The 113,254-nt window shown below is 62.6% G+C and carries 111 protein-coding genes and 2 pseudogenes (1 of these 113 cut by a window edge); 47 read left to right on the top strand and 66 right to left on the bottom strand.

Translation table 11 applies throughout. The annotated features are described in order from the left end of the window. The 5 genes from parE to G7026_RS09175 all read left to right on the top strand — a co-directional run. Positions 1-156: the final stretch of a DNA topoisomerase IV subunit B gene (parE, locus tag G7026_RS09195; protein WP_181070472.1), read on the top strand. Its footprint begins 1,731 nt before the window's first position; 156 of the gene's 1,887 nt are visible here — the last part of the coding sequence; the start codon falls outside the window, past its left edge; its stop codon occupies positions 154-156. Then, on the top strand, positions 153-1,136 hold the full coding sequence (locus tag G7026_RS09190; RefSeq protein ID WP_181070471.1) for an esterase-like activity of phytase family protein: 984 nt from the start codon (positions 153-155) through the stop codon (positions 1,134-1,136). The genes parE and G7026_RS09190 overlap by 4 nt, the downstream gene beginning before the upstream one ends. Next, a complete protein-coding gene (locus G7026_RS09185; RefSeq protein ID WP_181070470.1) occupies positions 1,133-1,660 on the top strand; it encodes a retropepsin-like aspartic protease family protein in 528 nt (175 codons plus the stop codon). Before G7026_RS09190 ends, G7026_RS09185 begins: the two co-directional genes overlap by 4 nt. Further along, positions 1,657-3,921, top strand: a complete 2,265-nt coding sequence (gene parC / locus G7026_RS09180; RefSeq protein WP_181070469.1) for a DNA topoisomerase IV subunit A — start codon at positions 1,657-1,659, stop codon at positions 3,919-3,921. The genes G7026_RS09185 and parC overlap by 4 nt, the downstream gene beginning before the upstream one ends. A 157-nt stretch (positions 3,922-4,078) precedes the next feature. Beyond that, positions 4,079-4,789: a PqiC family protein gene (locus tag G7026_RS09175; protein WP_181070773.1), complete on the top strand. Its 711-nt coding sequence runs from the start codon at positions 4,079-4,081 to the stop codon at positions 4,787-4,789. Between the two features lie 104 nt (positions 4,790-4,893). On the opposite strand, the gene G7026_RS09170 is transcribed toward G7026_RS09175, so the two are convergent. After that, complete coding sequence (locus tag G7026_RS09170; protein ID WP_181070468.1) at positions 4,894-6,462, bottom strand: AhpA/YtjB family protein; 1,569 nt, start codon at positions 6,460-6,462, stop codon at positions 4,894-4,896. A 194-nt stretch (positions 6,463-6,656) separates the two neighbouring features. Here G7026_RS09170 and serB point away from each other — a divergent pair, with 194 nt between their 5' ends. Then, positions 6,657-7,871, top strand: coding sequence for a phosphoserine phosphatase SerB (gene serB / locus G7026_RS09165; RefSeq protein WP_181070467.1), 1,215 nt, complete (start codon positions 6,657-6,659; stop codon positions 7,869-7,871). Between the two features lie 80 nt (positions 7,872-7,951). On the opposite strand, the gene G7026_RS09160 is transcribed toward serB, so the two are convergent. From G7026_RS09160 to G7026_RS09135, 6 genes are all read right to left on the bottom strand, one after another. After that, complete coding sequence (locus G7026_RS09160; RefSeq protein ID WP_181070466.1) at positions 7,952-9,025, bottom strand: NAD(P)-dependent alcohol dehydrogenase; 1,074 nt, start codon at positions 9,023-9,025, stop codon at positions 7,952-7,954. Positions 9,026-9,137: 112 nt separating this feature from the next. Further along, the gene (locus G7026_RS09155) at positions 9,138-11,207 is read right to left on the bottom strand and encodes an EAL domain-containing response regulator (RefSeq protein ID WP_181070465.1); all 2,070 of its coding nucleotides are present in this window, start codon (positions 11,205-11,207) and stop codon (positions 9,138-9,140) included. A 64-nt stretch (positions 11,208-11,271) separates the two neighbouring features. Continuing rightward, positions 11,272-13,074 carry a molecular chaperone gene (locus G7026_RS09150; protein WP_181070464.1) on the bottom strand — a complete coding sequence of 601 codons (1,803 nt, stop codon included), beginning with the start codon at positions 13,072-13,074 and terminating at the stop codon, positions 11,272-11,274. Between the two features lie 128 nt (positions 13,075-13,202). Continuing rightward, positions 13,203-14,120 carry an archaetidylserine decarboxylase gene (gene asd / locus G7026_RS09145; protein WP_181070463.1) on the bottom strand — a complete coding sequence of 306 codons (918 nt, stop codon included), beginning with the start codon at positions 14,118-14,120 and terminating at the stop codon, positions 13,203-13,205. 11 nt (positions 14,121-14,131) lie between these two features. After that, positions 14,132-14,947, bottom strand: coding sequence for a rhodanese-like domain-containing protein (locus tag G7026_RS09140; protein WP_181070462.1), 816 nt, complete (start codon positions 14,945-14,947; stop codon positions 14,132-14,134). A gap of 45 nt (positions 14,948-14,992) precedes the next feature. Further along, positions 14,993-16,516, bottom strand: a complete 1,524-nt coding sequence (locus G7026_RS09135; RefSeq protein ID WP_181070461.1) for an HDOD domain-containing protein — start codon at positions 16,514-16,516, stop codon at positions 14,993-14,995. Between the two features lie 169 nt (positions 16,517-16,685). Between G7026_RS09135 and motA the strand changes: the two genes are divergently transcribed. Together motA and motB are read left to right on the top strand one after the other, a co-directional pair. Then, on the top strand, positions 16,686-17,537 hold the full coding sequence (gene motA, locus G7026_RS09130; RefSeq protein WP_181070460.1) for a flagellar motor stator protein MotA: 852 nt from the start codon (positions 16,686-16,688) through the stop codon (positions 17,535-17,537). Positions 17,538-17,546: 9 nt separating this feature from the next. Then, entirely contained in the window at positions 17,547-18,557 is a 1,011-nt protein-coding gene (gene motB / locus G7026_RS09125; RefSeq protein ID WP_181070459.1) for a flagellar motor protein MotB, read from the top strand. An 18-nt stretch (positions 18,558-18,575) separates the two neighbouring features. Here the strand turns inward: motB and rsgA are convergent, their stop codons facing one another. After that, entirely contained in the window at positions 18,576-19,607 is a 1,032-nt protein-coding gene (gene rsgA / locus G7026_RS09120) for a small ribosomal subunit biogenesis GTPase RsgA (RefSeq protein ID WP_181070458.1), read from the bottom strand. 116 nt (positions 19,608-19,723) lie between these two features. Between rsgA and G7026_RS09115 the strand changes: the two genes are divergently transcribed. Both G7026_RS09115 and orn read left to right on the top strand, forming a co-directional pair. Beyond that, positions 19,724-20,497 (top strand): class I SAM-dependent methyltransferase, encoded by a 774-nt coding sequence (locus G7026_RS09115; protein WP_181070457.1) that lies wholly within the window; start codon positions 19,724-19,726, stop codon positions 20,495-20,497. A gap of 52 nt (positions 20,498-20,549) precedes the next feature. After that, positions 20,550-21,092: an oligoribonuclease gene (gene orn / locus G7026_RS09110; protein ID WP_181070456.1), complete on the top strand. Its 543-nt coding sequence runs from the start codon at positions 20,550-20,552 to the stop codon at positions 21,090-21,092. Positions 21,093-21,101: 9 nt separating this feature from the next. On the opposite strand, the gene G7026_RS09105 is transcribed toward orn, so the two are convergent. From G7026_RS09105 to G7026_RS09095, 3 genes are all read right to left on the bottom strand, one after another. Next, positions 21,102-21,743, bottom strand: coding sequence for an oxidoreductase (locus tag G7026_RS09105; protein ID WP_181070455.1), 642 nt, complete (start codon positions 21,741-21,743; stop codon positions 21,102-21,104). A gap of 18 nt (positions 21,744-21,761) precedes the next feature. Continuing rightward, on the bottom strand, positions 21,762-23,444 hold the full coding sequence (locus G7026_RS09100; RefSeq protein ID WP_181070454.1) for a C13 family peptidase: 1,683 nt from the start codon (positions 23,442-23,444) through the stop codon (positions 21,762-21,764). A gap of 73 nt (positions 23,445-23,517) precedes the next feature. Continuing rightward, positions 23,518-23,973 carry a MaoC family dehydratase gene (locus G7026_RS09095; RefSeq protein ID WP_181070453.1) on the bottom strand — a complete coding sequence of 152 codons (456 nt, stop codon included), beginning with the start codon at positions 23,971-23,973 and terminating at the stop codon, positions 23,518-23,520. A gap of 176 nt (positions 23,974-24,149) precedes the next feature. On the opposite strand from G7026_RS09095, the gene G7026_RS09090 reads away from it, so the two are divergent. From G7026_RS09090 to G7026_RS09080, 3 genes are read left to right on the top strand one after another with little or no spacing between them, the layout of a single operon-like run. After that, a complete protein-coding gene (locus G7026_RS09090) occupies positions 24,150-24,512 on the top strand; it encodes a CidA/LrgA family protein (protein WP_181070452.1) in 363 nt (120 codons plus the stop codon). A 2-nt stretch (positions 24,513-24,514) separates the two neighbouring features. Continuing rightward, positions 24,515-25,225, top strand: coding sequence for an LrgB family protein (locus G7026_RS09085; RefSeq protein ID WP_181070772.1), 711 nt, complete (start codon positions 24,515-24,517; stop codon positions 25,223-25,225). Between the two features lie 11 nt (positions 25,226-25,236). After that, positions 25,237-25,824, top strand: a complete 588-nt coding sequence (locus tag G7026_RS09080) for an LON peptidase substrate-binding domain-containing protein (RefSeq protein ID WP_181070451.1) — start codon at positions 25,237-25,239, stop codon at positions 25,822-25,824. Positions 25,825-25,828: 4 nt separating this feature from the next. On the opposite strand, the gene G7026_RS09075 is transcribed toward G7026_RS09080, so the two are convergent. Next, positions 25,829-27,148, bottom strand: a complete 1,320-nt coding sequence (locus tag G7026_RS09075) for a bifunctional DedA family/phosphatase PAP2 family protein (RefSeq protein ID WP_181070450.1) — start codon at positions 27,146-27,148, stop codon at positions 25,829-25,831. A gap of 203 nt (positions 27,149-27,351) precedes the next feature. On the opposite strand from G7026_RS09075, the gene G7026_RS09070 reads away from it, so the two are divergent. From G7026_RS09070 to lipA, 12 genes are all read left to right on the top strand, one after another. Next, entirely contained in the window at positions 27,352-28,617 is a 1,266-nt protein-coding gene (locus G7026_RS09070; RefSeq protein ID WP_181070449.1) for a glutamate-5-semialdehyde dehydrogenase, read from the top strand. Further along, entirely contained in the window at positions 28,617-29,261 is a 645-nt protein-coding gene (nadD, locus tag G7026_RS09065) for a nicotinate-nucleotide adenylyltransferase (RefSeq protein ID WP_181070448.1), read from the top strand. Before G7026_RS09070 ends, nadD begins: the two co-directional genes overlap by 1 nt. A 15-nt stretch (positions 29,262-29,276) precedes the next feature. Further along, positions 29,277-29,636 (top strand): ribosome silencing factor, encoded by a 360-nt coding sequence (gene rsfS, locus G7026_RS09060; protein ID WP_181070447.1) that lies wholly within the window; start codon positions 29,277-29,279, stop codon positions 29,634-29,636. Positions 29,637-29,645: 9 nt separating this feature from the next. Beyond that, complete coding sequence (gene rlmH, locus G7026_RS09055; RefSeq protein WP_181070446.1) at positions 29,646-30,113, top strand: 23S rRNA (pseudouridine(1915)-N(3))-methyltransferase RlmH; 468 nt, start codon at positions 29,646-29,648, stop codon at positions 30,111-30,113. 20 nt (positions 30,114-30,133) lie between these two features. Beyond that, the gene (gene mrdA / locus G7026_RS09050; protein ID WP_181070445.1) at positions 30,134-32,020 is read left to right on the top strand and encodes a penicillin-binding protein 2; all 1,887 of its coding nucleotides are present in this window, start codon (positions 30,134-30,136) and stop codon (positions 32,018-32,020) included. Beyond that, positions 32,020-33,165 carry a rod shape-determining protein RodA gene (rodA, locus tag G7026_RS09045; RefSeq protein WP_258190218.1) on the top strand — a complete coding sequence of 382 codons (1,146 nt, stop codon included), beginning with the start codon at positions 32,020-32,022 and terminating at the stop codon, positions 33,163-33,165. Before mrdA ends, rodA begins: the two co-directional genes overlap by 1 nt. A 38-nt stretch (positions 33,166-33,203) precedes the next feature. After that, positions 33,204-34,190, top strand: a complete 987-nt coding sequence (gene mltB / locus G7026_RS09040) for a lytic murein transglycosylase B (RefSeq protein ID WP_181070770.1) — start codon at positions 33,204-33,206, stop codon at positions 34,188-34,190. Continuing rightward, complete coding sequence (locus G7026_RS09035) at positions 34,190-35,194, top strand: septal ring lytic transglycosylase RlpA family protein (protein ID WP_258190217.1); 1,005 nt, start codon at positions 34,190-34,192, stop codon at positions 35,192-35,194. Before mltB ends, G7026_RS09035 begins: the two co-directional genes overlap by 1 nt. Positions 35,195-35,247: 53 nt before the next feature. Continuing rightward, positions 35,248-36,411, top strand: coding sequence for a D-alanyl-D-alanine carboxypeptidase family protein (locus G7026_RS09030; RefSeq protein ID WP_181070443.1), 1,164 nt, complete (start codon positions 35,248-35,250; stop codon positions 36,409-36,411). A gap of 70 nt (positions 36,412-36,481) precedes the next feature. Then, positions 36,482-36,760 carry a DUF493 domain-containing protein gene (locus G7026_RS09025; protein ID WP_181070442.1) on the top strand — a complete coding sequence of 93 codons (279 nt, stop codon included), beginning with the start codon at positions 36,482-36,484 and terminating at the stop codon, positions 36,758-36,760. Beyond that, positions 36,760-37,404: a lipoyl(octanoyl) transferase LipB gene (lipB, locus tag G7026_RS09020; protein WP_181070441.1), complete on the top strand. Its 645-nt coding sequence runs from the start codon at positions 36,760-36,762 to the stop codon at positions 37,402-37,404. Before G7026_RS09025 ends, lipB begins: the two co-directional genes overlap by 1 nt. After that, complete coding sequence (lipA, locus tag G7026_RS09015; protein ID WP_181070439.1) at positions 37,401-38,375, top strand: lipoyl synthase; 975 nt, start codon at positions 37,401-37,403, stop codon at positions 38,373-38,375. The genes lipB and lipA overlap by 4 nt, the downstream gene beginning before the upstream one ends. A 161-nt stretch (positions 38,376-38,536) precedes the next feature. On the opposite strand, the gene G7026_RS09010 is transcribed toward lipA, so the two are convergent. From G7026_RS09010 to leuS, 5 genes are all read right to left on the bottom strand, one after another. After that, the gene (locus G7026_RS09010) at positions 38,537-39,850 is read right to left on the bottom strand and encodes a lytic murein transglycosylase (RefSeq protein ID WP_181070437.1); all 1,314 of its coding nucleotides are present in this window, start codon (positions 39,848-39,850) and stop codon (positions 38,537-38,539) included. Between the two features lie 62 nt (positions 39,851-39,912). Continuing rightward, positions 39,913-40,071, bottom strand: coding sequence for an alternative ribosome rescue factor ArfA (arfA, locus tag G7026_RS09005; protein WP_181070436.1), 159 nt, complete (start codon positions 40,069-40,071; stop codon positions 39,913-39,915). 79 nt (positions 40,072-40,150) lie between these two features. Then, positions 40,151-41,179, bottom strand: coding sequence for a DNA polymerase III subunit delta (gene holA, locus G7026_RS09000; protein ID WP_181070434.1), 1,029 nt, complete (start codon positions 41,177-41,179; stop codon positions 40,151-40,153). 40 nt (positions 41,180-41,219) lie between these two features. After that, positions 41,220-41,825, bottom strand: a complete 606-nt coding sequence (locus G7026_RS08995; RefSeq protein ID WP_181070432.1) for an LPS-assembly lipoprotein LptE — start codon at positions 41,823-41,825, stop codon at positions 41,220-41,222. Between the two features lie 49 nt (positions 41,826-41,874). Further along, positions 41,875-44,481: a leucine--tRNA ligase gene (leuS, locus tag G7026_RS08990; RefSeq protein ID WP_181070430.1), complete on the bottom strand. Its 2,607-nt coding sequence runs from the start codon at positions 44,479-44,481 to the stop codon at positions 41,875-41,877. 284 nt (positions 44,482-44,765) lie between these two features. Here leuS and G7026_RS08985 point away from each other — a divergent pair, with 284 nt between their 5' ends. Beyond that, positions 44,766-45,167: a hypothetical protein gene (locus G7026_RS08985; protein ID WP_181070769.1), complete on the top strand. Its 402-nt coding sequence runs from the start codon at positions 44,766-44,768 to the stop codon at positions 45,165-45,167. Positions 45,168-45,239: 72 nt separating this feature from the next. Beyond that, positions 45,240-46,007, top strand: coding sequence for a YdcF family protein (locus G7026_RS08980; protein ID WP_181070429.1), 768 nt, complete (start codon positions 45,240-45,242; stop codon positions 46,005-46,007). Here G7026_RS08980 and lnt read toward each other — a convergent pair. The 10 genes from lnt to G7026_RS08930 all read right to left on the bottom strand — a co-directional run bounded on the left by lnt (position 45,998) and on the right by G7026_RS08930 (position 55,495). Beyond that, positions 45,998-47,530 carry an apolipoprotein N-acyltransferase gene (lnt, locus tag G7026_RS08975; protein WP_181070427.1) on the bottom strand — a complete coding sequence of 511 codons (1,533 nt, stop codon included), beginning with the start codon at positions 47,528-47,530 and terminating at the stop codon, positions 45,998-46,000. The two genes, G7026_RS08980 and lnt, sit on opposite strands and share 10 nt — an antisense overlap. A gap of 81 nt (positions 47,531-47,611) precedes the next feature. Beyond that, a complete protein-coding gene (locus G7026_RS08970) occupies positions 47,612-48,454 on the bottom strand; it encodes an HlyC/CorC family transporter (protein ID WP_181070426.1) in 843 nt (280 codons plus the stop codon). Between the two features lie 39 nt (positions 48,455-48,493). Beyond that, positions 48,494-48,964 (bottom strand): rRNA maturation RNase YbeY, encoded by a 471-nt coding sequence (gene ybeY / locus G7026_RS08965; protein WP_308811772.1) that lies wholly within the window; start codon positions 48,962-48,964, stop codon positions 48,494-48,496. Beyond that, positions 48,957-49,961 (bottom strand): PhoH family protein, encoded by a 1,005-nt coding sequence (locus G7026_RS08960; RefSeq protein ID WP_181070425.1) that lies wholly within the window; start codon positions 49,959-49,961, stop codon positions 48,957-48,959. The genes ybeY and G7026_RS08960 overlap by 8 nt, the downstream gene beginning before the upstream one ends. 88 nt (positions 49,962-50,049) lie before the next feature. Continuing rightward, positions 50,050-51,390, bottom strand: a complete 1,341-nt coding sequence (gene miaB, locus G7026_RS08955) for a tRNA (N6-isopentenyl adenosine(37)-C2)-methylthiotransferase MiaB (RefSeq protein WP_181070423.1) — start codon at positions 51,388-51,390, stop codon at positions 50,050-50,052. A gap of 87 nt (positions 51,391-51,477) precedes the next feature. Then, positions 51,478-52,020, bottom strand: a complete 543-nt coding sequence (locus tag G7026_RS08950; RefSeq protein WP_181070421.1) for a tetratricopeptide repeat protein — start codon at positions 52,018-52,020, stop codon at positions 51,478-51,480. A gap of 114 nt (positions 52,021-52,134) precedes the next feature. Beyond that, a complete protein-coding gene (locus G7026_RS08945) occupies positions 52,135-52,749 on the bottom strand; it encodes a hypothetical protein (protein WP_181070420.1) in 615 nt (204 codons plus the stop codon). Continuing rightward, positions 52,746-54,029: a glutamate-1-semialdehyde 2,1-aminomutase gene (hemL, locus tag G7026_RS08940; RefSeq protein ID WP_181070418.1), complete on the bottom strand. Its 1,284-nt coding sequence runs from the start codon at positions 54,027-54,029 to the stop codon at positions 52,746-52,748. Before hemL ends, G7026_RS08945 begins: the two co-directional genes overlap by 4 nt. 20 nt (positions 54,030-54,049) lie before the next feature. Further along, the gene (gene thiE, locus G7026_RS08935) at positions 54,050-54,685 is read right to left on the bottom strand and encodes a thiamine phosphate synthase (RefSeq protein ID WP_181070417.1); all 636 of its coding nucleotides are present in this window, start codon (positions 54,683-54,685) and stop codon (positions 54,050-54,052) included. A 15-nt stretch (positions 54,686-54,700) separates the two neighbouring features. Beyond that, complete coding sequence (locus tag G7026_RS08930; RefSeq protein WP_181070415.1) at positions 54,701-55,495, bottom strand: hydroxymethylpyrimidine/phosphomethylpyrimidine kinase; 795 nt, start codon at positions 55,493-55,495, stop codon at positions 54,701-54,703. A gap of 196 nt (positions 55,496-55,691) precedes the next feature. Between G7026_RS08930 and G7026_RS08925 the strand changes: the two genes are divergently transcribed. After that, on the top strand, positions 55,692-57,659 hold the full coding sequence (locus G7026_RS08925; RefSeq protein ID WP_181070413.1) for a sensor histidine kinase: 1,968 nt from the start codon (positions 55,692-55,694) through the stop codon (positions 57,657-57,659). A gap of 129 nt (positions 57,660-57,788) precedes the next feature. Continuing rightward, positions 57,789-59,441, top strand: a complete 1,653-nt coding sequence (locus G7026_RS08920; protein ID WP_181070411.1) for an acyl-CoA dehydrogenase family protein — start codon at positions 57,789-57,791, stop codon at positions 59,439-59,441. A gap of 48 nt (positions 59,442-59,489) precedes the next feature. Here G7026_RS08920 and G7026_RS08915 read toward each other — a convergent pair whose 3' ends face one another. After that, entirely contained in the window at positions 59,490-60,494 is a 1,005-nt protein-coding gene (locus G7026_RS08915) for a threonine dehydratase (RefSeq protein ID WP_181070410.1), read from the bottom strand. 80 nt (positions 60,495-60,574) lie between these two features. Between G7026_RS08915 and G7026_RS08910 the strand changes: the two genes are divergently transcribed. After that, entirely contained in the window at positions 60,575-61,945 is a 1,371-nt protein-coding gene (locus tag G7026_RS08910; protein WP_181070408.1) for an aminotransferase-like domain-containing protein, read from the top strand. A 70-nt stretch (positions 61,946-62,015) separates the two neighbouring features. Then, a complete protein-coding gene (gene amn, locus G7026_RS08905; protein WP_181070407.1) occupies positions 62,016-63,491 on the top strand; it encodes an AMP nucleosidase in 1,476 nt (491 codons plus the stop codon). Between the two features lie 103 nt (positions 63,492-63,594). Here amn and G7026_RS08900 read toward each other — a convergent pair whose 3' ends face one another. The 5 genes from G7026_RS08900 to G7026_RS08880 form a co-directional block, all read right to left on the bottom strand. Further along, positions 63,595-64,167, bottom strand: a complete 573-nt coding sequence (locus G7026_RS08900; protein ID WP_181070405.1) for a HupE/UreJ family protein — start codon at positions 64,165-64,167, stop codon at positions 63,595-63,597. 30 nt (positions 64,168-64,197) lie between these two features. Next, the gene (gene ureG, locus G7026_RS08895) at positions 64,198-64,812 is read right to left on the bottom strand and encodes an urease accessory protein UreG (RefSeq protein ID WP_181070403.1); all 615 of its coding nucleotides are present in this window, start codon (positions 64,810-64,812) and stop codon (positions 64,198-64,200) included. A 42-nt stretch (positions 64,813-64,854) separates the two neighbouring features. Further along, positions 64,855-65,523 carry an urease accessory protein UreF gene (locus G7026_RS08890; RefSeq protein ID WP_375138197.1) on the bottom strand — a complete coding sequence of 223 codons (669 nt, stop codon included), beginning with the start codon at positions 65,521-65,523 and terminating at the stop codon, positions 64,855-64,857. 35 nt (positions 65,524-65,558) lie between these two features. Further along, positions 65,559-66,059, bottom strand: coding sequence for an urease accessory protein UreE (gene ureE / locus G7026_RS08885; protein WP_181070402.1), 501 nt, complete (start codon positions 66,057-66,059; stop codon positions 65,559-65,561). A gap of 174 nt (positions 66,060-66,233) precedes the next feature. After that, the gene (locus tag G7026_RS08880) at positions 66,234-66,716 is read right to left on the bottom strand and encodes a GNAT family N-acetyltransferase (RefSeq protein WP_181070766.1); all 483 of its coding nucleotides are present in this window, start codon (positions 66,714-66,716) and stop codon (positions 66,234-66,236) included. Positions 66,717-66,969: 253 nt separating this feature from the next. Between G7026_RS08880 and G7026_RS08875 the strand changes: the two genes are divergently transcribed. The 3 genes from G7026_RS08875 to G7026_RS08865 all read left to right on the top strand — a co-directional run bounded on the left by G7026_RS08875 (position 66,970) and on the right by G7026_RS08865 (position 70,002). Continuing rightward, positions 66,970-67,824 (top strand): DMT family transporter, encoded by an 855-nt coding sequence (locus G7026_RS08875; protein ID WP_375138195.1) that lies wholly within the window; start codon positions 66,970-66,972, stop codon positions 67,822-67,824. Positions 67,825-67,934: 110 nt separating this feature from the next. Then, positions 67,935-68,798 carry an isocitrate lyase/PEP mutase family protein gene (locus G7026_RS08870; protein WP_181070398.1) on the top strand — a complete coding sequence of 288 codons (864 nt, stop codon included), beginning with the start codon at positions 67,935-67,937 and terminating at the stop codon, positions 68,796-68,798. Positions 68,799-68,829: 31 nt separating this feature from the next. Continuing rightward, positions 68,830-70,002 carry an MFS transporter gene (locus tag G7026_RS08865; RefSeq protein ID WP_181070765.1) on the top strand — a complete coding sequence of 391 codons (1,173 nt, stop codon included), beginning with the start codon at positions 68,830-68,832 and terminating at the stop codon, positions 70,000-70,002. A 24-nt stretch (positions 70,003-70,026) separates the two neighbouring features. On the opposite strand, the gene G7026_RS08860 is transcribed toward G7026_RS08865, so the two are convergent. Further along, the gene (locus G7026_RS08860; RefSeq protein WP_181070397.1) at positions 70,027-70,746 is read right to left on the bottom strand and encodes a TorF family putative porin; all 720 of its coding nucleotides are present in this window, start codon (positions 70,744-70,746) and stop codon (positions 70,027-70,029) included. Positions 70,747-71,099: 353 nt separating this feature from the next. Here G7026_RS08860 and G7026_RS08855 point away from each other — a divergent pair, with 353 nt between their 5' ends. Beyond that, positions 71,100-71,366, top strand: a complete 267-nt coding sequence (locus tag G7026_RS08855) for a DksA/TraR family C4-type zinc finger protein (protein WP_181070395.1) — start codon at positions 71,100-71,102, stop codon at positions 71,364-71,366. Positions 71,367-71,372: 6 nt separating this feature from the next. Here G7026_RS08855 and G7026_RS08850 read toward each other — a convergent pair whose 3' ends face one another. The 12 genes from G7026_RS08850 to urtA form a co-directional block, all read right to left on the bottom strand. Continuing rightward, a complete protein-coding gene (locus tag G7026_RS08850) occupies positions 71,373-72,563 on the bottom strand; it encodes a GAF domain-containing sensor histidine kinase (protein ID WP_181070393.1) in 1,191 nt (396 codons plus the stop codon). Between the two features lie 103 nt (positions 72,564-72,666). Next, positions 72,667-74,367 (bottom strand): urease subunit alpha, encoded by a 1,701-nt coding sequence (ureC, locus tag G7026_RS08845; RefSeq protein ID WP_181070392.1) that lies wholly within the window; start codon positions 74,365-74,367, stop codon positions 72,667-72,669. Positions 74,368-74,471: 104 nt separating this feature from the next. After that, the gene (locus G7026_RS08840; protein ID WP_181070390.1) at positions 74,472-74,777 is read right to left on the bottom strand and encodes an urease subunit beta; all 306 of its coding nucleotides are present in this window, start codon (positions 74,775-74,777) and stop codon (positions 74,472-74,474) included. Continuing rightward, a complete protein-coding gene (locus G7026_RS08835) occupies positions 74,774-75,316 on the bottom strand; it encodes a GNAT family N-acetyltransferase (RefSeq protein WP_181070388.1) in 543 nt (180 codons plus the stop codon). The genes G7026_RS08840 and G7026_RS08835 overlap by 4 nt, the downstream gene beginning before the upstream one ends. Beyond that, positions 75,316-75,816 (bottom strand): GNAT family N-acetyltransferase, encoded by a 501-nt coding sequence (locus G7026_RS08830; RefSeq protein ID WP_181070386.1) that lies wholly within the window; start codon positions 75,814-75,816, stop codon positions 75,316-75,318. Before G7026_RS08830 ends, G7026_RS08835 begins: the two co-directional genes overlap by 1 nt. A 35-nt stretch (positions 75,817-75,851) precedes the next feature. Continuing rightward, on the bottom strand, positions 75,852-76,154 hold the full coding sequence (locus G7026_RS08825) for an urease subunit gamma (RefSeq protein ID WP_181070385.1): 303 nt from the start codon (positions 76,152-76,154) through the stop codon (positions 75,852-75,854). A gap of 104 nt (positions 76,155-76,258) precedes the next feature. Beyond that, complete coding sequence (locus tag G7026_RS08820) at positions 76,259-77,110, bottom strand: urease accessory protein UreD (RefSeq protein ID WP_181070383.1); 852 nt, start codon at positions 77,108-77,110, stop codon at positions 76,259-76,261. A gap of 45 nt (positions 77,111-77,155) precedes the next feature. Continuing rightward, positions 77,156-77,854: an urea ABC transporter ATP-binding subunit UrtE gene (gene urtE / locus G7026_RS08815; RefSeq protein ID WP_181070382.1), complete on the bottom strand. Its 699-nt coding sequence runs from the start codon at positions 77,852-77,854 to the stop codon at positions 77,156-77,158. A 109-nt stretch (positions 77,855-77,963) separates the two neighbouring features. Continuing rightward, positions 77,964-78,818, bottom strand: a complete 855-nt coding sequence (gene urtD, locus G7026_RS08810) for an urea ABC transporter ATP-binding protein UrtD (RefSeq protein ID WP_181070380.1) — start codon at positions 78,816-78,818, stop codon at positions 77,964-77,966. Next, the gene (gene urtC / locus G7026_RS08805) at positions 78,815-79,894 is read right to left on the bottom strand and encodes an urea ABC transporter permease subunit UrtC (protein ID WP_181070378.1); all 1,080 of its coding nucleotides are present in this window, start codon (positions 79,892-79,894) and stop codon (positions 78,815-78,817) included. The genes urtD and urtC overlap by 4 nt, the downstream gene beginning before the upstream one ends. A gap of 142 nt (positions 79,895-80,036) precedes the next feature. Beyond that, positions 80,037-81,608: an urea ABC transporter permease subunit UrtB gene (gene urtB / locus G7026_RS08800; protein WP_181070376.1), complete on the bottom strand. Its 1,572-nt coding sequence runs from the start codon at positions 81,606-81,608 to the stop codon at positions 80,037-80,039. 163 nt (positions 81,609-81,771) lie between these two features. Next, a complete protein-coding gene (gene urtA / locus G7026_RS08795; protein ID WP_181070375.1) occupies positions 81,772-83,040 on the bottom strand; it encodes an urea ABC transporter substrate-binding protein in 1,269 nt (422 codons plus the stop codon). Positions 83,041-83,366: 326 nt separating this feature from the next. Here urtA and G7026_RS08790 point away from each other — a divergent pair, with 326 nt between their 5' ends. Next, positions 83,367-84,005, top strand: a complete 639-nt coding sequence (locus G7026_RS08790) for a pseudouridine synthase (RefSeq protein WP_219858373.1) — start codon at positions 83,367-83,369, stop codon at positions 84,003-84,005. An 18-nt stretch (positions 84,006-84,023) separates the two neighbouring features. Here the strand turns inward: G7026_RS08790 and G7026_RS08785 are convergent, their stop codons facing one another. From G7026_RS08785 to G7026_RS08770, 4 genes are all read right to left on the bottom strand, one after another. After that, the gene (locus G7026_RS08785; RefSeq protein ID WP_181070369.1) at positions 84,024-84,242 is read right to left on the bottom strand and encodes a DUF2788 domain-containing protein; all 219 of its coding nucleotides are present in this window, start codon (positions 84,240-84,242) and stop codon (positions 84,024-84,026) included. 105 nt (positions 84,243-84,347) lie between these two features. Further along, a complete protein-coding gene (locus G7026_RS08780; RefSeq protein WP_181070368.1) occupies positions 84,348-84,827 on the bottom strand; it encodes an Lrp/AsnC family transcriptional regulator in 480 nt (159 codons plus the stop codon). A 293-nt stretch (positions 84,828-85,120) separates the two neighbouring features. Further along, positions 85,121-86,026: a cation diffusion facilitator family transporter gene (locus tag G7026_RS08775; protein ID WP_181070367.1), complete on the bottom strand. Its 906-nt coding sequence runs from the start codon at positions 86,024-86,026 to the stop codon at positions 85,121-85,123. Between the two features lie 40 nt (positions 86,027-86,066). After that, on the bottom strand, positions 86,067-86,480 hold the full coding sequence (locus G7026_RS08770) for a polyribonucleotide nucleotidyltransferase (protein WP_181070366.1): 414 nt from the start codon (positions 86,478-86,480) through the stop codon (positions 86,067-86,069). 137 nt (positions 86,481-86,617) lie between these two features. Here G7026_RS08770 and G7026_RS08765 point away from each other — a divergent pair, with 137 nt between their 5' ends. Then, positions 86,618-87,082, top strand: a complete 465-nt coding sequence (locus G7026_RS08765) for a DEAD/DEAH box helicase (protein WP_181070365.1) — start codon at positions 86,618-86,620, stop codon at positions 87,080-87,082. 27 nt (positions 87,083-87,109) lie between these two features. Here the strand turns inward: G7026_RS08765 and G7026_RS08760 are convergent, their stop codons facing one another. Both G7026_RS08760 and G7026_RS08755 read right to left on the bottom strand, forming a co-directional pair. Continuing rightward, complete coding sequence (locus G7026_RS08760; protein ID WP_015275564.1) at positions 87,110-87,709, bottom strand: DUF6088 family protein; 600 nt, start codon at positions 87,707-87,709, stop codon at positions 87,110-87,112. Between the two features lie 166 nt (positions 87,710-87,875). Continuing rightward, a complete protein-coding gene (locus G7026_RS08755; protein WP_003292631.1) occupies positions 87,876-88,166 on the bottom strand; it encodes a helix-turn-helix domain-containing protein in 291 nt (96 codons plus the stop codon). 104 nt (positions 88,167-88,270) lie between these two features. On the opposite strand from G7026_RS08755, the gene G7026_RS08750 reads away from it, so the two are divergent. Then, complete coding sequence (locus G7026_RS08750) at positions 88,271-88,717, top strand: hypothetical protein (RefSeq protein WP_003292632.1); 447 nt, start codon at positions 88,271-88,273, stop codon at positions 88,715-88,717. A gap of 219 nt (positions 88,718-88,936) precedes the next feature. Continuing rightward, positions 88,937-89,275: pseudogene (locus G7026_RS08745) on the top strand (three-Cys-motif partner protein TcmP); the annotation flags it as partial. A 90-nt stretch (positions 89,276-89,365) separates the two neighbouring features. Here the strand turns inward: G7026_RS08745 and G7026_RS08740 are convergent. Further along, positions 89,366-90,046, bottom strand: coding sequence for a heavy metal response regulator transcription factor (locus G7026_RS08740; protein WP_003292635.1), 681 nt, complete (start codon positions 90,044-90,046; stop codon positions 89,366-89,368). A gap of 424 nt (positions 90,047-90,470) precedes the next feature. Here G7026_RS08740 and G7026_RS08735 point away from each other — a divergent pair, with 424 nt between their 5' ends. The 7 genes from G7026_RS08735 (at position 90,471) to G7026_RS08705 (ending at position 96,864) form a co-directional block, all read left to right on the top strand. Then, positions 90,471-90,680, top strand: coding sequence for a co-regulatory protein PtrA N-terminal domain-containing protein (locus tag G7026_RS08735; protein ID WP_015275566.1), 210 nt, complete (start codon positions 90,471-90,473; stop codon positions 90,678-90,680). A gap of 317 nt (positions 90,681-90,997) precedes the next feature. Further along, entirely contained in the window at positions 90,998-92,839 is a 1,842-nt protein-coding gene (locus G7026_RS08730; protein WP_158187310.1) for a copper resistance system multicopper oxidase, read from the top strand. 24 nt (positions 92,840-92,863) lie between these two features. Then, entirely contained in the window at positions 92,864-93,145 is a 282-nt protein-coding gene (locus tag G7026_RS08725) for a hypothetical protein (RefSeq protein WP_174236879.1), read from the top strand. Beyond that, positions 93,135-94,133, top strand: coding sequence for a copper resistance protein B (locus G7026_RS08720; protein WP_158187311.1), 999 nt, complete (start codon positions 93,135-93,137; stop codon positions 94,131-94,133). The genes G7026_RS08725 and G7026_RS08720 overlap by 11 nt, the downstream gene beginning before the upstream one ends. Before the next feature lie 9 nt (positions 94,134-94,142). Continuing rightward, entirely contained in the window at positions 94,143-94,952 is an 810-nt protein-coding gene (locus G7026_RS08715) for a c-type cytochrome (protein WP_003292639.1), read from the top strand. Positions 94,953-95,430: 478 nt separating this feature from the next. Beyond that, positions 95,431-95,760 carry a four-helix bundle copper-binding protein gene (locus G7026_RS08710; RefSeq protein ID WP_015275568.1) on the top strand — a complete coding sequence of 110 codons (330 nt, stop codon included), beginning with the start codon at positions 95,431-95,433 and terminating at the stop codon, positions 95,758-95,760. Positions 95,761-96,174: 414 nt separating this feature from the next. Then, on the top strand, positions 96,175-96,864 hold the full coding sequence (locus tag G7026_RS08705; RefSeq protein WP_231600321.1) for an SDR family NAD(P)-dependent oxidoreductase: 690 nt from the start codon (positions 96,175-96,177) through the stop codon (positions 96,862-96,864). Here G7026_RS08705 and G7026_RS08700 read toward each other — a convergent pair. The 13 genes and pseudogenes from G7026_RS08700 to G7026_RS08640 form a co-directional block, all read right to left on the bottom strand. Next, on the bottom strand, positions 96,839-97,294 hold the full coding sequence (locus G7026_RS08700; RefSeq protein ID WP_003292642.1) for a DUF305 domain-containing protein: 456 nt from the start codon (positions 97,292-97,294) through the stop codon (positions 96,839-96,841). The genes G7026_RS08705 and G7026_RS08700 overlap by 26 nt on opposite strands. Before the next feature lie 544 nt (positions 97,295-97,838). Continuing rightward, the gene (locus G7026_RS08695) at positions 97,839-99,407 is read right to left on the bottom strand and encodes a hypothetical protein (RefSeq protein WP_233270224.1); all 1,569 of its coding nucleotides are present in this window, start codon (positions 99,405-99,407) and stop codon (positions 97,839-97,841) included. A gap of 204 nt (positions 99,408-99,611) precedes the next feature. Next, positions 99,612-100,985 (bottom strand): heavy metal sensor histidine kinase, encoded by a 1,374-nt coding sequence (locus G7026_RS08690; RefSeq protein WP_003292645.1) that lies wholly within the window; start codon positions 100,983-100,985, stop codon positions 99,612-99,614. Positions 100,986-101,075: 90 nt separating this feature from the next. Then, positions 101,076-101,306 carry a hypothetical protein gene (locus G7026_RS08685; protein WP_003292646.1) on the bottom strand — a complete coding sequence of 77 codons (231 nt, stop codon included), beginning with the start codon at positions 101,304-101,306 and terminating at the stop codon, positions 101,076-101,078. Between the two features lie 23 nt (positions 101,307-101,329). Then, positions 101,330-101,587 carry a DUF2933 domain-containing protein gene (locus G7026_RS08680; protein WP_003292647.1) on the bottom strand — a complete coding sequence of 86 codons (258 nt, stop codon included), beginning with the start codon at positions 101,585-101,587 and terminating at the stop codon, positions 101,330-101,332. Between the two features lie 32 nt (positions 101,588-101,619). Beyond that, positions 101,620-101,937, bottom strand: a complete 318-nt coding sequence (locus G7026_RS08675; protein ID WP_003292648.1) for a co-regulatory protein PtrA N-terminal domain-containing protein — start codon at positions 101,935-101,937, stop codon at positions 101,620-101,622. A gap of 142 nt (positions 101,938-102,079) precedes the next feature. After that, entirely contained in the window at positions 102,080-102,436 is a 357-nt protein-coding gene (locus G7026_RS08670; RefSeq protein WP_003298789.1) for a copper-binding protein, read from the bottom strand. Beyond that, positions 102,433-105,597, bottom strand: a complete 3,165-nt coding sequence (locus G7026_RS08665; RefSeq protein WP_003292650.1) for an efflux RND transporter permease subunit — start codon at positions 105,595-105,597, stop codon at positions 102,433-102,435. The genes G7026_RS08670 and G7026_RS08665 overlap by 4 nt, the downstream gene beginning before the upstream one ends. Further along, the gene (locus G7026_RS08660) at positions 105,594-107,045 is read right to left on the bottom strand and encodes an efflux RND transporter periplasmic adaptor subunit (protein WP_015275570.1); all 1,452 of its coding nucleotides are present in this window, start codon (positions 107,043-107,045) and stop codon (positions 105,594-105,596) included. The genes G7026_RS08665 and G7026_RS08660 overlap by 4 nt, the downstream gene beginning before the upstream one ends. Further along, positions 107,042-108,295, bottom strand: a complete 1,254-nt coding sequence (locus G7026_RS08655) for a TolC family protein (protein ID WP_003292652.1) — start codon at positions 108,293-108,295, stop codon at positions 107,042-107,044. The genes G7026_RS08660 and G7026_RS08655 overlap by 4 nt, the downstream gene beginning before the upstream one ends. A gap of 92 nt (positions 108,296-108,387) precedes the next feature. Continuing rightward, positions 108,388-108,768 carry a hypothetical protein gene (locus G7026_RS08650; protein ID WP_003292653.1) on the bottom strand — a complete coding sequence of 127 codons (381 nt, stop codon included), beginning with the start codon at positions 108,766-108,768 and terminating at the stop codon, positions 108,388-108,390. Between the two features lie 92 nt (positions 108,769-108,860). Continuing rightward, positions 108,861-111,224: a heavy metal translocating P-type ATPase gene (locus G7026_RS08645; protein WP_015275571.1), complete on the bottom strand. Its 2,364-nt coding sequence runs from the start codon at positions 111,222-111,224 to the stop codon at positions 108,861-108,863. A 494-nt stretch (positions 111,225-111,718) separates the two neighbouring features. Next, a pseudogene (locus G7026_RS08640) lies at positions 111,719-111,823 on the bottom strand (integrase); the annotation flags it as partial. Positions 111,824-112,021: 198 nt separating this feature from the next. On the opposite strand from G7026_RS08640, the gene G7026_RS08635 reads away from it, so the two are divergent. Beyond that, positions 112,022-113,068, top strand: a complete 1,047-nt coding sequence (locus tag G7026_RS08635; protein WP_015275572.1) for a hypothetical protein — start codon at positions 112,022-112,024, stop codon at positions 113,066-113,068. Positions 113,069-113,254 lie beyond the last annotated feature (186 nt).

Here is a 113,254-nt window from a genome sequence, read left to right as displayed (position 1 = left end):
ACCATGGACCCGAACACCCGGCGGCTGGTGCAGCTGACCCTCGATGACTTCGAAGGCACCACCGAAATGATGGACATGCTGCTGGCCAAGAAGCGCGCCGGTGATCGCAAGAGCTGGCTCGAATCGAAGGGCGACCTGGCCGAGGTTCTGGTTTGATCCGCCGCTGGTTGTCTCTGGCCTGCCTCCTGACGATGCCGGCCATGGCCCAGGAGCCACTCCCGGAGCTCGAGTTGCTCAGCGAGCACCCGGTCGAGGGCATGGCGCAAGGCAACCTGTCAGGTATGGCCTGGTGCGGCGACGCGCTCTGGGGCGTTTCGGACCGCGACGACAATATCGTCTACCGCTTCGATGCCAGTGAGAGCGTCTGGCGAGCCGAAGCTGAGACTTTCGAGCTTCCGCCTCCACCGGACGCCGGGTTGCCGTGGGGCGTGCGGGTGCGCAGCTGGGTGATGGGGCTGGTGCGCGGCGGCCACATGGATTTTGAAGGCATGAGCTGCGACAGCCTGGGCAACCGTTACCTGGTCAGCGAGACCTATGCCGGCGTGCTCAAGCTCAATCCCGCTGGAACCGCCGAGTGGCTGACCCTGCCCGACAGCCTGGTGCGTCAGGCACGTGCCAGCGGCATGCTGCTCAAGTTCAACGCCTTGTTCGAAGGGATCGCGGTCGACCCGGCCGGAGATCGGATGTGGCTTGCCGCCGAGCGTGAGCGCCGTGGATTGCTAGTGGTCCATCGTCGGCAGTCGCGCTGGGTATGTACCGGTGGCTGCGTGCTGATGTCCGAGGGTGGGCGGGAGAATCCGCCGCATCCGCTGGACGGCCAGTCGCTGCAGCGCGATTTTTCCGGCCTGGCGTTTTTCGAAGACAAGCTTTTTACCCTCGAGCGCTTCGCGCTGCGTGTCTGTCGCCGCACCGCGTCGACGGGCGCGGTCGAGCGCTGCTGGTCCTTTGCCGAGACCGCTTCCGAGGAACACCGCCTGTACGCTTCGCCCTATAGCACGGTCGAGTCGCTCTGGATCGACGCCGATGGCGCCTGGATCGGTCTCGACAACAACGAACTGACTCGCAAGGACGGCGAGTCGCGGCCGATCGTCTGGCGTTTCGCGGCGCCCAAGGGCGGTTGGAGCGCGCGGCGGTGAGCCAGACCGCCGGGCGCCGGGCCGGCCGGGTGATGCTGGTGCTCGCCTGGGGCATTGGGCTATGGCTGGCCGCGCGATTCTTTGGCGATTGGGAGGAGGGACGCTACAACCCCAATCGCGACCCTGTCTCGCGTATCGAGGGTGACCAGATCGAGGTGCAGCTGGCCGGCAATGCCCAAGGCCATTTCATCGTGACGGGACAAATCAACGGCGAAGACGTGGTGTTCCTGCTGGACACCGGCGCGACCGACGTCGCCGTGCCGCAGGGTCTTGCCGAGCGGCTGAATCTCGAACACGGGCGACCGGTGCAGGTGCAGACCGCCAACGGCCCGGCCACCGGCTACCGCACCGTGCTCAGGACCCTCGGTCTCGGCGAGATCGTGCTGCACGACGTGCGCGCCCTCGTGGTACCGGGCTTTCCCGGCGAGCAGGTGCTGCTCGGCATGAGCGCCCTGCGACAACTTGAATTCACTCAGCGCGCCGGCACCCTGGTGCTGCGCCAACACGCCACGGAACGACCATGAGCGAAACCCTGGACCTGAGCCTCGAAGGCGTTGAGCGTCGCTCGCTCGCCGACTTCACCGAGCAGGCTTATCTCAACTATTCGATGTACGTGATCATGGATCGCGCGCTGCCGCACATCGGAGACGGCCTCAAGCCCGTCCAGCGGCGCATCATCTATGCCATGAGCGAGCTGGGTCTCAGCGCCGACTCCAAGCACAAGAAGTCCGCGCGCACCGTCGGCGACGTGCTCGGCAAGTTCCATCCCCATGGTGATTCGGCCTGTTACGAAGCCATGGTGCTGATGGCGCAGCCGTTCAGCTACCGCTACACGCTGGTCGACGGCCAGGGCAACTGGGGCGCACCGGACGATCCGAAGTCCTTCGCGGCCATGCGCTACACCGAGGCCCGGCTGTCGCGCTATTCCGAAGTGCTGCTCAGCGAGCTGGGGCAGGGCACGGTCAACTGGGTGCCGAACTTCGATGGCACGCTCGATGAGCCTGCCACCTTGCCGGCGCGCCTGCCCAACCTGCTGCTCAACGGCACCACCGGTATCGCAGTGGGCATGGCCACCGACGTGCCGCCGCACAACCTGCGTGAAGTGGCCACGGCCTGTGTGCGACTGCTCGACGAGCCGGGCGCTACAGTGGAGCAGCTCTGTGAGCACATCCAGGGCCCGGACTTTCCCACCGAAGCCGAAGTGATCACGCCGCGCGCGGACCTGCTGAAAGTCTACGAGACCGGCCGCGGTTCGGTACGCATGCGCGCCGTGTACCGTGTCGAGGATGGAGACGTGGTGGTGACGGCGCTGCCGCATCAGGTCTCCGGTGCCAAGGTGCTGGAGCAGATCGCCTCGCAGATGCAGGCCAAGAAGCTGCCGATGGTTGCCGACCTGCGTGACGAGTCGGACCACGAGAATCCTTGCCGCATCGTCATCATCCCGCGCTCCAATCGCGTCGACGCCGCCGAACTGATGCAGCACCTGTTCGCCACCACAGACCTCGAGTCCAGCTACCGGGTGAACATCAACATCATCGGGCTCGACGGCAAGCCGCAGGTCAAGAATCTGCGCACGCTACTCAGCGAGTGGCTGGTCTATCGGATCGGTACGGTGCGCCGGCGCCTGCAGTTCCGCCTGGATAAGGTGGAACGGCGTCTACACCTGTTGGAAGGCTTGCTGGTCGCCTTCCTCAACCTCGACGAGGTGATCCACATCATCCGCACCGAGGATCAGCCCAAGCCGGTGCTGATGGCCCGCTTCGAGCTGTCCGAGCTGCAGGCCGACTACATCCTCGATACCCGTTTGCGTCAGCTGGCGCGGCTGGAGGAGATGAAGATTCGCGGTGAGCAGGACGAGCTGGCCAAGGAGCGCGACCGGCTGATGAGCCTGCTCGGCAGCGAAGCTAGGCTCAAGAAACTGGTGCGCAAGGAGCTGCTCGAGGACGCCGAGACCTACGGCGACGAGCGCCGCTCTCCCATCGTCGAGCGTGCCGAAGCCCGTGCGCTGTCGGAAAACGAGCTGCTGCCATCCGAGCCGGTGACCGTAGTGATTTCCGAGAAAGGCTGGGCGCGCTGCGCCAAGGGCCACGACATCGACGCCACGGGACTTTCCTACAAGGCTGGCGATGGCTTTAAGGCAGCCGCCGCCGGCCGCTCGAACCAGTACGCGGTATTCATCGACTCGAGCGGGCGCAGCTATTCGCTTCCTGCACATTCCTTGCCTTCCGCGCGGGGCCAGGGCGAGCCGCTGACCGGGCGCCTCGCGCCTCCGCCAGGCGCCAGCTTCGAATGTGTACTGCTTCCCGATGACGAGGCGCTGTACGTGATCGCTTCGGACGCCGGCTATGGGTTCGTCGTCAAGGGCGAGGACCTACAGGCCAAGAACAAGGCCGGCAAGGCGCTGCTCAATCTGCCTGCCGGGGCGAAGGTGATGGCACCGCGGCCACTGGCCAATCGAGAGGAAGATTGGCTGGCCGCCGTCACGACGGAAGGACGGCTGCTGTTGTTCAAGGTGGCCGATCTGCCACAGCTGGGCAAAGGCAAGGGCAACAAGATCATTGGCATTCCGGGTGACCGGGTCGCCAGCCGCGAGGAGTACGTCACCGATATCGCCGTGCTGCCGCCGGGTGCGACCCTCGTGCTGCAGGCGGGTAAGCGCACGCTGTCGCTCAAGGCCGAAGACCTCGAGCATTACCAGGGCGAGCGCGGCCGTCGTGGCAACAAACTGCCGCGTGGCTTCCAGCGGGTCGATGGACTGCTTGTCGAAAACGGCCGGGTGAACTGACATCAGGTGCTGGTGTCGGCGGGCGTTATCCCGGAAGATAACGGCCTTCAACCCGCAGGGTCGATGTGCCTGGGCGAATCGGCGCCAGCACTTCGAAGAATGATTCGCACAGGGCCGGATGCGCCATGTGTCCGCCCTGGCTGCTGTTATGGATGTGATGATGAACCTGGTGCGTTACCCCATCGCTCTGCTGCTGGCCTCGGTGCTGGCTGGCTGTGTGAGTCCTCATTCGATCCCGCTGTACTCGCTGGATAACGGTGTCGCCGAGCTTCCGGAGCGGGCCGACGGCGCGGCGGTGCTGCTTGCTCCGGTCAAGCTGGCCGACTATCTGCAGCGCGAGGACATCCTTCAGCGTCGGGCCGATGGGAGTCTGGCGCCGGTTGGCGCGGATGCCCGTTGGGTGGGGCCGCTCGGGCAGGGCGTCGATCAGTTGATGTTGCGCCAGCTGGCCTGGCGACTCGATACCCAGCGCCTGGCCCTGGGGGATGCCTCGGGTTTCGTGCCCGACGTTCAGGTACAGCTGGCGATCACCCGCCTCGATTCTGGGCCGCAGCAGCCTGCGGTGCTCGAGGCGCAGTGGAAATTGTTGGACAAGGACGGCAAGCAGCAGGTGAGTCGCCTGGTACGCCTTCAGGAAGAGCATGAAGGGTCCACGGCTGATCAGGTGCGTGCGCAAAGCTTGCTGTTGCAGCGTCTCGGCGAGCAGCTCGCCACGGCGATCGAGCCGGTGGCTGCCGCCAGTGCCCGGGAAAAGCCTAAAACCGCCGCCAAGTCCAAGTCGGATAGCGGCCGCAACACCGAGGCTGCCGCGCCCCGCATTCCCGCGCTTGAAACGATCCGTACTGAAATGGAAGTGTTTCGCTTCTGATGGCCTAGGCGATCAGCCGTCCAGGCACCGTTGAAATGAAAAACGCCCCGATCCAGGTCGGGGCGTTTTCGTTTCGGTGCCAGGTGCGGCGCCTGTCGAAGCGCTTAGCGGTTGCGCAGCTCGTGCATACGTGCCAGCTGGCGCTCGAGCAGGGCCGGGTAGGGCTCCAGCAGACGCTCGACGCAGCAGGCGCCCTCAGGGCTCGCAATGGGGCGAATGCGCGCACGTTGGCGTACCAGCGCATCTTCACCGATGGCTCGCTCGACGAGCAGCAGGTTGCGGCTGTGCTGCGACATGGCCAGGGCAGCTTGAGCCGGCTCGCTGAGCAGCAGTTCGCCCTGACTCAGGTCGGACAGATCGCTGCCCAGCGTCAGCCCCAGTTGCAGCTGCAGGGTGATGCCGGTATCGGCAACCTCAATCTGCAGCGCATGGCCCAGGGCGCGCAACAGCTCCCCGCAGCACAGGGCGTGGGTCAGGTAGTTTTCTTCGTCGTCCTGGCTGTGGAATAGCATCAGGCTGCTGCCGTCGTTGAGGGTTTGCAGCTCGGCCTGGTAGAGCGTGGCGGCCTGCTCGAGGCAATCGCGATAGCGCTGCAGCAGGTCCATCAGCTGGCTGCGTGGCAGCCGGCGCAGTTGCTCCTGGGCGCCGAGCTGTACCGCCAGTACCGCGCTCCTGCTCGGGGCTGGCGGGGCCACGGCTCTGGATGCCGCCGGCTTGTCGGCAACGGCCGGCGCGTCGAGCTCCTCATCGAAGGGATCGTATTCGTCGTCCTCGTCGAGCGGGGCGTGGCGAACGCCGCGGCGTGGCTCGGGCTCGTCGAGATAATCCACTTCCTCGTCCAGCTCGTCCTCATCGAAGGGCTCGGATGCCTGGCGCAAGGGGCCGCCATCGTCCTGATCGGGCTCGTCGGCATAGTCGCCGTCGAACAGCTCGTCGTCTTCGTAATCTGGCTCGTCGTCGTATTCGGGTTCGGGCTTTTCCGGTACCAGGCGTGCCTGCAGTTGGTGCGCCAGATCGCCGATTTCGTCCAGGCGCCCGGAGCCCGGGGCCGGGTCGTCCGGATCGCGCACCCAGATGCGCAGCTGCATCAGGGGAATGGAGATCTGCCGGCCCAGGCGCATGCTCAGGTACAGCGTCAGCGCCAGCAGGATCAGGCTGAGCAGCCCCATGCTCTGCAGGCTGATGGTCATCGGTTGCTGGAACTGCTGCATGTCGAGGGTGATGCGCAGATCGCCGGCAATGACTTCCTGGAACGTGATCGGCGTGGAATAGATGCCGGTATCGTCGTTGAGCAGGTTGCGCGACGGGCGCGTGCCGGACTCGGCCAGAACCCGGTTGTCCCCCACGCTATAGATGGCGGCATGGGCGACCATGGGATTTCTCACCAGGTTGCTGAGCAGTACGTTGAGGCTGAGGATGTCATTGGCGACCAACAGCTCCGTGGCCGAGGCGGCGGTCTGGGTGATCAGGCTCTGGCCGAGCGCGTCGGCCTGCTGCTCCATGGCCTGCTTGAACTGCATGCCCATGACCCAGGAGTAGATGATCAGTGCCAGGGTTACCAGCAACAGGGTGTGGCTGGCGATGCGCAGCACCAGAGGAACACGCCGTTGACGCAGGGCGCGGTAGATCAGCAGGAAGAAATTATCGGGTTTTACGGATGGGGGCCGGTTCACAGAGCGCGGCTCTTTCTCGAAGGGAATTGTCGAGCAGTATACGGAAAGCGGTGTATGGGCTGAAGGTCGGCGGTCCAAAGATGACAAAAAGGCGTCGGGGCTCCGATGGCGCGGCTTCAGGGCGTGGATGCGCGCCCAATCGGGCTGCGCAGCTGTTGTAGAATGCCGCCCACTTTTGTCATGGGAGCTGCGCCTTGCGCGAAATCGTCCTGATCAACATCACCGGGGAAGATCGGCCTGGGCTGACGGCCGCGATCACCGGTGTCCTCGCCCAGGGAGGCGTGAATATCCTCGACATCGGCCAGGCGGTCATCCATGACACGCTGTCGTTCGGCATTCTGGTGGAGATTCCCGATACCGAACGTGCCTCGTCGGTGCTCAAGGATGTGCTGTTCACCGGTTACAAGCTGGACCAGCAGGTGCGCTTCACGCCGGTTGCCGAAGAGGATTACCAGCAATGGGTAGCCGGGCAGGGCAAGCCGCGCCATATCGTCACGCTGCTGACGCGCAAGGTGACCGCCGAGCAGCTGCAGCGGGTCAGTGCGATCACGGCCAAATACGACCTGAATATCGATCACATTGACCGGCTTTCCGGACGCATGCCGCTCGACACACCTGACGAGCAGGGGAAGGGTTGCATCGAATTCTCGGTGCGCGGCGAGCCTGCCGATACCGCGGCGTTGCGCGCCGAGTTCCTCAGCGTGGCCCAGGAGCTGAACGTCGACATCGCCTTCCAGCGCGACTCGGTGTTTCGCCGCAATCGGCGCCTGGCGGTTTTCGATATGGACTCCACGCTGATCGAGGCGGAAGTCATCGACGAGCTGGCCAAGGCCGCCGGGGTCGGTGTGCAGGTCGTGGAAATCACCGAGCGAGCGATGCGCGGCGAGCTGGATTTCCGCTCGAGCTTCAAGGAGCGCCTGGCGCTGCTCAAGGGCTTGCCCGAGTCGGCGCTCGAGGAGGTTGGCGCCACGCTGCGCCTGACCGAGGGGGCCGAGGTGCTGTTTGCCGAGCTCAAGCGCCTTGGCTACAAGACGGCAATCCTCTCTGGCGGCTTCACCTATTTCGCCAAGCAACTGCAGGCGCGGCTCGGCATCGATTACGTGTTCGCCAACGAGCTGCAGATCGAGGATGGCTGCCTGACTGGCGTGGCGGTGGAGCCGATCGTCGATGCGCAGCGCAAGGCCGATCTGTTGCGCGAATTGGCCGAGCGCGAGGGCCTGCGGCTGGAGCAGACGATTGCGGTCGGCGACGGCGCCAACGACCTGCCGATGCTCGGTATCGCCGGGCTGGGCGTGGCCTTCCGGGCCAAGCCGCTGGTCAAGCAGTCCGCCAAGCAGGCGATCTCGACGCTGGGACTGGACGGAATCCTGTATCTGCTGGGCTTCAGGGATCGGGACGGCACGGAATAAAGGCAGCCGGAAGCTAGAAGCTCTGGGCTGTGTCGGTCCAAGGCTCCCCTTCCAGCTTCCGGCTACAAGCTTTCAGCTCTTTACGGCTTGATCGCTACCTTCAACACCCCGTCGCGCTGGTTGGCGAACAGGTCGTAGCCCTCCACGATGTCGTCCAGCGCGTACTGGTGGGTCACCAGTGGGCCGAGGTCGACGCGGCCGGAGGCCACCACGTTGAGCAGGCGGCGCATGCGTTCCTTGCCGCCGGGGCACAGCGACGTGACGATCTTGTTGTCGCCGAGGCCGGAGTGGAAGGCGCTCAGCGGAATGGTCAGATCGCTGGAATAGACGCCCAGGCTCGACAGCGTGCCGCCCGGCTTGAGCACCCGCAGCGCGTTCTCGAAGGTCGATTGCAGGCCCAGTGCCTCGATCGACGCATCGGCGCCGCGTCCGCCGGTGAGCTTGAGCACCTCGTCGACCACGTCGACGTTCCTGAAATTCAAGGTGACATCGGCGCCCATCCGCCGGGCGATGTCCAGCCGCGCATCGACGCCGTCCACCGCGATGATGGTGCCGGCGCCGCGCAGCCTGGCGCCGGCCGTGGCGCAGAGCCCGATCGGCCCCTGGGCGAAGATCACCACGATGTCGCCGATCCTGATGTTGGCCGCCTCGGCGCCGGCGAAGCCGGTGGACATGATGTCCGGGCACATCAGTACCTGTTCGTCGGTCAGGCCATCGGGTACTGGCGCCAGGTTGGCCTGGGCGTCGGGCACCAGCACGTACTCGGCCTGGGTGCCGTCGATGCTGTTGCCGAAGCGCCAGCCGCCCATGGGCTTGTAGCCATGGCAGGCACAGCCGCCGTCCTGCGAGGCGAGCCCGTCCTGGCAGGCGTAGGAGGTGAAGCTCGGGCAGATAGCGCCGGCGATCACGCGCTGTCCTTCCTCGTAGCCACTGACGTTGCTGCCGAGCTTCTCGATGACGCCCACCGGCTCGTGGCCGATGGTCAGGCCGGGCGCCACTGCGTATTCACCCTTGAGAATGTGCACGTCGGTGCCGCAGATGGTGGTCGTGGTGATGCGCAGCAAGGCGTCGTTGGGGCCGATCTCGGGGATGGGCTTGTCGTGCAGTTCGATGCGGCCCGGTTCGACGAACACGGCCGCTTTCATCATGGTCATGGTGCGGACTCCTCTTCGAAAGAAAGGCGTCCGGATACTCTAGTCCAGCGGGGGCCGACAGATGAGCCCGGTCAGCAGCCGGGCGGATCGGTGCAAGGCGGGACCCGGCGGGTCACTCCTCGCCGGACGAGAAGTCGTAGTCCATCGACTGACTGGGGCCCTGTAGGTAGTGGCCCTGGATATAGTTGACGCCCGCCTGCCAGAGCGTCGCCAGCATGCTGGCGCTTTCGACATAGGGCACGATGCTCAGCTTGGACTGCTCGTGCAGCGTGGCGAGCATGGCTTTCAGCGCTTCCTGACTCTCGGGTCGCGACAGATCCTGGGTGAAGGAGCCATCGATCTTCACGTAGTCGACGCTCAGGTGCTTCAAGGTGTTGAACGGGTTCAGCGCGCAGCCGAACTGACTCAGCGCCGCCTTGCAGTGCAGTTGCGCAAGGCCCTGGGTCAGCGCCTTGGCCTGCTTCAGATAGGCGATGGCGTCCGGCTCACTGAGCTGTACGACCAGCGAATCGGATGCAAGGCGGGCTGCTTTCAGCGCCACGCTCAGCCAGGGCAGCAGTGTGTGGTCCTGGACGCTGGCGCTGGTCAGGTGAACGAAAAGCCGCGTGCTGTGCCCCTTGGAGCGGTGCTCGGCCAGCAACTTGATCGAATTGAGCAGCACCCAACGGTCGATTTTCGTTGCCAGGCCGGCGTCCTTCGCGGCTGCGAGAAACTCCGTGGGCGGCACTTCCTCGCCCTGCGGGCTGAGTAGCCGCAGCAGCACTTCGTAATGCTCGTGCGTGTCGCCCCGCAGGCTGATCACCGGCTGGAACAGCAGGCGGAACTGGTTGTTCTCGAGTGCCTGCTGAACCATGGCCACGAGATTCCCGCGGTTGGCGGCCGCGGCCAGTTCGTCGGCGGGGTTGTAGATCTTCAGCGCGTTCCCGTCATTGAGTTCGTCTGCGCAGCGATGTGCGCGATCGACGACTTCCTGCGCCTTGGCGGTCTTCTCGTCGAGGCCGGCTACGCCGATGGTGAGGGTGGTCTGCACCGTACGCCTGCCGATTTCGAACAGGTGCCCTTCGACCTTGCGCAGCAGTGCGGTCAACTCGGGTTCGGCCTGTTGCGGCGTCACGCCGTGTTGCAGCGCTGCGAAAACGTCATCGCCGAAGCGTGCCAGTTGCACGCTCTCACCGAAATGCGCACGCAGCATGTTGGCGATATCGGTCAGCAGCAGGTCCGAGTCTGCCAGGCCTATCTCGGCCAGCAGACTGGCGAAGCGATCGACCCGGATGTAGGCCAGGCAGGAGGACTGCCCGGCATTGACGGCGCGTTCGACGGCGCTGTCCATCAACTCCAGGAAATAGCTGCGGTTGTACAGGCCGGTGACCAGATCCTGGCTGCTGATTTCGCGCAGCTTCTCTTCAAGCTCGGCGTTGTCGACTTCGGCGCGGATCACCACCTGGATGCAAGGCTCGCCGTCATAGGCGGCTGGGGAGAAGTGCATGCGCGACTTGAAGTTGCCGCCGTCGGCGCGTACGCCGCCACAGCTCAGCTCGGCGCTGCCCTCGATGCTCTGGTAGTTCTTGAGGAAATCCTTGAAGTTGACCTGGTCGCACGAGGCGATCAGATCGATCATCGGCATTCCTTCCAGCTCCTCGACGTCTTCGTAAGCAAACAGTTCGAGGTAGGCGCGGTTGGCGTAGATATGCATGCCGTCATGAACATAGGCGATCGCATCGACCGAACTGTCCAGCAACAGCTGGCAACGCTTCTCTGCCTCGCGCAGCGCGACCTCGGCAGCCCTGCGCGCGCGTCGCTCTTCCAGGTTGCTCAACTCGCGATTGGCCACCAGCACCAGGCGCTCGTCTTCACCCTGGGGCAATGCATCCTGGGCGCCGAGCATCAGCGCTTCGGTGATCAGGTCGGTGTCGTTGCTCTCGAGCAGCTGGATGAACGGGATGTCCTTTGCCTGACGCCGGATCGCGTTGAGCGCATCGCTCGGGGGCAGGTTGTCGCTATGGGGTGCGCTGATCAGGAGGTCCCAGCTTTGCAGCAGGGCATCGGCCAGGTCATCGTTGGACGTCAGCCGATGCACGCGGGTGGCGCGTCCGGCGTTGCGGAACAGGCTGACCAGGCGCTCGGCTTCGTTCTGCGAATCCTCGAGAATCAACAGGCGGATGGTTTTTTTTTCCAGGGACATGGCAACAGCAGCTTAGATAGCGCCGAACGAACGCGAACAGGCGGGAACAAGGGAGGCCTCGAATCTACAGTGACTTCCAGAGCGAGTCAAAATCTTCCTCCCCGCCAGGCTTCTGGTTCTGCTGGGCTGTGATCGGATTCTCCTGCCTGGCCTCAGCCTGTCCGACGATGCGGTATTCGAACTGGCTGTAGCTGCCCGTGCTGGTCTGTCGCCGGCTGAGCAGAGCACGATGCTCTTCGCCCTGTTGGTTGATCTGCACCTTGTGGCCTTCCTGGAATGGAAGGCGCGGTGTGATCAGGGTCGCCGGCCGCGAGATGGCGCTGATCTCGGGCAATAGCAGGGCGCGCAGGTAGTGGCTGCCCTGATCGGCCTTGCGTACCAGTTGCAGGCCGCATGGCTGAGCGTGCGGTGCGACCAGTTCGATACCCATCTGCGTGCCGCCGCCGCGCACTTGGCGGATCCAGCGCACCACGGCGACGCTCCAGCCCTGGCTACCGGGATCCTGAAGGCCGAGCAGTTCGCCCGCCTGAAGTTGGCTCGGCACTTCCTTCGGCCACGACAGGCAATAGCCGCCGGGGCTGTGGTTGATGATCTGCAGCGGGTAGGTGGCAAAGCTGCTTTCGCCGGTCGATGCCTGAGCTTTTTCAGCCGTCGCGGAGGAGGGAGTGAACTCGATTTCCTCGTAGGGGACTACGCCTTCCCAAGTAGAGCTCTGGGCATCAAATGCGTTGGCCCAAATGTCCGGCGCTCCGTTCTGCAGCTTGAACGTGGCCGTCTTGGGCGCTTGCGGACTCTTGAGCAGGTCGTTGAACGAGCGTTCCCCCGCCAGATAGTAATGCAGCGGACTCATGCCTATGCAGAGGGTCAGCTTGCCCTGGCCGGGCGTGCGCTGGAAGGTGCGCTCGGAAATGTCTCCCCAGGCGGCGCCCAGGTGCTGCAGCAGGTCGATGCTGATCCCTTCCGGGACCAGTAGCTTCGGTGTGGATTTTTCCGGATCGTCCAGGCGTTGCTTGATGGCGTCCACCAACGGCTGAGGGTCGATACCCAGCAGGCTCGGCAATTCATTGGTCTGAAAAAGAGAGCGGTAGCGTGGCGGACCATCGACCAGAGGCGACAAGGCGAACAGGCTGCGCGGGTCGCTCGCCAACTGCAGGTTGACCAGCGAGCTCCAGGGTTCGAGCACCTCGGACAAGCGGGCAATGCTTTGCTGGCGCATCTGATTGCAGCGTGCACACCCTAAAAGCAGGGCCACGATGTAGCTCTGTTCGACGCTCATGCCCTGTGTATGGTGTGCAAGGTCGTCACGCACGACGCTGCGGTGAACGTCTCGTTCGCAAGCTATCTCGTAAAGTTGATGCATCTCCAGCCATAGCCCTTCGGGTACCGGGCAGTACAACTGGTTGGCTCGGATCAGCGGGCCGCGGAGGCTATGCATTGCTCGCTGCAAGGCAATCGTCAGCAGGGGCTGTCGCTCTTTCCTTTGTGTCGTCGAAGCGACTCGCGCGACGATCAGCTTGTAGCCGCCGGCCAGGTGATTCTGCAGCGCCTGGCACAGACTGGCGACTTTGCGGGGCCGCTCGTCGAGCACGATGGGTTGATTAAGGAAATGTTTTTCCAGCTGCTTGCAGACGAAGTGCACTTCCGGACGAAGCAGCTCCAGCAATTGCAGCCGGTTGTCCGAGGGGGTGAGCAGCTGGTTGAACTCGAGCAATGCCTGGTACAGCTGTCGCGCGGTCTCGCCAATGTTGGCCTTCGGCAGGTGGGCGATCCAGCGCTTCATGTCGCGCACAGTCGGATCGCAAAAAGACAGTGCCTGCCGGGTGGGCGTCGATACGCGCAACAGGAGGTGATGGCTCTGTCTATCCAAACTTGAAAACTCCACGGCGTACAGCCTGCCTGCTCATTGGTTTAAGACTCTAGCAGCTACTCGCCGCGCTGACAGCTCCTAGATGATGTCAATAAGCTACTACAAGCTCGCGGTCGTTTCCTATCACGTCACTGCCCTGGTTCGATACTCGATGATGGCTCATCGGTCACTGGCGGCGCGTAATCGGGGTTCTTGACCTGACCCAGACCTTCGCCCATGGCTACCGGGCTCAGGGCGGCGAGCCCTTCGGCCCAGCGTACTTGCTCGGGGCCGAACAGGAGAATGACCGTCGATCCGAGCTTGAAACGACCCATTTCTGCGCCCTTTTCGAGGTGGATCGGCGCACGCGCCGTCTCGTCGTAGCGGAAGGTCTTGAGGCTGCGCTTGGGCGGCGTCACCAGGCCTGCCCAGACCGTCTCGATGCTGGCGACGATCATGGCGCCGACCAGCACCATCGCCATCGGCCCGCGCTCGGTCTCGAACAGGCAAACCACCCGTTCGTTGCGGGCAAACAGTTCCGGGACGCCCTCGGTGGTCACCGTGTTGACCGAAAAGATCCGGCCGGGAACGTAGATCATTTCGCGCAGAGTGCCGGACAGCGGCATGTGCACACGGTGGTAATCCTTGGGCGACAGGTAGATGGTGGCGAAGTCACCGCCCATGAATGGCGCTGCCCGTTCGGCGTCTCCTCCCAGCAGTTCCATCACGCTGTAGCTGTGGCCCTTGGCCTGGAAAATACGGCCCTGCTCGATGAGGCCGAGCTGGCTGACGGCACCGTCGCACGGGTTGAGGATGGCGCCCGGCGTCGGGTCGAGTGGGCGCGCGCCATCCTTGAGGGCGCGGGTGAAGAAGGCATTGAAGTGCTCGAAACGCGTCGGGTCTTCGATCAGCGCTTCACGCATATCCACCTTGAAGTGGCGGATGAACAGTTTGATGAAGGTGTTCTTCACCCAGGGCAGTCGGCATTCGGCCAGGCAACCGGCGGCACGCGAGATGAGGTGATGGGGGAGCAGGTACTGGCTGATAACGAACAAGCGGTCTTTCATGGAAGGCCTTTTCATTGCTGAATTGGTGTGTCTGGCAGGTTGCCCCATTCGCCCCAGGAACCGGCGTATCCCTTGATCCTCGGGTAGCCCAGCGCCTTGGCGAGCAGATAGGTCAAACCCGAGCGGTGATGCGTCTGGCAATGGGTGATGATTTCCTTGTCCGGGGTGATGCCCAGTGCGATGAGCTGCTCGGCAATGTCTTCGCGGATGCGTAGCGCGCGCGCGCTGTCCATTGCGGCGGTCCACTCGAAGTTGATCGCCCCGGGAATGTGGCCAGCACGCGCGGCAAGTACCCGCTCGCCACGGTATTCGCCAGGTGAGCGGGCATCCCAGATCACCACGTCATCGGCGCCCAGGCGGCTCTCGATATATTCACGGGTGGCAATGGGGGTATTGTCGAGCTCCAGTTCGACGCGTTTGTTGACCGGCACCGGAGTCTCATGCGTCAGCGGGCGCTGCTCGGTGATCCAGGCAGTGAGGCCGCCGTTGAGGTAGTGATAGGCGTGGTGGCCGATGACATCGAGCAACCAGGCGAAGCGCCCGGCCCAGCCGCCGCCTTCATCGTCATAGACGACATAGACGGCATCGGCGCGGTGGCCGAGCTCGCCGAACAGTGCTTCGAGCTGTGCCTTGGGCGGCAGCAGGCCCGGCGCTGGCGGTTGGCCCAGTTGAGTCTGCTTGGGATCGACGAAGCGGGCGCCTGGTAGATGCCCTTCGGCATAGCGGGCGGCGCTGGTCAGATCGACCAGTATGAGTTCTGGCGCAGTGAGGCGCTCGGCGAGGTCCGCAGGTTCGATGACCAGCGGCAAGTTGGAGAAGGCGGACACGGCAGACCCCTGAAAATCGCCAAAAGCGCAGTGTAGCGAAAAAGATCAGCGCACGCGTTTGCTGAAACTGCCTAATGCCCGCTCCAGGCATTGCGCGGTTTTCTCGAATGCCTGCAGGGCGGTGTCGGTGAATGGCTCGCCGTTTTGGTCGGCCACCACCAGCACGCTGACGCGACCGTTCGTGCCGATCGAACGCAGCAATAGGTTCTCCGTCGAAAAGCGCTCCTTCAGGGCACCGGGCAATAGCGCCGAGTATTGCGCCGCGTTATCGGACTTCAGGCGCAGCAGGGCGGGCTTTTCCAACAGTTTGCGTAGCAGCGGGCTTTGCGTCGGGTCGAGCGTGAGCCCGGCGGCAGTCTTGTCCAGAGTCTCCTGCTGCGTCACCAGGCGACTCTGTGTGCGGTCGGCCAGGAACAGCAGCACGCGTTGCATCCCGGCAGCGGTGAAGGCCTGGCGGGCAGTGGTGGTCAGTTGCAGGGCGTTGCTGAAGGCGCTCGGCTCGCGTAGAAGCTGCGCGCAGTGCGTGCGCCAACGGTCCATCGCACTCGCGTCCGGCACTTTGGGCTTGGGCTTTGCAGGCGCCTGCTGGAAACGGCTGTCCCATGGCATCAACAGGCCCTGCGCGGGATGCCAGGTGCCCGGTATCGGGTAACTGCGCGCGCTCTGCGCGGCCTGCTGGTGGATGAGTTGCTGCACCGTCGCCAAGGGCAGCTGCAAATAAAGGCCGGTCAGTCGTTGCCAGCGCAGGCTGTGGATGCCGCTCCAGCTGTGGTGGGCCGACAAGGCCAGGCCGTTGGCCAGCACGATCGTGTTGCTGGGCAGGGTGAGCCAGCGTCGCAGGTCGGGATCGGCATCCAGCATCTGCTGCTGGTGCAGCGGATGCTCATTGTCGCGTGCGATGTGCAGGGCCTTGATCAGGCGGCGGCGGTCACCGCTCAGCAGGTGGTAGCCCTGAACGATCCACTCGGGTAGGCGCCAGTGCTCGGCAACCGCCAGACACAATTCGAGCAGGCTGACGCCGAGCAACTCCTGCTCGACGCGTGTAGCCGGCTCGCCGCCTGCCAGCACGCGGTGCTCCCAGCTTTCGAAGAGCGCCGGATAGGCGGCCGCCAGCGTCCAGATTGGAGACAGGAAAAGCAGGCTGCCCCAGTGGATGTCCTGCCAGAGCCGGGCCAGTCGGGCGGCGAACAGGCCGTTGGCCTGCTGGCTGGCGTGTTGGCTGATCACCACTATCTGGCGCAAGCTCGCGGGAATCTGTGCCGGCTCCAGTGCCGGGATGCGCGCAAGCACCGCCTCGGTGCGTTTGAGGCCGATGCGGCTGAGGGCTACCTCCAGGCTCTCGGCGGCTTCGCTCAGGCTGTTGACGCTGCGATTGGCTTCGCGCAGTACGCTCAGGGCCAATACCGGGCTTGCCTGGATCAGATCGGCAATCTCGCGCAGCGAACGGCTGCTGTCACCGAGCGCATGACGTACGCGAGCGTGAGAGCCCGCCAGCGCCGGCAGTTGGACACGGTCGAGTACTTTGATCCAGCCGGGAATCGAGCGAGGCGGGGGTGCGGAATCGGTCATGAGCGGAGCCAAACTGGTTTTTCGCCGGGATGGCCTTTAGTCTGGCGCAAAAGTTCCGATAACCAGAATAATTCTTTCAATCCCGCCCTCTTGCTCGGTCGTTAATAGGCGGCGCGCTGTCATGCGCCGGGTTTTGTGGTCCGCTAATCAGGTTTTAGAAGTACCTCTTATGGCAAAAATCATTGGCATCATTGTCGTCTTCGCCAGCGTGCTAGGCGGGTTCGTGCTCTCCGGCGGGAAGATCGGCGCGCTGATCCACCCCTTCGAGATCATGATCATCGGCGGCGCCGCGCTGGGCGGTTTCCTGCAGGCTAACCCGGGCAGCACCACCATGCTGGTGCTGAAGAAGTCGCTGAGCATGTTCAGCTCCCGCTTCACCCACAAGTTCTACCTCGAAGTGCTCGGGATGCTCTACGAGGTCCTCAACAAGAGCCGGCGCGAAGGCATGATGGCGATCGAGGCCGATATCGAGGACCCGGCGGCCAGCCCGATTTTCAGCAAGTACCCCAGCGTGCTCAAGGATCAGCGGATGACGGCATTCACCGCCGACTACCTGCGCATCATGGCCTCGGGCAACATGGCGCCCCACGAGCTGGAAGGCTTGTTCGACATGGAGTTGAACAGCATCAAGGAAGATCTCGAGCACCCCGCCCATGCGGTGGCGAAGGTTGCCGACGGACTGCCGGCAATGGGTATCGTCGCGGCGGTGCTGGGTATCGTGATCACCATGTCGATCCTGGCCGATGCCAGCAACGCCGAGATCGGCGAAAAGGTGGCGACCGCGCTGGTCGGTACCTTCCTCGGTATCCTGGCTTCCTACGGCTTCTTCGGCCCGTTGGCCGGCGCGCTGGAGCATGACGCCAAGGAGGAATTGAACGTTTACGAGTCGATCAAGGCGACGCTGGTCGCTTCGGCCTCCGGCATGCCGCCGACCCTGGCCGTGGAGTTCGGTCGAAAGGTCCTGTTCCCGGCCCATCGCCCGAGCTTCGTCGAGCTCGAGCAGACCATGCGTGGCAGCTAAGAGCCGATCATGGACAACAACCAACCGATAATCATCAAGCGGGTCAAGAAGACCGCTGGGGGCCATCACGGCGGTGCCTGGAAGATTGCCTTTGCCGACTTCGCCACGGCGATGATGGCGTTCTTCCTGGTGATGTGGCTGATGAGTTCGGCGACGCCCGAGCAGAAGAAACTCATCTCCGGTTACTTCCAGGACCCGATCGGTTTCAGCGAAAGCGCGAGCCCCTATGTAATCGACCTTGGCGGCACGCCGACGCCGTCGCCGGAAAAGACCCTCAACCCCGAGGTGCAGGAGCACCCCGTCGAGACCGATGTCGCTCCGATCGACGCGGCGCAGGTGGAAACCTTGTCCGAGCAACTCGAGCGCGAACGCCTCGATCTGCTGCTGCAGGAGCTGCAGAACAAGGTCGACGAGAACCCGGAGCTCAAGCGTTTCAAGGACCAGATCCTGTTCGAGATTACCAAGGACGGTCTGCGCATCCAGATCATGGACGCCGACAATCGGCCCATGTTCGCCCTTGGCAGCGCGCAACTGCAGCCGTACTTCGAAGATATCCTGCTGGCCATGGCCGAGACGATCAGCGCCGTGCCAAACAAGATCAGCGTCAGCGGGCACACCGACGCCAAGCCCTTCGCCGGGCGTGGGGATTTCGGCAACTGGGAACTGTCGGCCAACCGCGCCAATGCCGCGCGACGCGCACTGGTCTATGGCGGTTACCCCGACGCACAGATTGCGCGTGTGGTGGGCTACGCCTCGTCGGCGTTGTTCGACCGGCAGAATCCGCTCAATCCGGTCAATCGGCGAATCGATATTCTGGTGTTGACGAAGAGGGCGCAGCGGTCGATCGAGGGCGAGCAGCCAGCCGGTGGCGAGCAGCCACCTCAGACGCCTCCGCCATCCTCGGCCACCCCCGGGTCGGTTTCGCCCGTCGAAGGTGAGCCGATGCAGCCGCGCGAATTGCGCGAGAAGCTGAACATCTTCGAAAGTGGCGTGCTCGGCTTTGATGAGCCGGAGGGCTAGGGCAAGGCTGCCTAGCCGTTAGTATTCCGGCTCCGGCAGGCTGCTGAGGATATGCCGGTAACTGGCCATCCGCTGTGGCTGGATGCGGCCTTCTTCGAGCGCCTTCAAGAGTGCGCAACCCGGCTCGCGGTCGTGTTTGCAGTCACGAAAGCGGCAATGTCCGAGCAGGTCGCGGAACTCGATGAAACCCGCTTCGACGTCGTCGCGGCTGACGTGGCCGAGGCCGAATTCTCGAATGCCGGGCGAATCGATCAGCTCCCCGCCGCCGGGAAAGTGGAACAGCCGGGCGGTGGTGGTGGTGTGGGTGCCTTTGCCGGTCAGCTCCGAGAGCCGCCCGACCCGGGTATCGACCCCAGGCAGCAACGTGTTGACCAGCGATGACTTGCCCACCCCTGACTGGCCGACGAAGACGCTCACCTGGCCGTTGAGTCGCTCTTTGAGCTGGTCCATGCCGAGGCCCTGACGCGCCGACACTTCCAGCAATGGATAGCCGAGCGTGCGGTACACAGCCAGCAGCGCCTCGAGCGGCGCCTGGTTCTGCTCATCGACCAGATCGGCTTTGTTCAGCAGAAGCAGCGGTTGGATGCCGGCATGTTCGGCGGCGATCAGGTAGCGGTCGATCAGGTTCGCATGGGGTTCGGGCAGCGGTGCGAAGACGATCACGATCAGGTCGACGTTGGCGGCCACTGGCTTGAGCTGGCCGCGGCTGTCCGGTCGGCACAGCTCGGTCTGGCGTGGCAGTTGCGCGACGATGACGCCGATGCCCTGGTTGCCCGCACGCCAGACCACCCGGTCGCCGGTCACCAGGGCCGGCAGGTTGGCCCGCAGGTGGCAGCGGAACACGTTGCCGGCCAGCTCGCCGTCCTGGGCTTCGACTTCGACCTGGACGCCAAAATGCGCGATCACCAGGCCGGTCTGTTCCGGACCCAGGTCGCCGCCTTCGAGTTCTTCGAGCGCTTTCGACTCACGTCGCGCCGCTCGGGACGCACGTTCTTCCTGGATTTTCTCGATACGCCAGCTTTGCCGGCGGCTCAGGTGCCGTTTGGCCATGGGGTGCGCTTATGGAATGATGGATGCCGAGTTTAGCACGCGGCCCTACCACAGCCGGTGCCGCCGACTGCGCGGGGTGAGGTTAAACTGACGACTCGCTCCGATCGATGACGCCCATGCCGATCCGCTCTTCCTATCCCGCCCTGCGTGCCTTGCTCGCCCATCTGCTCGCTCTCGGCCTGACCTGGCTGGCGCTGTTGGCGGCGCGGCAGCTTCAGTGGCCGCTCGGCATGCTCGGCGCCGCCTGGCTGCAAGGGGTTCTGGCTGCAGTCATCGGCCAGTGCCTGGGGCTGTCGCGCTGGTGGCTGGCGATCAATCTGCTGTTCGTGCCGAGCCTGGTCGGGCTGTTCTGGTACGCGATACCGCCATGGTTGCCCCTGAGTGGTTTCCTGTTGCTGCTGTTGCTGAACTGGAACGCGTTCGGCGAACGTGTGCCGCTTTATCTCACGGGCACGGGTACCGAGCAGCGTCTGCGTTCCCGGCTTGCCGAGCTGTCTGCCGATTTTCGTCTGATCGACCTGGGCAGTGGGCTGGCCGGAACGCTGGTGCGCCTGTCGCGCGCCTATCCGGCGGCAACCTTTGTCGGCGTCGAAACGGCGCCGCTGACCTTCGTGCTGTCCTGGTTGCGCTGCCTGCCGCGGCGCAATTGCCGGGTGCGTTTCGTCAGCCTGTGGCGTGTCGATCTTGGCGCGTACGACGTGGTGTACTGCTTCCTGTCTCCTGCGCCGATGCCTGCCCTGTGGGACAAGGCGCGTGCCGAAATGAAGCCCTCGGCGCTGCTGATTTCCAACACCTTCGCCATCCCCGGCGTCGAGCCGCTCGAGGCGCTGTCGCTCAATGACTGGCGTCATTCGCGGCTGCTGATCTGGCGTCCGGCCGCCGGGGCCTGACGGCCCGAGGGGTAACTGGCTAAACTGCACATCCGAGCCAAGGAGCCCCGCCATGCAAAACCCACAGAACCTGATCTGGATCGACCTGGAAATGACCGGTCTGGATCCGGACAACGATGTCATCATCGAGATGGCGACCATCGTGACCGACAGTGACCTCAACGTCCTGGCCGAAGGGCCGGTAATCGCGGTTCATCAGAGTGACGAGGTGCTGGGCGCGATGGATGAGTGGAATACCCGTCAGCACGGCGGTTCGGGATTGACGCAGCGGGTCAGGGAAAGCCGCATCGACGCCGCCCAGGCCGAGGCGATGACCCTGGCGTTTCTGGAGCAATGGGTGCCGGCGCGTGTTTCGCCGATCTGCGGCAACAGCATCTGCCAGGACCGGCGCTTTCTTTATCGCCACATGCCCAGGCTCGAAGCCTATTTCCATTACCGCAACCTGGACGTGTCGACGCTCAAGGAGCTTGCCGCGCGCTGGGCGCCGCACGTACGCGATGGCGTGAAGAAGAGCAGCTCGCATCTGGCGATGGACGACATCCGCGACTCGATCGCCGAGCTGCGCCACTATCGCGAGCATTTCATCAAGATCTGACGTCTGCGGTTACTGACCGAGTTTTCTCAGCTCGTCGGACTCTACGATCCTGACGCCGTTGCCCTGCTCGAGGGCAAGCCGCCAAAGTGCCCAGGCCAGGGCGCAGGCGTCGATGCCGCGATACTTGCCCGGCAGCAATTGCGTGAGCGGCCCAGCAAGCTGCTCGCTCAGGCGCGGCTCGATGCGCGTGCCAAGCAGGTGCGAAGGCCGCGCGATAGTCAGTTGGGGCCAGTCTTGGGCAATCAGGTCGCGTTCGACCTCGCCCTTGACTCTGGTGTAGAAAAAACGCGAATCCACGTCCGCACCCAGCGAACTGATCACCAGCAGATGTCGGGCGCCCAGCTCCCGTGCGCGCTGCGCGAAGGCGACAATCAGGTCATGGTCGATGGCGTGAAAGGCCTCTTCGCTGCCGGCCTGCTTGATCGTGGTGCCCAGGCAGCAGAAGGCGGTATCGATGTCCCCGGACAGCTGTGGCAACAGCGCCTCCAGTTCGCCGACCGGGTTTTCCAGGCGTGGATGCTCGGCCAGAGGGCGGCGGGTGGGCGCCAACACGCACTCCACCGTGGGCTCGTTGAGCAGTCGGTCCAACAGATGCTCGCCGGTGAGGCCTGTGGCGCCGGCAAGCAGAATGCGCTGGGGCGTCAGATACATAGCGTGCTCCCTCTCTGTTCAGTCATCCGAGTGGGCGGGCTGGGTGTCCTGTAGCCTGCGCCAGTGGGCAAGTACCCCTTCGGGGGCCCAGAGCTGGGGTTCCGATGGCTGATACTGCTCAGCCTGTTCCTGTTCGGCAACATGGGCTTTCGCCAGTTCGAAGGCCTCGGCCAGATCGTCCGTGCGGGTCAGTGCCTCGGCGAACAGCGCGCGGCCGAAATAGGTGAAATCGCTCTCTTCCGAACAGCCGAAGGAAACCCGGTCGGCTCGAGCGGCGGTCATCACCAGGGTATGCGCATTCTTGAGCGGCTCGATGAAACCGCCCGAATAGCAGGCCGAGATAATCACGACCTTGTTGCGATCTGCCAGCGGTTGCAATAGCTGGGCAAGATCGGCCGCCGGCAGGTTATCCAGCGTCAGACGCGGCTGGTCGATGGCCAGTTGGTGATCCGCCGAGCCGTGGCTGGTGAAATAGAAGAACAGCAGGTCCTCCGGCCCGCTGGCCTTGGCAAGGGCCTCGATTGCCCGGCGAAGGTTCTCCCGGGTCGCCAGGGGGCGGTCGGCGAGGTGGTCGCGGTGGTTGACCAGCGTGATCTGTCCGCGGGCGCGGTAGCGTTCGCTCAGTAGTCGGCTGACGAAATCGGCCTCGCGCAGGAACACGCTCTGCTGGCCGTCGCCGGCGAAGGTCAGGCTGTAGAGTTCGGCAGCAGGTGTCGAGGCGGGCAGGGCTTGGAGCGCTTCGTCGAGCAGGCGGCCCTGATTCAGCAGGCCGATTTCCAGAGGATCGGCCAGCGGCTGGCCCTGCTCATCACTGACGCGACGGCCGCCGCGCCAGTTTCCCGATTCGCTGCGCCCGTCGGCCAGCACGCGTTCGCCCTTGCCGTGGAACTGACCGTAGCGAAAGCCGCCCTGGTAATGGCTGCCATCGGGAAAGTCGAGGCGGCCTTGGCCGTGGTAGCGCCAGCCGCGAAAGCCGCCTTCGTAGCGGCTGCCGTCGCTGCCGATGTGCTGGCCTTGTCCGGTCAGTTCACCCTCGCTGAAGGTGCCGCTCCAGATATCGCCGCTGGCGCTTTCGTAGCGTCCCTGGCCATCCATGCGGTCATTGGCGAAGCCGCCTTCGTAGCGTTCGCCGTCGCCGGAGCTGAAGCTGCCTTGGCCGTCGAGCACGCCATTGACGAAGTGTCCCTGGTAGGTGTCCGTACCCTCGCGGCGCATGCCTTCGCCGTGTGGCTGGCCGTTGGCGAACTGGCCTTCGTATACCTGTCCGTCGGGATAGGTCAGGCGGCCCTGCCCATGGTAGCGGTCACGCAAAAAGTCGCCTTCGTAGCGCATGCCGCCCTGGCTGAAGACACCTTTGCCTTCCATCCGGCCGAGGCGGAACTGCCCTTCGTAGACGGCGCCCTCGGCGTAGCGGAAGACCCCGACACCCTCGAACAGTCCGGCGGAGAACTCTCCTTCGTAGCGGTCGCCGCTGGGTCCCTCCCAGATCCCTGGCCCGCTCAACTGGCCGGCCTTGAAGCTCCCGCTGTAGAAGCTGCCGTTGGCGTAATCGATACGCCCTTCGCCTTGCAGTAGGCCGCCGACAAGCTCGCCTCGGTAGCGCCCGCCGTCGGGCAGCCGGGCATCGGGCGGGATCAGGGGTTCGCCCTCGCCGCAGGCGGCGAGGAGCAGGGCAAGTGTGAAGGACAGCAGGCGGCGCATACGGGCTCTCGGCGTTCGGGTGCCAGCAGTATGCCGCAAAGCGGCTTTGTCGATATCAGCCGGAGCGTTGCACTCAGACGAAGCAGAGTGCCAGGGTCTCGGCGATGTAGGCCGGCTTGTCGCCGCCCTCGATCTCCATCTCGACGCGCGCTTTCAGGAGCCACTGGCCGGGGTTCTTCTCGTAGGCGTCGAGCAGCGTCACGTTCAGGCGCACCCGCGATCCGACCTTGACCGGCTGAATGAAGCGCACGCTGTCGAGCCCGTAGTTGATGCCCATCTTCGTGCCTTCTGGGCGCACCAGCAGGTCCCCCATCAGCATGGGGATCAGCGAGAGAGAGAGAAAGCCGTGGGCGATGGTGGTGCCGAAGGGAGTGAGCTTGGCCTTTTCCGGGTCAACATGGATGAACTGGTGGTCGCCTGTGCAATCGGCGAAGCGGTCGATGCGATCCTGGTCGATGGTCAACCACTCGGACCGGCCGAGGTCCTTGCCTATATAGTCCTTTAGTTCTGTAACGGGAACTTGCGGCATGCGTCCTCCTGAAGAGGTCTTGTTATGGGGGTTCGGTAGATCAGCATGCGCTTTGCAGAGGGTCAACCAAGCATGGCCGTGGCGAATGACCTGCCATAGCGTGCTGTCGAGGGTGGCAACTGGGCGATACCGGTATGCCCTTTATAATGCCCGCCCACTTTTTGAGGAGGCTTCCGATGTTGCTACGTGGCCTGACCTGGCTGGTCCTGTTTCAGTTGCTGGGTACGGCGATCAACGTGCTGTTTCTGTCCATCCTGCCGGGGCCGATCGTCGGGCTGCTGCTGTTGTTCGTGACCTTGCTGGTGCGTGGTAGCGCCGGCCAATCGTTGCAGCTCGCGGCGAGCAGCCTGCTGCGTTATCTGCCGCTATTGCTGGTACCGCCAGCGGTCGGTGTGATGGCCTATACCGGAGCGATCGTGCGGGACTTTTGGGCGATCGTCGGCGTGCTGGTGTTGTCGCTGGTGATCTCGCTGGTGTTCACCGGCTGGTTGATGCAGGCCCTGATCCGGCGCCAGCAGCGCCGTCGGGAGGTCGCATGACATTGCAATGGCAGGCTGCGTGGCAAGCGGTGGTTCATCATCCGCTGTTCGCGGTGGCAATCACCCTGGCGGTGTATCAGTTGGCCTGCGCCGCCTATGAGAAAACCCGGTGGGTATTCCTGCAGCCGGTGCTGGTGTCGATGGTGCTGGTGATCGGTGTGCTGCTGGCGTGCGGTATCGAATACACCGAATATGCCGCGAGTGCCCAGTGGCTGACCGTGCTGCTCGGGCCGGCGACCGTGGCCCTGGCGGTGCCGCTCTATCTGAATTTGCGGCGGATTCGCGAGCTGTTCTCTCCGATCATGCTGACCTTGCTCATCGGTGGAGCGAGCGCGACGGCCTTGGGCATGGCCCTGGCCTGGGCGTTCGGCACTGAGCGTCTGATGCTGATGACCTTGGCGCCCAAGTCGGTGACCTCGCCCATCGCCATGCTGGTGGCTGGGCAGATCGGCGGCATCGCTGCGCTGGCGGCGGTCTTCGTGATGATCACCGGCGTGCTGGGCGCCATCCTCGGGCCGGAACTGTTACGCCGCTTTGGTGTTCAGCATCCTGCGGCCCGCGGCATGGCGCTGGGGTTGAGTGCGCATGCGGTCGGCACGGCCCAGGCGTTGCAGGAGAGTGAGGAGTGCGGTGCCTTTGCGGCCCTTGCGATGAGCCTGATGGGCGTGATGACTGCGGTGCTGTTGCCGTTGGCTGTCAGCCTGTTGTTGTAATGGAGCCTGTCATGACGCTACCCCTGTTTCCCCTTGATACGGTGCTTTTCCCCGGCTGCAAGCTCGACCTGCAGCTGTTCGAGGCGCGCTACCTGGATATGGTCAGTCGCTGCATGAAGGAAGGCCACGGCTTTGGCGTGGTCAGCATCGTCGAGGGCAAGGAGGTGGGCGAGGCGGCCTCATCGTTCTCCACCTTCGGCTGCGAGGCATTGATTCGTGACTGGCAGCAGCGCCCCAATGGGCTGCTGGGCATTCGGGTCGAGGGCGGGCGACGTTTCAAGGTGCTCAGCGCAGAGGTACAGCGCGACCAGCTCACCGTCGCCGAGGTCGAGTGGCTCGAGCCGGAGCAGGAGCTGCCGCTACAGGCCGAGCACGCCGATCTGGTCGCGTTGCTCGAGGCGCTGGGTCAGCACCCGCTGGTCGAGGCGCTCGGCATGGGCGGAACGGTGGCCGGCCAGCGGGCTCTGGCGAGCCAGCTGGCTTACCTGTTACCGTTTCAGCCCGATCAAAAGCTGCACCTGCTGCAACTGGGCGAGCCGCAGGTGCAGCTCGATCTGATCCAGTCGTTTCTCGAACAGCTGCAGGATGGTGGCGACTGAGCCGTCATTCGTAGCGATACAGCTCGAAGGCGCCGGACAAGGCCCACAGGGCATAGGCGCCGAGCATGGCCAGGCAGGCCGGCATCAGGATCCACCAGACCTTCGGCCGCAGCGCGCTAAGCGGAGCACGCCACTGGCTGAGCGCCAGCGCGGCTGCGCAGAACGTCGCTGCCAGCAAGGCGCCGCCGATCACGTCGGTCGGCCAGTGCACCCCCAGATAAACGCGCGAAAGGGCGATTGCCGTGGCCGGCAGGCTGGCAAGCAGCAGCCAGGTCAGGCGCATTCGTGGGGGCTGCTCACGCCCCGCGAGCAGCCCGAGCACGAGGAAGAACGCAAAGCTGGCCGAGGCGTGACCCGAGGGGAAGCTGTAGGAACTCAGCGGCTCGAGAATCACCTCCGGGCGCATTCGGGCAAAGGACGCTTTCAGTGTGCCATTGGCCAGTGCCGTACCGAGCAGCGCGATGATCGCGAACAGCGCCGCGCGCCATTGACGCAGCACCAGCAGCAGCGAGCAGAGCAGTACCCCGGCCAGCAACTGAGCGCGAAAATCGCCAAAGCGGGTCACCACCACCATAAAACGATCCAAGCCGAGGCTGCGTTCGCCCTGGATCACCGCCAGCAGGCCCTCGTCGAACTCCTTGAAGTGCGGCCACGCGAGAAACAGCGCGAGCAACGCGCAGCCGCTGAGCAGCGCGGCCAGTCGGCTGGTCGAGCGCAGCCGATACAGGCTGCCGTGTACGGTCACGCCGATCACCAGCAGCAGGCCGCCGACGATGATCGCCGCCTCGCTCCAGAAACCCTCCGGCAGTGGCAGGCGAAACGCAGCGCCTGCCGTCCAGCCGGGCAGCAGATAGGCCATCGCCCAGCCGGCCGACGCCAGCAGGCTGACCAGCAGGAAGCGACCGAAAGGCATGTCCAGCATGCCCGCGGTCATCGGCAGCATCGGCCGTAGCGGGCCGATGAAGCGCCCCACGAGCAGGCTCGCCACCCCGTAGCGCTGGAAGTAGCCTTCGGCCCGCAGCAGCCATTCGGGGTGGTTGCGCAGGGGGCGGATCTTACGGATGTTCTGGTGATAGCGTCGGCCCAGGGCATAGGAGATCAGATCGCCCAGCAGGCCTCCGATATAGCCCAGCAGCAGCGTTTCGCCCAGGCCCAGCGCGCCACTTCCCGCCAGCATGGCGATGGCGAACAGCAGGACGGTTCCGGGGACGAGCAGGCCGACAATGGCCAGGCATTCGACGCAGGCGGCGATCAGCAGGGCAAGACCGAGCCAGTGCGGTTGGGCGCCCAGCCAGCCGGTGAGTGTTTCGAGCCACTGGCCCATGCACGTTTCCTTGTTCGGCGGTGCAGCTTCGACCCGGTCGGGCTGTCGTGGTTTCAGTCAGGCGACAGCCCGTCGCCTGCGAGCTATGCCCTTGCAGTATCCCCGCATCCAGGATATTTCGCCCATCCGGCGAGCGCCGCTGTGCGTGGCTTGGCGCGACGGTTATAATCAGCGGCTTTCCCTCCAGCCAGGCCAGCTCCACCATGACCGAGTCCGTACTCGACTACATGACCCGCTTGGGTCGCGCGGCGCGCGAGGCGTCGCGGGTACTCGCACGAGCCAGCACCGCCCAGAAGAATCGCGCCCTGCAGGCCGCCGCGGCGGCCCTGGATGCGGCGCGCCCGGAATTGGCCGCGGCCAACGCGCGCGACCTGGAGGCGGGCCGGGCCAGCGGGCTGGGCGCGGCCATGCTCGATCGCCTGGCGCTGACGCCGGCGCGGGTGGACGACATGATCGAAGGCCTGCGCCAGGTCGCCACGTTGCCCGACCCGATCGGCGAGATCCGCGACATGCGCTTTCTGCCCTCCGGAATTCAGGTCGGCAAGATGCGCGTGCCGCTGGGCGTGGTGGGCATCATCTACGAGTCGCGACCCAACGTGACCATCGACGCCGCCAGCCTTTGCCTGAAGTCTGGCAACGCCACCATCCTGCGTGGCGGTTCGGAGGCGATTCATTCCAACCAGGCGATCGCCCGCTGCATCGGCCTCGGTCTGGCCGAAGCCGGGCTGCCGGAAGCGGCGGTGCAAGTGGTCGAGACCACCGATCGAGCGGCGGTCGGTGCGCTGATCAGCATGCCGGACTATGTCGATGTGATCGTCCCGCGCGGCGGCAAGGGGTTGATCGAACGCATCAGTCGCGAAGCGCGGGTTCCGGTGATCAAGCACCTTGACGGCATCTGCCACGTCTATGTCGATCAGGCGGCGGATGTGGGCAAGGCCATCCGTATCGCCGACAACGCCAAGACCCAGCGCTTCGCCCCGTGCAACACCATGGAAACGCTGCTGGTGCACCAGGCGATGGCCGCGAAGGTGCTGCCGCCGCTGGCCGACATCTATCGCCAGAAGGGTGTCGAGCTGCGCGGTTGCCCGCGGACCTGCGAGCTGCTCGGCAGCGATGCGCTGGCCGCCAGCGAGGAAGACTGGTCCACCGAATACAACGCGCCGATCCTGTCGATTCGCCTCGTCGATTCACTGGACGAGGCCATCGAGCACATCAACCGCTACGGTTCGCAGCACACCGATGCGATCGTGACCGAGCACTTCAGCGATGCGCGCCGCTTTCTCACCGAAGTCGATTCGAGTTCGGTGATGGTCAACGCCTCGACCCGTTTTGCCGACGGCTTCGAGTACGGGCTGGGCGCCGAGATCGGCATCTCCACCGACAAGCTGCACGCCCGTGGCCCGGTCGGCCTCGAAGGACTGACCAGCGAAAAATATGTGGTCTTCGGCGACGGTCACATCCGTACCTGATGGGACGGCGAATTGGTGTCCTGGGAGGGACCTTCGACCCGGTACACATCGGCCATCTGCGCGGCGCGCTGGAGGTTGCCGAGCAGTTCGCTCTGGACGAGCTGCGCCTGATTCCCAATTCGCAGCCGCCGCACCGGGGTGTGCCCAGCAGCAGTGCCGCCGATCGTCTGGCGATGGTGCAGTGCGCGGTAGCCGACCTGCCGCCGCTGACGGTGGATGCGCGCGAGTTGGGGCGGGACCGGCCGTCCTACACCATCGACACGCTGGAATCGCTGCGTGCCGAGCTGTCGGCGGACGACAGGCTGTACCTGCTGCTCGGCTGGGATGCCTTCTGCGGTCTGCCGGGTTGGCGGCGCTGGGAAGAGTTGCTCGAGCACTGCCATATCCTGGTATTGCAGCGTCCGGATGCGGACATGGAGGCCCCCGAAGCGCTGCGCGACCTGCTCGCCGGCCGCAGCGTCAGCGATCCCCAGGCGTTGTTGGGCAGCAGTGGACAGATCGCCTTCGTCTGGCAAACGCCGCTGGAAGTGTCCGCCACGCAGATTCGCCAGCTTCTCGCCAGTGGCAGGTCGGTCCGATTCCTGGTCCCCGACGCCGTACTGGCCTATATCAATGCGCACGGACTGTACCGTGCGCCGAACTGAGGTTGTTTTCACGTTATGCAAAATGAATCCCTGGTCCAGCTGGCAATCGCCGCGCTGGAAGATCTGAAGGCTCAGGACATCGTAAACATCGATGTTCGCGGCAAGACCAGCGTGACCGATTTCATGGTCATCGCCAGCGGCACCTCGAGCCGTCACGTCAAATCCCTGGCCGAGAACGTGCTCGAAAAGGTCAAGGAGCAGGGCGTACGGCCCTTGGGTAGCGAAGGCCTGGACGGTGGCGAGTGGGCATTGCTAGACCTCGGCGACGTGGTGGTTCACGTGATGCAGGTCCCGACCCGCCAGTTCTACGACCTCGAGCGCCTGTGGCAGGGCGCCGAGCAGAGCCGTGCGCAGCATCTGGGCGATCCGGAGTAAACCGCGACCGTGCGCATCAAGCTGATCGCAGTCGGATCGAAGATGCCGCGCTGGGTAGAGGACGGGTGGCAGGAGTACGCCAAGCGGATGCCGCCTGAGCTCGGTCTCGAGTTGGTAGAGATTCCGTTGAGCACCCGTGGCAAGAATGCCGACGTAGCGCGCTTGATTCGTCAGGAAGGCGAAGCGATGCTGGCGCGCGTGCAACCCGGTGAGCGGGTCGTGACCCTGGAAGTCACGGGCAAGCCCTGGAGCACGGAGCAACTGGCGACCGAGCTCGAGCGCTGGAGGCTCGATGCGCGTACCGTCAATCTCATGGTTGGCGGCCCCGAGGGGCTGGCGCCGGAGGTCTGCGCACGCAGCGAGCAACGCTGGTCGCTGTCGCCGCTGACGCTGCCGCATCCGCTGGTGCGCATCCTCATCGGCGAGCAGATTTACCGTGCCTGGACGGTCTTGTCCGGTCATCCCTATCACAAATAGCAGTTCGCAAAGCAGTCCCGATGCCGCAGCCGATTCCCCTCAAGGACCACGAAAAGGACGCCCGCCTGGTGCGTCGGCGGGTGCTTGTGGGCATCGTCGTGGTGCTGCTGCTGATGCTGGTGCTGATTGCCCGCATGTATTACCTGCAGGTCGTGCAGTACCAGCACCACTCGACGCTTTCGGAAAACAACCGGGTGCATGTGCAACCGATCCCGCCGACCCGCGGACTGATCTATGACCGTGATGGGCGGATCATCGCCGACAACCGCCCGAGCTTCAGCCTGACGGTGACCCGCGAGCGCGCTGGAGACTGGCGGCAGGTGCTGGATACGGTGGTCGAGGTGCTGCACCTCTCCCCCGAGGAGCGCGGTCTGTTCGAGAAACGGGTGCTGCAGGGGCGCCGCCCGTTCGAGCCGGTGCCGATCCTCTTCGAGCTGTCCGAAGAGCAGATCGCCCTGGTGGCGGTCAACCAGTTCCGCCTGCCGGGTGTCGAGGTCTCTGCGCAGCTGGTGCGCCACTATCCGCAGGGCGAGCACTTCGCCCATTCGGTCGGTTACGTCGGGCGCATCAACGAAGCCGAGCTCAAGGCCCTCGACCCGATCAATTACAGCGGCACGCACCACATCGGCAAGACCGGCATCGAGAAGTTCTACGAGGATGCACTGCATGGCGAGGTGGGCTACGAGGAAGTCGAAACCAATGCCCGCGGTCGCGTCCTGCGCGTGCTCAAACGCACCGATCCGGTGCCCGGGCAGGACCTGACCCTAACCCTGGATCTGGATCTGCAGGAAGCAGCCGAGGAGGCGCTGGCCGGTCGCCGAGGCGCGGTGGTCGCGTTGCAGCCCAGTACGGGCGAGGTGCTGGCGATGGTCAGCCAGCCGAGTTTCAACCCCAACCTGTTCGTCACCGGGATCAGCTTCAAGGCTTACGCCGAGCTGCGCGATTCCATCGACCGCCCGCTCTACAACCGCGTATTGCGTGGGCTCTATCCGCCCGGTTCGACGATCAAGCCGATGATGGCGATCGCCGGACTGGATTCCGGCGTCGTCACGCCGACAACCCGTGTATACGATCCGGGCTTCTTCCAGCTGCCGAACGTCAGCCACAAGTACCGGAACTGGAACCGCAGCGGGGATGGCTGGGTGGATCTGGAATATGCGATTGCCCGCTCCAACGACACCTACTTCTACGACATGGCCCACAAGATGGGCATCGACCGCATGCACGATTACATGACCCGCTTCGGTCTCGGTCAGCGGGTCGCGCTGGACATGTTCGAGGAAACCGCCGGCCTGATGCCGTCGCGTGAATGGAAGCGCGCCCGCTATCGCCAGCCTTGGTATCCCGGCGAGACGGTGATCCTCGGCATCGGCCAGGGGTACATGCAGGTCACGCCGCTGCAGCTTGCGCAGGCCACTGCCCTGATCGCCAGCAAGGGCAAGTGGATTCGCCCGCACCTGGCACGCACCATCGACGGATCGCCGCCGCACGATCCGGAACCGATGCCTGATATAGAACTGCGCGATACGCGCTTCTGGGACTATTCACGGCGTGGCATGGAGCAGGTCATGCATGGGCCGCGCGGTACCGCCAAGAAGGTCGGCGACACCGCGGTCTACCGCATCGCCGGCAAGAGCGGTACGGCGCAAGTGGTGGCCATCAAGCAGGGCGAGAAGTACGACAGCAAGAAGCTCAACGAGCGCCATCGCGACCACGCGCTGTTCGTCGGCTTTGCGCCTGCGGACAATCCGCAGATCGTCGTCGCGGTGATGGTGGAGAACGGTGAGTCCGGCTCGGGTGTCGCCGCGCCGGTCGTGAAAAAGGTCATGGATGCGTGGTTGCTCGATGAGAACGGCCAGCTCAAGCCAGAGTTCCAGCCTCCGATCAGTGCGGAGGTGCACCCCTGATGAATGGCAATTTCGACCGTAACCTGTCCAACGAAGACGTGCTGCGTCGGCGTGCCAGCTTCCTGCACCGACTGCATATCGACGGGCAGCTGCTGATCCTTCTGCTGATTCTCGGTGCCGTCGGGCTGACGGTGCTCTATTCGGCGAGCGGGAAGAGCTGGGACTTGGTCACCAAACAAGCGATTTCCTTCGGCATCGGGCTGGTAGGGATGATCATCATCGCGCAGCTCGAGCCGCGTTTCATGGCGCGCTGGGTGCCGTTGGCCTACGTCGTTGGCGTTGCGCTGCTGGTGGTGGTGGATGTCATGGGTCACAACGCGATGGGGGCGACGCGCTGGATCAACATTCCAGGAGTGATCCGCTTCCAGCCGTCGGAGTTCATGAAGATCATCATGCCCGCGACCATCGCCTGGTACCTGTCCAAGCGCAGCCTGCCGCCCAACATCAAGCACACCGCGGTCGGGCTGGCGCTGGTGGCGGTTCCCTGGGTGCTGATCCTTGCACAGCCGGATCTGGGCACCTCTCTGTTGATTCTGGCCTCCGGCGCCTTCGTGCTGTTCATCGGCGGTCTGCGCTGGCGCTGGATCATCAGTGCGGTCGCGGCGGTGGTGCCGATCGCGGTGGCAATGTGGTTCTTCGTGTTGCGCGAGTATCAGAAGCAGCGGGTGCTGACCTTTCTCGATCCGGAAAGCGATCCGCTGGGTACCGGCTGGAACATCATTCAGTCGAAGGCGGCCATCGGTTCGGGGGGCGTATTCGGCAAGGGGTGGCTTCTTGGTACACAATCGCACCTGGATTTTTTGCCCGAAAGCCATACGGACTTTATCATTGCGGTCCTTGCCGAGGAGTTCGGCATGGTCGGGGTCTGTCTGCTGTTGCTGGTCTACCTGCTGCTGATCGCGCGCGGCCTGGTCATTACCTTGCAAGCGCAGACCTTGTTCGGCAAATTGCTTGCCGGTGCGCTGACCATGACGTTCTTTGTTTACGTCTTCGTCAACATCGGTATGGTCAGCGGATTGTTGCCCGTGGTGGGCGTGCCGCTGCCGTTCATCAGTTACGGTGGCACATCGTTGGTGACCCTGCTGGCAGGGTTCGGGGTTTTGATGTCGATCCACACCCATCGCAAGTGGATCGCACAGGTTTGATAAGAGTGAATCAGTTGACCACATTACCGCGTAGCTGGATGTCTCGTGTCGCACGCGCCCTGGGGGTTGCCGCTGTCGCGGCCGTCGCCCAGCCAACCCTGGCGGCCGATTACGAAGGCGCGAAGGTTTCCGAGTTCATCGAGGAGATGACCCGCGATTACGGCTTCGCCGGCGAACAGCTGGGCGACCTGTTCAAGCAGGCCGAGCGCAAGCAGGCGATCCTCGATGCGATCTCCCGGCCGGCCGAACGCACCAAGCCCTGGAAGGAATACCGCCCGATCTTCATCACCGATTCGCGCATCGCCCAGGGCGTCGATTTCTGGCGCCAGCACGAGGAGGCGCTCAGCCGCGCCGAGACCGAATATGGCGTTCCCGCCGAAGTGATCGTCGCGATCATCGGCGTCGAGACCTTCTACGGGCGCAACACCGGCAGCTACCGCGTCATCGATGCGCTCTCCACCCTCGGCTTCGACTACCCGCCGCGTCAGCCTTTCTTCCGTCAGCAGCTCAAGGAGTTCCTGCTGCTGGTGCGCGAGGAGCAGGTCGACCCGCTGGCCCTCAAAGGCTCCTATGCCGGTGCCATGGGCCTGCCGCAGTTCATGCCTTCGAGCTTTCGCGCCTATGCCGTGGATTTCGACGGCGATGGTCGTATCGACATCTGGAACAATCCGGTCGATGCGATCGGCAGCGTGGCCAGCTATTTCAAGCAGCACGGCTGGAAAGCAGGCGAGTCCGTGGTGGCGCGGGCCAAGGTCAGCGGAGAGCGCTTCGAAGAAGGTCTGACCGAAGGGCTCGAGTCGGCCAAGAATGCCGGCGAGCTCGCCGAGCTGGGCTGGCATACCGAGAGTGCCGTACCGACCGAAACACGTGTCACCGCCTTCAGGCTGGAAGGTGCCGAGGGCGATGAGTACTGGGTCGGCTTGCCGAATTTCTACGTCATCACCCGTTACAACCGCAGCGTGATGTACGCGATGGCGGTTCACCAGCTGTCCCAGCGTCTCGCCGATGCGCGTGGAGAACAATGATGGTTGCACGCACCGTGTTGCACCTCGTCGCGCTCGGTACCAGCGTCGTGCTGCTGGCCAGCTGTTCATCCGGCCGCGCACCGCAAAGCCCGGCGCCTTCTGCCTCCAGCGGAATCAGCGGCCCGATCGATTACTCCCGGCCGAGCAAGGACGGCGCGCCCTGGTGGGACGTCGACGTATCGCGCATTCCCGATGCCACCCCCATGCCGCACTATGGTCCGGTGAAGGCCAACCCCTACACGGTGCTTGGCCAGACCTACTATCCGATTCCGGACGGCCGTCGCTATTCGGCCACCGGCACGGCCTCCTGGTACGGCACTAAGTTCCATGGTCAGGCCACGGCCAACGGCGAGAAATACGATCTCTACGGCATGAGCGCGGCGCACAAAACGTTGCCCTTGCCCAGCTACGTGAAGGTCACCAGCCTGGAAAACGGAAAAAGCGTGATATTGCGTGTGAACGATCGCGGACCTTTCTACTCCGATCGCATCATCGACCTGTCCTTCGCCGCGGCCAAGAAGCTCGGCTACGCCGAGAGCGGCACCGCTAAAGTGAAGGTCGAAGGGATCGATCCGGCCGAGTGGTGGGCCCAGCAAGGCCGCCCGGTACCGATGGTGCTGGCGCAGCCGCAAAAGGTGGCGACCCAGCCGCCGCTGACCGCCTCGATGACCCAGCCGGTCGAGAAGTACACGCCGCCGCCAGCGCAGCACGCCGCCGCGGTAGTACCTGCTCAAATCGACTCAAAAAAAAACGCTTCAGTCGCAGTCTCTGGCCTGTTTCTCCAAGTTGGCGCCTTCGCCAATCCGGACGCTGCAGAGCTGCTCAAGTCCAAGCTGAGCAGCATGGTGAGTGCCCCGGTATTCATCAGCTCAGTGACGCACAACCAGCAGGTTCTGCACCGGGTGCGACTCGGACCGATCGAAACGCCGGATGAGGCAACGCAACTGGAAGAGAGCGTACGCTTGGCCAATCTGGGCCAGCCACGCCGGGTCCAGCCGGATTAAAATCAACCTGCGGCCCCACGAGGGCCCGTTTGCCCAACTACCTTGAGAGACGGATGAATATCACCACCTTAGCGCGCCGCTTTCTTTTGCCTGCCACCCTGTTGCTGAACTCCGCTCTGGCCTCGGCAGCCGAGCCCGTCATGCCTGCCGCGCCGCAACTGGCGGCTAAGTCCTATGTCCTGATGGATGCCGCCAGCGGTCAGGTGCTGGTCGAGACCAATGGTGACGAACGCCTGCCGCCGGCGAGCCTGACCAAGCTGATGACCGCCTATATCGCCACGCTGGAGATCAACCGCGGGCAGATCAAGGAAAGCGACATGGTGCGCATCAGCGAGAAGGCCTGGCGCATGGGCGGCTCGAAGATGTTCATCGAGGTTGGCAAGGAGGTGTCGGTCGACGACCTGCTGCATGGCATCATCATCCAGTCAGGCAACGACGCCAGCGTCGCGATCGCGGAGCACATCGCCGGTAGCGAGGAAGGCTTCGCCGACATGATGAACTCCCACGCGCAACGCCTGGGCCTGTCCAACACCCACTTCGTCAACGCAACTGGCTGGCCGCACGCCGAGCATTATTCGTCGGCCAGCGACATGGCCAAGCTGGCGCGGGCGATCATCTATGAAGATCAGGCCCACTACGCCATCTACGCCCAGAAGGAATTCTTCTGGAATGGCATCAAGCAGCCGAACCGCAACCTGCTGCTGTGGCGCGACAAGACGGTCGATGGCCTGAAGACCGGCCATACCGAAGAAGCCGGCTACTGCCTGGTGGCTTCGGCCGTGCGCGACGGCATGCGCTTGATCGCGGTAGTCTTCGGAACCGTCAGCGAGCAGGCGCGGGCAGCCGAGGTGCAGAAGCTGCTGACCTACGGCTTCCGCTTCTTCGAAACCCGCACGTTCTACAAGCAGGGCACCGAGCTTGCCCAGGCACAGGTCTGGAAGGGTGAGCAGGACAAGGTCAAGGCCGGCCTGGCCCAGGACCTGACCATGACCTTGCCGAAAGGACAGCTGGAAAAGCTGGCTGCGAGCATGAACATCAATCCGCAGCTGACTGCGCCGATCGCCGCAGGCGATGTGATCGGCAAGGTCGAAGTGAAGCTGGGCGACGAGGTGGTGCAGAGCACCGACCTGATCGCGCTGGAAGCAGTCGAAGAGGGCGGGTTGTTCCGTCGCCTCTGGGACAGTCTGCGGCTGTTCTTCTTCGGCCTGTTCAACTGATCATTTCCTTGCGCGCGCCCTGGCCGACCGGGCCGGGCGCGCATGCGGATCACGAGTCCGCCTGAGAGCCATGACCGATACCGACGTACAAGCCCCGAAAATCGAATTTCCCTGCGAGCGCTACCCGATCAAGGTGATCGGCGATGCCGGCGAGGGCTTTCGCGAACTGGTCCTCGAGGTGATCGGCCGGCACGCGCCGGATCTGGACGCCTCCACCCTGGTCATGCGCGACAGCCGCAACGGTCGTTTCTTGTCCGTGCAGGTGCTGATCACCGCGACTGGCGTCGAGCAGCTGCAGGCCATCCATGTCGACCTGCGCGCCACTGGCCGCGTCCACATGGTGCTCTGATGATCGCGGTGCGCGAGCTCGGCCTGGTGGACTACGAGCCGACCTGGCAGGCGATGCAGCATTTCACCAACACCCGCGGGCCCGATACTCGCGACGAACTCTGGTTGCTCCAGCATCCGCCGGTATTCACTCAAGGCCAGGCCGGCAAGGCCGAGCATCTGCTGTTTCCCGGAGATATCCCGGTCGTGCAGGTCGATCGTGGCGGCCAGGTGACCTATCATGGGCCCGGCCAACTGGTTGGCTACCTGATGCTCGACGTGCGCCGCCTGGGTATCGGCGTGCGTGAGTTGGTCAGCCGTATCGAGCAAAGCCTGATCGCCCTTCTCGCTGAATATGATATCGAGGCTGTGGCCCGTCCCGATGCACCGGGCGTCTATGTAGGCGGTGCGAAGATCGCCTCGCTGGGTCTGCGCATTCGCAACGGACGCTCCTTTCATGGCCTGGCGCTGAACGTCGACATGGACATGGAGCCTTTCCGGCGCATCAATCCCTGTGGATACGCAGGACTGGCGATGACCCAATTGCGCGACCTGGCCGGGCCGGTCGATTTCGCCGAAGTGTGTCAGCGGCTGCGCGAGCAGCTAGTGCGGCAGCTCGGCTACGCTGAACAGAAGACCCTGACGGGCGGACTGGAAAATCTATGACAGTGGAAACCGTGGACAAGCGCCCCGCGAAAGTGGAAGCCGGCGTCAAACTGCGCGGGGCCGAGAAGGTCGCCCGCATTCCGGTGAAGATCATTCCCACCGAGGAATTGCCGAAGAAGCCCGATTGGATCCGCGTCCGCATTCCGGTATCCCCCGAGGTCGACCGCATCAAGCAACTGCTGCGCAAGCACAAGCTGCACAGCGTCTGCGAGGAAGCGTCCTGCCCGAACCTGGGCGAGTGCTTCTCTGGCGGCACCGCTACCTTCATGATCATGGGTGACATCTGCACCCGTCGCTGCCCGTTCTGCGACGTTGGCCATGGCCGGCCGAACGCACTAGACCCGGACGAGCCGAAGAACCTCGCGGTGGCCATCGCCGACCTGCGCTTGAAGTACGTGGTGATCACCTCGGTGGACCGCGACGACCTGCGTGATGGTGGCGCCCAGCATTTTGCTGACTGCCTGCGTGAGATCCGTCTTCTGAGTCCGGGCATCCAGCTCGAGACGCTGGTGCCCGATTACCGTGGGCGGATGGACGTTGCGCTTGAAATCACCGCGGCCGAGCCGCCGGACGTCTTCAACCATAACCTCGAGACGGTACCGCGGCTGTACAAGTCGTCGCGCCCCGGTTCGGATTTCGAGTGGTCGCTGGATCTGCTGCAGAAATTCAAGCAAATGGTCCCGCACGTACCGACCAAGTCGGGCCTGATGCTCGGCCTCGGCGAGACCGACGAGGAAGTCATCGAAGTCATGCAACGCATGCGCGAGCATGACATCGACATGCTGACCCTCGGCCAATACCTGCAACCGTCGCGTAACCACCTGCCGGTTCAGCGCTTCGTCCACCCGGACACCTTTGCCTGGTTCGCCGAGCAGGGCGAGCAGATGGGCTTCAAGAATGTGGCCTCGGGACCGCTGGTACGCTCGTCCTACCATGCCGACCAGCAGGCGCATGGCAACAAGATCATCTGATCGACGCGCAATGAAAAGGCGACCCTGGGGTCGCCTTTTTTGTGGGCTACAAGCCGCAAGCGGCAAGTAAAAGCGGTGATTAACCAACACCGAGTGGCACCCAAGACTCGCCTACCAGCTACCAGCTACCAGCTACCAGCTACCAGCTACCAGCTACCAGCTTACGACTGCGGTTTCTTCTCCGCACGTAAGCGGCCCAGCAATTCCTGGGTGGGATAGCCGTCGGCCGGCCAGCCCAGTTGCTGCTGGAAGCCGCGGATGGCACGGCGGGTGTTGGCACCGATGATGCCATCGGGCGTGCCGGTGTCGAAGCCTTGGCGGGTCAGGCGCTCCTGCAGCTCCAGACGCTCGGAGCGGCTCAACGGCAGCTCGCCGCGCGGCCAGCTGGCCCGGATCGCCCCCTGACCGTCGAAGTTCTGCGACAGCAGGCCTATCGCCAGGGCGTAGGACGACGAGTTGTTATAGCGCAGGATGGCGCGGAAGTTATCCATGACCACGAACGCGGGTCCGCGGTGGCCGGCTGGCAGCAGCAGGCTGGCCGAGGCCTCGTCATAGCCTTGCGGCAGGCCGGTCAGGCCAAGCGCTCGCCACTGCGCCAGCGGTTTGCGTATTTCGGCATCGGCCAACGAATAATCGAACCCCTTGGGCAGGCCCGCTTCGAAGCCCCAAGGCTGACCGTGCTTCCAGCCAGACGCCTGCAGATAATGGGCAGCGGAGGCGAGGGCATCGGGCGTGCTGGTCCAGATGTCCCTCCGGCCGTCACCGTCGAAGTCCACGGCATGGGTGTGGTAGGTGGTGGGGATGAATTGCGTCTGTCCCATCGCTCCAGCCCACGAGCCGCGCATCCGCTCGGGCGTGACGTCCCCCTCCTGGAGGATCTGCAGCGCGGCGAGCAGTTGGGCGCGGGCGAAACCTGGGCGCCGCCCTTCATGGGCCAGGGTGGCCAGCGAGCGAATCACCGACTTGTCGCCCATGATCTGACCGAAGCTGCTCTCCAGCCCCCAGATCGCGACGAGCACGTTGCGATCCACGGCGTAGCGTGCCTCGATGCCGTCAAGGGTCGCGGCGTGTTGATCGAGCAGGCGGCGGCCGCTCTGTACGCGCTGTTTCGATATGGCGCCTTCCAGGTACTCCCAGACCGGGCGAGTGAACTCCGGCTGGCTGCGGTCGGCGGCGACTACGCTGGGGTCCGGCGTCATGCCGGCGAAGGTGCGATCGAAGAGATCGGCCGATACGCCAGCGGACAGCGCCTCGTCGCGAAACTGGTCGCGCCACTGATCGAAGCTCTGCTCGATCTCGGGCACGGCCTCTTCCGGCGAAGCTGACGTCAAAGTCGAAATCGTGAGATTAGGGCGGGTAGGCTGAGATGAGTCCGTCTGCTGTAGAGGTTCTGCGGCGCAGGCCACCACCAGGCTGAAGGCAGAGGCGGCGATCAGACTGCGCAACAGCAGCACCGGGACGTAGGTGAAAAGCATGCACCACTCTCGATCGTGAGGTCGGTAGAAGACCTTATCACGCTTTGTTCTACTTGGCTTTTTCAAGCCGCCAGAAAGACCGAAGCCTCCCAGTCGTTGGACGGGGAGGCTTCGCGTCGGTAGCTGCCTTTGCCTTTTCGGGGTTGTTCCTGGCGGCTGCGGAACAGCGGTTGTGCCGCCAGTGACTTGGCCTTGTTGGGCCTTTTTCTTGGCTTGCTCATCAGGGTGTCCTGCGTTTTGGGTGGGCGCGCATCATCGACAATCGACCGGTCAATGTACAGAGGTGCCGGGTGCCGGCTGTCAGGCACCGAGCCGCTGGCCACAGAGCTGCAGGCAGAGGTTGGACAACCCGGTCCAGGGATCCCCTTCGGCCTGGCCCTTGATCTGCGCGTCGATTCGCTGGGCGTCGATCAACAGCCGGCTCCAGCGTGCGGCGCTGTGGCGCTGCAGGGCCTTGCTCACGAGGGGGCGGCGCTTGTCCCAGATCGGCGGCCGTGCCTGGCTGAACGCCCGATCCAGGGGCGTGCCCTGACTGTGTAGCAGGGCGATGTTGCCCAGAGTGCGCACTTCGCGGGCCAGCGCCCAGAGGATCACGGGTGCTTCGACACCTTCCCCGCGCAGGCCTTCGAGCATGCGCAAGGCGTGTATTGCATGTCCATTAAGCACCGCATCGATGAGGCCGAAGACGTCATAGCGAGCGCTGTCGGCGACGGCTGCCTGCACCGTGTCGACGGTCACTTGGCCATCTTCGGCGAGGAGCTTGAGTTTCTCGATCTCCTGGGCGGCAGCCAGGAGGTTGCCCTCGACCCGTGCAGCGATCAGTTCGACCGCTTCCTGGTTGGCAGCGAGTCCCGCCTGGGACAGGCGTTGGCGAATCCACTGGGGCAACTGGGCGACATCCACTGGCCAGATCTGCAGGAACTGTACTTGGGGACCTTCGATCAGTGCCTTGGCCCATTTGGTCTTCTGGGCACTGCCGTCGAGCTTGGGCAGGCTGATCAGCAGGACGGTATCTTCGGCGGGACGTGCAAGGTATTCGAGCAGGGCGGCAGTGCCCTTGTCGCCGGGCTTGCCGTTGGGAATGCGCAGTTCCAACAGGCGCTTTTCGGCGAACAGCGACAGGCTGGCGCCGGCCTCGATCAGCTGACTCCAGTCGAAGCTCGCTTCGGCATTGAATACCTGCCGTTCGCTGAAGCCCTGGGCGCGGGTGGCGGCGCGGATGGCGTCGCAGGCCTCCTGACAGAGCAGGTGCTCGTCACCGCTCACGGCATAGACAGGCGCCAGTGCTCCCTGCAGGTGCTTGGTCAGTTGGGCGGGCTGAAGTTTCATGAAGGTATGGTGCGAGCCGCCGGACGCGGCCCGCAACGGTTCACTGGATGGGCAGCTGCAGGGGCGACTGCTGCGGCTGGGACTCGAGGGCCCGACGCGCGGCGTCGCGTGCTTCGGCGTCGGCACGGGCCTTGGCCTGAGCGGTCTGCTGCAGGTGCTCGAGCTGAGCCGGTGTGACGCGCTGGATGCGCATCGCCAGTTGCTGAATCAGCTCGCGGCGCATTTCCGTGCGCAGCTGGTCCGCCTCCTGGGCGGAGCTGATCAGGTTACTTTCGTCGTGCACGTAGATGCGCTGCACTTCCACGCGGTCTTGCATCAAGAGCAGGCCGTTGCGGTCGAGAAATTCGTAATCCAGGCTGTTGGTCAGCTCGAATTCGGCGCTGCGGCCAGAGGTGTTGTAGCTCGCGGTGCGCTGGCGGCTTTGCTCGCGCGCTAGGTTGAGGCGATACGGCGACGCGTCGGTGACCCGTACGCCATTGTCCTTCAGTACACGCTCGAGCTCCTTGACGGTTTCCCCGTAGGAGTTGCGCGCCTGCACGCCGAGTTCGTCGAGCGCAAAATCGGTGGCGCCAGTGCCCCGCAGTTGAAAGCCGCATGCGCTTAGCAGCGCGGCGAAGCCCAGTACCAGCAGATTGCGTGTGATCATCTTTTGTTATCCCCTTTTGAACCGGCGCCGGGTCGGGCGCCGGTCTGGATCAGTTGGCGACGATATTGACCAGCTTGCCCGGTACCACGATGACCTTGCGGATCGTCAGCCCCTCGGTGAAGCGCACCACGTTTTCATTGGCCCGGGCCTGCGCCTCGACCGACTCACGGCTGGCGTTGGCCGCCACTTCGATCTGGCCGCGCAGTTTGCCGTTGACCTGCACCACCAGCGTCAGGCTGTCCTGCACCAGGGCGGATTCGTCGACGCTCGGCCAGGTCGCATCGATGATCGCGCCGGTCTTGCCCAACTGCTCCCAGAGCGTGTGGCAGATGTGCGGGGTGATCGGTGCGAGCAGCAGGGCGACGGTTTCCAGACCTTCCTGGAGCAGGGCGCGGTCCTGTTCGCTGGTGGACGGTGCCTTCTCCAGCACGTTCATCAGCGTCATCACCTGGGCGATGGCGGTGTTGAACTTGTGGTGCTGGCCGACGTCGACGCTGGCCTGCTTGATGGCCAGGTGGATGGCGCGGCGCACGGCCTTCTGCTCGTCGTTCAGGCTGGCGACGTCCAGCGCGCCCGGCAGGCCGGCGCTGACGTGGGCGTGGGCCAGGCGCCAGACACGGCGCAGGAAGCGGCTCGCGCCCTCGACGCCGGAATCGGACCACTCCAGGCTCATGTCTGGTGGCGAGGCGAACATCATGAACAGGCGGCAGGTGTCGGCGCCGTAGGCATCGATCATCGCCTGCGGGTCTACCCCGTTGTTCTTGGACTTGGACATCTTCTCGGTGCCGCCGATTTCCACCGGCAGCCCGTCGGTCTTCAGTCGCGCGCCGATGACCTTGGCCTTGGCGTCGCGCTCGACCTCGACGTCGGCGGGGTTGAACCAGTCCTTGCCGCCGTTCTCGGCGATGCGGTAGTAGGTCTCGGCGACCACCATGCCCTGGGTCAGCAGGTTCTTGAACGGCTCGTTGGAGCTCAGCAGACCCTCGTCGCGCATCAGCTTGTGGAAGAAGCGCGCGTAGAGCAGGTGCAGGATCGCATGCTCGATGCCGCCGATGTACTGGTCGACTGGCAGCCAGTGGTTGGCCGCGGCCGGATCGACCATGCCCTGGTCATAGTTCGGGCTGGCGTAGCGGGCGAAGTACCAGGACGACTCGACGAAGGTATCCATGGTGTCGGTTTCGCGCTTGGCCGGCGCGCCGCACTTCGGGCAGCTGCATTCGTAGAATTCCGGCATCCGCGCCAGCGGACTACCGGCGCCGTCCGGCACCACGTCTTCGGGCAGTACCACGGGCAGCTGGTCTTCGGGGACCGGTACGTCGCCGCAGGCATCGCAGTGGACGATCGGGATCGGGCAGCCCCAATAGCGCTGGCGGCTTATGCCCCAGTCGCGCAGGCGGAACTGGGTACGCGCCTGGCCGAGGCCCTTCTTCTGCAGCGCCACTTCCATGGCGTCGAAGGCGCCCTGGAAATCCAGGCCGTCGAAGTCGCCGGAGTTGATCAGCGTGCCGTGCTCGCCATAGGCGTCCTGCCAGGGCGCTGGGGTCTGGTCACCCGCGCTGGTACGCACCACCGGCTTGATCGGCAGGTCGTACTTGCTGGCGAATTCGAAGTCGCGCTCGTCGTGCGCCGGCACGGCCATCACCGCGCCCTCACCGTAGTTCATCAGCACGTAGTTGGCGACCCACACCGGCAGCAGCTCGCCGGTCAGGGGGTGCTGCACCTTCAGGGAAGTGGGCAGGCCCTTCTTTTCCTGGGTGGCGATATCGGCTTCGGCGACGCCGCCGCGCTTGCATTCATCGATGAAGGCCTGCAGCTCGGCATCGTTCTGAGCGGCGAGGGTGGCCAACGGATGTTCGGCGGCCACGGCGACATAGGTCGCGCCCATCAAGGTGTCCGGGCGAGTGGTGTAGACCTTCAGCGCGCCTTCGCTGCCGATGCTCTGCGCATCGTAGGGGAAGCTCACTTCCATGCCGCGCGACTTGCCGATCCAGTTGCGCTGCATGGTCTTGACCTGTTCCGGCCAGCCATCCAGTTCGTCGAGGCTTTCGAGCAGCTCGTCGGCGTACGCGGTGATCTTGAAGTAGTACATCGGGATTTCGCGCTTTTCGATCAGCGCGCCCGAGCGCCAGCCGCGCCCGTCGATCACCTGCTCGTTGGCCAGCACCGTCTGGTCCACCGGGTCCCAGTTCACCGTGCCGTTCTTGCGGTAGATGACGCCCTTTTCGAACAGGCGGGTGAACAGCCACTGTTCCCAGCGGTAGTAGTCCGGCTTGCAGGTGGTGACTTCACGCGACCAGTCGATCGCAAGACCCAGGCTCTTGAGCTGGGTCTTCATGTAGTCGATGTTCTCGTAGGTCCACTTGGCGGGCGCGACCTTGTTCTTCATCGCGGCGTTTTCCGCCGGCATGCCGAAGGCGTCCCAGCCCATCGGCTGCAGCACGTTTTTGCCCAGCATGCGCTGGTAGCGCGCAATCACGTCGCCGATGGTGTAGTTGCGCACGTGCCCCATGTGCAGCTTGCCGCTGGGGTAGGGGAACATCGACAGGCAATAGAAGGTGTCCTTGCCGGGCTGCTCGCTCACTTCAAAGGATTTGTTGCCATCCCAGTGGGATCGGGCGGCGGCTTCGATTTCGCGGGGCTGATACTGTTCGTGCATGGCTACTGGCATTGAGGTGAAGGCTGGCTTTGCGCGGATGCAGCGGCGACGGCATGGCCGCTCGGACCTGCCCGGCTGCAACGCAGCGGGCTGAAAGCGAAAGCATGGAAGCGCCGTAGCATACATGACCCCCCTTGGCCGAGGGAAACCCGTTTTGGCCGCTCTCCGTCTGTCGCGGCGGGCTTCGGCCAGCAGGGCCGCAGCTAAGCTTGATCTGGTGAACCGAGAAGAGGGTGATCCGGGTGAAAGAGCGACAGAGTAACGACTCCAGCCTCTATGGGCGCGTGCTGCAGCGCCTGTCGATGGCGCTGGCCGAGGTGGATCAGCACCGAGGCGATGGCGCTTCGAAAGCGACGGAGCTGGAGTTGCGTGGTTTGAGTTCGGCCGAGTTCGAATTGATCCGAGCCTACCTGCAGCGCGATTCTCAATGGCTGTCCGGCTGGCATGCCGCCGCGGAGGAACAGGCGCTGATAGCCCGTCAGGGCCAGCGCACCGGGTTCCGCGTCCCAGGCCGGCGCAGATCGGCTAAACGTGCAGTCGAGCAGGCACTGGATCCGTCGTTGTCCTGTGCGTTATGCGGAACCGAAGTCCACTGGCCCGAGCATCCGGGGGTGGCGGTCTGTTCGGCCTGTGGCTCGCAACTGTTGCGGGCCAGGCAGAAGCCAAGCCTGCACCGAGGCCACTGAGCCGCGGCGCGGCAGGGCGGACAAACGGCTATCCGCCGGGTAGAGTGCGGCGCAGAGCCTTGGAGCCGCGCCATGCCGATTCGCTACATTCTCAAGCACTTACTGATGCCGCCAGGTTGCCTGCTGCTGTTGTTGCTCGCCGGGTGGTGGCTGCGCCGCCGTGCGCCGCGACTGGCAGCACTGTGTTTTACCTTGGGCCTCGGCGGGCTGTGGATCATGAGCCTGCCGGTGACGGTGGAGTGGGCGGCGCGCGCGCTGGAAAGCCGGGCGCCCGTGTTGCAGGAGGCGCGTTGGGAAGGCCTTGCCGAGCATGCCCAGGCGATCGTGGTGCTGGGCGCCGGTCGTGAGCAGGCCGACCCGGCGTGGGGTGCGGACCAGCCGAGCCATATCGCCCTGGAACGCTTGCGTTATGCCTCGCGAATCGCCAAGGCGTCCGGGCTGCCGGTCCTGACCAGTGGCGGGTTGCACTTCGGCAAACGGCCACCGAGCGAGGCACGCATCGGCGCCGAGCTGCTCGAGCGCGACATCGGCGTCCAGGTGCGCTGGCTGGAAGAGCGCAGCCGCACCACTTGGGAAAACGCGGTATTCAGCGCGGAAATGCTCAAGGCCGAGGGCATCTCCCGGATCGTGCTCGTCACCTCCGCGCCGCACATGCCCCGCTCCCGCTGGTGCTTCGAGCAGAACGGACTGGAGGTGATCACTGCGCCCGTCGGCTTCATTGGCGTGCCCAACGAGCGGCCGCTCGGCGGCTGGCTACCCGAAGCCAAGGCCGTCTGGCAAAGCGGCATGTTGCTCAACGAAGCGGCCGGGCTGCTGATCTACCCCCTCGTCTATCCCTGAGACGGCGAGCGGCGGTCGCGCAGGTTGCACGCCAGCGTCCAGCCGAGCAGCAGCAGGCAAAGGGTGATCAACGGCCAGGAACGCCACTTCAGATAGGGCGTCAGGCCTTGCATCGGTACCACCTCGCCATACAGCACGCCCTCTTGGAAGGCCGGGATCTCTTCGGTGATCCGGCCCTGTGGGTCGATCAGCACGGTGACCCCGTTGTTGGTCGAACGGATCATCCAGCGGCCGGCCTCCAGTGCCCGCATCTGCGCCATCTGCAGGTGCTGCAGCGGGCCGATGGAGCGGCCGAACCAGGCGTCGTTGCTGACGGTGAGCAGCAGGTCGCTCTGCCGCGCCAGGCTGGCTGCGAACTCGGGATAGACCACTTCGTAGCAGATGTACGGAGCGATCCGGTAGCCCTTGCCCGTCAGCAATGACTGGTCCGGCTCGCCGCGGGCGAAATCGGACATCGGCAAATCGAAGAAGGCGATCAGCCCGCGCAACAAATCCTGCAGCGGCACGTACTCGCCGAAGGGCACCAGCTTCTGCTTCAGGTAGGTGCCTTCGCCCTCGCCGATGGCGGTGATGCCATTGTAGTAACGCAATTCGCCGCGCTCGTTGGCCTGGCGGATCGGTACCCCGGTGATCAGCGCAGCGTCACGCTCCCCGGCGACACGTTCCATCATTGCCAGATAGCCCTCGGCCTGGTCGCGCAGTACCGGTACCGCGGTTTCCGGCCAGACGATCAGGTCCACCGGCCGGCTGCGCAGCGTCATGTCGCGGTAAAGCGCCAACTGCATGTTCAGCTTGGCCGGGTCCCACTTGAGGCTCTGCTGGACGTTGCCCTGCATCAGCGCGACGGACAAAGGTGCGCCGGACGCCTCGGTCCAGTCATGGCCTTTCAGGCCCAGGGCCACCAGCCAGGGCGCCAGCAGCACGGCCAGGGCCGTTGCCAGCATCGCCTTGTTTCGACGCAGTTGCTCAAGGTTGACCAGCAGCGCCGCGCTGAGCGCCAGGACGAAGGTGATCAGCCAGACGCCGGCCAGCGGAGCGAGTCCGGCGAGGGGGCCGTCGAGCTGGCTGTAGCCGCCGTAAAGCCAGGGGAAGCCGGTGAGAAACCAGCCGCGGAAAGCATCCATCGCCAGCCACAGCGCGGCGAAGCCGAAGGCGTCGGCCAGCGGCGAATCGTTGCGGCGCAGCCAGCGCGCCCAGAGCCAGCCCGACAGGGCAAGAAACAGCGCAAGGCCGGCGACGAAACCGAGGGTCAGCAGGCCGGCCAGCGGCGGCGAGGCGGCCCCGAAATCATGAATGCTGACATAGACCCAGCTGACGCCCGAGAGGAACAGGCCGAAGCCATAGCACCAGCCGCGTGCCGCCGCTTGAGCGGGCGTGGTGTGGCGCTGGCCGAGGTAATACAGGGCGATCGACAGCAGGGCCAGCGGCCAGATGCCGAATGGTGCCAGCGACAGCGTGGTAAGGGCGCCGGCGGCAAGCGCAATCAGATTGCCTTGCCAGCCGGGACGGGTAATCCAGCGCATCGGTGTTCCTCGAAAACAGGAGGCCGCCGAGGCTATCGGCAGCGGTGCCCGGCGGCAAGTGCCGGGCAGCGGCGGGTCGCGTCAGGCCTCGAGCCGGCTCAGGCGCAGCAGGTGCACGCGGCGGCTGTCGGCGTTGAGCACGCGAAAGCGGAAGCCGTCTATCTCGATGATCTCGTTGCGCTTGGGCAGGTGACCGAAGGCGTTCATCACCAGCCCGGCGACGGTGTCGAACTCGTCGTCGGGGAAGCTTGCGCCGAAGAATTCGTTGAAGCTCTCGATCGGCGTGAGGGCCTTGATCAGGAAGTCGCCGCTGGGCAGCGGTCGGATGTGGCTGTCTTCCTCGACGTCGTGCTCGTCCTCGATGTCGCCGACGATCTGCTCAAGCACGTCCTCGATGGTCACCAGGCCCGCCACGCCGCCGTACTCATCGATGACGATGGCCATGTGGTTGTGGTTGGCGCGAAATTCGCGAAGCAGCACGTTGAGGCGTTTGGACTCCGGCACGAAGGTGGCCGGACGAAGCAGGTCCTTGATGCTGAAGCTGGCGAGCTGGTCGTCTTGCAGGATCAGCGGCAACAGATCCTTGGCCAGCAGCACGCCGATCACATCGTCTAGGCTCTCGCCCACCACCGGGTAGCGCGAGTGGGCCGCGCTGATCACGGCCGGAAGGAAATCCTTGGGGGATTGATCGACGCGGATGCTGATCACTTGGGAGCGCGGCACCATGATGTCGCGGACTTGCAGGTCCGCGACCTGAATCGCACCTTCGACGATGGCCAGCGCTTCGCTGTCGAGTAGTTTGTTCTGATGGGCTTCGCGGAGGATTTCCAGGAGTTCCTGGCGGTTTTTCGGCTCGTGGGCAAAGGCGTGGGTGAGTTTTCCCAGCCAGGACCTATGCCCGCTGCTCGATTGATCTTCGCTCATGTGGTTCGACTCGAAAGTCCTTGCAGTTGACCTGAGTGTTCAGGGTTGGTCGTCATAGGGATCGGGGTGGCCCAGTTCTGCCAGCAATTGGCGTTCCAGGTCTTCCATCTCCTGGGCTTCGGCATCGTCGATATGATCGTAGCCGAGAAGATGAAGGCAGCCATGGATGACCATGTGCGCCCAATGGGCCTCGGGCTGCTTGTTCTGTTCACGCGCTTCGCGCTCGACCACCGGGACGCAGATTACCAGGTCGCCGAGCAGCGGAATGTCCAGCAACGGTTCCCCGTCCGGCCCGTCGGGCAGGTCTGCTGGAAAGGAAAGCACATTGGTCGCGTAATCCTTGTGACGCCAGGTGCGATTGAGTTCGCGCCCTTCGTCTTCGTCCACCAGACGGATGGTCAGCTCCGAGTCGCCGCTGCGCTGGCGCAGCGCCATTTCGCACCAGCAATGAAACTGTTCATCGCTGGGTGCTGGCGCCTCGGTGGCGCGCTGCAGGTCGAGCTCAATCACCGGCAGGTTCCTGGCGGGAAGCCTTTCGCGGCTGCGGCTGGTTTTCGAACGCCTCGTAGGCTTCGACGATGCGTTGCACCAACGGATGACGCACCACGTCCTTGGGCTGGAAATGGGTGAAGCTGATGCCGTTGACGTCGCGCAGTACATCGATGACGTGCGACAAACCCGACTTGGTGCCGCGCGGCAGGTCGACCTGGGTGATGTCGCCGGTGATCACCGCGGTGGAGCCGAAGCCGATGCGGGTGAGGAACATCTTCATCTGCTCGAGGGTGGTGTTCTGGCTTTCGTCGAGGATGATGAAGCTGTCGTTCAGCGTGCGGCCGCGCATGTAGGCCAGCGGGGCGATCTCGATCACCTGCTTCTCGATGAGCCTGGCCACATGTTCGAAACCGAGCATCTCATAGAGCGCGTCGTACAGGGGGCGCAGATAGGGGTCGATCTTCTGTGCCAGATCGCCGGGCAAGAATCCGAGCTTCTCGCCAGCCTCGACCGCCGGCCGCACCAGCAGGATGCGTCGCACCTGCTCGCGTTCCAGCGCATCGACGGCACAGGCGACCGCCAGGTAGGTCTTGCCGGTACCGGCCGGGCCGATACCGAAGTTGATGTCGTTATCGAGGATCGATTTGACGTAGCGCTGCTGATTCGCGCCGCGCGGGCGTATGCCGCCCTTGCGCGTTCGCAGCGTCACGCCCTGGTCGGACCGGGGATTGGCCAGGTCTTCCATGCCCGATTCCTGCAGATACAGGTGCACCAGATCAGGGGAGAGCTCGGCGCTCTTGGTCTCGCGATACAGGCGCTTGAGCAGGTGTTCGGCGGATTTCGCCACGGCGCTCGGGCCGACCAGTTCGAACTGGTTGCCACGGTTGCGGATCTCGATCGACAGGCGCTGTTCAATCAGGCGCAGATGTTCGTCGAACTGTCCGCAGAGGTTGGCGAAACGGTTGGCCTCGAAGGGTTCGAGGGTGAAGCGATGGGGTTCTATGGCTGTATTCAATGGGTATGAGGGCCGCCAGTCGGCAGGGCTATGAGTCGGAAGAATAGCGCCAGGCGCCCGCGCATGAAAGTGCGAGCGCCCGCGTCGGTCAGTGCAGCACCCCGTCGAGCAGTGTGCCGCGCAGCGAATGGGGCAGCGCGTCATCGATGTGGACGTTGACGAACTGTCCGATCAACCGGGGGTTATCGCAGCGAAAATTCACGATACGGTTGTGCTCGGTGCGGCCGGAAAGCATGCCGGGGTCTTTTTTAGAGTAGTCGGTAACCAGAATACGCTGTGTGGTCCCGACCATCCGTCGACTATTTTCGAAACCCTGCTGATTGATGCGCTGCTGCAGGATCGCCAGGCGCTGCTTTTTCACCGCCTCCGGGGTGTCGTCTACCAGATCCGCAGCCGGCGTGCCGGGGCGGGCGCTGTAGACGAAGGAGTAGGAAAAGTCGAAACCGACGTCCTCGATCAGCTTCATGGTCTGTTCGAAATCCTTGTCGGTCTCGCCGGGGAAGCCAACGATGAAGTCCGAGCTGATCAGGATGTCGGGCACCGCCGCCTTGAGCTTGCGGATGCGCGATTTGTATTCCAGTGCCGTGTGGTTGCGCTTCATCGCCGCGAGGATGCGATCGGAGCCGGCCTGCACCGGGAGATGCAGGTATTTGACCAGTTCCGGGACTTCCGCGTGGGCCTGGATCAGCGAGTCGGAGAACTCCAGTGGATGCGAGGTGGTGTAGCGGATGCGGTCGATGCCATCGATCGCTGCGACCACGCGGATCAGTTCGGCCAGATCGGCGGTGCGACCGTCATGAGTCTCGCCGCGATAGCCGTTGACGTTCTGCCCGAGCAGGGTGACTTCGCGCACGCCGTTTTCGGCCAGGTGGATCACTTCGGCGAGGATGTCGTCGAAAGGCCGGCTGACTTCCTCGCCTCGGGTGTAAGGCACCACGCAGAAGGTGCAATACTTGCTGCAACCTTCCATCACCGAAACGAAGGCGGTGGGGCCGTCGACCCGCGGCTCGGGGAGTCGGTCGAACTTCTCGATCTCGGGGAAAGAGATATCGACCTGGGGCTGACGGGTGCTGCGCGCCGCGTCGATCATTTCTGGCAACCGGTGCAGGGTTTGCGGCCCGAACACCACATCCACGTAGGGCGCGCGGTCGCGGATGGCCGCACCTTCCTGGCTGGCGACGCAACCGCCCACGCCGATCACCAGTTGCGGGTTTTCCAGTTTCAATTCACGCCAGCGGCCGAGCTGCGAGAAGACCTTTTCCTGGGCCTTCTCCCGGATCGAGCAGGTATTGAGGAGAATCACGTCCGCATCGGCCGGATTTTCGGTGACTTCCAGGGCCTGATGCTCGCCCAGCAGATCCACCATGCGCGAGCTGTCGTACTCGTTCATCTGGCAACCGTGGGTTTCGATGTAAAGCTTGCGGGTCATGTTACGGGCCGGCGTTGTGCAAAAAATGACCGGCGATTATATGCTTCGGGCCGGGCGGGGGAAAGCGCCAGACGAGAGTGGCGCGCGTCAGCGGTGCAGCGGGGAATTGCTCTCGGCGGTCTGCAGGTCCAGCAGGTAATCGCGAAAGATCTGCCCAAGCACCTGGGTGGCGATTTCCAGCTCGTCGCGACGCATCTGGGCCGAGACCCGGTCGGCGGTATCCAGGGCCTCTTCGTCGCCGTTCACGGCGGCCATCTTCAGGACGATATAGGCCTGCACATTGTTGGCCTGCACACCTTCGCCGCGAAAGAACATCACGCCCAAACGGTGCTGCGCCAACGCATGGCCTCGCAGGGAGGCCTGCTCGAACCAGTAGAGTGCTTTGGGCAGGTCGCGCGGTGCGCGGCGGCCGTCATAGTGGAATTCGCCCAGTTCATAGGCCGCTTGCATGTCGCCGTCACTGGCCGCCTGCTGGCAGGCACGCAGGGCTTCGGGCAGTTCTTCGGGCAGGGTGTTCAGCGCACAGCGGGCAGTCGCCGGGATCAGCAGGGAGTTACCGCCCGCCAAACTCAGCAGGGGCAATAGAAGCAGCAGGCAGCCCAGGGACAGGTTGCGGCCGGTGCGGATCATGAATCAGGACGCCTCGAGGATCTGGGCGGAACAAGGCCGGCAAGGCTCGCCGACTCCTGCATTATGGATAAGCTACAGCCGCCTTACAAAGGCTTTCCGGGTCCAAATTCCGTTTCAGTCGGGATATACGGCTTTTTTCGACGAGATACCGCTTGTTAGCTCCCTCAGCAGCCAGGCCAGTAGGGGGCAGGCGGCCGCAAGGATCAGCAATTGCCACTCTATCAACGGATTCTTGACCAGTGGTGTCGAGGCCAGCAACAAGGCGCCGGCGATCAAGGCTGCCGCCACTCTGCGAGGCGCCGCCAGCGACAAGAGGCCCGCATAAACCAGCAGCAGCGCGCTGGCGAGGAACAGTCCCAGCGCGTAGGGCTCGTTCCAGCGCAGCTGTCGCGCCAACTCGAAGAATACGCACAGCCCCAGCAGAACGCGGCCCCAGGTCGGGCGGCTCCACTGCCAGCCGCGCGCCAGGCTCAGTGCCGCCGTGGCGATCAGCGGCACGCCAAGCATCTGGCTGGCCTGCTGTAGCCAGTCGCGCGCACCGGCGGTCGGCGCAAGGGAGGCAAGATCGGAGGCTGCGAGCAGTCCCGTTGCGGCCAGCAACCCGAAGCCGAGCTGAGCGCAGAACAACGCCGCCCTGTCGCCATCCGTTGCGCCGTGCGCACGTACCAGCAAAACCAGGGCGAACAGCGCGCCTGCGCTCAGCAGGCAGGCCTGAAGCAGCTGGCTCATTTGAGGCGAGCGAAGGCGCGCTCGGCGGCATCCAGGGTGAGCTTCAGCTCGGCATCGCCATGGGCGATCGAGGTGAAGCCTGCCTCGAACGCGCTGGGCGCGAGGTAGACACCGCCTTCGAGCATCAGGTGGAAGAAACGCTTGAAGCGCTCGGCATCCGAACCCATCACGTCGGCGAAGGTGACGATGTCGCGGGCTTCGGTGAAATAGAGTCCGAACATGCCGCCGACCTGGGTCGTGACGAACGGGATACCGGCCGCGTCGGCGCGCTGGCGCAGGCCGTCGAGCATCCGCCGGGTGTAGTCCTCGAGTTCGTCGTGGAAGCCTGGGCGGCTGATCAGCTCCAGCGTGGTCAGGCCGGCCGCCATGGCCAGTGGGTTGCCCGACAGCGTACCGGCCTGGTAGACCGGGCCTAGCGGCGCGATTCTCTCCATGATCTCGCGCTTGCCGCCGAAGCAGCCGACCGGCATGCCGCCGCCGATGATCTTGCCGAAGGTCGAGAGGTCGGGCGTCACGCCATAGCGCGCCTGGGCGCCGCCGAGGGCCACCCGGAAGCCGGTCATGACTTCGTCGAAGATCAGTACCACGCCGTGTTGGTCGCAGAGGCTGCGCAGCCCTTCGAGGAAGCCGGGCGCCGGCGGAACGCAATTCATGTTGCCGGCCACCGGCTCGACGATGATGCAGGCCACCTGGTCGCCCTTGGTGGCCAGGGTTGCTTCGACTTCGGCCAGGTCGTTGTAGGCCAGGGTCAGCGTGTGCTTGGCGAAGTCCGCCGGCACGCCGGCCGAACTGGGCACGCCTTGGGTCAGGGCGCCGGAACCGGCCTTGACCAGCAGGCTGTCGGAGTGGCCGTGGTAGCAGCCCTCGAACTTGATGATGGCGTCGCGCCCGGTATAGCCGCGGGCGAGGCGGATGGCGCTCATGGTGGCTTCGGTGCCGGAGCTGACCATGCGCACCATTTCCATGGACGGCACCAGGCGGCAGACCCGCTCCGCCATTTCGGTTTCCATGGCAGTAGGGGCACCGTAGGACAGACCATGGTCGAGCTGGCGGCGCACCGCCTCGATCACCTGCGGATGGCTATGGCCGAGGATCATCGGCCCCCAGGAGCCCACGTAGTCGACATAGCGCTTGTCGTCTTCATCGACGACATAGGCGCCTTCGGCGTGCTTGAAGAACAGAGGGGTACCGCCGACGCTGCGGAATGCGCGGACCGGCGAGTTCACCCCGCCCGGAATGTGGGTCTGGGCATTGGCGAAGAGGGTTTCGGAACGGGACATGAGGGCCTCTTTAGGTTCGGTCAGGCTGGGGCGAACAGCGCGCTGAACGCGCGGGCACGCTGCTCCACCTCGGCGGCGCTGGGCGCGGAAAACAGGTCGTGAATTACGGCGATCAGGCTTGCGCCGCTGGCGATCAGATGGGGAGCGGTTTCGAGGGTAATGCCGCCGATGGCGACGATCGGCACGCTGAAACGCGCACGGGCCTGCTCGAGCAGTTCGCCGGTGGCCAGTGCTTCGCCGGGTTTGGTGAAGGAGTTGAAGAAGCGGCCGAAGGCAACGTAGCTGGCGCCTTCGCGGATCGCCTGCTCGGCGAGTTCGGGCTTCGCATGGCAAGTCGAGCCGATGATCGCCTGGCGACCGAGCAGGGCGCGAGCCGGCGACAGATGGCCATCGTCCTGGCCCAGGTGCAAACCGACGCCCAGGCGCGCGGCCAGTTCGAGGTCGTCGTTGATGATCAGCTGGGCGCCGTAGCGCGCACACAGATCGCGCAGCGCTTCGGCTTCGCGCAGGCGCCGTGCATCGTCGCCGGTCTTGTCCCGGTATTGCAGTAGCCGGGCACCACCTTTGAGGGCGGCTTCGACATAGGGCAGCAGCCGGCCGCCGGCCAGCAGCTGGGTATCGGTAATGGCGTAGAGGCCGCGTAGCGATGGGCTCATCGGTCGACGCTCCGGTCAGAGTGAGTCGAGGGGCAGGCGGCGCGGAATGTACTGGCCGTGGCCGGGGGCTTCGGCATCGCGCAAGGTCCGCCAGGTATAGTCCAGGGCGCTGCGTACCGCGCTGGGCAGGTCCTGTCCCAGCGCCAGACGGCCGGCAAGCGCGCTGGCCAGCGTGCAGCCGGAGCCGTGATAGCTGCCCGGCAAACGCTGGCAGTTGTAGCTGTGGCGGCTGCCGTCGCGGGAGTAGAGACGGTTGACCACTTCTTCCTCGTCGCCGTGGCCGCCGGTGATCAACAGGTGGCGAACGTGCGGCAACAGCCGCTCTGCACATTCGTCCGGGCTGCCGTCGGGCAGTTCGGCGAGGATGCGTGCCTCGGGCAGGTTCGGCGTGGCGATGGTAGAGACCGGCAGCAGTTGTTCACGCAGGGCATAACCCACGTCGTCCTTGCCGAGTGCGCCGCCACCGCCGGCACGCAGCACCGGGTCGCAGACCAGCGGGACGCCGGGCAGCTTCTGCATGATTTCCAGCACGGTGGCGACCATCTCGACGGAGCCGAGCATGCCCAGCTTGACCGCGGCCACCGGCAGGTCGGCGATCACGGCGTCGGCCTGGGCGATGACCCAGGCGCGGTCCAATACACGAAAGTCGGAGACGTTGACGGTGTCCTGCACGGTGAGTGCGGTCACCGCCGGCGCCGCATGGCAGCCCTGGGCAATGAGGGCTTCGATGTCCGCCTGCAGACCGGCACCGCCACTGGGATCGTGGCCGGACAAGCAGAGGACGACGGGACGGGAACTAGGCGTTTTCATGGCGTGCGAGCTTATCACCAAACCGTCAGCACGGCTCGCGGCCGATGATCGCGGGCGTGGCCATCCTGCTAAAGAGTGAGCAGCTTTTTGCGCACTGCCGCCGCACGGCACTCCAGAGGGTCGATGTCGCTGTGCTAGAGTGCTGGCCTTCTAGTATTGCCTGATGACGAAACGTATCAGGGTAGGGTCTGTCGTCATGCGGTACGCATTCTTGCTGTTGCTGTCACTGTTGCCGTTGTTCGCCAGTGCCGTGGAATTCGATGAATCGACGCGCCAGTTGCCGCTCGGCAAGGTGATCGATGTCTACGAGGACGTCTCGCGGACGGTGAGCATCGAGGACCTGGTCGCCGCGTCGGGCAGCGGTCTGTTCCAGCGCCATCAGGACGATGTGGTGAACCTCGGTTATTCCCGCTCGGCGCTCTGGCTGCGCGTCGACCTGACCTATCGCCCGACCGATGACAGCGGCCCGCGCAGTTGGCTGCTCGAACTCAATTACCCGCCGATGGATCACGTCGATCTCTACCTGCCCGACGGCGAGGGCGGTTTCCGCCTGGCGCGGAGCACGGGCGACCGACTGCCCTACGACAGTCGCGAGGTGAAGCACGGCAGCTACCTGTTCGAGCTTCACATGCAGCCCGACGAGCCGGTGCGGGCATACCTGCGCCTGGAAACCGAAGGCTCGATGCAGGCGCCGCTGACGCTCTGGTCGCCGGCAGCCTTTCTCGAAGAGCAGCCCGAGCGGATCTATGTGCTGGGCATGATCTACGGCGTGCTGCTGGCGATGCTGGTCTACAACCTGTTCATCTATCTCAGCGTCCGCGACCCGAGCTACTTCTATTACATCCTCTACATCGCGTCCTTCGGCCTTTATCAGGTGTCGGTCAACGGCGCCGGCATCCAGTTCTTCTGGCCCAACCATCCCTGGTGGGCGAACGTCGCCACGCCGCTGCTGATCGGTGCCTCGGGGGTATTCGGCGCCCAGTTCACCCGAAGTTTCCTGCGTACCGCCGAGCACAGCGTTTGGCTCGACCGCTTGCTGATGGTGATGATGGGGCTGGCAACGGTGGCGATGGTGCTGTCGTTCACGGCGAGCTATGCGCTGGCGCTGCGCATGGCCACGGTGATGGCGTTGCTGTTCACCGTGGTGATCTTCATCGCCGGGATCATCGCCTGGCATCGCGGCATGCGCGTTGCGCGCTACTTCATCTTCGCCTGGAGCGCTTTCCTCATCGGTGGTCAGATCAACACCCTGATGGTGATGGGCTATCTGCCGAACATGTTCTTCACCATGTATTCGAGCCAGATCGGCTCGGCGCTGGAAGTGGCGCTGCTGTCGCTGGCGCTGGCCGACCGCATCAACTCGCTGAAGGAAGAGCGCGCCCAGTTGCTGGAGCAGTCGCGCCAGCAGCTCGAGGCGCTCAACCGCCAACTGGTCGAAAGCAACCGCTTGAAGGACCGCTTTCTCGGTGCCCTGAGCCACGAGCTGCGGACCCCGATGATCGGTGTGATCGGCGCGCTGGAGCTGATGCAGAGTGGCAATCTCGACGATGAGGCGGCGCAGTACCAAAAGCTCGCTTCGCGCTCGGCCGGCGACATGCTGACGATGGTCAACGACATCCTGGCGCTCAGCGAGCTGCTGGCAGGCCGTGTTCGGCCAGAGCATGCCGGCTTCGATCCGCGGGCGATGTTTGCCAATCTACGCAAACGTTTCGAACCGCTCGCCCGGCAGAAGGACCTGCATTTCGTCGTGCGGCTGGACCACAACCTGCCCACGACCCTCTGGAGCGACGAAGCCAAGCTCGAACAGGTTCTCGGCTATCTGCTCGACAACGCCATCAAGTTCACCGACAGCGGCACGGTCGAGCTGCGTGCGAGCGTGAGTACGGAGAGCGAAGGGCTGGTGCGGCTGCAGATCGAGGTGGAGGACAGCGGCATTGGCTTCGAAACGCCGATCGACGGCTCCCTCTATGAGCACTTCAGCCAGCTCGATGGCTCCATGACTCGGCGTCACGGGGGGCTTGGCATCGGCCTGGCGCTGTCGCGGCAGCTGGCTCAAGTACTCGGTGGCGAGCTCGATCATCATTCCCGCCTGGGGCAGGGCAGCTGTTTCCGCCTGATGTTCACCATGCCCACGCGGCCGATGCGGGTGTCTCAACCCGTTTAGACCTGCTGCAGATGTCGCTGCCGTTTTGGCCGAAATCCCGCTTCAGCCGTCCTGCCATTGCTGCTTCACTGAAAGACATGCATGGCGCCCTGCGTCATGCAACTGCATGCCTCCCAGGGAGTATCAGCGATGAATCTTCAGGCCTATGCCGAGACCCATGAGGTCACCAACCAGCCGCCGCCTTTCGAAGGCGTCAACCTCTACCGCCTGGATCTGCCGTTGCAGGACTGGATCGCGCGCCAGGGCGGCGGATGGGCCGACGCCCGGCTCGAGGCCTACGGCGCGCTCGCCGGTGGTCCGCTGCTGGAGGCCGGCGTGTTGGCCAATCAGAACAAGCCACTGCTGCGCAGCCACGACCGCTACGGGCACCGGATCGACCAGGTCGATTTTCATCCGGCCTACCACCAGCTGATGTCCGCCGCCGTCGAACATGGCATTCCCTCGCTGCCCTGGACCGAGCCGGGGCCCGGTGCCCATGTCGCCAGAGCCGGCCTGATGTACCTGCACAACCAGGCCGATGCGGGGACCAGTTGCCCCCTCACCATGACCTTCGCCAGCGTGCCGGCGATCCGCCTGCAGCCAGAGATCGCTGAGCAGTGGCTGCCGAAGATCCTCGCCCGGAACTACGATCCGGCCAACCGCCCGCTGGCGCAGAAGAGCGGTGCGACCATCGGCATGGCGATGACCGAGAAGCAGGGCGGCACCGATGTCAGGGCCAACACCACGCGTGCCTACGCGGTAGGGGCGCCAGGTCCAGGGCAGGTATACGAACTGGTGGGCCACAAATGGTTCTGCTCGGCACCGATGTGCGATGCCTTCCTGACCCTGGCACAGAGTGAGAAGGGATTGTCCTGTTTTCTGCTGCCGCGCCGCCGGCCCGACGGGACACGCAACGCCTTTCACATCCAGCGGCTCAAGGACAAGCTGGGCAACTGGTCCAATGCTTCCAGCGAGGTGGAATACCGCGGTGCGCTGGCTTGGATGGTGGGTGAAGAGGGGCGCGGCGTGCCGACCATCATCGAGATGGTCGCCATGACCCGGTTCGACTGCATGATCGGCTCCAGCTCATTGATGCGCCAGGCACTCAGCCAGGCCCTGCACCACTGCGCCCATCGCCAGGTGGGTGGTGGAAGACTGCTGACCGATCAACCGCTGATGCAGAACGTCCTGGCCGACCTCGCGCTGGAAAGCGAAGCCGCACTGGCGCTGACGCTGCGCATGGGGCGCGCGCTGGATAACCTTGCCGACGAGCGCGAGGCCAGGTTTGCCCGACTGGTCACCGCGGTGGGCAAGTACTGGATCTGCAAGCGCGCGCCGAACGCGATCTACGAGGCCTCCGAGTGCATGGGCGGAGCCGGCTACGTCGAAGAAAGCATCCTGCCGCGGCTCTACCGCGAGGCACCGGTGAACTCGATCTGGGAGGGCTCCGGCAACGTCCAGTGCCTGGACGTGCTGCGCGCCCTGTCGAAGGAAGCCGGTGTGCTCGATGCCCTGTTCGACGAACTCGGCGACGGCCATGGCGATGCGCGCCTGAAGGCGGCCATCGTCCGACTGAAGGCCGATTGCCGCGACCCCGAAGACATCCAGTACCGCGCCCGCCAACTCACCGAGGACATCGCTGTCGCCCTGCAGGCCGGGCTGCTGCTCGAAGCCGGCAACGCCGCCGTCTCCGACGCCTTTATCGCGAGTCGCCTCGAAGGTCGCGGGCGGGTCTATGGAGCGCTACCTCGCGGCGTCGATATGGTGGCACTACTAGCCCGCAGCGCGCCGCATGGCATCTGAGTACCGGCGATTGAAGCGGTAGGGCCGTCTCTCCAGCGGCCGGCGGGGCTACGCCCCGGCAGCGGTGGCAACGCGACCTGAATCGTCGATCCGCGGTGCCGGCTCGGCCAGGATGTTGGCGAGCAGGGCGCGGTCGATGTTGGCGCCGCTCTGGATGACGGCGATGCGTTCGCCACGGTTGAGCTCGCGCTCTATGATCGCGGCGGCCAGGGCAGCGGCGCCGGCGCCTTCGGCGAGGTTGTGGGTGTCTTCGTGGAGGATGCGGATGGCTTGGCGAATCTGCTCGTCGTCCACCCGCAGGATGCGGGCGGCGCCGTTGCGGATCAGCTCGAAGGCTTCCGGAGCGGGCATGCGGCAGGCCATGCCGTCGGCGAGGGTGTCGGCGCGTTCGGTATGCAGGATGCGGCCCTGTTCGAAACTTTGCGCGTAGGCGTCGGCGCCGCGGGCGACCACGCCTACGATCTCGGTATCCATCCCCAGCAGGTCGCGGGTGCGGATCAATCCGCAGATGCCCGAGCCCAGGCCGATGGGCACATAGACGCGGCGCAGCGGTGGCGCCGCTTCGAACAGCTCCAGTGCGTAGGTCGCCACGCCACGGACCAGGTCCGGGTGCAGCGAGGGTACGAAATGCCAGCCGTCACGTGCAGCCAGCTCGCCCGCGGCCTGGCGGGCTTCGTCGAAGTCCTGGCCGTGTTCGATGACCTCGGCGCCGAAGGCGCGCATCGCTGCGTTCTTTTCCAGCGCATTGCCGTGGGGCACCAGGATGCGGATCGGCAGGCCGGCCAGGCGCGCCGCCATCGCCAGGCTCTGGCCGTGGTTGCCACGGGTGGCGGTGATCAGCCCGCGCACCTCGGGTTCGCGACGCATCAGTTCATGCACGTAGAGCACGCCGCCGCGCACCTTGAAAGCGCCGGCGGGCGTGTGGTTTTCATGCTTGACCCACAACTCGCAGCCGAGCCGACGCTGGAGCAGCGGCCAGGCATATTGCGGGGTGGGCGGCACCTGTGGGCGGATTATCCGGGCAGCGTCGCGCAAAGCGTCGAGATCGAACATGGCAGGCTCCTCGTCGGGTTTGACGACGATCCTAGGGTGCGAGCATTGTATGGGTAAATTCTTATATTGCATGGCAGACAATGTGGCTTCCCCAGCTCGTCGACGATGACCAACCGCGCTACCTGGCGCTGGCCGATGCGATTGCCCAGGCTATCGGAGCCGGTGTGCTCAAGCCTGGCGACCGGCTGCCGCCGCAGCGCCGGTTGGCTTGGGCGCTGGGCCTGAATCCGAGCACGGCGATGCTGGCCTACCGTGAAGCGGCGCGGCGGCATCTGGTATCCGGCGAGGTGGGGCGCGGCACCTACGTGCTGGCCGGCAGCCGCGAGGCCAGCCTGTTTTTGCTCAGGCAACCGGAAGAAGACCCCGCGCGGCTGGACCTCTCCACCAACCTGCCGGTCGTCGACCCGGACGATCACGACCTCGAGAATGCCCTGGCCGGGCTTGCCGAGGCCGGCGAACTGCCGGCACTGCAGGCCTACCCGTCGGCCCGCGCGCTCGATCGCGGGCGCTTGGCGATCAGCGACTGGCTGCAGCAGCGCCGGGGGGTTGAGGTACCGGCAGGCCAGATCCAACTGTGCGCCGGTGCCCAGCAGGGGTTGTTCGCGACCTTGCTGGCGCTCTGTGAACCCGGCGAGCCGATCCTGGTCGAGGCGCTGACGTCGCCGGGGATCAAGGCGGCGGCCCGGCAGCTGCGGTTGCCCTTACACCCGGTGCCGATGGATGGAGAGGGTATCCTGCCCGACGAGCTGGACCGCCTGGCCCGCGCGTCTCTGGCGCGGGTGGTACTGCTCACGCCGTGCCTGCAGAACCCAACCGGCGTGAGCATGGGGGCGCAGCGCCGGGCCGATATCGCCGAGGTCGCGCGTCGTCGAGGGCTGTGGTTGATCGAGGATGACGTCTATGGCGCGCTGGACGATCGGCCGCCGCTGGCGCAGGCGGTGCCCGAGCGCTGCGTGCTGGTCAGCAGCCTGTCGAAGACGGTGGCGCCCGGGCTGCGCCTGGGCTTCATCGCCGGGCCTGCCGAGTTGCTGGCGAGCATCGACCGCGAGGGGCAGGCGACCCACTGGGCAGTGGCCTCGCTCTCGCTGCGTATCGCCAGTCAATGGCTTGAAGAGGGCATAGCCCTACGCCGCCTCGACTGGCAGCGTGAGCAGATGCGGCTGCGTTGGCGTCTGGCGTCCCGGTTGCTCGGCGAGCCGCCTGCACATGCGCGGCCCGCGCCCCATCGCTGGTTGATTGCCGGCACTGCGGAGCCCGACCTGTCAGACATCTGCCGTGGGGCAGGTGTCGAGGTGGCGCCGGCCGAGGTATTCGCAGTAGGGCACGGCGCGCCGAACGCGGTGCGCCTGAGTCTCACCGCGGCGGCCGGGCCGGCGCAGCTCAAGGCGGCGCTCGAGCGGATCGCCGCCCGACGGATCGCCGCCCGAGTGGATGACGCGCAACGGCGCTGAGCGTTGCGGCGCTACCGTTGTCATCAGGGAGCAGGCAAGATGGTTTCAACTACCCAGAAGGAAAAGCCCTATGAGTTCGCATGACGGCGAAGCATTCGTTACTGCAAACAGCGCCGAAGAGGCCGTTGATCGTCTTGCCGAGCTGCACCTGCGGGCTACCACGGCGCTGAACCAGGCGCTCAAGCGCTACCTGAGTTCGCGAATCGAACCCGATGCCGGCGAGCGCGAACTGTTTCGCTACCCGCAGCTGCGCCTGACCTATCGCTGCCACGGCGAGGTTCCGGCGACCACCCGGGCCTATGCCAAGGTCCAGGCTCCCGGGGTGTACTGCGTGACGGTCACTCAGCCGGCGGCCTTTCGTGGCTATCTGCTCGATCAGTTGCGCCCGCTGATGCACGACTTCACCGTGCAGGTGGAGGTGGGGCCGAGCCGGCAGAACATCCCGTACCCCTACGTGGTGGAGCAGGGCGACGAGCTGGCCGGCTCGGGCGTGACGGCCGCGGAGCTGGCGCGGGTCTTTCCCAGCACCGACCTGTCGGCCGCGACCGATGCGATTGCGGACGGCCTGTACGACTGGGAGCTGGCCGACCCGCTGCCGCTGGCGCTGTTCGACGCCGCGCGGGTCGATTTCTCGCTGCGCCGTCTGGTGCATTACACCGGCAGTGACTGGCGCCACGTGCAGCCTTGGATCCTGCTGACCAACTACCATCGCTACGTCGACCAGTTCATCCAGCATGGTCTGCAGCAGCTGCGTGAGGATCCGCGCTTCGTGCGCATGGTCCTGCCAGGCAACGTCAGTGTGGAGCGGGGTACCGACGCGGCCACGGCGCAGAGCATCGTCAACGGCGTGGTCTGGCACCGCTACCAGATGCCGGCCTATCACCTGATCGCCGACGATGGTCACGGCGTCACGCTGGTGAATATCGGCGTCGGCCCGTCCAATGCCAAGAACATCACCGACCACCTGGCGGTGCTGCGCCCGCACTGCTGGCTGATGATCGGCCACTGCGGTGGGCTGCGTCAGTCGCAGACCATCGGCGACTACGTGCTGGCCCATGCCTACATGCGTCGCGACGGCATTCTCGATCGGGTGCTGCCGCCGCACATTCCGTTGCCGGCGCTGGCCGAAGTGCAGCAGGCGCTGCAGGAGGCGGCGGCCCAGGTCACAGGCGAGAAGGGAGAGTCGCTCAAGCGCAGGCTGCGTACCGGCACCGTGCTGACCTACGACGATCGCAACTGGGAACTGCGCTGGGCGCAGGAGCGGCCGCTGATCAACCTGTCGCGGGCGGTGGCGGTGGACATGGAAAGCGGCACCATCGCCGCCCAGGGATATCGCCTGCGGGTGCCCTACGGGACGCTGCTGTGCGTTTCGGACAAACCGCTGCACAGCGAGATCAAGCTACCGGGTTCGGCCAATGCCTTCTACGAGCGTGCCGTCAGCCAGCACCTGAAAATCGGGATCACGGCGCTAGACCTGCTGCGCAACCAGCTCAACTCGCTGCATTCGCGCAAGCTGCGCAGCTTCGACGAGCCGCCGTTCAGGTAAGCGGCGGAGGCCGAGGCGAGAAGCCAGAAAAAGAAAGCCCGAGTTCACCTCGGGCTTTCTCGTTTTTGCTTCAAGCGTTCAGCTCAACGCTTGAAGCTGCTCGTCAAGCTGCCAACAACCAGGCCCCGGCAACGGCCGACGCGGCGCCTGCGACGCGGACCAGGGGGGCGGCGACCTGTGGCAGGTTGCGGGCCACGGCGTAGCCCAGGCCATGCAACGCGGCGGTGGCAGCGACGAAACCGGCGGCGTAGCCCCAGGGGCTGGACAGGTCCGGCAGCTCGAGGCCGTGAGCGACGCCATGGCTGAGGGCGAACAGTGCGGTCAGGCCGGCCGCGACGGCCAGCGGCGGGCGCACCGCCAGGGCCACCAGCAGCCCGAGCGCCAGCACGGAACCGGCGATACCGGTTTCCATCAGCGGCATTTCGAACCCGGCAAAACCGAGCAGACCACCGGCCAGCATGGTGGCGACGAAGGCTAGCGGCAGTGCCCAGCGCGCCTTGCCGGTCTGCTGGGCCGCCCAGAGGCCAACGGCAAGCATCGCCAGCAGGTGGTCGAGGCCGAAAATCGGGTGGGCGATACCGGACATCACGCCAGCATGATCGTGGCCGGGGTGGGCGAAGGCCAATGCCGGACTGAGCAGCAGGGCGGCGGTGAGTAGCGGTTTGCGCACGTTCATCTGTAACTCCTTGGTATGGGGGGTGGGCGGTCAGGCGGCGCTGAGCATTCCCTGTTTCTCGATGAAGGCGATGATCTCGCCTAGCCCCTGTCCGACCTTCTGGTTGCTGAACACGAACGGTTTGTCGCCGCGCATCTTGCGGGCGTCGCGATCCATGACTTCCAGAGAGGCGCCGACCATGGGCGCCAGGTCGACCTTGTTGATCACCAGCAGGTCGGACTTGCAGATGCCGGGGCCGCCCTTGCGCGGCAGCTTGTCGCCGGCCGACACGTCGATCACGTAGATGGTCAGGTCAGAGAGTTCCGGGCTGAACGTCGCCGAGAGGTTGTCGCCGCCGGATTCGACCAGGATCAGATCGAGGCCGGGAAAGCGCCGGTTGAGCTGGTCGACCGCTTCGAGGTTGATCGAGGCGTCCTCGCGGATCGCGGTATGTGGGCAGCCGCCGGTCTCCACGCCGATGATCCGTTCCGGGGCCAGGGCCTCGTGGCGCACCAGAAACTGGGCGTCTTCCTGGGTGTAGATGTCGTTGGTGACCACGGCGAGGTTGTAGCGCTCGCGCAGGGCCTGGCACAGCGCCAGGGTCAGGGCGGTCTTGCCGGAACCTACCGGGCCGCCGATGCCGACACGCAAGGGTTGGCTGTTCATCTGCTGTTCACTCCCATCGTTCGATTCGTTGTTTGTGGCCGGCTATGAGCGAAACAGCCGGCTGTACTGCTGTTCGTGCGCCATGCTGGTCAGCGCCAGGCCGAACGGGGCGCTGCCCCAGTGTTCCACCGGTTGGCGCTGCGCGGCGCGGTGTGCTTCGCCCAGGGTCGCCAGCAGCTCGGAAGTCAGGCGCTGCGCGGCCTGCTGGCCCAGGGGCAGCGTCTTCATCAGCACCGCCAGCTGGTTTTCCAGCCAGCCCCAGAGCCAGGCGGCCAGGGCGTCCTGCGGGGCGATGCCCCAGGCGCGCGCGGCGAGCGCCCAACCCAGGGCCTGGCCGGGCTCGTCGAAGCCTTCGTAAAACCGGCGCGCGGCATCGTCGAGCTCAGGCAGGTCGCTGAGCAGCTGGCGCAGCGAGTAACCCATCTGCCGGCTTTCCAGACGCAGCTCGCGGGTCTCGCGACTGGCCATGTGCCGTTCGGCGAGTTCGGCGAGGCGGAGCCAGTCCTCATCACGCGCGGCCTCGCAGTGAGCCAGCAGCAGCGGCGCCTCGAAGCGGCAGAGGTTGAGTAGCAGTTGGTCCGCGATCCAGGCGCGAGCGCTGTCGGCATCCTTCACCACCCCTTGTTCGACCGCCATCTCCAGGCCTTGCGAATAGCTGTATCCGCCGATCGGCAGCTGCGGGCTGGCCAGGCGCAGCAGTTGCCAGGGCATCGCCAACGGCTGCGTTTCGGCCACGGATGTTGCCGTCACTTGCGCACGCCGAACTGGTGCAGGCGCGGGGCGTAGCTGAATTCGGCGTCGCCGGCGTGGGAATGGTGATGGCCGCCGCCGTAGGCCCCGTATTCAGGCTGGAAGGGCGCCTCGATCGCTTCGACCTGGGCGCCGAGTTGCAGCAGCATGTCCTTGAGCACGTAGTCGTCGAGCAGGCGTAGCCAGCCGTCGCCGATCTGCAGCGCAACGTGGCGGTTACCCAGGTGATAGGCGGCGCGGGTGAGTTCGAATGCGCTGCTGCAGGTCACATGCAAGAGGCTTTCAGGGCGGGCGCGGACCCGGACGATGCGGCCGTCCTCGGCGCGCAGGCATTCGCCGTCGCGTAGCGGCGACTGGCCGCGCTCGAGAAACAGCCCGGTTTCCTCGCCTTCGGCGCTGATGCAGTGCAAGCGGCTCTTGCTGCGTGCGTCATAGGTCAGTTCGAGTTCGGCCTGCCACTCGGGCGAAGGCTCGGTGCGTTGGCGAATTACCAGCATGGTTCGGTTTCCGGAAAAGCGGGATAGCCGAACCTAGAGCAAGGGGCTTGCCAAGGTAACCCGAAAGCCCAGACACCGCGGCGGGCAGGCGAGGCACTGCTTGATATTGGGGCTTGATGCGCTCCGTTGTGGTGCGTGCCTTCAATTGGTGCACCACTGCAGGGCGACTGCTTGTTATTGGAGCGAGCGCACCATGTACACCGCGGGGATGCCATAACTGCCCAGGTGATCGGCCTGCGCATGCTCGAGCGTGTCGTGCACGTCATAGCCCAGGCGCGACCAGAAGCGCTCGGAGTCCTGCACCGAAACCAGCGCCGAATAGCGCAGCCGCTGGGCCTGGCCCTGTTGCAGTGCATGGCAGGCCAGCGCCGGGCCGATACCGCGTCCTCCGGCACGATTGGCTACTGCCAGATCGTGCAGGTACAGGCAGTCGGCTTCGGCATGGGGCTGGAAGTGGCCATCGAGCGGCGTGATTTTGCCCAGCCGGGACGGATAGGCGAACAGATACGCGCATACGCCGAGTGCATCTTCCGCGACCCAGGCGGTGTCGGGGCATGTAGCCAGACGCGCGCGGATTATCGCTTCGTCCTCGAGGATCACGTCGCTATAGGATTGGGCCTGGATAGACAGCACGGCAGGAATGTCCTGGGCGCGCATGGGTCTGAGGGAAAACATCGATGACTCTGCAAGCGTAGCGGTTGGTGAAGGGGCGCGGATCATACGCCAGGCGGAGCCGTTCGGCTCGCTCGGTACGCTTCGTCCGACGAGCGCCGATGATGGCGGTCGCGGATGACCGAGCGATGAACGCTGCATACCGGTGCGTCGGGAAATGCCTTCTCGAATCATGCGACGCATCGGCGCATAATGATTAGCCTGCTATTGAATTCCCAAGTGGCCCGCTTCTTTGAATATGCGCAACCAACCTCTGCTTGGCGTCCTGCTGATCCTGTCCGCCGGCTTTCTGCTTGCGGGGCACGACGGGTTGTCCAAGCACCTGAGCAGCCTTTACCCGCTGTTCATGGTGATCTGGGCGCGCTATCTGTCGCAGAGCGTGCTGATGGTGGCGCTGTTCGCGCCGAGTATGGGTCGGTCGATCTACCGCACCCAACGGCCACTGTTGCAACTGCTACGAGGCCTGAGTCTGGTAGGGGTGAGCCTGCTGTTCATCGCCGGGCTGCATTACATCCCGTTGGGCGAGGCGACCGCCGTCATATTTGTGACGCCGGTTCTGGTTACTCTCGCATCGGCGCTGCTGGGCGAGCGGATCAGCGTCGGCCAATGGGTTGCGGTCAGCATCGGCCTGTTTGGCGTGCTGATCATCGTGCGTCCTGGGGGCGAGCTATTCAGTCCGGCCGCGCTGCTGCCTCTGGGCGCGGCGCTATGCTTTACCGCTTACCAGCTGATTACCCGGCGCCTGGCGGGGACCGATCATCCGGTGACCAGCAATTTCCTGACGAGCCTGGTCGGTGCGGCGCTGATGTCGGCACTGGTGGTCTGGCAATGGACCGTGCCAAGCCTGCGCGACGGACTGCTGATGGCCGCGCTCGGCGCCATTGCGATGACGGCGCACCTGCTGCTGACCCATGCCTTTCGGTTCGCCAGTGCCGCGACTTTGGCACCGTTCACTTACGGGCAGATCGTCTTCGCCGGTGTGGTCGGGCTCCTGGCGTTCGGTCATCGGCCCGACGCCGGTGCGCTGGTCGGCATGGCGGTGATCATCATCAGCGGTTTGTGCATGGTGTACGTGCAGCGACGACCGGGCTGAGCCGATAGCCATTGGGATGTGTCCAGTGGCCGGCGAAAGGCCTCAAAGTTGCATCCGCTCCGGCGATGCTCGAACCGAGCCTGCGTGTTTCATTTTTCATTGGACTCACTATGCAAAGAACTTCACATCACACCCTGCGTGCCAATTTTCGCAAGTTGCTGGAATCCAACGCCTGCTACCACACCGCCTCGGTATTCGACCCGATGTCGGCGCGCATTGCCGCCGATCTCGGTTTCGAAGTGGGCATCCTCGGCGGTTCCGTCGCCTCGCTGCAGGTACTCGCCGCGCCTGACTTCGCGCTGATCACCCTGAGCGAATTCGTCGAGCAGGCCGTACGCATCGGCCGCGTCTCGCGTCTGCCTGTCATTGCCGACGCCGACCACGGCTACGGCAACGCGTTGAACGTGATGCGCACCGTGATCGAGCTGGAGCGTGCCGGCATCGCCGCGCTGACCATCGAAGATACGTTGCTGCCCGCCAAGTTCGGCCACCGCTCCACCGACCTGATCGGCATGTTCGAGGCGGTCGGCAAGATCCGCGCGGCGCTCGAGGCGCGCATCGATCCGGCGATGAGCATTATCGCCCGGACCCACGCCGGCGTAATCGGCGTCGCCGAGGTGATTGCCCGCACCAAGGCGTATCAGGAGGCCGGCGCCGATGGCATCTGCCTGGTCGGCATCGAGGATTTCGATCACCTCGAGCAGATCGCCGAGCACCTTAGCGTGCCGCTGATGCTGGTCACCTATGGCAACCCGCGGCTGCGCGACAATGCGCGCCTGGCGGCATTGGGCGTACGCATCGTGGTCAACGGCCATGCGGCCTACTTCGCCGCGATCAAGGCGACCTACGACTGCCTGCGCGAGCAGCGTCAGATCGATGCCTCGGATCTCACTGCCTCGGAGCTGTCGGTCAAGTATTCGACCGCCGAGGAGTACATGGTATGGGCCGAGGAATACATGCAGGTCAAGGAATGATCATGCCGCTGCGGCACGACGCATGAAGGGGTTGAGTCCACGCCTGTTGACCTACATGGTGGCGTTCGCCGCCTTTCTCGGGCCCTTCACCCAGACCGTCTATGCGCCGATCCTGCCCGAACTGGGCGCGGCGCTGGACACCACACCGTTTCTGATCAACCTCAGCATCTCGATCTTCACCCTGACGCTGGCATTCATGCAGATCGTCTACGGGCCGCTGGTCGATCGTGCCGGGCGCAAGCGCACGTTGCTGGCGGGGCTGGGGATATACGTGGTGGCATCACTCGGCTGCTTCCTGGCCCAGAGCATCGAGACGTTGCTGGTGTTTCGCGCGCTGCAGGCGGTGGGCATCGCGGCCAGCGCGGTGGTGGCGGTGACCGTGATCGGCGACCTCTTCGAGGGAACTTCGCGGGGCAGGGCCATGGGCACCTTCCAGATGATGGTCGCGCTCGGCCCGGTGGCAGGGCCGGTGGTGGGCGGCTTCGTCGGCGAGCACCTCGACTTCCATTACGTCTTCCTGTTGCTGACGCTGGTCGGCTGCCTGGCGCTCACGGCCAATGCGCTGTGGTTACGCGAGACGGGGCCATCGGGAGCAAACCCCAAGCCGTTCCATCCGCGTGTCTATCTTCAGGTCCTGGGCAATCGCCAAGGGCTGGCGGTCATGCTGCTGGGTTTCGTCCAGTACTACGCCTTCTACAACTACCTGGTATTCATGCCACGGGTGCTCGATGCCAGTTACGGGCTGAGCGCGAGCGAGAAAGGATTGGTGTTTCTGCCGCTCTCGGTAGCGGTCGTGGCGGGCAGCTTTGCCGGCGGGCGGTTGCTGGCGCACTGGCGGTTGCGGCCGATGCTGGTGACCACCGCCGCGGTGAACGCGCTCAGCCTGCTGATGTTTCTGGTGGTGGCGCAGGTGTCCCTGGCGGCGTTGGTGGTGGCGGTCGCGGTATTCGGCTTGTTCCTCGGGCTCTCGCTGCCGGTGCAGACCAGCCTGTTGATGGACCTGTACCACGACGACCGCGCGACGGCCGTGGGCAGCTACAACTTCTTCCGCTTCCTTGGCATGGCGACCGGGCCGGTGCTGGGGTCCTGGCTGTATCAAGACGGCAATCTGGGCCTGCTCTACGGCTTCGCCGCCGCGGCCTTCCTGCTCGCCGTGCTGCACTGCGCCTGGCGTTTTCGCCAGTCTTCGTCAGCGTCCCGGTGAGTGCTTCGGGGCCGCGGCTACGCGCTAGAACAGCGCGCGCTCGGCCTTGAACTTAAAGAGCGCATCGCACTGACCATTCTGCCCTGAATAGGCCGCACAGTCCGCGCCGTTCAGATCCGACGCGGTGTAGGACAGGTTCAGGTCGATGCCTAACCAAGGGCGTGACAGGTTCACCGACCAGTCGTTGAAGGCCCGTACCCGCCCGTTGCCAGGCACCCATACCGGGCTGTCCAGCTCGTAGTTGGAGTACTTGACGCGCATGTTGACCCCCAGCGGGCTGACCGAGCCCAGGTCGACGAACAGGGTGCTGTCGGTGCGTCCGGGGGCGTTGCTCATCGCGGCGCCCACCCGGCTGCCGGCAAGGGTCAGACCCGCATAGAGCTGGCTGCGGTCCGCGGCCTCCAGTTCCGGGAAACTGTAGCGGATCATGCCGAGCTCGTAGCCGAGCTTCGCGGAGTTCGGGTGTTGCTGGTAGCCGAGGTAGGAGTTCACTTGCAGCTGGCTGCCGTCGAATAGGCCAGCGCTGGGCGACCACTGTCCCACGTACCAGCCGCTGGAATGGGTCATGTCCATCCCGCCATGAAAGGCGCCCGCGGTGGTCGGTGTGACCAGGCCCTGGGCCATGCTGCGGGTTGGTGCGGTGCCGAGCTTGAGGTCGAAGTCGCCCAGTTCGCGTTCCATCACCTGGGCCTGGACGCTCCCCGCCGCCAGCAGGGAAAGTATCAGGATGATCCTGTGGTTCATCGGTCACTCCATGTGCGGCTGAGGGGGTGTCCTCACGCCAATCGAATTGCCTCGCTATCGGCAGATGGAAAAGGTGGTGCGTCACGCTCTGTCGGCGTATGGATCGGCGGTTTCGCCGTGGGCTTCGTCCTGACGGGCGAGCCGTCTGGATCGAGCGATTCGGAGGATAGTGGGTTTAGTTCCGCGGTTTTTTGCCGTTCGTCGAAACTTCGTCTGCGCTGCGGCCCGGCCCGCCGAACGGTCGTGCCAGCCCAGGTTTGCGACGGGCGATGGTCATTGCAACGATCCGCCGTCCGGCGCCTCCAATCTGTTAGGGCCGCCCGGCGCGGCCGTGCGATCAGCGGAGGTGAGCCATGGCTGGAGGATGGACGAATGACGGTGCGGTCCAGGACCAGATCGACAGCACCATCGAGGATGCGGTCCAGCGTGCCCGCAGTCGGCTGGGACAGGGCGAGAGCCTGAAGCACTGCGAGGAATGCGGCGCCGCCATTCCCGAAGCGCGCCGGCAGGCGGTCAAGGGCGTGCGCCTATGCGTACGCTGCCAGAGCGAGCAAGACAAGGAGCAGGCCAAGTATTCGGGCTACAACCGACGCGGTAGCAAGGACAGCCAGCTGCGCTGAGGCGGATCAGGCCTCGAGCGCTTCGAGGGGCATGTCAAAGGTAAAGGTCGTGCCGTGTTCGGCGCTCGAACTGACCCGGATCTCGGCGCCGTGCGAACGCGCAATCTCGCCGACGATGAACAGGCCCAGGCCGAGCCCGCGCTTGGAGCCGTCGTCCGAAGGGCGCCAATAGGGCTGGAACAACAGGGACAGTTTCTCGGGCGCGATCGGCTCGCCCTGGTTGGCCACTGCGATCAGCAGCCGCTCTTCCTTTATCCCGACGCGCACTTCGATCGGCGCCTGTACATCGCCATGGCTGGCGGCATTGGCCAGCAGGTTGGAGAGCAACTGGGCGATTCGGTCCGGGTCGCAGCGTACCGCAATCGGCACCTGGATGTCGGTCGTGAACCGGCGATCTGCGTTGGCGCTTTGCACTTCGCTCACTACATGAAGCAGCGTGTGCTCCAGATTCTCGATCCGGGAAAGGTTCAACGGAATGCCGTTGCCCAGCCGGCCCCGGGCAAGATCCAGCACATCCTCGACCAGACGCAGCGCACGGTGGCCCGACATCAGGATGTTCGAGGCGATGCCTTCGACCCGCGGCTCGGTGGCCCGGCGCAACAGCAACTGGGCGCCTGCGGTGATGGAGAACAGCGGATTGCGCAGGTCGTGGCCGAGCAACGCGATGAACTGCTCGCGTACTTCGGCGGTTTCCTGCGCGTCCAGCAGCGCGGCTTCGGTGGAGACGAAACGCTCTTCGGCCTCCAGCTGGATCGCCAGCAGGCGGCAGAAGGACTCCATCATCGCGAGGATCTTGGGATCGGACAGGTCCCTCGGCTCCGGGTCGAGCGCGCAGAGGGTACCGAAGAAGCTGCCATCGGAGCGAAACACCGGCGCCGAAATGTAGCTTTCGAAGCCGTAAAGGCGCGGGGTGTGGTGATTGGCGTAGGTGCAGTCCTCGCTGACCTTGCTGATCACGATGGGGCGGTGGGAGCTCTGGATTTCATGGCAGAGGGTGGTGGCGACTTCCAGATCTCCGCCGACGGCCAGCCCGAAGTTGATCTGGTCGAGCACGGCGCAGGCCGTCCAGCTGTCTTGGGTGACGCGAGCCACCGCGGCAAAGCGCAAGCCCGTGGTCTCGGCGACCACCTGCAGGATGGACGGTACCGCACTGATTCGGGCAACGGCGGCGAGGTCGCTGGCTTTGGTGCGCTTCATGCGATGACCACTTGCTGCTTCGAAATGTGAACGGGTCGGCCAGCTTATCAGCCGCGACCGCCCTTCACCAATTGCGGGCCCGGGGTGATCCGGGCCCGCTGGGTCAGAACAGGAAGTAGCGCTGCGCCATCGGCAATACCTCGGCCGGCTCGCACCAGAGCAGCTGGCCGTCGGCCTTGACCTGATAGTTCTGCGGGTCCACGTCGATGTTCGGCGTGTAGTCGTTGTGGATCAGGTCTTTCTTCTGCACCGTGCGGCAGCCCTTGACCACGCCGATCTTCTTCTTCAGCCCCAACTGCTCCGGTACACCCGCCTCGGCCGCGGCCTGGCTGATGAAGGTGAAGCTCGACGCATGCAGGCTGCCACCGTAGCTACCGAACATCGGCCGGTAATGCACCGGTTGCGGCGTCGGGATCGAGGCGTTGGCGTCGCCCATCAGGCTTGCGGCAATGACGCCACCCTTGAGAATCAGCGTCGGTTTGACGCCGAAGAACGCCGGGCGCCAGAGGATCAGGTCCGCCCACTTGCCGACTTCGATGGAACCGACCTCGTGGCTGATGCCGTGGGTGATCGCCGGGTTGATGGTGTACTTGGCGATGTAGCGCTTGACGCGAAAATTGTCGTTGCCCGGGCCGTCGCCGGGGAGGGCGCCGCGCTGCTTCTTCATCTTGTCGGCGGTCTGCCAGGTGCGGGTGATCACCTCGCCGACGCGGCCCATGGCCTGGCTGTCGGAGCTGATCATCGAGAAGGCGCCCAGGTCGTGCAGGATGTCCTCGGCAGCGATGGTTTCGCGGCGGATGCGGCTCTCGGCGAAGGCGACATCCTCGGCGATGCTCGGATCCAGATGATGGCAGACCATCAACATGTCCAGGTGCTCATCGATGGTATTGCGGGTGAATGGCCGGGTCGGGTTGGTGGAGCTGGGCAGCACGTTCGGGAAACCGCAGGCCTTGATGATGTCCGGCGCGTGGCCGCCGCCGGCGCCTTCGGTGTGGTAGGTGTGGATGGTGCGGCCCTTGAACGCGCCGAGGGTGGTCTCGACGAAGCCCGACTCGTTGAGCGTGTCGGTATGGATCGCGACCTGGATGTCGTACTGGTCGGCTACGTCCAGGCAGTTGTCGATCGCCGCCGGCGTCGTGCCCCAGTCTTCATGTAGCTTCAGACCAATGGCGCCGGCCTTGACCTGCTCGATCAGCGGCTCGGGCAGCGAGACGTTGCCCTTGCCGGTGAAGCCGATGTTCATCGGAAAGGCCTCGGCTGCCTGGAGCATCCGCGCCATGTGCCAGGGGCCGGGCGTCACGGTGGTGGCGTAGGTGCCGGTCGCAGGCCCCGTGCCGCCGCCGATCATGGTGGTGGTGCCGCTCATGAGGGCTTCTTCGATCTGCTGCGGGCAGATGAAGTGGATGTGCGAGTCGATGCCGCCGGCGGTGAGGATCATCCCCTCGCCAGCGATCACCTCGGTGGCGCCCCCGATGGCGATGGTCACGTCCGGCTGGATGTCCGGGTTGCCGGCCTTGCCGATGGCGGCGATACGCCCGTCCTTGAGGCCCACGTCGGCCTTGACGATGCCCCAGTGGTCGATGATCAGCGCATTGGTGATCACGGTGTCGACCACATCGGCGGCGCACAGCTGGCTCTGGCCCATGCCGTCGCGGATCACCTTGCCGCCGCCGAACTTCACTTCATCGCCGTAGGTGGTGAAGTCTTGCTCGACCTCGACCCAGAGTTCGGTGTCGGCCAGGCGTACCCTGTCGCCGACGGTGGGGCCGAACATGTCGGCGTAGGCTTGGCGGGAAATCTTCATGTGAGTCTCGTCCTGTCCGTAGGGTGGACAACGCGAAGCTTGTCCACCGGTCATGGTTGTGTGGAAAAGCCTGCGGCGTTTTCCACCCTACGAATCGCGCCTTGTCAAAGCTTCCCCATCACCCGGCCGGCGAAGCCGTACACCGTGCGAGTGCCCGCCAGGTCGACCAGCTCGACGTCGCGGCTCTGCCCGGGCTCGAAACGCACCGCGGTGCCGGCCGGGATGTTCAGGCGCATGCCGCGGCTCGCGGCGCGGTCGAAGGTCAGCGCGTCGTTGGTCTCGAAGAAGTGGAAGTGCGAGCCGACCTGGATCGGCCGGTCGCCGCTGTTGGCAACCGTCAGCTGCAGCGTGCGACGCCCGACGTTGAGTTCGATGTCGCCTTCCTTGATCTGGTACTCACCGGGAATCATGCGGGCCTCCTGAGGGTTTTGAAGTAGAGCGCGGTGGGGTGGTAGACCCCGTCGGGCCGCGCGGCGTAGTCGGGTATCTCGCCGGCACGCTGATAGCTGAGCGACTGATATAGCGCCTCGGCCGGGCTGCCGGCTTCGGTGTCCAAATACAGCAGGCCGAGCCGACGTTGCAGCGCTTCGGCTTCCAGCGTCTGCATCAACCGGCGGGCGATGCCCTGGCGCCGTGCGCTCTGGAGCACCAGCAGCTTCTGTACTTCGGCGCGGTTCAGGCCATTGCGCTTGGTGCAGGGCGCCAGCTGGACGCTGCCCAGCACGCTGTCGCCCTGCGTGGCGATCCACAGGCAGAGCGTGTCCTGCTCGAGTTGCCCGGCGACCGCATCGAAGTAGGCGTCGGCCTCGGCGAGGCTCAGATCGGCCAGAAAGCCCACCGAGGCGCCGTGGGCGACGGCATCGACCAGCAGGGCGATCAGGCCGGGCCTGTGGGATTCGAACTGCCCGGCCTCCAGCCTGGCGATGTCCAGCGCGTGGGCCTGTGGCATCACGGCTTCTCGAGCATCAGCTGCATGAAGGTGAGGTCGAGCCAGCGGCCGAACTTGCAGCCCACCTGGCGCATGTGCCCGGCGTGGACGAAGCCGAGCTGCTGGTGCATGTGCACCGAGGCGCGGTTCTCGCTCTCGATCGCACCGATCATGACGTGTTTGCCCAGTGCCCGGGCGCGGATGATCAGCTCGCTCATCAGGTTGCGGCCGACGCCGACGCCGCGCTGGCCCTGGCGGACGTAGACGGAGTGCTCGACGGTATGGCGAAAGCCGTCGTGCGGGCGCCAGGGACCGAAGGTGGCATAGCCGCAGACGTGGCCTTTCTCGCTTGCAGCCACCAGCAGCGGGTAGCCCAGGGCGTGGCGTTCGGCCATCCAGGCGCGGCGATTTTCCAGGTCGACCGGCTGGTCGTTCCAGATTGCGGTGCTGTTCTGCACGGCGTCGTTATAGATTTCCAGAATGCCTTGGAGATCGGCATCGGTGGCGTCGCGTATCTGCACGGCAAAGCCTCGTTCAGGTGGCCAGGACGGAATGATCAGGCAATGGGCTGGTGCACGGTGACCAGCTTGGTGCCGTCGGGGAACGTCGCTTCGACCTGTATTTCGGGAATCATTTCCGGCACGCCTTCCATGACCTGCTCGCGGGTCAGCAGGGTGGTGCCGTAGTGCATCAGGTCGGCCACGGTCTGGCCGTCCCGGGCGCCTTCGAGCAAGGCTGCGGAAATATACGCCATCGCCTCGGGGTAGTTGAGCTTCAGGCCGCGGGCGAGGCGGCGCTCGGCGACCAGGCCGGCGGTGAAAATCAGCAGTTTGTCTTTTTCGCGGGGTGACAGATCCATACGGACTCCAAAAACGGGGTGGCAATGGCTGAACCTTGCCACCGGACTATTCGTTGCATCGTATCGGTGGAAGCGCTACGCGGTCTTTCACTTACGGTTATGCGTCAGGTACTCCAGATTCGCGGCGGTAGCGCCTCGCGTCCCAGCAGTTCGGGGCGCAGCAGGCGCCAGAGCGCGATCAGCCAGGCGCGCGCCTGCAACGCTTCGCTGGCCAGGCAGCGTGCAACGATCAGACCGGGCAGCTGGGTCAGGTCGCCGCGAAGCGATCCGCCGGCCTGCCGCTCCAGCTCCCGGCAGGCCTGCAGGCAGCTGGCGTCGAGTTCGCCGGTCACCAGCAGCGTAGCGAAGACCGGTTGCCCCGCCAGGCCGATCGGCGAGTCGAGCAAGCGGTCACCGCCTTCGATGCGCTGGCGTTCGTGCCAGAGCAGCGCGCCATCGCGGCGGATGTCGAGCCGGCTCTGGAAGTGCCCCAGATCGAAGCGCTCGCCACTGGCCGGTCGACCGAGGGCGACGATGTCCCAGTAGAACAGCCGAGCGTCGCCATGCAGCTCGATACGCGTGTCGAGTTCAGCCTGAGCGGCGCTGTAGACAATGCTTTCCTGCGGCAGCCATTCGAGCGTCGCGCCGGGCTCGACGCGCAGATCGACCTGCTGGAAGGCCGGACCGCTGGCGCGGTACCACTTGGCTGCGCCGGGGCTGGTCAGCTGCGCCCAGGCGCCGGTGCCCACGGTGGCCGAGATATCCAGCCGGTCACCGCCGGCGATGCCGCCCGGCGGATGGACGATGATGTGCTGGCAGACCTCAGGGCCTTCGGCATGCAAGTGCTTCTGCACCCGCAGCGGGCCGAGATGGCGACGCTGCACCGGGCGCGTGTGATCGCCGAAGCGCGCGTAGGCCAGTTCCAGCTCGGCGTGCCAGCTGGGGGTGAAAAGGGCAGGGGCGATGGGAGCGTTCATGGGTTCTTATCGTCGAGTCTGGCGGCGTTCACCCTACCTTGAGCCTCAGATGGCAACCAGCCCACGAACACCGTCGGCCTCCATGGTCTCGCCGCGGCCACGTTGGACGATCTCGCCACGGCTCATCACCAGGTACTGGTCGGCGAGCTCGGCGGCGAAGTCGTAGAACTGCTCGACCAGCAGGATCGCCATGTCGCCCTGAGCGGCGAGCTTCTTGATCACCACGCCGATTTCCTTGATCACCGAGGGCTGAATGCCTTCGGTCGGCTCGTCGAGGATCAGCAGCCGCGGCCGGGTTGCCAGGGCGCGGCCGATCGCCAGCTGCTGTTGCTGGCCGCCGGACAGGTCGCCGCCGCGGCGGTGCTTCATCTCCAGCAGCACCGGGAACAGCTCGTAGATGAAGGCCGGCACTTCCTTGGCCTCGCGGGCGCTGAAGCGGGACAGGCCCATCAGCAGGTTCTCCTCGACGGTCAGGCGGCCGAAGATTTCGCGGCCCTGCGGCACATAGGCGATGCCCGAATGGACGCGCTGGTGGGTCTTGTAGCCGGTGATGGCTTTGCCTTCCCAGTCGATCCGGCCTTCCTTCGACGGGATCAGCCCCATCAGGCACTTGAGCAGCGTGGTCTTGCCTACGCCGTTGCGGCCGAGCAGGCAGGTCACTTCGCCGATCCGGGCCTCGAATGACAGGCCCCGGAGGATGTGGCTGCCGCCGTAATACTGGTGCAGTTGTTGGACTTGCAGCATGTGGATGTCCTTCTTTCTTCTGTACGCGTGGAAAAGGCTTCGCCGTTTTCCACCCTACGTAGCGGGCGGCGTAGGCTGGATGGCTGCAGCCATCCACCGCCTGTGCGCCTTAGCGCCCCAGATAAACCTCGATCACGCGCTCGTCGGCCTGGACCTTGTCCAGCGAGCCCTCGGCCAGTACCTGGCCCTGGTGCAGCACGGTGACGTGGTCGGCGATGCTGCCGACGAAGCCCATGTCGTGCTCGACGACCATCAGCGAGTGCTTGCGTGCCAGCGACTTGAACAGCTCGGCGGTGAACTCGGTCTCCGCATCCGTCATGCCCGCCACGGGCTCGTCGAGCAGCAATAACTGGGGCTCCTGCACCAGCAGCATGCCGATCTCAAGGAACTGCTTCTGCCCGTGGGACAGCAGCCCCGCCGGCCGGCGGCGCGAGTCGCTCAGGCGGATGGTGGCCAGAATCTCGTCGATGCGGTCGCGCTGCTCGCCGCTCAGGCGCGCCCGGAGGCTGGCCCAGACCGACTTGTCGGTGTTCTGCGCCAGCTCCAGGTTCTCGAACACCGAAAGTGCCTCGAACACGGTCGGCTTCTGGAATTTGCGGCCAATGCCGGCCTGAGCGATCTGCACTTCGCTCATGCCGGTCAGGTCCAGGGTTTCGCCAAAGAAGGCGGTACCGCTGTTGGGCCGCGTCTTGCCGGTGATGACGTCCATCAGCGTTGTCTTGCCGGCCCCGTTGGGGCCGATGATGCAGCGCAGCTCTCCGACGCCGATGTACAGCGTCAGGTCCGTTAGCGCCTTGAAGCCGTCGAAGCTGACGTTGATGTCTTCCAGGCTGAGGATGGTGCCATGGCGCACGTCCAGGCCCTTGGCGGCCGTATGGCCAAGCCCGATGGCTTCGCGACCCTTGCCTTCGGGGCCGTCCAGCACCGGTTCGAGCATCAGTTCCGGGGTTGCCGAGGCTCTCATTGCTCACCTCTCTTGCGGATCAGTCCGATCACGCCGCGTGGCAGGTACAGGGTGACCAGGATGAACAGCGCGCCCAGGGCGAACAGCCAGTATTCGGGGAACGCCACGGTGAACCAACTCTTCATGCCGTTGACCAGCCCGGCGCCGAGCAGCGGGCCGATCAGCGTGCCGCGTCCGCCCAGGGCGACCCACACGGCCGCTTCGATCGACTGGGTCGGCGCCATTTCGCTGGGGTTGATGATCCCCACCTGCGGCACGTAGAGCGCACCGGCCAGGCCGCACAGCACCGCCGACAGCACCCAGATGAAGAGCTTGTAGCCGCGCGGGTCGTAGCCGCAGAACATCAGCCGGTTCTCGGCGTCACGCACGGCGGTCAGCACCCGACCGAACTTGCTCCGTGCCAGCTTCCAGCCGAGGAACAGGCTGCCAGCCAGCAAGGCGACGGTGGCCAGGAACAGCACGGCGCGGGTACCCGGCGCGGTCAGCGAGAAACCGAGGATCGAGCGGAAGTCGGTGAAGCCGTTGTTGCCGCCGAAGCCGGTCTCGTTGCGGAAGAACAGCAGCATCCCGGCAAAGGTCAGCGCCTGGGTCATGATCGAGAAATAGACGCCCTTGATCCGCGAGCGGAAGGCGAAGAAGCCGAACACCAGCGCCAGGAGCCCCGGCGCCAGTACCACCAGGCACATCGCCCAGACGAAGCTCGAGGTGCCGTACCAGTACCAGGGCAGCTCGTTCCACGCCAGGAAGCTCATGAACGCGGGCAGGCCGTCGCCAGCGGTCTGGCGCATCAGGTACATGCCCATGGCGTAGCCGCCCAAGGCGAAGAACAGGCCATGGCCCAGCGACAGCAGGCCGGCATAGCCCCACACCAGATCGAGCGCCAGGGCGACGATGCAGTAGCAGAGTATCTTGCCGACCAACGTCAGGGTGTAGGCTGACACGTGCAGCGGATGGTCGCTCGGCAGCAGGTGCAGCAACGGCATGGCGACGAGTACCGCAAGGACCAGTCCGAGGGCCAGGGCGGTGAGTTTCGGGCCGGCCTTCTGCGCGGCCGTGAGGGTCAGGGGCTGGTTCATGGGCGGTACTCCTGCCTGGGGTTGATGGCGGGAATGCCGATCCGTAGGGCGGATGAAACCCGCCGAACAGGCTGGACGTCGCCTCCGCTTCGGCGGGTTTCACCCGCCCTATGGCATACCGAGGGATATCGGATGACGGTATTCAATCGATCACCCTCCCTTTGAGCGCGAACAGACCCTGCGGGCGCTTCTGGATGAACAGGATGATCAGCGCGAGGATGAGGATCTTGCCCAGCACTGCACCGATCTGCGGTTCGAGGATCTTGTTGGCGATGCCGAGGCCGAAGGCCGCGAGGATGCTGCCGGCGAGCTGCCCGACGCCGCCGAGCACCACCACCAGGAAGGAGTCGATGATGTAGCCCTGGCCGAGGTCGGGGCCGACGTTGCCGATTTGCGACAGCGCTACGCCACCGAGCCCGGCGATGCCGGAGCCGAGGCCGAAGGCCATCATGTCGATGCGTCCGGTGGGCACGCCGCAGCAGGCCGCCATGTTGCGGTTCTGGGTCACCGCACGCACGTTCAGGCCCAGGCGGGTCTTGTTCAGCAGCAGCCAGGTCAGCAGCACGACGAACAGCGCGAAGCCGATGATCACCATGCGGTTGTAGGGCAGTACCAGGTTGGGCAGCACCTGCAGGCCGCCCGATAGCCAGCCGGGGTTGGCCACTTCGACGTTCTGCGCGCCGAAGATCACGCGCACCAGTTGAATCAGGATCAGGCTGATGCCCCAAGTGGCCAGCAGGGTTTCCAGCGGGCGGCCGTAGAGGTGGCGGATCACCGTGCGTTCCAGCGCCATGCCGATCGCGGCAGTGACGAAGAAGGCCACCGGCAACGCCGCCAGGGGATAGAGCGCGATCGCACCGGGGGCGAATTTCTGGAAGAGGATCTGCACCATGTAGGTGGAGTAGGCGCCCAACATCAGCATTTCGCCGTGGGCCATGTTGATCACGCCGAGCAGGCCGAAGGTGATCGCCAGACCCAGGGCGGCGAGCAGCAGGATCGAGCCGAGCGACAGGCCGCTGAAGGCCTGCCCGAGCAGTTCGCCGATCAGCAGCTTGCGCTTGACCTGGGCCAGGCTGGTCTCGGCGGCCTTGCGTACGGCGTCGTCGGTTTCCGCTTCGTCAGCAAGCAGGTTCTCAAGGCGCACCCGGGCTTGAGGCGCGCCGGTCTCGCCGAGCAGACGCACCGCGGCGAGGCGCACGGCAGGGTCTTCGGCAGTCAGTTGCAGGTTGGCGAGTGCCAGGGTGAGGGCTTCCTGCACTGCATCGTCGGCTTCGATGGCCAGGCGTTTTTCCAGCAGCGGAAGCTGCTCGGGGCTGGCGCTGCGTTGCAGACGGCGGGCTGCGGACAGGCGCTCGATGGCATCGTCGGAGTAGAGCTGGTGGCTCGCCAGCGCTGTGTTGAGCAGGCCGCGCAGGCGGTTGTTCAGGCGCAGGGGCGCGGGGGTGCCGACGGGTTGGGCGTCGCCTTCCAGCGCGCGGTACTCATCACCTTCGCGGATGAAGGGCGCCTTGTTCTCGTCAATGACGACACGGTTGGCGCGCAGCGCTTCGATCAGCGGCAGGCGTTCGGGAACAGGCTCGCTCGACCAGGCCTGCAGGAGCTTGGCCTGCTTGGCAGGGTTGGCGGCGGCGTAGTCGGCTGCGTCTCCGGCCTGCGCCGTCCAAGGCAGGGCGAGCAGGAGCAGTAGCAATAATCGGTGCAGGGCAGTGTTCATGTGTGCATTCCCCAGGGGACGCCGCGTGCTCTCTTGGCGGAGGTGGCGGCGGAGGGAAGGTGGATAGAGACGGCGTCGACTCCGCGTCCCGATCCACCCTACGAAAGCCGAGTGGATCGCGGGGTGGATGGCGCTTCACCCATCCACCGCACGACAACAGCGGTTAGTTCGACTTCACCGCGTAATCCGGCTTCTTGTCGTTGCCCGGAATGTACGGACTCCACGGCTGGGCACGGACCGGGCTTTCGGTTTCCCAAACGACCGAGAACTGACCGTCTTCCTGGACTTCGCCAATCATCACCGGCTTGTGCAGGTGGTGGTTGGTCTTGTCCATGGTCAGGGTGTAGCCGCTCGGCGCCTCGAAGCTCTGGCCAGCCAGGGCGTCGCGCACCTTGTCCACGTCGGTGGTGCCGGCTTTCTCGACGGCCTGCGCCCACATGTGGATGCCGACGTAGGTGGCTTCCATCGGGTCGTTGGTCACGGCGCGATCGGCGCCCGGAAGGTTCTTCGCCTTCGCGTAAGCCTTCCACTTGCCGACGAATGCGGTGTTGACCGGGTTCTGCACCGACTGGAAGTAGTTCCAGGCCGCCAGGTGGCCGACCAGCGGCTTGGTGTCGATGCCGCGCAGTTCTTCCTCGCCCACGGAGAACGCCACGACCGGCACCTCGGTCGCTTCCAGGCCCTGGTTGGCCAGTTCCTTGTAGAAAGGCACGTTGGAGTCGCCGTTGATGGTCGAGACCACGGCGGTCTTGCCGCCAGCGGAGAACTTCTTGATGTTGGCGACGATGGTTTGATAGTCGCTGTGGCCGAAGGGGGTGTAGACCTCTTCGATATCCTTCTCGGCGACGCCCTTGCTGATCAGGAAGGCGCGCAGGATCTTGTTGGTGGTGCGCGGGTAGACGTAGTCGGTGCCGAGCAGGAAGAAGCGCTCAGCCGAGCCGCCGTCTTCGCTCATCAGGTACTCGACGGCCGGAATCGCCTGCTGGTTCGGGGCGGCACCGGTGTAGAAGACGTTCGGCGAGAGCTCTTCACCCTCGTACTGCACGGGGTAGAACAGCAGACCGTTGAGTTCTTCGTAGACCGGCAGGACCGATTTGCGCGAGACGCTGGTCCAGCAACCGAACGTGACCGCGACCTTGTCCTGGGTCAGCAGCTGGCGACCGCGTTCGGCGAACAGCGGCCAGTTGGAGGCCGGGTCGACGACGACCGGCTCGAGTTGCTTGCCGAGCACGCCGCCCTTGGCGTTGATTTCGTCGATGGTCATCAGCGCCATGTCCTTCAGGGACGTTTCGGAGATGGCCATGGTGCCGGACAGCGAATGCAGGATGCCGACCTTGATGGTTTCGGCCGCCTGCAGGCTATAGGGGAACAGGCCGCTGAGCACCAGAGCGCTGGCGGCGAGGGTGGTCTTCAGAAAAGGACGGCGTTTCATTATGAGTAGCTCCTTGGCTGTCCGTGCGCAACTGTGGGTTGGGTCCATCGGGACAGAGGAGCAATGGCAGCATCCGTGCCAATGAAGCTAACAGGTTGATTAATAAAGGTTTAAGCGGGTTTTATGCGGCTATCCAGTCTCGGTTGCGCTTCATGATGGTGCGTTATCGGGTCGTTCGGGCGGTTCTTTTTTACTGATGCACTTTTTTGGTGCCATACGTCCGCCGGCGCGCTCGTCACGGAGAACAGGTAGGCGGGCAAGACTTGCCCAGGGCATCTCGCCCCGCCTAGCATGGCCGCCTTTCCTCCCTCGACAGACCACCCTTCATGCCCCGTCCGCCACGTCCTTCATCGCGCCCCGTCGGCAAGGACCCTCGGCCTGCCGCGGTTCGGCGCGTGGCCAAGGCGCCGCCGGCCGAGCCTCGCCTGTTGCTCTTCAACAAGCCGTTCGATGTGCTGACGCAGTTCAGCGATGGCGAGGGCCGCGCCACCCTGAAGGATTTCATCGACGTCCCGGCGATCTACCCGGCCGGTCGTCTGGACCGCGACAGCGAGGGCTTGCTGCTGCTGACCAACGATGGTCGCCTGCAGGCGCGTATCGCCGACCCGAAGCACAAGTTGCCCAAGACCTACTGGGTCCAGGTCGAGGGCGAGGCGAGCGATGAGCAGCTTCGGCAGCTGAGCGAAGGCGTGCAACTGAACGATGGCCCGACGCTGCCAGCCCAGGCGCGACGGCTGGAGGAACCGGACCTCTGGCCGCGCAACCCGCCGGTGCGCTATCGCAAGAGCGTCCCCACTTGCTGGCTGGAGCTGGTCATCCGTGAAGGGCGCAACCGTCAGGTGCGGCGGATGACCGCTGCGGTAGGGTTGCCGACCCTGCGGCTCGTCCGGGTGCGGATCGGAGACTGGGCCCTGGAAGGGCTGGAGCCAGGGCAGTGGCGAGAGGTGTCGCCGCGCCTTGCCTGAGCGAAGGCGGCGAGCCGGTCAGTGCGGGATGTCGCGTACGGTTTCCACGATGTAGCCGATGATGGGCTTGGCCAGGAAGGCGAACAGGCATAGACCCAGGCCGAGGAACAGGATGGCGGTGCCCAGTCGGCCTGCCTTGGATTTCTTCGCCAGGTCCCAGATGATGAAAGCCATGAAGGCGACCAGGCCGCCGACCAGGACGATCATCATCCACTTCTCGAATACTTCCGGATCCATCGCTACTCCCGTCAAACAGTCGATATACAGCTAGGACAGCGGCCCGTGCCCGGTGCTTCCCGGAGCCGACGGCCTGTCGCGAACGCGGCGCAGTATACGCCCGCTTCAGTCGCGCAGGTGCTCGAGGGGCAGCTCGGTGCTGGAGATCACCTGGCGCAGGACGAAGCTCGAACGCACGCTGGACACGCCCTCGATACGGGTCAGGGTGCCCAGCAGGAATTGCTGGTAGTGGTCCATGTCAGGCACCACCACCTTGAGCTGATAGTCGGCGTCCATCCCGGTCACTAGGCAGCACTCCAGCACTTCAGGGCATTTGTGGATGATTTCCTGAAAGTGCTCGAAGCGCTCCGGGGTGTGCCGATCCATGCCGATCAGCACGTAGGCCGTCAGGCTCAGCCCAAGTTTCTTGCGGTCGAGCAGGGCCACCTGCCGAGCGATGTAGCCGTCGTCTTCGAGCTGTTTGACCCGCCGCGAGCAGGGAGAGGGCGACAGGCCGATGCGTTCGGCCAGCTCCTGGTTGGAGATGCGTGCATCGCGCTGCAGTTCGGCGAGGATGCGCAGGTCGTAGCGGTCCAGTTTGCTCATTTGTTATGCCTTTGTGTTGCGTTATTGCGCTTGATGATGCTTGTGTTATCTGTTATTGCGCAAGCGGCCGTTAATTGAGCAATCTTCGCAAACATCCTGCGCTCGCACGGCGTTAAGCTTTTCCCAACTTCAGCTTCCGGCAGAAGCGGGCGCTCCGAATCAGGCGCGCTACACCGTCGGGCCTATTCGGCACGCCGGCCCGGGGCAGGCACCGCTCACGAGGCGCTGCAACAGAAGGGGCTGCCACAAGCCGCCTACGCATTGCAAAAGGGAGACCCTGGGGTCTCCCTTTTTTATTGCCCGCTCGGCGTGGGGCGGGGGGCGACGACTTCCTGCGGGTCGGCATGCACGAGGACTTCGGTGCTGGGGTACTGGTCGTGGATCGCTGCCTCGGCCTGGTCGCACAAGGCGTGGGCGCGAGTCAGCGGCAGGTCGCCCGGCAGCACCAGGTGCAGCTGGACGAACCAGCGGGTTCCCGAGATCCGGGTGCGCAGGTCATGGCAGCCCAGCACGCCCGGCACCGCGGTGACCAGTTCGAACATGTGCTCGGTGATCGGCGGAGGGAGTTCGGTGTCCATCAGCACCGAACCGGCCTGGCGGACGATCTGGATGGCGCTCCAGAAGATGTACAGCGCAATGGCGATGCCGAACACCGCGTCGAGTCGTTCCCAACCCAGGCCGGCAAGTATCAGCGCCAGCAGGATGCTGCTGTTGAGCAGAAGGTCGGAGCGGTAGTGCAGCGCGTCGGCGCGGATGGCGGTCGAGCCGGTCAAGCGAACCACATGCCGCTGGTAGGCCAGCAGCGCGGCCGTCGCCGCCAGGGAGAGGAGCATCACCGCGATGCCGACGGCTGGGGCCGTGATCGGTTGCGGGTGCAACAGTCGATCCACGGCCTGGATACCCACCAGAATGGCGCTGAGCCCGATGAAGGCCGACTGACCGAGTCCGGCGAGCGCCTCGGCCTTGCCGTGGCCATAGCGATGATCCTCATCGGCCGGGCGCAGGGAGTAGTGCACCGCCAGCAGGTTGAGCAGCGAGGCGGCGCCGTCGAGCAGGGAGTCCGTCAGGCCCGCCAGCAGGCTCACCGAACCACTCAACCACCAGGCGACCGCCTTGCTGGCCGCAAGAAACAGCGCAGTGGCCAGCGCGGCGCGGGTCGCTCGCCGCATCAGCCGCGCCTTGCCGGCTTCGAGGCTCATCGAGGTCCTGCCAGGCGGAGTGTAGCCATGTGCCGCGGGGTCATGCGGCGGTGCGCAGCCCGTAGGCAGCCAGTTGTTCGACGCCGTTCTGTTGGAGCAGACGCGGATCGTCCAGCGGCAGGCTGCGACCGATTTCGCTTTCGATGATGGCCTTCAGACGTGCCTGGTCGACCTTGCCGTCGGCGCCGATTGCTTCCTGCAGTTTTTCCGGTGCCATCGAGTAAGTGTTGTCGGGCAGGTAGATCGCACCGGTGGCGAAGTCGATGCCGAAGGCGATCAGACCGGGGATGACGTAGAACAGCAGGCCGACGGCGTTGAGCACCGCGACCGTGGGGTCGATGCGGCCGTCGATCTGGCCACGGCGATCCGGGTAGAACAGCGTGCCGCAAGCGGACAGCTGGGTGAACAGGGACACGGCAACGACGCCACCAATGACGCGGGTTGGGATACGCATGAGAACCTCCTGGAAAGCGCAACGGGACAAACCGGCGAATGGTACCTGCTTCAGACCACGGCGGTAGCGCTGCTGTTCGCCGCATGCGTGTCGCCGCTCATCACGGCCCTATAATCGCCGGCTGCACAGGAGTTCCCATGAAATCGCTACCCATCGACCAAGCGCTACCGGCTTTGCGTCAGGCCTTGCGCGACCGTGACGAGGCGGTCCTCGAAGCCCCGCCCGGCGCGGGCAAGACCACCCGGGTCCCGCTGGCGCTGCTCGACGAACCCTGGTTGGCGGGCCGCACGATCCTGATGCTGGAGCCGCGCCGCCTGGCCGCCCGCGCCGCCGCGGAACGCCTGGCCAGCGAGCTCGGCGAAAAGGTCGGGGAGCGGGTCGGCTACCGCATCCGCCTGGAGAGCCGGGTGGGGCCGAACACCCGGATCGAGGTGGTCACCGAGGGCATCCTTGCACGTCGTCTTCAGGACGACCCGGCGCTGGACGGGGTCGGGCTGGTCATCTTCGACGAATTTCACGTTTTGCTAAATGCGCAGGAAGTCGCATTGTCTTGTCAGAAAAGCCAGCCACGTCTCGCCTCAGGCTTTGGTAGCTGCCAGTAGGTGGAGTCGGGTAGGTGCTATTGCGCACTACTCAATCTCCTTGGCAGCAAAGCGCAATGCCGACCGCATCCACTCCGGCATCTTGCAGGCCCGGAGCTTCATCAGCTCTTCGCCGCTCAGCGCACTAACAATCTTGGAAACCACATTAGCGGACAGCCCTTCTTTCCCGATGTAGTAGAGAGCAGTAAGCGCCACACCTACCGTCGTGCCGGCGTGCTGCAAGCGGTCCTTGGATACGTGGCGGAGGCGAACCACCGCATTGCCAACCTTGATCTCGCGAGTAGATCCGCTGGTGTAAAAGGTCGGCAACACCTGCATCTGTGTGCTGAGGCCCAACCTCCGAACAGCCTCCGCGCCGTGTATCTGGATCGTCTCGCCGTTCGCCTTCGTGATGACCTCCACGACAGCCAGCGGACTCGGGCGCACCACCCTGCCGGTGTACTTGCTCATTTTGGGGCGCATGTAGACACCGCGAGCGACTCGCTCCAGCGTGCCTGATTGCACCAGCCTAGAAAGCGCTTTATTAATCGACGCACGGGAACCGACCTGCGCGAACACCGCGCCGGCAAATGGCCTCCCCTTTGGCATGTGCTTGACTCGATTTAAAATAGCTTGCGCGACGGACATATGAGCCCCAAAAAGTCAGAATCCACATATTTTCTGACGCCCACAAAAACTATAAGCCCTGCCAAAAACAGGACCTCCAGGCCAGCCACTGGGGACAGAGGGACAGCAAGATCAACACTCACTGTGCGGCCACGGAACCGGCCCCTCACACAGCCTCGCTGAGTAATCAGTCAGGTTCGACTAGAGCTCTCAACTCCTCACCAACCTTCTCCAGGAGCTGCTCAAAACTTTCAGGAGCTTCGGATCCAAGCAAGTAGGTCAGGGCCAAGAGGGTGACAGGGTGAGTGTCGAGCACCGTGCAGAGGCTATCGAGCTTTTCGAGAGTCGGGCTCGTTGCCCCGCGCTCCAGCATGCTGACGAAGGTACGACTGCTAACGAGCGAGAAATCTTCCTGTGCCAGCCCCCTACGCTGCCGCACGAGCCTCAACGCTTTCCCGAACGAATCCCGGACTTCCATTTTGCTGCTCCGCAAAATGGAACGATGAAGCGCGATTGAACAATATATGACTACAAAATATATTGTTCATCAATCAAGTACAATTATCATTAGGAGATTGGCGCGTGTTCAAAACCAGTCGGAATGCGGAACTGCTTCCTGGGCTCTCAACAGCGCCAGATGGCGTGCAGTTCTGGTCATATGTCGAGCTAGAGATGACCTGGCCCTGGTTCTACCTGCAGATCGTTGAGGACGATGGAAACGCGGCCTTTCGAAGCATGCTAATGGTTCCGTCGGTTCCATTGCTGGAACAGGTCATAGCTGCGCAGACCGAGCACGCCTGGCTGGAGCAGGCGTATCTTGTGAGTCCCGGGCATATGAACGAGGTGGGTCGCTGGTTGATGGAGCCGTTACTGGAGATCCTTTCAATTCGTGATGCACAAGGTAGCGAGCTTGGGCACCAGTACCGAGTGGAGGGAGATCGCACGTACTCAACCTCAGCGTGTCAGTCTCTCGGCAGTCGAATTAGTAAACACGTGATCTTCTCTGCTGCATTACATCTGCGAGGCTAACGCCCCACTTCCTACCCGTATCCATAGTCCCATCTGAACCGAGCTCAGTTGTCTTTCCAGAATTCGCTCCGCTGCACAAGGCCGAACTCATCGCCAGTCCTATCGGGATTCTCGTCGAACATGGTGTTGACCATACGCTCGCGGCGGAGACCACTCAGCGCTCGGAAAAAGCAGGCCTCACAGAGATGCACCTCATAACGCTCGCCATCATGCAAACACGATTTGCTGTTGGATGAGCATCACTTCGACGATGCCACCGATGACCGCGTCCGAGGAGAACTTTCAGAGCTCTTGCCCAACCAGGTCTACGAGGTAGAACGGCAACCTTTTTTGGGCCTGATGAGCGGATTGACCAACTACACCATGGCTGACGAGTTTCGCGTAAAGCAGGCGCTCGATATCGCTGTTGCGACCGGTGATTTGCTGGCGGTCGGTAAGGATGGCAAGACCAGGCGTCGCAAGGGCACTAGCATCAAATCCAGTGATATTCTGATAGCTCCCCCGCAGAGACCCATCTTCTTCGTGCCACAGCTGAAGAAATCCAGCTCGGAGAACTGAGGTTCGGCACCGCTCCTTGCTCGGTGGCTCGCCTTAACCGCATCGGTACCGGTAGCTTGGCCCATCGCGTGAAATGCCGAGCATTTCGCTCTAGGGGTCTGGCGCGTCGATCAAATAGCCCATCCCACGCGCGGTTTGTATGAGCTTAGGTTCGAACTCATCATCGATTTTTGCTCTCAGCCGTCGTACCGCCACCTCAATCACATTGGTATCGCTGTCGAAATTCATGTCCCATACTTGGGAGGCGATAAGGGACTTTGAGAGCACTTCCCCGCGACGCCGAAGTAATAGCTCAAGAAGTGCGAATTCCTTTGCAGTTAGGTCTATTCGTTTCCCCGATCGCGTAACTCGACGCCTGAGCAGATCGACCTCAAGGTCGAGGAGTTTGAGTATTGTTTGGTTGGGGACATTATTGCCGCGGCGAAGCAACGTACGGATCCTGGCTAGCAATTCGGAGAAGGCAAACGGCTTGATGAGATAATCATCAGCGCCCAACTCCAATCCCTTTACTCGATCCTGAACCCCGTCTCGGGCGGTGAGAAAGAGCACGGGAACCTCATTACCAGCAGCGCGGACTTTCTGTAAAACCTGCCACCCATCCAGGCCAGGCATCATCACGTCTAAGATGAGCAAGTCGTATGTGGTATGAAGCGCGTGCTGAGCAGCATCGGTCCCGTTTTCAACTCTATCGACTGTGAAGCCTGCCTCTGAAAGCCCCTGCTGTAGGTAGGTGCCTGTTTTCGGCTCGTCTTCAGCAACAAGAAGCTTCATGAAAGTATTCCCTCCGGCATTTGGAGCAGTGTGCCGATTGTCAGGGCGTGCAGCCAGTACCTTACAGAAACGTAATGCTCGCATCATCTGTCTGACAGCTTGTAGCGTTAACGTCTACATCAGCAGTTGCTCCCACACTCTGCTTTTTGGCCTTTTCCATGCTCCTTTGGCCTATCGGCGCCTAGATGGCGCCCTTTTTTTGCCCGCTGGAAACAAGACCTATTTGCCTGAACGAAAAGGCACCATGCACGCTACCTGCGCTTTCGCTTGGGCTCACTGCTTTTATGCATTACTGACGAAACCGTAATGTCTAAATCAGGGTTCTGACAGGAACGCTCGGTTAGCTTAGACACAGGACCAAGCCAAAGCCCCTATTTATGGAGCTGCGCTGGGTCTCCCATGTCTTCGAACGAGGTAACAAGTAATGAAATTCTTCAGATCCGTTTCTGTACTGCTCGCCATCGCAGCAAGCTCTTCCTATGCAATGGCAGAAGGTGGTGGTGATCGTACCTTTGCTCGTATGGAGCAGGCTCGCCAAATAGCGATCGCTAGTTATCAGGCTGACCAGAAGGACCAAGCCCAGGAGGTAGCCTCAAAAGCAACTTCAGCGAAGCACGCCCACGCTAATTGCTGAAGCGAAACCTTACGCAACTGTGAGCATGCACCTTGAGTATCGTTGCAACCGGATCCTTGCACGGAAATCAAAAGCCATTGCGCAGCTTCCACCTGGAGATTGACATGCTCACAGGCGATTTTTTGGGCGATTTCTGAAGCGCTTTAAGCTTACAAAAATGTAATCCCGCGTCTTTCTTAGGCATGCCATATTTACGATTAAAGGCGAGTCGCTTGATAAGACAGACCGTGCGCGAGTTTCTAAGATCAATTAACGCTGGCAACACCAACCTTACGGCTGGTTTCGGCTTGGCTCCTTAGTTTGATTGGAACCTACACATGCAACGTAAAACCTCTAGGCGAACCTTTGTTAAAGGCTTGACTGCCGCAGGCATCCTTGGCGGTCTTGGCTTGTGGCGAGCTCCGGTCTGGGCAGTGACTAGCCCAGGCCAGCCCAGCGTACTAAGTGGCACGGAGTTCGATCTGCTGATTGGGGAGACGCCGGTCAATATCACCGGCGCGGCCCGGACAGCGATGACTATCAATGGGACCATCCCAGGGCCGCTTCTACGTTGGCGTGAAGGGGATACCGTCACGCTGCGAGTCAGAAATAAGTTGAGCGAAGATACATCGATTCACTGGCACGGCATGATCCTGCCGGCCAACATGGATGGCGTGCCTGGATTGAGCTTCCACGGCATCGCTCCCGATGGCATGTATGTCTACAAGTTTCAGGTTAAACAGAACGGTACCTATTGGTACCACAGTCATTCAGGCCTACAAGAGCAGCTTGGTGTCTATGGTCCCTTGGTCATCGATGCGAAGGATCCCGAACCGTTCAGCTATGACCGCGACTATGTGGTGATGTTGACTGATTGGTCCGATGAGGATCCCGCTCGAATCCTTTCTAAGCTCAAGAAGCAGTCCGATTATTACAACTTCCACAAGCGCACTGTCGGAGACTTCATTAACGACGTGAGCGAAGACGGCTGGGCCGCTACGATTGCGAATCGGAAAATGTGGGCTCAGATGAAAATGAGTCCCACCGACCTCGCCGACGTAAGCGGCTACACCTATACCTATCTAATGAACGGCCAAGCACCCGACGGGAACTGGACCGGCATCTTTAAGCCCGGCGAGAAGCTTCGTCTGCGGTTCATCAACGGCTCGGCCATGAGCTATTTCGATGTCCGCATTCCAGGGCTGAAGATGACTGTAGTCGCAGCCGATGGCCAATACGTCAACCCAGTTAGCGTCGACGAATTCCGCATTGCCGTGGCAGAAACCTACGATGTGATTGTCGAGCCTGCGACCGAGGAGGCTTACACGATCTTCGCCCAATCGATGGATCGCACAGGATACGCCCGTGGCACGCTAGCGGTTGCCGAAGGGCTGAGCGCTCCTGTTCCAGAAACCGATCCTAGACCACTAATCACCATGAACGACATGGGGATGGATCACGGCAGCATGGGCGGTATGGCGGGCATGGACCATGGCGGCGACATGGGCGCGATGGACCATAGCAACATGTCCGGCATGAACCACGGTGACATGCAAGGGATGGGCGACATGGGCGCAATGGCCGGCATGGATCACAGCAAAATGGGTGGGATGTCCGGGATGGACCACTCTGGAATGGCTGGAATGAGCGCAGATATTCAATCGCACCCGCCCTCAGAGTCCAATAACCCACTGGTGGACATGCAGACCATGAGCCCAACTCACAGGCTGAACGATCCCGGTATTGGCTTACGAGACAACGGCCGCCGAGTCCTGACCTATGGCGACTTGAGAAGCACTTTCTCCGATCCGGACGGCCGTGAGCCCAGTCGGACGATCGAACTCCATCTCACCGGCCACATGGAGAAGTTCTCCTGGTCATTTGACGGCATAGAGTTCTCTGATTCAGAGCCCCTGCGGCTCAAATATGGCGAGCGGGTACGCATCACTTTGGTCAACGACACCATGATGACCCATCCGATTCATCTGCATGGTATGTGGAGCGATCTTGAGGATGACAATGGAAAGTTCATGGTTCGCAAGCACACGATCGACATGCCTCCAGGTTCGAAGCGCAGCTACCGCGTGACAGCCGATGCACTCGGGCGTTGGGCTTATCACTGTCACCTACTGCTTCACATGGAAATGGGCATGTTTCGTGAAGTCCGAGTGGACGAGTAAGAGGAACTTTATATGGGAAATTTTATGAAGCGTAAAACTCTTATCGGCAGCGCGTTAATGTTCAGTCTGCTGGGCGTAATGAATATATCAGCTGCGTTTGCAGAGCAAACGCATGATCAGCACAAGCAACCATCGGCTTCGTCGCAAAATTCAGGCAACAAGCCGGCATCTCAGACACAAGGCTCCTCTAACTCAGAAATGGACCACGGCGACATGGGTCATGGCTATGGTGAAATGGACCATGGCAAGATGGATCATGACCCGAAGGCTACTGGTACTGAGGTGGATTCGCACCATGACCACTAGATCTTCTCGCTTTGCTCTTATTGCGCTCGGAGTTTCGTTGAGCGCAGCGGCTGGACGGATAGCCAACGCCGCCGAGATGATGGATCACTCGATGCATCAAACCCCTCCTATTCCGGCAGCTCAAGCCCCTGCATCTTCTGCCAAGCCCGCGACAATGAATCATGGCTCCGGTGGGCAAATGGACCATTCTGCAATGGGTCATGGTGCGATGGACCATAGCAAGATGAACCATGGCCAAATGAAGCATGACGATACGCTCGAAATGCCCGGCATGGTTCATCCCTCGTTCATTCCAGTATTGACCGATGCGGATAGAGAAGCGGCTTTCCCTGGTCTTCAAGGTCATACGGTCCATGACAAGTATCTGGCCTGGTTCCTTCTGCTAGATCAACTTGAGTACCAGGACGCAAATGAAGGTAGCACCCTCAGTTGGGAAGCTACTGCCTGGGTTGGTGGCGATATCAATCGGTTCTGGTTTCGCTCGGAAGGTGAGCGAACGAATGGCGTTACTGAAGACGCGGAAATTCAGGCGCTTTACGGGCGTGCAATCAGTCCCTGGTGGGATGTAGTAGCAGGTGTTCGCCAGGACTTTAAGCCCGAGTCGCCGCAGACGTGGGCGGCTTTAGGCGTCCAGGGGATGGCTCTGTATGGGTTTGAGGCGGAAGCCACCGCCTTCGTCGGTGAAGGTGGGCAGACAGCAGCACGTTTTGAAGGCGAGTACGACATTCTCCTAACTAACCGGCTCATCCTCCAACCGACTGCCGAGCTCAATTTCTATGGCAAGGACGATCCTGCACGCGGAGTGGGCGCTGGTCTAGCAAATACAGAGGTGGGGCTCCGCCTCCGATACGAAATCGTTCGTGAGTTCGCACCGTACATCGGCGTCACGTGGAGCCGGGCATACGGTAATACCGCCGATATGGCGAGAGATGAAGGCGAAGACGTAGATGAGGCGCGGTTCGTTGCTGGCATCAGGCTTTGGTTTTAAGGACCCTAGATGAAAAGAATAATTATTAGCTTCGCTGCCTTCTGCGCACTAGGCCTGTTGGTGGTGGCCGGTGTTGTTTTCTCGGGACTAATAAACGTTGCCGCGGATGATCCTCATACGGGAGTCGTGCACGCATTCCTGGAAACTGCTCGCAATCGCTCGATTGAGGTTCGCTCCGAAGACATAGTCGTGCCATCTCTCGACGATGAAGACCAAATCCGCGCCGGGGCGGGGAACTACGACTCGATGTGTGTGGGTTGTCATTTGGCGCCAGGCATGGCTGAGACCGAGCTAAGCAATGGCCTTTATCCCGCTCCACCCAGCCTGGCTGAAGCGGGGCCATACGATGACCCAGCAAAAACATTTTGGGTCATCAAGCATGGCATTAAGGCCACTGGGATGCCCGCGTGGGGTAAAAGCATGGCTGACCCGTACATCTGGGGAATGGTGGCTTTTCTGCAGAAGCTTCCTGAGTTAGATGAAGGAGCGTATCGAGCACTCGTTGCGTCTAGCGGTGGTCACCAGCATGGTGGTGGGGAGACCCCAGCTGGGCATAGTGAGCAACACGGCGAGATGGCCTCGGGCGACCACCATCAGGGCGACAGTGGCGGCTCGGATCACCATGGCTCCAGCAGCACAGGTGGAGCATCCGGCCAATCAGGCTCCGGTCATCATGGTAATAACGAAAGCGATGACCATCATGCGTCCGAGGAGCCCCAGGCGGTTGAGCACAGCAATGGCAGTGACAGTGCCGATGCGGAAGGCAAATCCCCTTCAAAAAACCATGTGCACGCAGACGGGAAGCAACACGAGCACTAACATCCGGTATATGTGTGCCTATGCGGTTCTGATCGAGGCTCTAAGAAAGGCGGTTCAGCAAGCAGAGGATCGGCCCTAGGCCATCCTAGTCGACGCAACGGTACCGGAGGGCTTTGCAATTGCTTCCTTCCTAAAAGTTAGGCCGCAAGGCCAGTAACTTACCTAGTTAAGCGGCTTGCGCTCCGGCCGTTCCCCAACGAATGCTCCCAGTCGTGGCGACAGGGAGCTCCCTCATTTTCAACTCAATCATCTCGAACAGACTAGCGAAGCCGTACAGGCAATCTGACGGCCACATCGCCACCAACTGCGCCCGCAGATCCCCGGTGCGGTTGGACTTACCTTACAACATTGTAATGAGGTTTTTCGAAACGGGCTCGGTAGGAGCGTGTCGTAATTCAGTGTCTGCTAACAGGCTGATGAGCCATATCGGCCAGTAACCAAACGACGAAATACAACTATCGAACCCTGGAGAACGTAAATGACAAACTCAATGTTCGCATCCTGTATCCAAGCTTGTTCGAACTGTGCCCTAGTGTGCGAAATGTGCGCCTCTGCTTGCCTACGCGAGGATGATGTAAAAATGATGGCTCGCTGCATCGAGCTTGACCGCGACTGCGCGGACATTTGCAGGTTGGCTGCCACACTGATGAGCCGCGAAAGTGAATATGCTAAGAAGTTCTGCGCCCTTTGCGCCAAGATCTGCCGTGCATGCGGAGAGGAATGCGCGAAGCATGAAATGGATCATTGCCAAGAGTGTGCGAAGGCGTGCATGAACTGCGCTGAGGAATGTGAGCGTATGGCAGGATAACATCCGTAACTCACTGCTCTGGCACTACTAAATTGGGAGTGTCAGAGCCCCTCGAAGAATAAGAAAAGCCATGGTGCGCTTAATGTTCGCGCCTCCATGACATATCGAAAAAGTGCGTACGATACCCGCAACTGCCAAGAGCGAATCAATCCCTGTCCAGCAGCATTTCATTCCAAAGCGAAATACGATAGTTACGCGCTAGCAACTCTTACTTAGCCACCGATGATCGCCACCGTAACGGTCTATTCTCTTGCCACTGTCTCCCGATTGAGCGCTGAAAACTAATTGAGTGAATTAGCATGAAAGCTCCTGGCAAAAAGGCGGTCCAACAACAACCAAGCGGGCCATGCGACCTTATTTTGCTGGGAGAAAACGAAAATGGTTTTGCGAATATTCCCATCGCAGCGATTGGCTTTGCTGCTAGTACTGCTCGCCGTTCTGCAACTCAGTGGCTGCGCCGTTTCCCCGCGCCTGAAACCAAGCGACCAGCCAAGCGTTGCTCGCAAAACCTTTGTCATCACTGGTGCCTCCAGTGGCTTCGGCCGCGGCGTGGCGCTCAAGCTTGCCGCTCTGCAAGGCGACGTGGTGCTAGCGGCCCGCCGGACCGACGTGCTCGAAGAACTGGCCGCGCAGATACGCATGGCTGGAGGATCGGCACTGGTGGTGACCACCGACGTGAGCAACCCGAACGAGATGCAGGACTTGGCACGAGCCGCCATCGAGCGTTTCGGCAGGATCGACGTTTGGATTAACAACGCTGCGGTCGGAGCGCTGGGTCGTTTCGAGGACGTTCCCGTCGAGGACCATGCGCGGATCGTGGATGTCAATCTTAAGGGCATGATCTATGGCAGCCACGCAGCCATGCGCCAGTTCAGAGCTCAAGGCTTCGGCACGCTTGTCAACGTGGGCTCAGTCGAGAGCGAGATACCGCTGGCTTATCATGCCTCCTCCGCAGCGACCAAAGGTGGCGTCATAAATCTCGGCGCGGCAATCGCTGAGGAGATTCGCCTGAGCGGTAGCGAGACCATCAATGTCGCCACCGTCATGCCCTGGGCTGTGGACACACCGTTTCTGGGAATCAATTTGCCCTTTCTAGTTCATTGATCAGGGACTTCATTTCTGCGATTTCTCGGCGCTGAGCGTCGATGATTTCGTCAGCTAACTTGCGGACGCGAGGATCTGAAATCTGAGCTCGTTCACTTGTTAGGATTGCTATGGAATGGTGGGGGATCATGGCCTTCATGTAGTCCGTGTCGTCTACCGTCGCTTGCCCACGTACAAGCCATAGTGCAATGGTAAAAGCTACTGCACTTCCTGCCAATATCGCTAGGTTTACTGACTTACGCTTATACATGTTGAGCATGAATGCGAGCATGACTACTGCCATTACCGCGCCCATCACTAATGCCATCCAAGCGCGAGTCTCGCTCCAAAAAACATGCTCGAACGAGTAAGTATTTAAGTACATCACGCCATACATAATGATCGTAGACGTGGCTACCATCGCTGCAAAGCGCCAGTAAGACATTTGCATAGTTAGACCTCTTTAATGATTGCTGCTGGATCGGCGACTCAACGTGTTCGCGCAGCCCTGCTTAGAAGTGGCTTTCGAATGCTCTCCTAAAAACAGACAAGCCGAAGATGATGAGGTTTCGATTTTTTGAGAAGCTTACAAAAATGTAATCATCGACCGCTTTAAGACCGGCTTAAAGCGCTGCCAGCGCTGTACTACGCGTAATGTTCCCCTGAACTAATCAATCGCTAATAGCTTATAAGCAGACAATACCAACGTCGCGCTATGGACCACTGCGCGAAAGAGCGGGCCCACTAAGATGGCCTTCAAGCCTTGAGACCCGACTACTCGGCTTAGCAAGCCCAAAGAGTTATCGTGAGCAATAGAACACTCGGAGAGAACAATTCAGCACCCAGCATATGCCACGTTCTTGTCGAGTGTGACCGCAGGGTTAGTATTCGCACATTAGATGTGTGGCGGCTAAGACGGCTGGGTGTAGCTGGCTCCAAAACTGAGCGGCGAGGTTATTCTGTCCCAAGCCGCGCCTTTCGTGGCGCGCGGGACCTCACTCACTTTGAAACAACAGACCTTCGATTCGATCATGTTCTTCCGGTGTTGGCAGGGCAGATGAGTCAACATTGCCAATACTATTTGGCTGACCATTTTCTGGTGGGCCAACTTCAGGGTGGTAGGCGCCATCTGCGTCGAAAGCAACCCAGCCGTACAATTCTCGGATGACTTCGGAAGGATGGCCATCTTCCATTGCCACATACCAGTCCGCCAATCGGAAACGCTTACCGGCAAGCTTAGAAGTAGCCATTTCGGCTCGAACCAGCGCCAGATATAGCGGGTGCGGCAGTTCCTCTACGGCGCCGGTTTCGTCGAGCAAGAACGTGAACGAGGCGTGCGACCGTTGCTCTGTAGAACCGGCTCGCTCCTCTTCCTCGCCTAAGGTAAAAACGGGAGCAAAACCGCCCCCCTCTGTTCTGAAGTTGGTCGTCTGGCCTTGGTAGACCCTGGCAGCGTTCCACTGCACCTCGCCAGCATAAGCGTAAGCGCGCAGATCAAACTTCATCGATCGTACCTGAGGGTCGGCGACGATTCTACGCTCGCCAGGAGCTACAAGGGACTGGGCCACGTAGTTTCCGCCAACGATTTCTTCCCAAACGCGCTTGGTGAGCTTGTCTCCTCGGTATGCACCGCGACTACCATACCCGCTGACAGGCTTGAAAAAGAGGCTACGGCGGTTTTGCCACAGGTGCTCTGCATTACCATGCCCGACAGGAACGGTAAGCGGGACGTATTGGGCCAATACGGTTCGGATTTGCTGATCAACGCCAATCTCTTCCAAAAAACGTGCGTTGGTTAGGTCAACCAACCTGCGTTTGTCGGCGTAAAGGGCATAGGCCTGAGGGTGTGGCGTTACCGTCACGACATCAGCCAAATAAGCGCTGCGCAGCGCGCTGCAATTGTCGCCTTCCAGATAGAAATCGGTGAGTCGGTTGTAGACGAGATCCACAGGCTTTCCGTCGACCAAGAGGGACTCGTTGTGAAAGGCCAGATCGGCTGGGTCTGCGATTAGGCAGTCGATTCCTGCTGACTCGAATAACCGCTGAAAAAGAAGGAACTCCGGATACAGGTATTGGGCTTGTGGGCTTTCATCCAAGATCACCACGCGCGTGAGCGGACGTGGCTCGCCGCTCGTAGACCATTCCTGGGCGAACATATCCAGAATCGAACGCTCGAAGCCGCCGGGTCCTTCCTGACCTGGCGAAAGCCCGACTACGCCGCTGCAACAACTACGCTGCGCGCGGGCGAGCAATACGTTTAGCATCGCTCCGCCCGCATTTGTGTTTATTTCGATGAGCCCAAGCTTGTCATCATCCAGATGGAAGTCGTAGCCAAAGAAGACGCCGCGCGCGCCCCGAGGATCGTGTCGGGCAATAGGAGGTGCAGAATCCAGAGCATGCTCACGCCAACCGGGCGAGCTCACGGTCTGCTCGATGGCCTGAATAACCTCATTAACCTGGCGCAGCCGCAAGGATGAAACAAAGACCGGTCGTGCTGCAAACACATGAGGGCAACGTGACTTCAATAGCTCCGACAGCTCTGAATTCCCAAGCTGTTCGGTCAATGAGTTTACGAGCGCAGCTTGATCTAGGCTTACGCAGAAGCACGCTTCGTTGAGCGCTGCGGCTGTCGTACCGCATTTTCTCGATGAGGACGCTTGCACGGGAACCTCCAGAACCAAACATACAGCTTCGAAAGTCTCGGCCTCTTTCGGTTCAGCCTGGCGTTTCTATGAGCGTAGGTCAGGGTCGTTGCTGGCACTCTGCCATTAACTAGACATAAGCTTTGGAAGCGTCATTGTGAAAGTCGTATGCCCCTCAGCTGATTCGCAAGCGATGCGCCCTTTGTGCGCTTCGACTATCGAACGAGTGATAGCCATGCCGAGGCCCGCATTCATGGTGGTTCCTTCGCGCCTTGCGGTGTCGACCCTATAGAATCGATCAAACACTCGGGCCTGAAGCTCGGCTGGAATCGTTGTGCCTCGGTTGGATATGGCTGTGCAAACCGAGCCACCGCTCTCGCTTATTTCAACGCTGATGGTGCTGCCTTCCTCTGCATATCGAACTGCGTTAGAGACTATGTTTGAGACGGCCCGTCTCAGCATCGATTTATCGCCATGTACCGATCCATCGCCTGAAAGCGCGATTTCTACCTTTTTGTCCTCGGCTGCAAGCTCGTAATATTCGATAACGCTCGCGGTAATCTCAGCCATGCTGGCATCTTCGGCATTGGGCGTAATCTTCCCGTTGTCCGCCTTGGCGAGGAATAGCATGTCATCGACCATCTTTGACATGCGCCTAAGTTCTTCGAGGGCGGAATACAAAATGTCTTTGTAGTCGGTATTCTCGCGGTCGCGCAAGAGCGCGACCTCCATTTGGGTAAGCATGCTGTTCAGCGGCGTTCTTAGCTCATGCGCGATATCCGCTGAGAAACCTGACAATCTGAGAAAAGAGTCGTCCAAGCGCGAAAGCATTTCGTTGAAGTTGTCTACGAGTTCATGCAGCTCGCCTGGCACCGACTCGGTTGGAATTCTGGTATCTAAGCAGTGGGCGGTTACCGTAGAAGAAGTCTTGGACAGTTCGTCTATTGGTTTTAAGCCTTTCCTGATCAGAACAACACCTAACGCGCCACTCAGAAGTGCACTAACGACAAGCGTATAAGCAAACCACTGCTGAATCATATCGAAGAAGTGGATTCGGTGCGTTACATCCAAAGCCAAATAGATAACAGTGTCCTGCCCTTCTACCCACCGATTTACTTTTCTGGTAATTCCGCTGTACTGGTGGCCACCGAAACTTACCGTCCAGCGTTCCTCTTGGATGTCTGTGACAAGAGGTAGCAAGCTCTCAGACAGATTGTGATGGGAGTAAACCGTCTTACCGTCTACTACAACCGCAGTCGCGAAGCCAAAGGAGTGCTCAATAACGGCATCGATCCTTGAAGCGGTCTCAGGCCCGAATGCTGAGCTGTTGAGTAGCGTACGCTCTACTGCAGCGGCCTTTTCATTAAGCACTTGTGCATCTTTGCGTTCGAAATGGAGCTGACAAAAATAATTAAAGCTGATTGCGGCCGCCAGCAGCACAACCGTAACCACGAGCATGAAAGCTATCGCCATTCTGCTCGTCAGTGACACTTTTCCCATCAGTACGGTCCTGGTTAGGCCATCAAGCACAAAAAAGCAGGTGGGGCACCCCCCACCTGCTTCGATCATTGTTACTCACACCCTCATATCCTATGCTGCGTCTGGATTTTCGCCATTTTGCGAGTGGTCGGCTTTGGCGGCCCCCATCATCTCACGACACTCTTTCATCATTCCACGCATGTCACCCATCATTTCCATATGCTTGTCGCCGCTCATCATGCCGGTTTCTGAATGGCTTTGGTCCGCTTTATCTGCCGCTGCGAAACTCAGTCCGCTCGCCAAGGTGATTGCGATTGCTGTAACGGTGATGGCCTTTCGCATGTTAAATCTCTAAGTTCAGTGGGTTATTCGCTTTTGCTTAACAAGGTGTTTTCGCCAACGTTGGGCTCCTTGGGCTTGTCGCACTTACCGCTAGACATATGCTTCATGCATACGACCATCATCAACAAGCAGGGCAAGAGAAAGAGCAGGCTTGGCAGCGTTGTTGCCAACGCCGCAGTGCTTTGGTTCAGTAGCATGTAGCCAACCACAGCTGCGGTTAACCCCGTTACGACCGGATTGCGCTGCAGTACGCTTTTAATCTTGGATATTATGCTGCTCATCTAACTATCCCTCGGATATTAAGCTTGGCAGATTAGCCATTGTTCACGCCAACTGGGGTGCTCAGGAACTCTACCGTATGGATCTTCCCGTCGGGGGTCTTGACCTTCATCTCATACGTCTGGACTTGGGCACTAGTTCTATAGTTTTGAATCATTCGAGTCGTGCCGGTCGCCCCTGCAGGTGCGATGCTCAGCACTTGACCCTCTTTGACAAGCTCCTTAAGGGTGGGCTTTGCTCCTGCCGAGTCATTTAAGCGATTCAGCGTACGTTCGCTTCCGCCTTCGGCCATTGCAAGCGAGGAAGCAACGGTCAGAATAAAAGGAACGATTACTTTGGTTATGCGGTTCATGGTTTGCACCTCTTGGTTAGTTGATGCCTGTAGATTAAAGGCTTGCTACTTACAAGAAGCTGTTGCCAAGGTTACAAAGCGGTAATCGCTTCATTCTCGTGTTGGTACGACCGCCGCGCCTGCGGCGGTCGCTTTCTGCTCTTTACTGCTTTTCGATGCGCGTAATGGTGGAATCCATACCTTTCGAGGAGAACTCGAATTCGACCTGGTCCCCTTCTTTCAGCGTTTGGAGCTGATCAGGCTTTGCTTTGAAGCCCATCGTCATCGACGGCCAGCCCAACGCTTCGACCGGGCCGTGGGCAATGGTGACGGTTCCGCTCTCGGTGTTTACTTTCTTGACCGTACCTGTGGCTGTAGCGGTCTGTCCCGCCGACTTCTGGTCCATTGGCATGTTCATGCCTTTGTGATCCATCGGCATGCCGTCCATTGGCTCCTTGTCGGCGGCATAGGCGACTGGCACCAGGAAGAGTGAGGCAAGGGTGATGTGCTTAATGTTCATGGATGTTCTCCAGTGGGGTTGGTTGCTTGCTGGGTGGTAACTCGCAATTGCCGGCGGCGCATCAGCAGGTAAGCTGCCGGCAGAACGAACAGGGAGAGCAAAGGGGCGGTGATCATCCCGCCCACCATGGGCGCGGCGATGCGGCTCATGATTTCGCTGCCGGTTCCGCTACCCCAGAGGATGGGCAGCAGACCGGCGATAATCACTGCTACGGTCATGGCCTTGGGGCGCACCCGCTGCACAGCGCCTTCGCGGATTGCGTCGAGCAGTACGCCTTCGCCATGGGCTCCAGCGTTAACCCGATCTGTCCATGCGTTCTTCAAATACAGCAGCATAATGACGCCGAACTCAGCAGAAACGCCTGCCAGTGCGATGAAACCGATTCCTGTCGCTACGGATAGGTTGTACCCGAGCAAATAGAGGAACCAGACGCCACCGGTTAGGGCGAATGGCAGCGTGGCCATGATCAGCAACGCCTCCCCAAAGCGCCCAAACGTGAGGTAGAGCAAGACAAAAATGATGAGCAAGGTAGCCGGCACGACGAGCTTCAGCTTCGCGTTAGCTCGCTCCATGAATTCGAATTGGCCGGAATAGCTGATGCTCATGCCGGATTCGAGCTGGACCCCTTTGCTGATCTTTTCCCTCAGATCGCCCACCACAGCCGCCATGTCGCGGCCACGAACATCGACGTAAACCCAGCCCGACAGCCTTGCGTTTTCGCTTTTAAGCATGGGCGGTCCGTCTGTCACCTGTACTTTGGCCACGGTCCCCAACGTGATCTGGCTGCCTTGCGGCGTGTAGATCGGTAGGTTGCGCAGATCGGATATCGAGTCGCGCCACTCGCGGCCATAGCGGAGGTTGATCGGATACCTGGCGAGCCCTTCCACGGTTTCACCAATGGTTTGACCACCGATGGCACCGGCCACGATCGATTGCACGTCCGCGATATTCAGGCCGTAGCGTGCGGCGGCGACACGATCGATATCCACATCGATATACCTGCCGCCGGTCAGTCTCTCAGCAAGTGCCGAACTGACCCCAGGCACCGTTTTGGCGATTTTTTCCACTGCCTGGGTGGCTTTGTCGATCTGTGCCAAGTCAGTGCCATACACTTTCACCCCGATCGGGCTCTTGATACCCGTCGCCAGCATATCGATACGGTTTCGAATCGGCGGGATCCACAGATTGGCTAATCCAGGTACCTGTACGGTGCGATCCAACTCCTCAACCAGCTTGTCAGGCGTCATCCCAGGGCGCCATTGATCCTTCGGCTTGAACTGAATGGTCGTCTCGAACATTTCCAGCGGGGCGGGATCTGTAGCGGTGTCGGCTCGACCAGCCTTACCGAACACGTGTGCAACTTCTGGAACCGTTTTTATGAGCCGGTCCGTCTGCTGCAGTAGCTCAGAAGCCTTCTGAGCGGAGAGGCCTGGAAGCGCAGTGGGCATATAAAGGAGGTCACCTTCATCCAGCGGGGGCAAGAACTCCCCACCAAGGCGAGAGGCCGGCCACAAGCCTGTCAGGAAGACCAGAACAGCCACCAGCAGAGTCATCTTGGGCCAGCGCAGTACCGCGTCCAGGGCCGGCTTGTAGATCCAGATGAGGCCACGGTTGAGTGGATTACGGTGTTCGTCAGGGATTTTGCCCCTGATCCAATACCCCATGAGCACCGGAACCAGCGTGACAGACAGGCCCGCGGCGGCTGCCATTGCATAGGTTTTGGTGAACGCCAGTGGACCGAACAGCCGGCCTTCCTGCGCCTCCAGGGTGAACACTGGTATGAACGACAGCGTGATGATCAGCAGGCTGAAGAACAGTGCCGGCCCCACTTCAACAGCCGCGTCAGTAATGACCTTCCAGTGCTCCTGGCCCTTCAAGGTGGAGTCAGGATGCCGCTTGTGCCAGGCCTCAATGTGCTTGTGGGCGTTTTCGATCATGACGATTGCTGCATCGACCATCGCTCCGATGGCGATCGCGATGCCACCCAACGACATGATGTTGGCGTTGATGCCTTGCCGCTGCATGATCACAAAAGCAATCAGGATGCCGATCGGCAACGACACGATGGCGACCAACGACGAGCGCAGATGCCACAGAAAAATCGCGCAAACCAACGCAACGACAATGAACTCCTCGATGAGCTTGTGCGTGAGGTTTTCAACGGCACTGTCGATCAGCTTGCTACGGTCGTACGTCGTGACGATTTCGACGCCTTGGGGCAGGCTCGCTTTCAGCTCATCCAGTTTGGTCTGAACGGCAGCGATGGTTTCCCGAGCGTTCTTGCCGCTCCGCAGGATCACCACGCCGCCGACTACCTCACCTTCACCGTCAAGCTCGCTGATGCCCCGGCGCATTTCCGGGCCGAGCTGGATATGCGCAACGTCCCCTAGCGTCACAGGCACGCCGCCGTCGAGACGCAAAGGAATGGCTCGAAAGTCTTTGAGTGTCTTGAGATACCCGGTCGCACGGACCATGAACTCGGTTTCTGCGAGTTCCAGAACACTCCCGCCGGTTTCACGGTTGGCTTCATCGATCGCCTTTGCAATCTGCTGCTGCGTCACGCCCCTGCTTGCCATGCGCACGGGATCCAGTACGACCTGATACTGCTTGACCATCCCGCCTATGGGCGCGACTTCCGCCACGTTGGGCAGTGTCTTGAGCTCATAGCGCAGGAACCAATCTTGCAAAGAGCGCAGCTGCGAGAGGTCATGTTTGCCCGTTCGGTCTACCAAAGCATATTGGTAGATCCAGCCGACACCTGTGGCGTCAGGGCCCAAAGCGGGTTTGGCGGCGGCGGGAAGCCGACTCTGCACCTGACTCAGGTACTCCAGCACCCGAGAACGGGCCCAATAGAGGTCGGTGCCGTCCTCAAACAGGACGTACACGTAGCTATCCCCGAAGAAGGAGTAGCCGCGGACCGTCTTTGCGCCGGGGACAGACAGCATGGTCGTCGTCAGTGGGTAGGTGACCTGATTCTCAACGATCCGGGGCGCCTGCCCGGGGTATGGCGTGCGGATGATGACCTGAACGTCGGAAAGGTCTGGCAATGCATCAACAGCGGTGTTTTTGACCGACCAGACACCCCAAGCCACCGCGAACACAGTAGCCAGCAGGATCAGAAAGCGGTTGGCCACTGACCAGCGAATTATGGCTGCGATCATCGCTGGCCCCCCAGCTTCTCGATGTGCTCAATGACCAGGCCCTCTTCGCTTTCACGCGCGCCGACACGGACGTGATCGCCGGTCTGCAACTTTGTTAGGAGCGATTGATCTGCAACCGGAAAGGACATTGTCATCCCAGGCATGTTCAGCGTCTTGAACGGCCCATGCGACAGGCCAACCATGCCATCTTCCAGGCTGACGATCGTACCTTCAGCCTCGTGCAGCGCAGGTTCTGTAGAAGTTGCAGGCTCCTCCAAACCCTGAGCGGTCAGCCCGCGTAGGCTCGCCTCTGAATCCAGGAGAAACTGACCGGACGCCACGACCTTCTGACCGGCTTCCAGCCCTTCAAGCACCTCTGTCTGGTCATCGAATTCCCGGCCTGTGCGAACCTCAATCGGGCGGTAACGGCCTTGATCCTCGGCCAGCATCACCAATGCGCGCCGACCGGTGCGAATGACCGCCTCGGACGGGATGACCAAGACATCTTCGACGTTGCGACTCAACGTCACCTCGGCCGTCATGCCGGGACGAAGCCGTTGTTGCGGATTAGGCAGTTCAACCCGGACGCGCACAGTACGGCTATCCAAGTTGGCTTGTGGTAGTACGGCCTGGATCGTCCCTTCCAGAACTTCACCTGCAAAGGCCGGGAGGCGCGCGTTGACCAGCTGCCCAGGCGCCACATTTGCAACCTGCGCCTCAGGCACCGCAACCTCTAACCATACCTTTTCCAGCCCATTAACACGTGCCAGAGACGCACCAGTGGATACGGTCATGCCCTCGCGAACGTCGAGGCTGTTCAGCACGCCGCCTATTGGACTCCTCACTGTCCAAACAGGGCGCGCTTTACCAGTTCGTTCTAGCTGCACTATGACTTCTGGCGGCATGCCAGCAAGGCGCAACCGCTGGCGAGCCGCTGCGAGCAGCTGGGGTTCGCCAATCCCTTTGAGCGCCAGGTACTCTTCCTGTGCGGCAACCCATTCGGGAACCAGCAGATCGGCTAACGGCGCGCCTTTTTCGATGACATCCTCCGGTGCTCGGTCGTAAACGCGCTCGACAAAGCCACCGGCACGCGCCTGCACAACCGCCACGTCTCGCTCGTCGAACATCAATGCGCCTGTCGCTTCGAGCGACTGGCTGATCGATTCACGCGTTACGGTTGCAAAGCGCACGCCGAGATTCTGCGTCACGCTCGGGTCGATACTGATCGATGCCCCGTCGCTTCCCTCATCTGCATAGCGTGGAATCAATTCCATATCCATGAATGGCGACTTGCCCGGCTTATCGAACTTTTGCTGGGGGACCATAGGGTCATACCAATAGAGCACTTCCTTGTCTTCTTCTGCAGGCGATTGTCCGAAGGCTGCGGTAGGCAGACCGATTAGCGCTGCAGCGCTAATCATCAGAGGCAGACTGAAGGCGAGTACCAGCCGCTTGTGTTGGAATGTCATGGTCGGGTATCTCCAAAGGCGAAATGCAGGCGGGCATTGCTCAACGATCGATCGCGGGCGACGTCAATACGCCGTAGCCGGGTCTCCACAAGCTGTCGTCGCGCTTCGATCACAGCGGTCAGCTCACCGCTTCCGGAGCGGTAATCGGCCATGGCAAGGCGGACCTTCTCTTCAGCGAGGGGTAGTAAGGTTTTGTCGAGGCGGATGAGTGCGCGGTCCAGACGCTGATACTCAGCGAGGTCAGTACTCAGCTCTTGGTTGTACAGGCGCAAGGTCGCTTGGCGCTGAGCCTCGATCTGGGCAAGGCGAGCTCGTTCGGCCGCGATCTTCGGATCCTGCCGAGAGCTGGTAAACAGCGGCAGGTCGAAGCTGACGCTGAGGTTCACCATGTCGCCGTACTCACGGCCACGTCGCAGGTAGTCGATCCCCCAACTCCAATCCGGTGTTTTCTCTGCGATGGCCTGGTGAACCTTTGCCTCCGCTTCACGAGTCATCGGGTCGAAGGCGAGTAACGCCGGGTGCCGGTTCAGGTTGTGCTGATAGTTATCAACGGCGGCAAGCCATTGCGGCCAGTCACCTGTAAGCGGCTGGCCTGCTAGCTCGCCTATCCAGCGCCGGAGGCCGGCCCGCGCAACAGCCTGGTTACGCAGCAGCTCATCCTCTTGTTCAGCCAGCAATGCTGCCTCTTGCCTCGGAAGTACGCTGTCTGCGGTTTGTCCGCTGCCGCCAGCAATGCGGGCCTGAACAGCCCGCGAAAGGAGCTGATTCTCGCTGTAAAGCTGCTTGAAAAGGCTTAGCTTCTGCTCGACCGCGAAGCTAGCGATCCATGCCTCGGCGGTTGCTTGGCGCACACCGAGACGTTCAACCGTTTGCTGGGCGTTTGCGAGCGCAACACTAGCCTGCGCGGCCTCGACACGAGCGCGCCTTTTCGCTCGGTTTGGCACATCTTGCATGACCCCAACCATTTGCATGGTCATGGCCTCTTGCTCCAACTGCCAGCGAGCGTCACCTTCGATGGGCACGCTTTGCAGTCCAAGCTTAAGTTTAGGGTCAGGAAGCTCGCCGGCAGGGATTGCAGCGCTGCGTGCGGCCACCAGGTTGGCGGCTTGCGCATGCAGCGAAGGCGCGTCTTGCTCGGCCACGCTCAGAGCTTGTTCTAAGGTCAAAGCGGACGCTAACCCTGGAAACGAGAGCGCGCCCATGATCAAGGCGGCCACGTACGGCGGCGCCCAATAAATACGGGGTTTCATTTGCGAAGGATTCCTGATCTTTCATGCGAGCCAAAGGCGCGCAGTAGCCGGCCCGAATGCTCACTCGGGCGGTTCCTATAATTTGATCGGAATTAGACGCGGGGTGGACGCCAGACGGCGTCTAAAAGGCTAGAGGGGATCAGGCCGTTATAGGGAGTGGTCACGGGTTTAGCAGCAGGCATCAGCTGGGCTTTTATTGAGACAAGCTGAAGGATACTTGCAGTTTTGCATTCTTGGCCCGTCTTGCAGACGGTCGCCGTTCCATGCTCATTCGCTTCACAGCACTCGTGTTCAGCACCGTCATCGGCGCCAACCATCGAAGCGTGGTCGGTCGTCATGGCGCCCACACCTTCCATATCGGACATCATGTGATGCCCGGACGATCCAACCGTCATGAGCATTTCCGCTATCCCATTGATCTGAAGCGCAAGCACTAGCAGCAGGATAAGGAAGGAGCGCATGTAGGACGTCATATTTCCAGCTTACGGGGCAATTCATGAGCAATCAATGAGGCAATCGGTCGCTTCGCAACCGAAGCCTAAGCCTAAGCCTAAGCCGACAGGCTTCAAACTACACGCGTTTGACGGAGCCGGAGTGCGTTGAACACAACCGATGCTGAGCTGAGGCTCATGGCCAGGGCAGCAATCATCGGAGACAGCAACAGTCCGAAGAACGGATAGAGCAGACCTGCGGCAATCGGGATGCTCAACCCGTTGTACATAAAGGCAAACAGAAGGTTCTGACGCATATTGCGAACCGTCGCCACCGAAAGCGTGCGCGCGCGCAGTATCCCCATCAGGTCACCTTTAACGAGCGTAACTTGGGCGCTGTTCATGGCGACGTCAGTGCCCGTGCCCATCGCTATGCCGACATCAGCCCTGGCGAGCGCCGGCGCATCATTTATTCCGTCGCCTGCCATGGCGACTACTTTACCTAGGGCTTGTAGCTTAACCACCAGCGCCTCCTTGTCCTGCGGCTTCACTTCGCCATGCACCTCATCGAGCGATAGCTCACGAGCCACCGCGCGGGCAGTGGTAAGCCCGTCGCCGGTGGCCATGATGACTTGCACGCCCTCCGCTTGGAGCCGCGCTACAGCTTCCTTGGAAGTCGGTTTGATTGGGTCCGATACGGCCAGCAAGCCGGCAAGTGCCCCATCAACAGCCAGGTACACAATGCTGGTACCGCTCTCGCGCATTTTTTCTGCCTGATATTTCAACGGCTCGACGCTCACACCCGCATCTTCCATAAGCGCGGTGTTGCCTAGCTGTAGCTGCTTGCCTTCCACCAGACCACGGACTCCGATCCCTGACCCTGACTCGAAGGTCTCTGGCTTCGCCAGCTGGAGACCTTCGCTTCTGGCATGGTCTACGATCGCGTGGGCTAGGGGATGCTCACTACCTTGATCCAAGCTGGCAGACAAACGGATGACTTCCTGCGAGTCAAACGGCGTGACGCCTATGGCCCGATCGAAGACAGGTCGGCCCTCGGTCAAGGTTCCTGTTTTATCGACAATCAGCGTGTCTACCTTACGGACATTTTCGATGGCGCCTGCGTCTCTGAAAAGCACTCCACTTCCAGCCGCTTTGCCTGTGGCAACCATGATCGACATAGGCGTTGCCAGGCCAAGTGCGCAAGGGCAAGCAATGATCAAAACCGCAACTGCATTGATCAGGCCGAATACCCAGCCCTGGTCAGGCCCGAACAGGCCCCATGCAAAGAATGTCAGCAAGGCGATACCGATGACCGTCAGCACGAAATAACCTGCAACCGTGTCTGCCATTCGCTGCATGGGTGCTTTGGAGCGTTGTGCATTCGCAACCATCTGGACGATTTGTGAAAGCATAGTCCCGGAGCCAACCCTGGTGGCTCGCATGACAAGCGAGCCGCTCGTGTTCATCGTCGCGCCGATAAGCGAATCGCCTGTCCGCTTCGTCACCGGAACCGGCTCGCCCGTTAGCATGGATTCATCGACGGCGCTCTCGCCCTCCAATACCTCTCCATCAACGGGTACCTTTTCACCAGGACGAACGCGCAGATGGTCGCCCTCATGAACATGTGTGAGCGGGATGTCCTCCTCTGAACCATCTTTGGCGATACGGCGAGCGGTTTTAGGTGATAAGCCAAGCAGGGACTTAATTGCCGAGGACGTCTGCGAGCGGGCCTTCAATTCCAGCAACTGGCCCAGCAGAGTCAATGAAATGATCACCGCGGCGGCTTCGTAATAAACGCCTATCCGGCCGCCTACTGTGAATGACTCTGGAAACATGCTCGGTAAGAGGGTTGCTACGACGCTGTAAATATAGGCAGCCCCCGTGCCAAGCCCGATCAAGGTCCACATGTTTGGGCTGCGATGTTTGACCGAGGCGAGACCGCGCGCGAAAAATGGCCAGCCTGCCCACAAGACAACCGGGGTCGTGAGGGCCAGTTCAACCCAGTTCTGGCTAGCCCCGTGAAACAGCGGTATCGCATGTCCCGCCATTGCCAACAGGGTTACTGCTACGGTCAGGGGCAGAGACCACCAGAATCGCTTCGAGAAGTCCTTGAGTTCGGGATTCTCCTCCTCGTCGAGTTCAGGGATCAGAGGTTCCAATGACATCCCACAGATAGGGCAATCACCTGGACCCATTTGGCGGATCTCAGGGTGCATCGGGCAGGTGTACTCTGTCGTTGCATCACCGGCGGGTGGTTTCTGTGCGGGTGGGGTAGATGCCCGAGAGGAGGTTCCATGAGCCTGCGGTGCAGCGAGATATCGAGCAGGGTCGGAACGAAACTTGGTCTGGCAACCCTGGCTGCAGAAGCGGTAAGTGCTTCCCTGATAATGCTCTTGATGCTCGCTATCCTCTTCCACCTTCATCCCGCAGACGGGGTCTGTGAGTGCTGCAGTACCTTTCGTTTGGTCGGGCTGGTGATGGCACTGCTGAGAGGACATACGGGGCACCTTATGGATTGGTTAGCGACGAACTTGGCCTATTGCAGGGACATTTGCGGTTTTTCAATGCTTGCAGCGTCTGACAGCCAATATATGCAAAGCGTCCTGACCAAAGGCTGAAGTAACCATTACATTTCTGTCAGGTTCTCTGGTATGTCAGGTCGTATGTATGTTGAAGCGAGCTGCTGGAAAAGTAGCTCGCGCAGATACCGCCTGCTGGCCTAGCCTATGCCTCCATTGTTCGATGCTCGGCCGCTTCATTTTGATGAATACCGAACCGTGCAAAAGCCTAAGCGCAGGTACTCTGCTTTTGAATACGCCTTTGGCAGAGTGGGATACGCCGTACGCTCTAATGAAGCCATAGGAACTCCTTTTCTGAGGAGTCAGAAAAGATAGTCCACGATCAGAGGCTGTGCGGTCGATTTGGTAAATTCTCTTGGCATCAACACGTTACGTGCGAAGTGAGTGAATTTTACTTATATCTCGGCATGACCCCTTACTCGGATCGCCCAGATATCTCTCAGTCGGAGCGGGATTTTCTGCCCGACCAATTTCCCTTTGTTCCAGGGCTGACGGCTCCAGGTAGCGATGATGTTCATGGCAAGTCCTCCACGTGTGGGAGGACAAGGATGGCTAGCCAGAGCAATGGTCGCTAACCGGCCAGAAGCTGACGTTCAAATTCGTCTAATAATTGCGTGTCAGTCATTACCGCCGGGCTGCGCCGGCAGATGGTTTGCGTGGCTAGGTGTTGTCAGGTAGGTTCGATCGAATCAGTGGGTCGAATAACAAGGGCAGCTATGGACTTCGCTAAGGCTTACAAGCAGTGCAGAAAATCGATGGCGCTGGGGCGAGGAATAAAAGCAGTAGAAGCTTGCTTACATCGAGGGAAGCATGAGTTTGATAGTTTGCAGGAAGCGAAGCTGAGCTGTTTTCGGGATATTCGCGGATATAAAATTGTTTCATCTGGTGAGTGTGCATTTTTTCCAAGAGATCTTTCGGAAATCAAAGTGGGCTCTGGGCTAGCTTGGTACAGAGATACGTTTGCGACTACTGAGATAGTACTCCCCCCATATCATAGCTTTGGATTTCTATCTGAATACGGCGGAAAAATCTCGAAAAGCAACAGTGAAGAGGAAAGGTACGCTCACGCGAATAATATGCTGTTGGAAATGTACACGCCCCCACGAATGGCCGACCTGATTTGTGGGGCATGGTCTCAGCGCATCACTTTTGCTCAGTATCAAGAACAGCTGATTGAGGCTGTAAAGGCATACTGTCTGGGTCTGTACGGCGTGGCAATTGTTGGAATTCTGCCTTGCATAGAAGGGTTCCTAAGAGAGCTTGGAAAGCACGTCTCTCTTCCAGTTAAGGATGCCGTGAATATAGAGACGCTTCTAAAGGTTTTTCATCGAATAAAGCAAGGTGAGTTGAAACGACTGGTCGCAGGTTATGATTGGTATCCAGACAAGGAATTAACGATAAACTATTTAAGTCGATATCATGAGCGAGTGCAGATGCTGGAGAGCATGGAAATGTACTTCCGTGGGTGTTTTTACGGTCATACAGAGTCGTTACCATCGCACTTTGTTTTAAATCGGCATGGGATTGCGCATGGATTCTTTAAAGGCTACGCAACACCGAGTAATTTCTTGCGGCTTTTTAATTTAATTAGCTTATTGTCGTTTGCAGCCATTCTTGTCGAAGGGCGCGGTAGCATGTTACAGCCGGGAGTTACCACTGATTCCGAAGCATTGGCATTGAATTTTACTAAATGCCTATTATCCCGACGATACGTTCAGCCGAATGCTCAATCGATTCTTCCATCCCCTATTATTTTGGGCTAGCCCTATACTCCACGGCACGCCCGCCGGCCGCGCATCGGGCAAGGATTCGGCCGGGCAAGGCGACGTCTCCCCGTCTTCAGTAGCAGCTGGCTTTAGAGTCCTGGGTCAATGTAACGGCTTTCGAGGCCAGTTGCTCGGCATAGGCCGATGGGGTTAACCCACCAAGCCCTTTCTTCGGTCTCTCTT

The sequence above is a fragment of the Stutzerimonas azotifigens genome, assembly GCF_013522725.1.
In the GTDB taxonomy this organism is placed as follows: Bacteria; Pseudomonadota; Gammaproteobacteria; order Pseudomonadales; family Pseudomonadaceae; genus Stutzerimonas; species Stutzerimonas azotifigens_A.
The sequence above is the reverse complement of the archived record's forward strand: the minus strand, read 5'-3'. Positions and strand labels throughout refer to the sequence as shown.

Coding starts and splice junctions, on each gene's coding strand:
- urtD (WP_181070380.1), bottom strand. CDS start 78,818: ATGAGAGCCTCGGCAACCCCGGAACTGATGCTCGAACCGGTGCTGGAC.
- G7026_RS09105 (WP_181070455.1), bottom strand. CDS start 21,743: ATGTATCTGACGCCCCAGCGCATTCTGCTTGCCGGCGCCACAGGCCTC.
- G7026_RS08875 (WP_375138195.1), top strand. CDS start 66,970: ATGCGCAACCAACCTCTGCTTGGCGTCCTGCTGATCCTGTCCGCCGGC.
- G7026_RS08770 (WP_181070366.1), bottom strand. CDS start 86,480: ATGCGTATCCCAACCCGCGTCATTGGTGGCGTCGTTGCCGTGTCCCTG.
- hemL (WP_181070418.1), bottom strand. CDS start 54,029: ATGTCCCGTTCCGAAACCCTCTTCGCCAATGCCCAGACCCACATTCCG.
- G7026_RS08690 (WP_003292645.1), bottom strand. CDS start 100,985: ATGGGAAAAGTGTCACTGACGAGCAGAATGGCGATAGCTTTCATGCTC.
- G7026_RS08920 (WP_181070411.1), top strand. CDS start 57,789: ATGAATCTTCAGGCCTATGCCGAGACCCATGAGGTCACCAACCAGCCG.
- G7026_RS08855 (WP_181070395.1), top strand. CDS start 71,100: ATGGCTGGAGGATGGACGAATGACGGTGCGGTCCAGGACCAGATCGAC.
- parC (WP_181070469.1), top strand. CDS start 1,657: ATGAGCGAAACCCTGGACCTGAGCCTCGAAGGCGTTGAGCGTCGCTCG.
- G7026_RS08840 (WP_181070390.1), bottom strand. CDS start 74,777: ATGATTCCCGGTGAGTACCAGATCAAGGAAGGCGACATCGAACTCAAC.
- G7026_RS08710 (WP_015275568.1), top strand. CDS start 95,431: ATGACAAACTCAATGTTCGCATCCTGTATCCAAGCTTGTTCGAACTGT.
- ureE (WP_181070402.1), bottom strand. CDS start 66,059: ATGCTGGTAATTCGCCAACGCACCGAGCCTTCGCCCGAGTGGCAGGCC.
- G7026_RS09075 (WP_181070450.1), bottom strand. CDS start 27,148: ATGGGCCAGTGGCTCGAAACACTCACCGGCTGGCTGGGCGCCCAACCG.
- G7026_RS08980 (WP_181070429.1), top strand. CDS start 45,240: ATGCCGATTCGCTACATTCTCAAGCACTTACTGATGCCGCCAGGTTGC.
- G7026_RS08700 (WP_003292642.1), bottom strand. CDS start 97,294: ATGCAAATGTCTTACTGGCGCTTTGCAGCGATGGTAGCCACGTCTACG.
- amn (WP_181070407.1), top strand. CDS start 62,016: ATGAGTTCGCATGACGGCGAAGCATTCGTTACTGCAAACAGCGCCGAA.
- urtC (WP_181070378.1), bottom strand. CDS start 79,894: ATGAACCAGCCCCTGACCCTCACGGCCGCGCAGAAGGCCGGCCCGAAA.
- G7026_RS08645 (WP_015275571.1), bottom strand. CDS start 111,224: ATGTCCTCTCAGCAGTGCCATCACCAGCCCGACCAAACGAAAGGTACT.
- G7026_RS09095 (WP_181070453.1), bottom strand. CDS start 23,973: ATGCCGCAAGTTCCCGTTACAGAACTAAAGGACTATATAGGCAAGGAC.
- G7026_RS09010 (WP_181070437.1), bottom strand. CDS start 39,850: ATGCTTTTCACCTACGTCCCGGTGCTGCTGTTGCGCAGTCTGATCGCC.
- motA (WP_181070460.1), top strand. CDS start 16,686: ATGGCAAAAATCATTGGCATCATTGTCGTCTTCGCCAGCGTGCTAGGC.
- lipB (WP_181070441.1), top strand. CDS start 36,760: ATGATCGCGGTGCGCGAGCTCGGCCTGGTGGACTACGAGCCGACCTGG.
- G7026_RS08970 (WP_181070426.1), bottom strand. CDS start 48,454: ATGAGCGAAGATCAATCGAGCAGCGGGCATAGGTCCTGGCTGGGAAAA.
- ureG (WP_181070403.1), bottom strand. CDS start 64,812: ATGAACAGCCAACCCTTGCGTGTCGGCATCGGCGGCCCGGTAGGTTCC.
- G7026_RS09100 (WP_181070454.1), bottom strand. CDS start 23,444: ATGCGCCGCCTGCTGTCCTTCACACTTGCCCTGCTCCTCGCCGCCTGC.
- orn (WP_181070456.1), top strand. CDS start 20,550: ATGCAAAACCCACAGAACCTGATCTGGATCGACCTGGAAATGACCGGT.
- G7026_RS08825 (WP_181070385.1), bottom strand. CDS start 76,154: ATGGATCTGTCACCCCGCGAAAAAGACAAACTGCTGATTTTCACCGCC.
- G7026_RS08775 (WP_181070367.1), bottom strand. CDS start 86,026: ATGAGCCTCGAAGCCGGCAAGGCGCGGCTGATGCGGCGAGCGACCCGC.
- urtA (WP_181070375.1), bottom strand. CDS start 83,040: ATGAAACGCCGTCCTTTTCTGAAGACCACCCTCGCCGCCAGCGCTCTG.
- thiE (WP_181070417.1), bottom strand. CDS start 54,685: ATGAGCCCATCGCTACGCGGCCTCTACGCCATTACCGATACCCAGCTG.
- G7026_RS08850 (WP_181070393.1), bottom strand. CDS start 72,563: ATGAAGCGCACCAAAGCCAGCGACCTCGCCGCCGTTGCCCGAATCAGT.
- G7026_RS09025 (WP_181070442.1), top strand. CDS start 36,482: ATGACCGATACCGACGTACAAGCCCCGAAAATCGAATTTCCCTGCGAG.
- mrdA (WP_181070445.1), top strand. CDS start 30,134: ATGCCGCAGCCGATTCCCCTCAAGGACCACGAAAAGGACGCCCGCCTG.
- G7026_RS08930 (WP_181070415.1), bottom strand. CDS start 55,495: ATGAAAACGCCTAGTTCCCGTCCCGTCGTCCTCTGCTTGTCCGGCCAC.
- G7026_RS08655 (WP_003292652.1), bottom strand. CDS start 108,295: ATGAAACCCCGTATTTATTGGGCGCCGCCGTACGTGGCCGCCTTGATC.
- urtB (WP_181070376.1), bottom strand. CDS start 81,608: ATGAACACTGCCCTGCACCGATTATTGCTACTGCTCCTGCTCGCCCTG.
- G7026_RS08740 (WP_003292635.1), bottom strand. CDS start 90,046: ATGAAGCTTCTTGTTGCTGAAGACGAGCCGAAAACAGGCACCTACCTA.
- G7026_RS09155 (WP_181070465.1), bottom strand. CDS start 11,207: ATGTCCCTGGAAAAAAAAACCATCCGCCTGTTGATTCTCGAGGATTCG.
- lipA (WP_181070439.1), top strand. CDS start 37,401: ATGACAGTGGAAACCGTGGACAAGCGCCCCGCGAAAGTGGAAGCCGGC.
- G7026_RS09070 (WP_181070449.1), top strand. CDS start 27,352: ATGACCGAGTCCGTACTCGACTACATGACCCGCTTGGGTCGCGCGGCG.
- G7026_RS08820 (WP_181070383.1), bottom strand. CDS start 77,110: ATGAACGCTCCCATCGCCCCTGCCCTTTTCACCCCCAGCTGGCACGCC.
- G7026_RS08900 (WP_181070405.1), bottom strand. CDS start 64,167: ATGAACGTGCGCAAACCGCTACTCACCGCCGCCCTGCTGCTCAGTCCG.
- G7026_RS08685 (WP_003292646.1), bottom strand. CDS start 101,306: ATGCGAAAGGCCATCACCGTTACAGCAATCGCAATCACCTTGGCGAGC.
- G7026_RS08760 (WP_015275564.1), bottom strand. CDS start 87,709: ATGTCCGTCGCGCAAGCTATTTTAAATCGAGTCAAGCACATGCCAAAG.
- nadD (WP_181070448.1), top strand. CDS start 28,617: ATGGGACGGCGAATTGGTGTCCTGGGAGGGACCTTCGACCCGGTACAC.
- asd (WP_181070463.1), bottom strand. CDS start 14,120: ATGAAAGACCGCTTGTTCGTTATCAGCCAGTACCTGCTCCCCCATCAC.
- G7026_RS08765 (WP_181070365.1), top strand. CDS start 86,618: ATGAAATCGCTACCCATCGACCAAGCGCTACCGGCTTTGCGTCAGGCC.
- G7026_RS08870 (WP_181070398.1), top strand. CDS start 67,935: ATGCAAAGAACTTCACATCACACCCTGCGTGCCAATTTTCGCAAGTTG.
- G7026_RS08950 (WP_181070421.1), bottom strand. CDS start 52,020: ATGATCCGCACCGGCCGCAACCTGTCCCTGGGCTGCCTGCTGCTTCTA.
- miaB (WP_181070423.1), bottom strand. CDS start 51,390: ATGACCCGCAAGCTTTACATCGAAACCCACGGTTGCCAGATGAACGAG.
- arfA (WP_181070436.1), bottom strand. CDS start 40,071: ATGAGCAAGCCAAGAAAAAGGCCCAACAAGGCCAAGTCACTGGCGGCA.
- G7026_RS08995 (WP_181070432.1), bottom strand. CDS start 41,825: ATGATCACACGCAATCTGCTGGTACTGGGCTTCGCCGCGCTGCTAAGC.
- mltB (WP_181070770.1), top strand. CDS start 33,204: ATGTCTCGTGTCGCACGCGCCCTGGGGGTTGCCGCTGTCGCGGCCGTC.
- rodA (WP_258190218.1), top strand. CDS start 32,020: ATGAATGGCAATTTCGACCGTAACCTGTCCAACGAAGACGTGCTGCGT.
- G7026_RS08725 (WP_174236879.1), top strand. CDS start 92,864: ATGAAGCGTAAAACTCTTATCGGCAGCGCGTTAATGTTCAGTCTGCTG.
- G7026_RS08680 (WP_003292647.1), bottom strand. CDS start 101,587: ATGAGCAGCATAATATCCAAGATTAAAAGCGTACTGCAGCGCAATCCG.
- G7026_RS09035 (WP_258190217.1), top strand. CDS start 34,190: ATGGTTGCACGCACCGTGTTGCACCTCGTCGCGCTCGGTACCAGCGTC.
- G7026_RS08780 (WP_181070368.1), bottom strand. CDS start 84,827: ATGAGCAAACTGGACCGCTACGACCTGCGCATCCTCGCCGAACTGCAG.
- G7026_RS08790 (WP_219858373.1), top strand. CDS start 83,367: ATGCCCCGTCCGCCACGTCCTTCATCGCGCCCCGTCGGCAAGGACCCT.
- G7026_RS08785 (WP_181070369.1), bottom strand. CDS start 84,242: ATGGATCCGGAAGTATTCGAGAAGTGGATGATGATCGTCCTGGTCGGC.
- G7026_RS08650 (WP_003292653.1), bottom strand. CDS start 108,768: ATGACGTCCTACATGCGCTCCTTCCTTATCCTGCTGCTAGTGCTTGCG.
- lnt (WP_181070427.1), bottom strand. CDS start 47,530: ATGCGCTGGATTACCCGTCCCGGCTGGCAAGGCAATCTGATTGCGCTT.
- rsfS (WP_181070447.1), top strand. CDS start 29,277: ATGCAAAATGAATCCCTGGTCCAGCTGGCAATCGCCGCGCTGGAAGAT.
- G7026_RS09135 (WP_181070461.1), bottom strand. CDS start 16,516: ATGACCGATTCCGCACCCCCGCCTCGCTCGATTCCCGGCTGGATCAAA.
- G7026_RS08720 (WP_158187311.1), top strand. CDS start 93,135: ATGACCACTAGATCTTCTCGCTTTGCTCTTATTGCGCTCGGAGTTTCG.
- G7026_RS08675 (WP_003292648.1), bottom strand. CDS start 101,937: ATGAACCGCATAACCAAAGTAATCGTTCCTTTTATTCTGACCGTTGCT.
- G7026_RS08660 (WP_015275570.1), bottom strand. CDS start 107,045: ATGACATTCCAACACAAGCGGCTGGTACTCGCCTTCAGTCTGCCTCTG.
- G7026_RS08735 (WP_015275566.1), top strand. CDS start 90,471: ATGAAATTCTTCAGATCCGTTTCTGTACTGCTCGCCATCGCAGCAAGC.
- G7026_RS08925 (WP_181070413.1), top strand. CDS start 55,692: ATGCGGTACGCATTCTTGCTGTTGCTGTCACTGTTGCCGTTGTTCGCC.
- rsgA (WP_181070458.1), bottom strand. CDS start 19,607: ATGGCCAAACGGCACCTGAGCCGCCGGCAAAGCTGGCGTATCGAGAAA.
- G7026_RS08835 (WP_181070388.1), bottom strand. CDS start 75,316: ATGCCACAGGCCCACGCGCTGGACATCGCCAGGCTGGAGGCCGGGCAG.
- G7026_RS09175 (WP_181070773.1), top strand. CDS start 4,079: ATGATGAACCTGGTGCGTTACCCCATCGCTCTGCTGCTGGCCTCGGTG.
- G7026_RS08945 (WP_181070420.1), bottom strand. CDS start 52,749: ATGAGCCAGCTGCTTCAGGCCTGCCTGCTGAGCGCAGGCGCGCTGTTC.
- G7026_RS08665 (WP_003292650.1), bottom strand. CDS start 105,597: ATGATCGCAGCCATAATTCGCTGGTCAGTGGCCAACCGCTTTCTGATC.
- G7026_RS08635 (WP_015275572.1), top strand. CDS start 112,022: ATGGACTTCGCTAAGGCTTACAAGCAGTGCAGAAAATCGATGGCGCTG.
- G7026_RS08880 (WP_181070766.1), bottom strand. CDS start 66,716: ATGCGCGCCCAGGACATTCCTGCCGTGCTGTCTATCCAGGCCCAATCC.
- leuS (WP_181070430.1), bottom strand. CDS start 44,481: ATGCACGAACAGTATCAGCCCCGCGAAATCGAAGCCGCCGCCCGATCC.
- urtE (WP_181070382.1), bottom strand. CDS start 77,854: ATGCTGCAAGTCCAACAACTGCACCAGTATTACGGCGGCAGCCACATC.
- G7026_RS08860 (WP_181070397.1), bottom strand. CDS start 70,746: ATGAACCACAGGATCATCCTGATACTTTCCCTGCTGGCGGCGGGGAGC.
- G7026_RS09160 (WP_181070466.1), bottom strand. CDS start 9,025: ATGACCATGATGAAAGCGGCCGTGTTCGTCGAACCGGGCCGCATCGAA.
- G7026_RS08890 (WP_375138197.1), bottom strand. CDS start 65,523: ATGCCCTGGCAACTGCTGCGCCTGGCCAGCCCGCAGCTGCCGATCGGC.
- holA (WP_181070434.1), bottom strand. CDS start 41,179: ATGAAACTTCAGCCCGCCCAACTGACCAAGCACCTGCAGGGAGCACTG.
- ureC (WP_181070392.1), bottom strand. CDS start 74,367: ATGAAGATTTCCCGCCAAGCCTACGCCGACATGTTCGGCCCCACCGTC.
- G7026_RS08715 (WP_003292639.1), top strand. CDS start 94,143: ATGAAAAGAATAATTATTAGCTTCGCTGCCTTCTGCGCACTAGGCCTG.
- G7026_RS08755 (WP_003292631.1), bottom strand. CDS start 88,166: ATGGAAGTCCGGGATTCGTTCGGGAAAGCGTTGAGGCTCGTGCGGCAG.
- G7026_RS08910 (WP_181070408.1), top strand. CDS start 60,575: ATGTGGCTTCCCCAGCTCGTCGACGATGACCAACCGCGCTACCTGGCG.
- G7026_RS09030 (WP_181070443.1), top strand. CDS start 35,248: ATGAATATCACCACCTTAGCGCGCCGCTTTCTTTTGCCTGCCACCCTG.
- G7026_RS08915 (WP_181070410.1), bottom strand. CDS start 60,494: ATGTTCGATCTCGACGCTTTGCGCGACGCTGCCCGGATAATCCGCCCA.
- G7026_RS08730 (WP_158187310.1), top strand. CDS start 90,998: ATGCAACGTAAAACCTCTAGGCGAACCTTTGTTAAAGGCTTGACTGCC.
- G7026_RS08670 (WP_003298789.1), bottom strand. CDS start 102,436: ATGAACATTAAGCACATCACCCTTGCCTCACTCTTCCTGGTGCCAGTC.
- G7026_RS09115 (WP_181070457.1), top strand. CDS start 19,724: ATGCCGATCCGCTCTTCCTATCCCGCCCTGCGTGCCTTGCTCGCCCAT.
- G7026_RS09080 (WP_181070451.1), top strand. CDS start 25,237: ATGACGCTACCCCTGTTTCCCCTTGATACGGTGCTTTTCCCCGGCTGC.
- G7026_RS09090 (WP_181070452.1), top strand. CDS start 24,150: ATGTTGCTACGTGGCCTGACCTGGCTGGTCCTGTTTCAGTTGCTGGGT.
- motB (WP_181070459.1), top strand. CDS start 17,547: ATGGACAACAACCAACCGATAATCATCAAGCGGGTCAAGAAGACCGCT.